This window comes from Enterococcus sp. DIV0421, from assembly GCF_051713745.1.
Lineage (GTDB): Bacteria > Bacillota > Bacilli > Lactobacillales > Enterococcaceae > Enterococcus_D > Enterococcus_D casseliflavus.
The window spans coordinates 1-115,343 of the sequence record NZ_JBIOQM010000002.1 but is presented as its reverse complement, the minus strand read 5'-3'; the positions used below and the strand labels follow the sequence as shown (position 1 = coordinate 115,343).

At 37.5% G+C, this 115,343-nt stretch carries 108 protein-coding genes and 1 pseudogene; 17 read left to right on the top strand and 92 right to left on the bottom strand.

The genetic code is table 11. From position 1 onward, the window contains the following. Positions 1 to 1,267: 1,267 nt before the first annotated feature. From IGI96_RS11655 to IGI96_RS11595, 13 genes are all read right to left on the bottom strand, one after another. Complete coding sequence (locus IGI96_RS11655; protein WP_086339267.1) at positions 1,268 to 2,632, bottom strand: peptidoglycan DD-metalloendopeptidase family protein; 1,365 nt, start codon at positions 2,630 to 2,632, stop codon at positions 1,268 to 1,270. A gap of 909 nt (positions 2,633 to 3,541) precedes the next feature. After that, positions 3,542 to 5,095: a helix-turn-helix domain-containing protein gene (locus IGI96_RS11650; protein WP_086339396.1), complete on the bottom strand. Its 1,554-nt coding sequence runs from the start codon at positions 5,093 to 5,095 to the stop codon at positions 3,542 to 3,544. 125 nt (positions 5,096 to 5,220) lie between these two features. After that, on the bottom strand, positions 5,221 to 5,880 hold the full coding sequence (locus tag IGI96_RS11645; RefSeq protein ID WP_086339266.1) for a hypothetical protein: 660 nt from the start codon (positions 5,878 to 5,880) through the stop codon (positions 5,221 to 5,223). A 41-nt stretch (positions 5,881 to 5,921) separates the two neighbouring features. Further along, complete coding sequence (locus tag IGI96_RS11640; protein ID WP_086339265.1) at positions 5,922 to 7,292, bottom strand: glutamate decarboxylase; 1,371 nt, start codon at positions 7,290 to 7,292, stop codon at positions 5,922 to 5,924. Positions 7,293 to 7,314: 22 nt separating this feature from the next. Continuing rightward, on the bottom strand, positions 7,315 to 8,301 hold the full coding sequence (locus tag IGI96_RS11635; protein ID WP_086339264.1) for a choloylglycine hydrolase family protein: 987 nt from the start codon (positions 8,299 to 8,301) through the stop codon (positions 7,315 to 7,317). 241 nt (positions 8,302 to 8,542) lie between these two features. Beyond that, positions 8,543 to 9,103 (bottom strand): DUF308 domain-containing protein, encoded by a 561-nt coding sequence (locus tag IGI96_RS11630; RefSeq protein ID WP_086339263.1) that lies wholly within the window; start codon positions 9,101 to 9,103, stop codon positions 8,543 to 8,545. After that, entirely contained in the window at positions 9,096 to 11,594 is a 2,499-nt protein-coding gene (locus tag IGI96_RS11625; RefSeq protein ID WP_086339262.1) for a YhgE/Pip domain-containing protein, read from the bottom strand. Before IGI96_RS11625 ends, IGI96_RS11630 begins: the two co-directional genes overlap by 8 nt. Beyond that, positions 11,594 to 13,006 (bottom strand): amino acid permease, encoded by a 1,413-nt coding sequence (locus IGI96_RS11620; RefSeq protein ID WP_086339261.1) that lies wholly within the window; start codon positions 13,004 to 13,006, stop codon positions 11,594 to 11,596. Before IGI96_RS11620 ends, IGI96_RS11625 begins: the two co-directional genes overlap by 1 nt. 248 nt (positions 13,007 to 13,254) lie before the next feature. Further along, a complete protein-coding gene (locus tag IGI96_RS11615) occupies positions 13,255 to 13,752 on the bottom strand; it encodes a hypothetical protein (RefSeq protein WP_086339260.1) in 498 nt (165 codons plus the stop codon). A 233-nt stretch (positions 13,753 to 13,985) separates the two neighbouring features. Next, the gene (locus IGI96_RS11610; RefSeq protein ID WP_176324028.1) at positions 13,986 to 14,147 is read right to left on the bottom strand and encodes a hypothetical protein; all 162 of its coding nucleotides are present in this window, start codon (positions 14,145 to 14,147) and stop codon (positions 13,986 to 13,988) included. 1,327 nt (positions 14,148 to 15,474) lie between these two features. After that, a complete protein-coding gene (locus tag IGI96_RS11605; RefSeq protein WP_086339259.1) occupies positions 15,475 to 15,726 on the bottom strand; it encodes a hypothetical protein in 252 nt (83 codons plus the stop codon). A 15-nt stretch (positions 15,727 to 15,741) separates the two neighbouring features. Then, a complete protein-coding gene (locus tag IGI96_RS11600) occupies positions 15,742 to 15,984 on the bottom strand; it encodes a hypothetical protein (protein WP_086339258.1) in 243 nt (80 codons plus the stop codon). A gap of 16 nt (positions 15,985 to 16,000) precedes the next feature. Then, positions 16,001 to 16,354: a DUF805 domain-containing protein gene (locus tag IGI96_RS11595; protein ID WP_369596887.1), complete on the bottom strand. Its 354-nt coding sequence runs from the start codon at positions 16,352 to 16,354 to the stop codon at positions 16,001 to 16,003. Between the two features lie 1,194 nt (positions 16,355 to 17,548). Between IGI96_RS11595 and IGI96_RS11590 the strand changes: the two genes are divergently transcribed. Together IGI96_RS11590 and IGI96_RS11585 are read left to right on the top strand one after the other, a co-directional pair. Continuing rightward, positions 17,549 to 19,321: an oleate hydratase gene (locus tag IGI96_RS11590; protein ID WP_438785169.1), complete on the top strand. Its 1,773-nt coding sequence runs from the start codon at positions 17,549 to 17,551 to the stop codon at positions 19,319 to 19,321. Between the two features lie 45 nt (positions 19,322 to 19,366). Continuing rightward, positions 19,367 to 21,139: an oleate hydratase gene (locus tag IGI96_RS11585; protein ID WP_086339255.1), complete on the top strand. Its 1,773-nt coding sequence runs from the start codon at positions 19,367 to 19,369 to the stop codon at positions 21,137 to 21,139. A gap of 1,229 nt (positions 21,140 to 22,368) precedes the next feature. Here IGI96_RS11585 and IGI96_RS11580 read toward each other — a convergent pair. Further along, positions 22,369 to 22,584, bottom strand: coding sequence for a hypothetical protein (locus IGI96_RS11580; RefSeq protein WP_005225252.1), 216 nt, complete (start codon positions 22,582 to 22,584; stop codon positions 22,369 to 22,371). Between the two features lie 66 nt (positions 22,585 to 22,650). Continuing rightward, positions 22,651 to 22,851 (bottom strand): cold-shock protein, encoded by a 201-nt coding sequence (locus IGI96_RS11575; RefSeq protein WP_005225251.1) that lies wholly within the window; start codon positions 22,849 to 22,851, stop codon positions 22,651 to 22,653. A 295-nt stretch (positions 22,852 to 23,146) separates the two neighbouring features. On the opposite strand from IGI96_RS11575, the gene IGI96_RS11570 reads away from it, so the two are divergent. After that, complete coding sequence (locus IGI96_RS11570) at positions 23,147 to 23,296, top strand: hypothetical protein (RefSeq protein ID WP_005237684.1); 150 nt, start codon at positions 23,147 to 23,149, stop codon at positions 23,294 to 23,296. Positions 23,297 to 23,371: 75 nt separating this feature from the next. On the opposite strand, the gene IGI96_RS11565 is transcribed toward IGI96_RS11570, so the two are convergent. From IGI96_RS11565 to IGI96_RS11530, 8 genes are all read right to left on the bottom strand, one after another. Beyond that, complete coding sequence (locus IGI96_RS11565; RefSeq protein WP_005225249.1) at positions 23,372 to 23,575, bottom strand: hypothetical protein; 204 nt, start codon at positions 23,573 to 23,575, stop codon at positions 23,372 to 23,374. A gap of 836 nt (positions 23,576 to 24,411) precedes the next feature. Beyond that, entirely contained in the window at positions 24,412 to 25,482 is a 1,071-nt protein-coding gene (locus IGI96_RS11560; protein ID WP_438785168.1) for a chromate transporter, read from the bottom strand. A 404-nt stretch (positions 25,483 to 25,886) separates the two neighbouring features. Then, complete coding sequence (locus tag IGI96_RS11555; RefSeq protein WP_438785167.1) at positions 25,887 to 26,522, bottom strand: GGDEF domain-containing protein; 636 nt, start codon at positions 26,520 to 26,522, stop codon at positions 25,887 to 25,889. 550 nt (positions 26,523 to 27,072) lie between these two features. Beyond that, the gene (locus IGI96_RS11550; RefSeq protein WP_260668128.1) at positions 27,073 to 27,429 is read right to left on the bottom strand and encodes a hypothetical protein; all 357 of its coding nucleotides are present in this window, start codon (positions 27,427 to 27,429) and stop codon (positions 27,073 to 27,075) included. 120 nt (positions 27,430 to 27,549) lie between these two features. After that, positions 27,550 to 29,217 (bottom strand): FAD-dependent oxidoreductase, encoded by a 1,668-nt coding sequence (locus tag IGI96_RS11545; RefSeq protein WP_142967844.1) that lies wholly within the window; start codon positions 29,215 to 29,217, stop codon positions 27,550 to 27,552. Positions 29,218 to 29,234: 17 nt separating this feature from the next. Continuing rightward, positions 29,235 to 30,314 carry an ACR3 family arsenite efflux transporter gene (gene arsB, locus IGI96_RS11540; RefSeq protein WP_142967845.1) on the bottom strand — a complete coding sequence of 360 codons (1,080 nt, stop codon included), beginning with the start codon at positions 30,312 to 30,314 and terminating at the stop codon, positions 29,235 to 29,237. A gap of 13 nt (positions 30,315 to 30,327) precedes the next feature. Then, positions 30,328 to 30,642, bottom strand: a complete 315-nt coding sequence (locus IGI96_RS11535) for an ArsR/SmtB family transcription factor (protein WP_142967846.1) — start codon at positions 30,640 to 30,642, stop codon at positions 30,328 to 30,330. Between the two features lie 335 nt (positions 30,643 to 30,977). Beyond that, positions 30,978 to 31,817: a MerR family transcriptional regulator gene (locus IGI96_RS11530; RefSeq protein WP_142967847.1), complete on the bottom strand. Its 840-nt coding sequence runs from the start codon at positions 31,815 to 31,817 to the stop codon at positions 30,978 to 30,980. Between the two features lie 78 nt (positions 31,818 to 31,895). On the opposite strand from IGI96_RS11530, the gene IGI96_RS11525 reads away from it, so the two are divergent. Further along, positions 31,896 to 32,750 (top strand): arginase family protein, encoded by an 855-nt coding sequence (locus IGI96_RS11525; RefSeq protein ID WP_086339253.1) that lies wholly within the window; start codon positions 31,896 to 31,898, stop codon positions 32,748 to 32,750. 149 nt (positions 32,751 to 32,899) lie between these two features. Here the strand turns inward: IGI96_RS11525 and IGI96_RS11520 are convergent. The 5 genes and pseudogenes from IGI96_RS11520 to IGI96_RS11500 all read right to left on the bottom strand — a co-directional run. Then, positions 32,900 to 33,082, bottom strand: a pseudogene (locus IGI96_RS11520) (DUF7006 family protein); the annotation flags it as partial. 623 nt (positions 33,083 to 33,705) lie between these two features. Next, positions 33,706 to 34,233, bottom strand: coding sequence for a hypothetical protein (locus tag IGI96_RS11515; RefSeq protein ID WP_086339252.1), 528 nt, complete (start codon positions 34,231 to 34,233; stop codon positions 33,706 to 33,708). A gap of 15 nt (positions 34,234 to 34,248) precedes the next feature. After that, positions 34,249 to 35,454 (bottom strand): ABC transporter permease, encoded by a 1,206-nt coding sequence (locus IGI96_RS11510; protein ID WP_086339251.1) that lies wholly within the window; start codon positions 35,452 to 35,454, stop codon positions 34,249 to 34,251. Beyond that, a complete protein-coding gene (locus IGI96_RS11505) occupies positions 35,451 to 36,125 on the bottom strand; it encodes an ABC transporter ATP-binding protein (RefSeq protein WP_086339250.1) in 675 nt (224 codons plus the stop codon). The genes IGI96_RS11510 and IGI96_RS11505 overlap by 4 nt, the downstream gene beginning before the upstream one ends. Then, positions 36,109 to 37,359, bottom strand: coding sequence for an efflux RND transporter periplasmic adaptor subunit (locus tag IGI96_RS11500; protein WP_254907903.1), 1,251 nt, complete (start codon positions 37,357 to 37,359; stop codon positions 36,109 to 36,111). Before IGI96_RS11500 ends, IGI96_RS11505 begins: the two co-directional genes overlap by 17 nt. A gap of 215 nt (positions 37,360 to 37,574) precedes the next feature. Between IGI96_RS11500 and IGI96_RS11495 the strand changes: the two genes are divergently transcribed. Further along, entirely contained in the window at positions 37,575 to 38,720 is a 1,146-nt protein-coding gene (locus IGI96_RS11495; RefSeq protein ID WP_086339249.1) for a sensor histidine kinase, read from the top strand. A gap of 18 nt (positions 38,721 to 38,738) precedes the next feature. Then, a complete protein-coding gene (locus IGI96_RS11490; RefSeq protein ID WP_086338318.1) occupies positions 38,739 to 39,416 on the top strand; it encodes a response regulator transcription factor in 678 nt (225 codons plus the stop codon). Between the two features lie 571 nt (positions 39,417 to 39,987). Here the strand turns inward: IGI96_RS11490 and IGI96_RS11485 are convergent. After that, positions 39,988 to 40,962, bottom strand: a complete 975-nt coding sequence (locus IGI96_RS11485) for an NAD(P)H-dependent flavin oxidoreductase (protein WP_086338319.1) — start codon at positions 40,960 to 40,962, stop codon at positions 39,988 to 39,990. A 130-nt stretch (positions 40,963 to 41,092) separates the two neighbouring features. Here IGI96_RS11485 and IGI96_RS11480 point away from each other — a divergent pair, with 130 nt between their 5' ends. Further along, the gene (locus IGI96_RS11480; protein WP_086338320.1) at positions 41,093 to 41,653 is read left to right on the top strand and encodes a TetR/AcrR family transcriptional regulator; all 561 of its coding nucleotides are present in this window, start codon (positions 41,093 to 41,095) and stop codon (positions 41,651 to 41,653) included. A gap of 587 nt (positions 41,654 to 42,240) precedes the next feature. On the opposite strand, the gene IGI96_RS11475 is transcribed toward IGI96_RS11480, so the two are convergent. From IGI96_RS11475 to IGI96_RS11425, 11 genes are all read right to left on the bottom strand, one after another. After that, entirely contained in the window at positions 42,241 to 42,567 is a 327-nt protein-coding gene (locus IGI96_RS11475) for a hypothetical protein (RefSeq protein WP_086339248.1), read from the bottom strand. A gap of 83 nt (positions 42,568 to 42,650) precedes the next feature. Further along, a complete protein-coding gene (locus tag IGI96_RS11470) occupies positions 42,651 to 43,412 on the bottom strand; it encodes an N-6 DNA methylase (protein WP_086339247.1) in 762 nt (253 codons plus the stop codon). A 60-nt stretch (positions 43,413 to 43,472) separates the two neighbouring features. Then, positions 43,473 to 43,625, bottom strand: a complete 153-nt coding sequence (locus IGI96_RS11465) for a hypothetical protein (RefSeq protein WP_254907902.1) — start codon at positions 43,623 to 43,625, stop codon at positions 43,473 to 43,475. A gap of 141 nt (positions 43,626 to 43,766) precedes the next feature. After that, a complete protein-coding gene (locus IGI96_RS11460) occupies positions 43,767 to 44,093 on the bottom strand; it encodes a hypothetical protein (RefSeq protein ID WP_086339246.1) in 327 nt (108 codons plus the stop codon). A gap of 514 nt (positions 44,094 to 44,607) precedes the next feature. Continuing rightward, entirely contained in the window at positions 44,608 to 45,096 is a 489-nt protein-coding gene (gene ssb, locus IGI96_RS11455) for a single-stranded DNA-binding protein (protein ID WP_086339245.1), read from the bottom strand. A gap of 30 nt (positions 45,097 to 45,126) precedes the next feature. Further along, positions 45,127 to 45,285, bottom strand: coding sequence for a hypothetical protein (locus tag IGI96_RS11450; RefSeq protein WP_176324027.1), 159 nt, complete (start codon positions 45,283 to 45,285; stop codon positions 45,127 to 45,129). Next, the gene (locus tag IGI96_RS11445) at positions 45,282 to 45,623 is read right to left on the bottom strand and encodes a hypothetical protein (RefSeq protein WP_086339244.1); all 342 of its coding nucleotides are present in this window, start codon (positions 45,621 to 45,623) and stop codon (positions 45,282 to 45,284) included. The genes IGI96_RS11450 and IGI96_RS11445 overlap by 4 nt, the downstream gene beginning before the upstream one ends. Positions 45,624 to 45,643: 20 nt before the next feature. Continuing rightward, positions 45,644 to 45,787 carry a hypothetical protein gene (locus IGI96_RS11440; protein WP_176324026.1) on the bottom strand — a complete coding sequence of 48 codons (144 nt, stop codon included), beginning with the start codon at positions 45,785 to 45,787 and terminating at the stop codon, positions 45,644 to 45,646. Between the two features lie 29 nt (positions 45,788 to 45,816). After that, positions 45,817 to 46,341 carry a hypothetical protein gene (locus tag IGI96_RS11435; RefSeq protein WP_086339243.1) on the bottom strand — a complete coding sequence of 175 codons (525 nt, stop codon included), beginning with the start codon at positions 46,339 to 46,341 and terminating at the stop codon, positions 45,817 to 45,819. A gap of 554 nt (positions 46,342 to 46,895) precedes the next feature. Beyond that, positions 46,896 to 48,008, bottom strand: coding sequence for a hypothetical protein (locus IGI96_RS11430; protein WP_086339242.1), 1,113 nt, complete (start codon positions 48,006 to 48,008; stop codon positions 46,896 to 46,898). Between the two features lie 21 nt (positions 48,009 to 48,029). Next, positions 48,030 to 48,590 (bottom strand): hypothetical protein, encoded by a 561-nt coding sequence (locus IGI96_RS11425; RefSeq protein WP_086339241.1) that lies wholly within the window; start codon positions 48,588 to 48,590, stop codon positions 48,030 to 48,032. Positions 48,591 to 48,816: 226 nt separating this feature from the next. On the opposite strand from IGI96_RS11425, the gene pepG1 reads away from it, so the two are divergent. After that, the gene (pepG1, locus tag IGI96_RS11420) at positions 48,817 to 48,957 is read left to right on the top strand and encodes a type I toxin-antitoxin system toxin PepG1 (RefSeq protein ID WP_086339240.1); all 141 of its coding nucleotides are present in this window, start codon (positions 48,817 to 48,819) and stop codon (positions 48,955 to 48,957) included. Positions 48,958 to 49,303: 346 nt separating this feature from the next. On the opposite strand, the gene IGI96_RS11415 is transcribed toward pepG1, so the two are convergent. From IGI96_RS11415 to IGI96_RS11255, 33 genes are all read right to left on the bottom strand, one after another. Next, positions 49,304 to 50,020, bottom strand: a complete 717-nt coding sequence (locus tag IGI96_RS11415) for a hypothetical protein (RefSeq protein ID WP_086339239.1) — start codon at positions 50,018 to 50,020, stop codon at positions 49,304 to 49,306. Continuing rightward, on the bottom strand, positions 50,002 to 50,277 hold the full coding sequence (locus tag IGI96_RS11410) for a helix-turn-helix domain-containing protein (RefSeq protein ID WP_176324025.1): 276 nt from the start codon (positions 50,275 to 50,277) through the stop codon (positions 50,002 to 50,004). The genes IGI96_RS11415 and IGI96_RS11410 overlap by 19 nt, the downstream gene beginning before the upstream one ends. 19 nt (positions 50,278 to 50,296) lie before the next feature. After that, the gene (locus IGI96_RS11405; RefSeq protein WP_438785166.1) at positions 50,297 to 50,755 is read right to left on the bottom strand and encodes a lysostaphin resistance A-like protein; all 459 of its coding nucleotides are present in this window, start codon (positions 50,753 to 50,755) and stop codon (positions 50,297 to 50,299) included. Beyond that, positions 50,700 to 52,238 (bottom strand): type IV secretory system conjugative DNA transfer family protein, encoded by a 1,539-nt coding sequence (locus IGI96_RS11400; protein WP_438785165.1) that lies wholly within the window; start codon positions 52,236 to 52,238, stop codon positions 50,700 to 50,702. Before IGI96_RS11400 ends, IGI96_RS11405 begins: the two co-directional genes overlap by 56 nt. 242 nt (positions 52,239 to 52,480) lie before the next feature. Then, positions 52,481 to 52,852, bottom strand: coding sequence for a hypothetical protein (locus IGI96_RS11395; protein WP_438785164.1), 372 nt, complete (start codon positions 52,850 to 52,852; stop codon positions 52,481 to 52,483). A gap of 104 nt (positions 52,853 to 52,956) precedes the next feature. Beyond that, a complete protein-coding gene (gene istB / locus IGI96_RS11390) occupies positions 52,957 to 53,685 on the bottom strand; it encodes an IS21-like element helper ATPase IstB (protein WP_195958049.1) in 729 nt (242 codons plus the stop codon). Next, complete coding sequence (gene istA, locus IGI96_RS11385) at positions 53,682 to 55,091, bottom strand: IS21 family transposase (RefSeq protein WP_438785456.1); 1,410 nt, start codon at positions 55,089 to 55,091, stop codon at positions 53,682 to 53,684. The genes istB and istA overlap by 4 nt, the downstream gene beginning before the upstream one ends. A gap of 70 nt (positions 55,092 to 55,161) precedes the next feature. After that, a complete protein-coding gene (locus tag IGI96_RS11380) occupies positions 55,162 to 55,623 on the bottom strand; it encodes a hypothetical protein (RefSeq protein WP_438785163.1) in 462 nt (153 codons plus the stop codon). A gap of 821 nt (positions 55,624 to 56,444) precedes the next feature. After that, entirely contained in the window at positions 56,445 to 57,272 is an 828-nt protein-coding gene (locus IGI96_RS11375) for a hypothetical protein (protein WP_086339234.1), read from the bottom strand. Continuing rightward, positions 57,259 to 57,465: a hypothetical protein gene (locus tag IGI96_RS11370; RefSeq protein WP_086339233.1), complete on the bottom strand. Its 207-nt coding sequence runs from the start codon at positions 57,463 to 57,465 to the stop codon at positions 57,259 to 57,261. Before IGI96_RS11370 ends, IGI96_RS11375 begins: the two co-directional genes overlap by 14 nt. 28 nt (positions 57,466 to 57,493) lie before the next feature. Then, positions 57,494 to 58,150 (bottom strand): hypothetical protein, encoded by a 657-nt coding sequence (locus tag IGI96_RS11365; protein ID WP_086339232.1) that lies wholly within the window; start codon positions 58,148 to 58,150, stop codon positions 57,494 to 57,496. A gap of 12 nt (positions 58,151 to 58,162) precedes the next feature. Next, a complete protein-coding gene (locus tag IGI96_RS11360) occupies positions 58,163 to 59,284 on the bottom strand; it encodes a lysozyme family protein (protein ID WP_086339231.1) in 1,122 nt (373 codons plus the stop codon). 32 nt (positions 59,285 to 59,316) lie between these two features. Then, positions 59,317 to 60,750, bottom strand: a complete 1,434-nt coding sequence (locus IGI96_RS11355) for an ATPase (protein ID WP_254907901.1) — start codon at positions 60,748 to 60,750, stop codon at positions 59,317 to 59,319. 30 nt (positions 60,751 to 60,780) lie between these two features. Continuing rightward, positions 60,781 to 61,248: a hypothetical protein gene (locus IGI96_RS11350; protein WP_254907900.1), complete on the bottom strand. Its 468-nt coding sequence runs from the start codon at positions 61,246 to 61,248 to the stop codon at positions 60,781 to 60,783. A gap of 9 nt (positions 61,249 to 61,257) precedes the next feature. Beyond that, on the bottom strand, positions 61,258 to 61,824 hold the full coding sequence (locus IGI96_RS11345; RefSeq protein ID WP_086339230.1) for a hypothetical protein: 567 nt from the start codon (positions 61,822 to 61,824) through the stop codon (positions 61,258 to 61,260). Between the two features lie 4 nt (positions 61,825 to 61,828). Beyond that, positions 61,829 to 62,140, bottom strand: coding sequence for a DUF5592 family protein (locus tag IGI96_RS11340; protein WP_086339229.1), 312 nt, complete (start codon positions 62,138 to 62,140; stop codon positions 61,829 to 61,831). Then, entirely contained in the window at positions 62,130 to 64,445 is a 2,316-nt protein-coding gene (locus tag IGI96_RS11335) for a pLS20_p028 family conjugation system transmembrane protein (RefSeq protein ID WP_086339228.1), read from the bottom strand. Before IGI96_RS11335 ends, IGI96_RS11340 begins: the two co-directional genes overlap by 11 nt. 81 nt (positions 64,446 to 64,526) lie before the next feature. Next, entirely contained in the window at positions 64,527 to 66,704 is a 2,178-nt protein-coding gene (locus IGI96_RS11330; RefSeq protein ID WP_141108429.1) for a hypothetical protein, read from the bottom strand. Positions 66,705 to 66,812: 108 nt separating this feature from the next. Next, a complete protein-coding gene (locus tag IGI96_RS11325; RefSeq protein WP_086339226.1) occupies positions 66,813 to 67,085 on the bottom strand; it encodes a hypothetical protein in 273 nt (90 codons plus the stop codon). A gap of 77 nt (positions 67,086 to 67,162) precedes the next feature. Continuing rightward, positions 67,163 to 67,435 (bottom strand): hypothetical protein, encoded by a 273-nt coding sequence (locus tag IGI96_RS11320; RefSeq protein ID WP_086339225.1) that lies wholly within the window; start codon positions 67,433 to 67,435, stop codon positions 67,163 to 67,165. After that, positions 67,432 to 67,701 carry a DUF5415 family protein gene (locus IGI96_RS11315; RefSeq protein WP_086339224.1) on the bottom strand — a complete coding sequence of 90 codons (270 nt, stop codon included), beginning with the start codon at positions 67,699 to 67,701 and terminating at the stop codon, positions 67,432 to 67,434. The genes IGI96_RS11320 and IGI96_RS11315 overlap by 4 nt, the downstream gene beginning before the upstream one ends. A 16-nt stretch (positions 67,702 to 67,717) precedes the next feature. Further along, a complete protein-coding gene (locus IGI96_RS11310; protein ID WP_086339223.1) occupies positions 67,718 to 68,311 on the bottom strand; it encodes a class A sortase in 594 nt (197 codons plus the stop codon). 164 nt (positions 68,312 to 68,475) lie between these two features. Continuing rightward, complete coding sequence (locus IGI96_RS11305; protein WP_438785162.1) at positions 68,476 to 73,101, bottom strand: SpaA isopeptide-forming pilin-related protein; 4,626 nt, start codon at positions 73,099 to 73,101, stop codon at positions 68,476 to 68,478. A 98-nt stretch (positions 73,102 to 73,199) separates the two neighbouring features. Further along, positions 73,200 to 74,282, bottom strand: a complete 1,083-nt coding sequence (locus tag IGI96_RS11300; protein WP_438785160.1) for a replication initiator protein A — start codon at positions 74,280 to 74,282, stop codon at positions 73,200 to 73,202. 989 nt (positions 74,283 to 75,271) lie between these two features. After that, positions 75,272 to 76,276 carry an SIS domain-containing protein gene (locus IGI96_RS11295; protein ID WP_086339220.1) on the bottom strand — a complete coding sequence of 335 codons (1,005 nt, stop codon included), beginning with the start codon at positions 76,274 to 76,276 and terminating at the stop codon, positions 75,272 to 75,274. Between the two features lie 11 nt (positions 76,277 to 76,287). Continuing rightward, positions 76,288 to 77,337, bottom strand: a complete 1,050-nt coding sequence (locus tag IGI96_RS11290; protein WP_086339219.1) for an SIS domain-containing protein — start codon at positions 77,335 to 77,337, stop codon at positions 76,288 to 76,290. 12 nt (positions 77,338 to 77,349) lie between these two features. Continuing rightward, on the bottom strand, positions 77,350 to 78,168 hold the full coding sequence (locus tag IGI96_RS11285) for a PTS system mannose/fructose/sorbose family transporter subunit IID (protein WP_373193366.1): 819 nt from the start codon (positions 78,166 to 78,168) through the stop codon (positions 77,350 to 77,352). Beyond that, complete coding sequence (locus IGI96_RS11280; protein ID WP_074934984.1) at positions 78,155 to 78,940, bottom strand: PTS mannose/fructose/sorbose/N-acetylgalactosamine transporter subunit IIC; 786 nt, start codon at positions 78,938 to 78,940, stop codon at positions 78,155 to 78,157. Before IGI96_RS11280 ends, IGI96_RS11285 begins: the two co-directional genes overlap by 14 nt. Positions 78,941 to 78,957: 17 nt before the next feature. Then, positions 78,958 to 79,428, bottom strand: a complete 471-nt coding sequence (locus tag IGI96_RS11275; RefSeq protein ID WP_034858201.1) for a PTS sugar transporter subunit IIB — start codon at positions 79,426 to 79,428, stop codon at positions 78,958 to 78,960. Between the two features lie 10 nt (positions 79,429 to 79,438). Continuing rightward, positions 79,439 to 79,858, bottom strand: coding sequence for a PTS sugar transporter subunit IIA (locus tag IGI96_RS11270; RefSeq protein WP_034858298.1), 420 nt, complete (start codon positions 79,856 to 79,858; stop codon positions 79,439 to 79,441). Positions 79,859 to 79,940: 82 nt separating this feature from the next. Then, positions 79,941 to 82,715: a sigma 54-interacting transcriptional regulator gene (locus IGI96_RS11265; RefSeq protein WP_086339218.1), complete on the bottom strand. Its 2,775-nt coding sequence runs from the start codon at positions 82,713 to 82,715 to the stop codon at positions 79,941 to 79,943. 305 nt (positions 82,716 to 83,020) lie between these two features. Next, positions 83,021 to 83,410, bottom strand: a complete 390-nt coding sequence (locus IGI96_RS11260) for a DUF4430 domain-containing protein (RefSeq protein WP_086339217.1) — start codon at positions 83,408 to 83,410, stop codon at positions 83,021 to 83,023. Positions 83,411 to 83,497: 87 nt separating this feature from the next. Further along, positions 83,498 to 85,975 (bottom strand): vitamin B12-dependent ribonucleotide reductase, encoded by a 2,478-nt coding sequence (locus IGI96_RS11255; protein WP_086339216.1) that lies wholly within the window; start codon positions 85,973 to 85,975, stop codon positions 83,498 to 83,500. Between the two features lie 140 nt (positions 85,976 to 86,115). Between IGI96_RS11255 and IGI96_RS11250 the strand changes: the two genes are divergently transcribed. Both IGI96_RS11250 and IGI96_RS11245 read left to right on the top strand, forming a co-directional pair. Beyond that, positions 86,116 to 86,655: a hypothetical protein gene (locus IGI96_RS11250; RefSeq protein WP_074934532.1), complete on the top strand. Its 540-nt coding sequence runs from the start codon at positions 86,116 to 86,118 to the stop codon at positions 86,653 to 86,655. 558 nt (positions 86,656 to 87,213) lie between these two features. Beyond that, positions 87,214 to 88,641, top strand: coding sequence for an APC family permease (locus IGI96_RS11245; RefSeq protein WP_074934531.1), 1,428 nt, complete (start codon positions 87,214 to 87,216; stop codon positions 88,639 to 88,641). 115 nt (positions 88,642 to 88,756) lie between these two features. On the opposite strand, the gene IGI96_RS11240 is transcribed toward IGI96_RS11245, so the two are convergent. From IGI96_RS11240 to IGI96_RS11220, 5 genes are all read right to left on the bottom strand, one after another. Continuing rightward, the gene (locus IGI96_RS11240; protein WP_086339215.1) at positions 88,757 to 89,383 is read right to left on the bottom strand and encodes a TetR family transcriptional regulator; all 627 of its coding nucleotides are present in this window, start codon (positions 89,381 to 89,383) and stop codon (positions 88,757 to 88,759) included. 47 nt (positions 89,384 to 89,430) lie between these two features. Beyond that, complete coding sequence (locus IGI96_RS11235) at positions 89,431 to 90,132, bottom strand: ABC transporter ATP-binding protein (RefSeq protein ID WP_086294630.1); 702 nt, start codon at positions 90,130 to 90,132, stop codon at positions 89,431 to 89,433. Between the two features lie 5 nt (positions 90,133 to 90,137). Continuing rightward, positions 90,138 to 91,214: an ABC transporter permease gene (locus IGI96_RS11230; RefSeq protein WP_438785156.1), complete on the bottom strand. Its 1,077-nt coding sequence runs from the start codon at positions 91,212 to 91,214 to the stop codon at positions 90,138 to 90,140. Between the two features lie 318 nt (positions 91,215 to 91,532). Further along, positions 91,533 to 92,492, bottom strand: a complete 960-nt coding sequence (locus IGI96_RS11225; RefSeq protein ID WP_086339213.1) for an L-lactate dehydrogenase — start codon at positions 92,490 to 92,492, stop codon at positions 91,533 to 91,535. 93 nt (positions 92,493 to 92,585) lie between these two features. After that, a complete protein-coding gene (locus IGI96_RS11220; protein ID WP_086339212.1) occupies positions 92,586 to 93,554 on the bottom strand; it encodes a TDT family transporter in 969 nt (322 codons plus the stop codon). Between the two features lie 150 nt (positions 93,555 to 93,704). Between IGI96_RS11220 and IGI96_RS11215 the strand changes: the two genes are divergently transcribed. After that, a complete protein-coding gene (locus tag IGI96_RS11215) occupies positions 93,705 to 94,532 on the top strand; it encodes a LysR family transcriptional regulator (RefSeq protein ID WP_086339211.1) in 828 nt (275 codons plus the stop codon). Positions 94,533 to 94,616: 84 nt separating this feature from the next. Here the strand turns inward: IGI96_RS11215 and IGI96_RS11210 are convergent, their stop codons facing one another. Both IGI96_RS11210 and IGI96_RS11205 read right to left on the bottom strand, forming a co-directional pair. Then, entirely contained in the window at positions 94,617 to 95,045 is a 429-nt protein-coding gene (locus tag IGI96_RS11210) for a GNAT family N-acetyltransferase (RefSeq protein WP_086339210.1), read from the bottom strand. A 319-nt stretch (positions 95,046 to 95,364) separates the two neighbouring features. Next, positions 95,365 to 95,955, bottom strand: coding sequence for a nucleotidyltransferase family protein (locus tag IGI96_RS11205; protein ID WP_086339209.1), 591 nt, complete (start codon positions 95,953 to 95,955; stop codon positions 95,365 to 95,367). 380 nt (positions 95,956 to 96,335) lie between these two features. Between IGI96_RS11205 and IGI96_RS11200 the strand changes: the two genes are divergently transcribed. The 3 genes from IGI96_RS11200 (at position 96,336) to IGI96_RS11190 (ending at position 97,384) form a co-directional block, all read left to right on the top strand. Next, positions 96,336 to 96,656 carry a DMT family transporter gene (locus tag IGI96_RS11200; RefSeq protein WP_086339208.1) on the top strand — a complete coding sequence of 107 codons (321 nt, stop codon included), beginning with the start codon at positions 96,336 to 96,338 and terminating at the stop codon, positions 96,654 to 96,656. 148 nt (positions 96,657 to 96,804) lie between these two features. Beyond that, positions 96,805 to 97,044: a helix-turn-helix transcriptional regulator gene (locus tag IGI96_RS11195; protein ID WP_015509117.1), complete on the top strand. Its 240-nt coding sequence runs from the start codon at positions 96,805 to 96,807 to the stop codon at positions 97,042 to 97,044. After that, positions 97,034 to 97,384, top strand: coding sequence for a hypothetical protein (locus IGI96_RS11190; RefSeq protein ID WP_016610497.1), 351 nt, complete (start codon positions 97,034 to 97,036; stop codon positions 97,382 to 97,384). Before IGI96_RS11195 ends, IGI96_RS11190 begins: the two co-directional genes overlap by 11 nt. Before the next feature lie 210 nt (positions 97,385 to 97,594). Here IGI96_RS11190 and IGI96_RS11185 read toward each other — a convergent pair whose 3' ends face one another. After that, complete coding sequence (locus IGI96_RS11185; RefSeq protein ID WP_086339206.1) at positions 97,595 to 99,388, bottom strand: mucin-binding protein; 1,794 nt, start codon at positions 99,386 to 99,388, stop codon at positions 97,595 to 97,597. Positions 99,389 to 99,973: 585 nt separating this feature from the next. Continuing rightward, entirely contained in the window at positions 99,974 to 101,476 is a 1,503-nt protein-coding gene (locus IGI96_RS11180; RefSeq protein WP_086339205.1) for a helix-turn-helix domain-containing protein, read from the bottom strand. A gap of 530 nt (positions 101,477 to 102,006) precedes the next feature. Here IGI96_RS11180 and IGI96_RS11175 point away from each other — a divergent pair. Then, the gene (locus IGI96_RS11175; RefSeq protein ID WP_086339204.1) at positions 102,007 to 102,441 is read left to right on the top strand and encodes a hypothetical protein; all 435 of its coding nucleotides are present in this window, start codon (positions 102,007 to 102,009) and stop codon (positions 102,439 to 102,441) included. Positions 102,442 to 102,545: 104 nt separating this feature from the next. Here the strand turns inward: IGI96_RS11175 and IGI96_RS11170 are convergent, their stop codons facing one another. Next, the gene (locus tag IGI96_RS11170; RefSeq protein ID WP_438785153.1) at positions 102,546 to 104,807 is read right to left on the bottom strand and encodes a MucBP domain-containing protein; all 2,262 of its coding nucleotides are present in this window, start codon (positions 104,805 to 104,807) and stop codon (positions 102,546 to 102,548) included. A gap of 390 nt (positions 104,808 to 105,197) precedes the next feature. Next, positions 105,198 to 105,671, bottom strand: coding sequence for a DUF1456 family protein (locus IGI96_RS11165; protein WP_086339203.1), 474 nt, complete (start codon positions 105,669 to 105,671; stop codon positions 105,198 to 105,200). Positions 105,672 to 106,488: 817 nt separating this feature from the next. On the opposite strand from IGI96_RS11165, the gene IGI96_RS11160 reads away from it, so the two are divergent. Continuing rightward, positions 106,489 to 106,938 carry a DUF305 domain-containing protein gene (locus IGI96_RS11160; protein ID WP_086339202.1) on the top strand — a complete coding sequence of 150 codons (450 nt, stop codon included), beginning with the start codon at positions 106,489 to 106,491 and terminating at the stop codon, positions 106,936 to 106,938. Between the two features lie 131 nt (positions 106,939 to 107,069). Here IGI96_RS11160 and hisIE read toward each other — a convergent pair whose 3' ends face one another. The 8 genes from hisIE to hisG all read right to left on the bottom strand — a co-directional run bounded on the left by hisIE (position 107,070) and on the right by hisG (position 114,382). Beyond that, entirely contained in the window at positions 107,070 to 107,702 is a 633-nt protein-coding gene (gene hisIE / locus IGI96_RS11155) for a bifunctional phosphoribosyl-AMP cyclohydrolase/phosphoribosyl-ATP diphosphatase HisIE (RefSeq protein WP_086339201.1), read from the bottom strand. A gap of 38 nt (positions 107,703 to 107,740) precedes the next feature. Continuing rightward, positions 107,741 to 108,499 (bottom strand): imidazole glycerol phosphate synthase subunit HisF, encoded by a 759-nt coding sequence (gene hisF / locus IGI96_RS11150; RefSeq protein ID WP_086293280.1) that lies wholly within the window; start codon positions 108,497 to 108,499, stop codon positions 107,741 to 107,743. After that, positions 108,496 to 109,215 (bottom strand): 1-(5-phosphoribosyl)-5-[(5-phosphoribosylamino)methylideneamino]imidazole-4-carboxamide isomerase, encoded by a 720-nt coding sequence (gene hisA, locus IGI96_RS11145; protein ID WP_015509107.1) that lies wholly within the window; start codon positions 109,213 to 109,215, stop codon positions 108,496 to 108,498. The genes hisF and hisA overlap by 4 nt, the downstream gene beginning before the upstream one ends. Beyond that, entirely contained in the window at positions 109,212 to 109,835 is a 624-nt protein-coding gene (gene hisH / locus IGI96_RS11140) for an imidazole glycerol phosphate synthase subunit HisH (RefSeq protein ID WP_074934506.1), read from the bottom strand. Before hisH ends, hisA begins: the two co-directional genes overlap by 4 nt. A gap of 65 nt (positions 109,836 to 109,900) precedes the next feature. Then, entirely contained in the window at positions 109,901 to 110,494 is a 594-nt protein-coding gene (gene hisB, locus IGI96_RS11135; protein ID WP_086339200.1) for an imidazoleglycerol-phosphate dehydratase HisB, read from the bottom strand. Beyond that, the gene (gene hisC, locus IGI96_RS11130) at positions 110,491 to 111,549 is read right to left on the bottom strand and encodes a histidinol-phosphate transaminase (RefSeq protein WP_086339199.1); all 1,059 of its coding nucleotides are present in this window, start codon (positions 111,547 to 111,549) and stop codon (positions 110,491 to 110,493) included. Before hisC ends, hisB begins: the two co-directional genes overlap by 4 nt. After that, a complete protein-coding gene (gene hisD, locus IGI96_RS11125; RefSeq protein WP_086339198.1) occupies positions 111,546 to 112,826 on the bottom strand; it encodes a histidinol dehydrogenase in 1,281 nt (426 codons plus the stop codon). The genes hisC and hisD overlap by 4 nt, the downstream gene beginning before the upstream one ends. Further along, positions 112,823 to 114,382, bottom strand: a complete 1,560-nt coding sequence (hisG, locus tag IGI96_RS11120; protein ID WP_438785149.1) for an ATP phosphoribosyltransferase — start codon at positions 114,380 to 114,382, stop codon at positions 112,823 to 112,825. Before hisG ends, hisD begins: the two co-directional genes overlap by 4 nt. Positions 114,383 to 114,895: 513 nt before the next feature. On the opposite strand from hisG, the gene IGI96_RS11115 reads away from it, so the two are divergent. Further along, on the top strand, positions 114,896 to 115,343 hold a 448-nt coding region (locus IGI96_RS11115), incomplete at its 3' end, for a CPBP family intramembrane glutamate endopeptidase (protein WP_438785148.1).

The following is a 115,343-nucleotide window of genomic DNA, read 5'->3' as shown; positions in this document are numbered from 1 at the left end:
TGGCAATTAATCTCTTCTAAGGTTAAGTTGAGTAAGGGGCTGGTTTCAAAAGCTGATTTTTCTCCTTGGATAAATTATTTTCGTCATGCTCTGTCCCATTCCAGCCTTCATCTGGCGAGGAAAGCATCAAATTATTCCTCGCTAGTCAAATATTTATATAAAATTATTTGATATTGCTTCTGATAAGATAAGTCTTTTTCAGAAATTCCAAATATTCTTTGCTAAGTAATAAATTGAAAACAGGTGCGTAATTTATTACTATATTTACTTTTACATTTTTTGTATTTTCGAAATAATTGGTTTCTTGTCAATACACACCAACGCTCTTTTAATCGCTCTTCCCTTAATAAATCCTCCCCATCCTGATTGTTCGTCCATGTTTCTTCCGGTAGCTTCCCGATAAAATGAATTTTTTCATGAAGAATCATATTGATTAACTGATTTTCTGACTCAAGAAGTAATCCCCAATGAATGCTTTATCTAATTCTAACAAAATTTGAATTTATGCATTTAACGCAATATGGTTCCTCCATTTTCAAAAAAATTATCTCGTCATTATAAACACGTTTAAACTCTCGATATAATTCTTCATAGTACAAGTTAGTTTTTTGATATTTTTAAGAATTATCGTCATGAACAACTCTTAGATCTTTATTTTTGTCGCGAATTGATTCCATGCTCTTCATTTTTAGCCACCTCTCAAATATTACTTAAGATGGATTATAGAAGATGATAAGTCACATTTAAACAAGTTATGGAAAAAAGGCGCTAAAAGAAAAGTGATTTTCTCTTAGAGCCTCTCAGGATTGAGCTGTTTTGACGAATGGTAAAGAATCCGATTGTATCTCTTTCATTTCATTTTTTTACACAAACATCTGATATTTAATACAAACACTTAAAAACATCCTTGTAGTTTTTTATAAAATATAGTAGCTTAATTTTTTGTACACAATCGTGTTGTCGTGATTTTGAAAATTAGAAGAATCTATTTTTATTTGTCAAAGTATCAAAAAATAGTTTTTTTATTTTCGTGGATAGCAAGAACCATTCTTTCCGACCATCTAACAAATTGACATCTTCGTGACCACTTTACAGATTATCTTTTCTACGTATAGAAGAGCATGGATTAAAACTTATTTATTAAATTCCTACTATTTGTGTTCAAATCTCCTGATAATAAGTACAGATTTTTGGGTAACTATTTAGAAACTCTGATCCTTTAAGCCCTTGATTTGAATATATTAGATACCGCCTCTCTTTTCTTCGTTTATCCGTTACTTGGTAAAACGCGTATCGGATCGATCAGCTGATCTTGGGGTAAGCTTGGAGACAAACTTACCTCAAAGTGCAAATGCGGACCCGTGCTATTCCCTGTACTCCCAATCGATGCCAAGATGTCTCCTTGAGACACCGTTTGACCCACAGCCACTAAGTTTTGATTGTTATGAGCATAAAGTGTGGTTAGTCCATTCTCATGCTTGATCGCCACATAGTTCCCCCATGATTCATGGTATCCTGAACTAATCACTGTACCTGCAAGGGTTGCATAAACAGGTGTACCCATCGGTGCCGCAAAATCCACGCCTCGGTGAAAATCATCTCCACGTGGGCCAAATGCTGAAGAGACAATCGGATTCATGACAGGGTAGATCATTTCTTCATTGCCTTCTAACAACGTTGCTTTTTCCGTGTCGTAGCTGGTAAGTGCGTATGCTTCAATAATCGCATTTAACTTCTCGCCATATTGTGTGTCCGCCGCATACCGTCCGTTTAAGAATTCCGTTGCATCTTCATAGGAGCCTGTTTTTGACTTCCATGTGCCTTTATAAAAATCACTATAGTGCGCTAAGCCCTCTTTCAACAGCTTTGCATAATCTCTGAAGCTTGCTTCATAGTCTTCATAGCAACGGAACGTCGCATCAATCGTATACATGTTACCTGCTCCATCGTTTTCTTGCGTCTTGAAGGTAATTCCATTTCCTTCAACCGTCCCTTTGATCCCAAAGAGATTATGGTAAGGCGCTTGGCTTAACTTACTTTGACCACTTGCAGATTCAAGAATCGCTTGAGCGATCATAACCGACCCGTAGAGGTCTTCTTCTAAACCGATTTTCCGTGCATCTTCGCCAATCTCTTTGATAAACTCCCACGTTTCTTTAAGAGGGGTGATTTCAATAGCTTTTGATTGATTGGGTTCAGCCGGAGTGCTCTCCTCAAATTCTGATAATGGCGGACGTTGATTTTCAACAGGCCCAGGGACAAGTGATTCCGACTTTGATTCATCATCCGTTGATTGATTTGGCTTAGGAGTAGGTGATGATTTCACTTCTTCTTTTGGCGAATCAACCGGTGTTGAATCTTCTGCTTGAGGCTGTGGATTAGGTTCTTCTGTTTTTTCTTCGGGAACAACAGGACCTTCTTCAATAGGTGGTTTCGCTGACTCTGTTGGTGTTTCTTCATGGGTTTCACTTGGTCGTGTCTCCTGGTCTTCAAGAGTACTCGATTTTTGTTCTTCGGTTGGTGTTTGCTCTATGGCATCCTCTGGACCAGCAAGTGTAGCTGAAACTGGAATAGTCGTTAAAAACTGGCTACAGACTAGTGCAAGTAAGATCCATGTTTTTGATTGTTTCACTAAAAAATCCTCCTTTTTCCTCTTTTAATCATACCGAAGATAAAAGGTATTATGTTATCAAATTTTTCGAACTCGAAAGGTTCAAAGTTTCAAATTAACATCTTATTCATTGTAAGGCTACACGTAAAGCATTTTACTCGATATAGTCAATTTTCAAATATTAAGTAGAAATTAATTAAATAAACGGAGCAAAATAAGAAAGAAATTCTAAACATGGTAAATTTTTGTAATTTATTGGCTATTTTAATTCTTCGAAAGTACCAAGAACTATAGTTTTTTTTAATCCCTACTAATCAGATATATTTCGACTTCTTTGGGTGGCAAATTCATAGTTAATTGATTATCGAGATAATTGGTCAAACGATTCATGTATTATAAAATGAAAATTTGTTTTGTTTTAATTCCATAGTTTCACTTTCCTAAAATCAGTACTTACGGTTTGTATGAGTTTTATGTATTTACCAAAAAGAATTGTTATACATATAAACCCCTTACATCCATATATATCCTCTTGAGCCAACTCTCAATAACATTTTTCTGTTTTTTTATTATAATCAAAACATTCATAGATAAGATCTATCTGCATACTACAAAAGTACTTTTAAAATGGCACTAATGAAAGCTTCTTTTATTTTTAATTAACTATGAAAAGCAGTCAAGGAAAATTTTCACATATTAATTCCAGCTGATAAATCACTTCATTGGCGATTCAAATCAATTTTTTAGCGAACTGTCCTTTTGTTGATTCATCAGAATTAATGTCTTTATTTCATTTGCATGAAATATAAGTTTGAAGGAGAATTTAATTAAGCAAAGGTTATCAAATCATTGAAAATAAAAAATTAATCTGGAAAAGAATTTACATTGCTTTGTCATAGAATTGTTTTTTAAACCACTTAGCATTTCCTGTTAACTAATAGCCAAAACCTCATTGTTATTTACTTTTACTGATTGATGGTTTGTTCTATTCATTGTATCTTGATAGAGTTGTTGTAATTTATACGTTAATATTTCTTCGATCATTTGATAGTCACGGTAAAACAAAGGGGGGTCAACTACACATATAGTTTCAACCGTATTTTTAAGTGATGGCATTGTGGTAATAACTAGGTAGTTATCTCTATCCTTTGGAATAGTTTCAGACATTTGCAAATTAAAATATTTATCAAACTGCCCTCTTAATCTTCTTTTCAGATTTTCCTGAACTAGAAAAGGTAAATCTGAATCAATGACTACATCGATTTGTGGTTCATAATCAGTCAAACGACCAAAATAAGAAAAGAGAGCCAAGTATTTTTTAACTAAGAAAGCTTCTTGCGCCAAAATTGTCTCGTTTTCTTCATGTTTCATCTCGCGAATAAACTTTAGAATCTTATTATTTAAATGTTGAAGTGCATCTGTATTCTCAAACGTTCCATATCCATCTGCGTCAAGAGGGACATTCGGAAAAATTTTAGATTGAAGGTGAGTACAGAAACAGTACGTGTAAACTAATTCAAGACTCTCTGGTGGTATTGAGAAAAATTCTTGTTCAAATTTATCTATCATTTGATTGGTTAATCTATAAATATCGGTATCATTTTTTTTATGATATTTTAGCACTCTTTTTTTTAATTTATCAGATTTATACATTCGGTGCTTAGTTTCCATTATCATAAGAATAAACAAAATTTCATTACTGTCAAAAATTTGATAGTGACGCATACCTTTAATGAGTATTTCTTCTTTACTGCTCAAAGATTTAATATTAACGTATTTTTCCCATTCAGGATAATGATCAATATACAATTTCTTACGATTACGAATCAAACAAATCGCCATGAAATAAGATATTTGTTTTCTTTGAATATTGGAGAAAGTTAAATCTAATTCTTGTTCGATTGTATCAATTGATTGGTACAATCGCTGTTCATCGATATAGTGAAATGGCCAACAATCATTTTTGTAGATTGACCAGAGAATGTTATAAATAAAGATCCTGATAGTTTTTTCTTCACCAACCAACGTTAATTTTTTAGAATCGACCTTAAGATCAAAAGAAGTCAGTAATGGCTCTATTTCTATTAATGCATTTTTTATTGCGTATATACTAATAAAATGCTTCTGAGAATATTTCTTGATTGGTTCGGTTTTTAATAAGCAAAGATCCAAAAGCAGTCTCATATTTTGATCATTGCAAAAAATATACAATTTAAATTGTTCTATTGAAGAGTCACTAAAGTCAAATTTAATACCTTTGAACTTTTCATAATGCATTATCAAACTTTTTTGTTTTTCCTCATTATATTCATTAACTAACTCTTCTAAATAGTGAATGTAGCGTTGGGCACTTCGGTTGCTAATATCCAATTCAGAACTTATTTTTTTTACCTCGAGCCAACTATTTTCAATTTGAAATAATTCAATTAATTGATAACTGATTTTATTTCTTTTTTCCAGTAATTGAAATAATTCTCTTCTCATACCCAACACTCCATTCAACATTCAAATTGCTTTCTTTATTGTTTAATTTTATTTATATCTTAAAATTCTTTGGGAAATTTTTTTCGGAAAATCAGTAATTATTATTATTACTGAGTGTATATTTACTAATTTTCAGATTCAATTGGGAACTTAACGGTATACGTATGCTCTATCATATCATTATCCTCATTTCTTGCATGAAAAGTAATCTCAATTGCTGTGATATCAGGAAGATTTTCTTCATCTTTCACTTTAAAGTGGATATAGCCGTCTTTATGGTCATTTGATTTAGTAAATTCATCATCCCATGTATTTGTGAAAAAATCAGCTTCAACTTTTGAGCCATCAGCAAGTACAATTTCAGCATGATCTGGTGACACAAAACGATAAGTATTATCTTTAAGATACATTTTATATTTTAATGAGAGGAGAGTTTTATATGTGTCATCCTCCGTATCTTCATAGTGATCAACTGTGACTAGCTTCATATGATCAATATTAAGATTAATCGCATCCCAATCATCATTTTCATAGTTAGTATTATAAGACAATATGTCTTTTATTTTTGGATTAATATTTGTCGACACGATTTGTTTAAAATAGCCATCATCTTTAAGATACCCTTCACCTACGACTGCTTCATCACCAGAATCGTCTGTGTATAAAACCTCTGTTCCTGATACATCAGCAATTTTACTTGTTTCTTCTACTTTCCCACATGCGCCTAATAAGGAAAACATTCCGATGGTCACGGTTGCAATTCCTAGTCCTTTACTGTATTTCATTATTTTTTCCTCCAATAATATTTTTATTTTACCTTCTTTAATCAGTGTGTAAAGCCATGAGTGTGGGGACCTTCATTAGCATGCATAGAAACATTTGCTTTGGTCAGTTCAGAAATAGAGGAATTAAAGTCATTGATAAGTTCCTCTGCCATGTTCATTCCAAAATCTCCTCGGCAAACGAAACGTTGAATAACAACTTCATCCAAGTCTTTAGGCAATGGATAAGCTGGAACTTGCCAACCTTTCATTTGCAATCGATCAGCTAAGTCATACAAAGTCCAAGCCACTTGTTGATCGTCTTTCAATTTGTAGCAAACAAGTGGGATATTCTCGCCATTGTTATAGATATCGAATAAACCTGTCTCTTCTATTGCTTTAGCTACTTTCATTGCTACTTTTTGGGTACGCTTGTGAATATCTCGGTAACCATCAAAGCCATAACGATAAAAATTATAGTATTGACCTAAAATTTGACTCGCTCCACGAGAAAAATTAATCGCCATAGTTGGCATATGCCCACCCAAATAGCTTACATTAAAGATCAATTCTTCCGGTAAATATACTCGATCTCGCCAAACAATCCATCCGACACCTGGATAAACCAGACCATATTTGTGACCAGAAGTATTGATTGACACTACATTTTTTAGTCGGAAATCCCATTCCAAATCTGGAAATACGAAGGGGGCGAACATCGCTCCACTTGCACCATCCACATGAATTCCTAGTGAGCGACCATTTTCTTGGTTATAATCTTCAACCAACTGGTCTAAAGCTTTGATATCATCAAATTTTCCTGTATAAGTGATTCCCAAAATACCAACAATTCCAATGGTATAGTCATCAACATAATTCATAACTTTGTCGATATTAATACTCATATGTTCCTTATCCATCGGTACAGTACGCATTTCAATATCCCAGTATACACAGAACTTTTCCCAGCATACTTGAAATCCTGATGAAATTACAAGGTTTGGTTTTTTCTTTTGTACATCTAATCCGCGAGCAATGGCTTCATTACGCCATTTAAATTTCATCGCCATGCCACCGAGCATACATGCTTCACTTGACCCAACAGTTGATGTACCAATCATCTTTTCTTGATCGGGAACATGCCATAAATCTGCAATAATATTTACACAGGCTTTTTCTATTTGTGCGGTACTTGGATATTCAGATTTATCAATAGCATTCTTTTCAAATGTTTCTGTCATTAGTTTCGTTGCTTCGGGTTCCATATACGTTTGACAAAACGTAGCCATATTTTGGCGAGCATTTCCTTCATCGATCAATTGATCTTTAATTAATCGATAGGCTAATTCTGGTTGTACTGGCTTTTTTCTCAATTTTTTTAAAATAACATCTTCACTTGATTGTTTGGTGCCGAACAGTGGTGTGTTGTTAGTCATTAATTTTTCCTCCAAATATTGGTTAGACAGATTTAATTATAAGGTTACGATCAACTGGGAATTTTTGTACAGTTGACTCTTCAAGTAATTTTTCGGTAATCATTGCTTTTGTAACACTATTACTATCATAGTCTTTATAATAGATTGATTTTGTCTCGTTGCACATAATACTAATAAACTGAGAATAATCTTGGTCACCAGTTTCTTTTAGTACAATTCCTTTAGGTATGCTGACAGTAGACAAGATATTCAATGCGTTCATAACGCCTTCTTCTTCATTCTCCGCTTGATCGATATATTCTTTGAAAAATGCAGCTCTGACAAAGCGTTCAGGAGGAGTATATCCACCGGGCAAGCTTGAGGTCCCTGTTCCTTGAGAAAAAGGGGTTGCTTCAAAAGAGTCAAATGTCACTGATGGAAGTTGTTTTGGCTGCGCACCTAAATAATTTCTGAGATTTTGAATATGCCATTCTAAATGCGGTGTATTTGTCATAACACGAACAGGATTTTCTTTAAAGTATAATTCTTTTTCAGTTGGTTCAATCACGATTACTCGACCATTTTTATCTGAAATAATCCAATGCAACGGTGTAACGAATCCTAATTCAGGAACAGGACGACTAACTAAATTTATTAACGGTAATTGTTCTTCTAAAGCATCCAAAGATTGAATATTTCCTAATACCCAAAGAATAAACTCGTGGGGACAAATATTAATTTTGTCAGTTTCTGCTTCTTTTTGGTAAACTGCTTCGCCAGGAAGATAAAGTTCTGCAATTGAAATTCCAGCTTCGTTGACGCCATCACTAACGAAATAGTTACCTGAAATTTGTTCTCCTGTTCCTAAAAAGCCTAGTTGATTGCTCCAGACCTTTTGATCACTCGCTGATGTCCATGAATAATCACGAGGAATATAAAGTGGTGTAACATTTAAGGGATATGAGAAATCCATTGTCCTTGCCAAAAGATGTTTCCGGTCTTTTGTTCTTGTAAAAATACTTGTACACATATTCTATTTCTCCTTTTATGATTTTTTGTTTTGTTATTACAATTAATATTTTAAGAGGAAATCATTGGTATGATTGTTTAGATGTTGTCGTTTATTGCGCCAATTTTAATACTTTTATACTCAGAATTTCTCTACTAATGGCTTAAGTATGTACATTGGTTATTTCCCCTACTTGATTTCAAAATAAGAGCCCATGACTATATCCGTCATGGGCGTTCAAGACCTTATTAACTGGAAGAAACTACTTCACACTGTGCAAATCATCTTTATTGATGATCCCACCTATGATTTTGGCCATTCCAAAAAGCAGGAAGTAATTGCCTATCAATGTCGGTACTGCAATAATCAATGTATCACCACCAATAAGAAGCAATAAACCTATTAGACAGCCAATCAAATCGACAATCAGTGAAAAGTAGTAATACGGCATTGCAATCAGTTTAGCCAAGTCCAACATGAAGAAGGACAATACTGAATCGCAGATAAACCAAAATCCAAAAAGTATTGATAATGAACTAACATCTAGCGTTGTATTCACTATCAAGATCAATCCAATGATACAATCCACAAAGCCTATCACAAGTGCTGAATATTGTTTGCGTTTAGTTCTTTGTGCAATTTTTTGATGATTCATCAGTTCAAAACATCCTTTGATTAATGAAAATACGCCGACTAATTGAATAGAAGCAATAACGCTTTCCTTTGAATACCTCATGGCTAATATCGCCATAATCAAGTAAATGATTCCAGTCAACAATTGTAGGAAGCGATAAGATTTTATAAAACTTTTTTTATTATTCATGATGTATCTCCTTCTCATGTACTTTATCTTTTTTCTTTGTTATTTTAATTTGTTCTGCTAAACGTTCTTTGTCATCTGTCTCTAAAGCTAACATTTTTTGATTATCATTTAATAAGGAAACATCTCGTAAATGTTTTTTTTGCAATATAGCCATAGACACACGTAAAAAGATAAGAAATAAAACTATCAATGAAACTAATATTGTAAAACATTTAATAATCAATTGGTGGCTTATTCCGCTGGCAATTGCATTTCTAAAAGCGTATAAAGAATAAGTCATTGGTAAAAATGGATGAATGATCTGGAAAAATTTTCCTTGCGTTTCGATTGGAAAAGTCCCTGCTGCGCCGCCAAGTTGCAAGACCAACAAAATCATTGCTACAAATCGACCAGGATTATCAAATGTAACTGCTAAAAACATCACAATCGCCATATAAGCCCAAGCAGTAATGAGGGCTGTAACGTATAAAGCTGGAATACTATATGCTGGTAGCCCTAAGAGCAGCATAATTGTTACTTGGATAATAGCCATCATGGATGAAACTACAAATCCCAAACTTGCTTTACTTAACCACCACGCTCCACTACTTTGACCATCCATAGAAGATTTTCTGACTGGATACACAAAATTGAATAGCATACATCCTACAAACAATGCCAATGACATAATGTAAGGTGCTAAAGCTTCGCCATAGTTGTCTACTTTAGTGTAAAGATCATTATCTAGGGATACTGGATCTACAAACTGGTTGATAGTTTTATGAGTAATTTTCACACTGTCCGCCTTGTCGACCCCTTCGTCTAATCCATTTGCTAATTCTGCTGCACCAGCTTGAAGTTTTTTAATACCAGAAACTAATTCTGGTGACTTGCTGTTCAATTCGTTCAATCCAGCATCTAATTGTTCGCTACCTTTATACAACTGTTCGACACCACTACTCAAGCTTGGGATTTTACTATTAAGTTCACCCAATCCATCAGTTAACTGTGAACTACCGGAAGAAAGTTGTTGTACTGCTGACTCCATTAATGGAATATCCTCAGCAGCTGTATTCAGCATCTGGCTCAGCTGATTTAATTGGGCAATAATTTGTTGTGCACCTTCAGCCTTAGGAACAATCCCCATAGCTTCATCTAACTGCTGACTTCCAATTTTTATAGCTGATAAAGTATCTTGAACATTTGCTGTATTTTTTGACATACTACTAGCCACTTGACTCATTTCACTTGCTTGTAGTGCCAATTGTGCTGTAATTGTTGACAAAGCATCCAAGTTTCCATTAATTTCATTTATATGAGCGGTGATAGATTGATTTAAGTTAGTTAAATTTTGATCCACAATACCGCTAATGTTACTAATTAAACTATTTTTCGCTTCTTCCGATAATTCCTGATTAGTTTGAATCAAATCTTTAATCTGGCTGGTGATTGTTTGGTTAGCCGTTCCTAGATCTCCAGCAATGACCTGTAATTTAGATGAAATCGCAGAATTTTGTTGTTCTATTTCATTGGCATCAATAGAAGCTTGATTTAAAGCCGTTGTATTTGTAATTAACTCTGCTAATTGATTTTGTGCGCGTTCAATCTGTTCATTCAGCTTGATTCTCGTTTCTTCACTCAAATGATTTTCAAAATTTTCTAGAGCATCAGCCATATCTTGTGCAGCTGTTGATAAATTTGAGAGTCCACTATCTAATAGATTGATACGGTTTTGATTAGCTTGAATCCCTGCTTCGACTTTGTTTAAAGCTGAACTAAGTTCTTGTGATCCGTTCGCTAATTTGTCGACACCGCTGGCCAAAGGTCCAACCGCTGATTCCAACTGTTCAGTACCCGAAGCTAATTTATTGGCACCTATATCTGCTTGTGAAACACCATTCGTGTACTGATCTATCCCTGTTTCAAGTTGCCCTGTACCTGAAGATAGCTCATTTGCTCCAGAAGCAGCTTCACTAATAGCCCCAATCATTTTGCTTGCTATCTGATCGACAGCACTAGCATATGCTTCTACTACTTGATTTCGAATTTTGATCTCCAATGCATTGGCAACAACCTCTGAGATTTCTTGTCCGATATAATTGTATGAACCATTCGTTGTGTAGATAAGTTCCATTTTCTTTGGTTCGTTATCCATAATGCTAACTGCTGATTGCGAAAAATCTTTTGGTATTGTCACAATAGTATAGTACTTCATATCTTTCATGCCTTCTGCAGCTTCTTTTGAATCTACTATATGCCAATCGACATCTTTGTTTTTTTTAATATTATCAATAACCTGCTCACCAACATTGACTTTTTGTCCCAACATTTCAACAGATTCGTCTTCGTTGACTAAAGCAATAGGAAAATCTTTAATTCCTCCATACGGATCCCACAACGATTTATCAAAAACCGAAGTATATATAATAGGAATAAACGTTATTGCAATAACTGATATTAATAAGATTTTATTATTTAATAAATTTTTGAATTCTTTTAATGCCATCTTCATTATGCGCTACCCCTTGATATTTGTTCTTCCTTGTGACGTTTGCTATAACACTGATAAAAAATAAATGGACAAGCAAGTGTCACTACAAATCCAACTATTAAACTAACAAGATATAAACTACTTTTACCCTTTGGTACCGTTGAAGGAACAATGAATGCTGTGCAAACTGCAGCAATCGAAATCAATAGGCCGCAACCCGCTACGATTCCCTTAGTCCACTGACCACCAGGAATTTGGAATTCTCGGTTAAGCGATTTATGTTTAAATAAAAGTACGAAATAAGCTACGAAGAACAAAATATAGGCGCTTAAGTAAATCAATACTGTTAAAGAAATAGCTGTCTGAAAACCAACATTTCCACCTGATCCCTTAGATCCAAAAGTAAGTAATGCAGCCCATACTGTTACTATAAGTCCTTGAATCATCAAAATTCTAACTGGTACGTTATTTGCATTTTTTTGAGCCAACTTTTTCGGAAGCAAATGCTTACTTGCTGCAAATTGTAATCCTTCAGTTGGACTCACAATCCAAGAACTAACTTGTGCTAATATGCCGAATGAAGTTAGAAAGCCTATAATTTTAACTAACAATCCGACATGCCCTGGAGACATCAATTGCGTCGCCGTATCTATAACCCCTTGATTAGCAGATATTTTTCCTGTTAAAACCGTTGAAACGACACAGCCACCAATCGTGCTCATCATGATCCCAACGATGACTAAAACCATCAAAAGTTTTGGATAATTCTTTTTGCCGTCTTTTAAGTCCGAAAAGTGAGTTGCTGAAGCTTCTACACCCATATACGCTAAGACAAATGAGGTCAACGCTCCAATATTTCCTTTGTTAGGTAAGAAGGACGAATGTGTAAAGTGAGACGAAACAGCATGTCCTTGTTTAAAGTATGCAACAGTATATCCAAACAATACGAGTACCGGGAGAATGATTCCGACTGAGAACCCTAATTTCGCCATTTTAGCAGTTGTTTCGGTCCCCCGTAATTGCAAGAATGTCAAAATCCAAAAAATACCGACAACTGAGACAAATTTAAACACTGGATCATTATTCATTGCGGGTATTTCCAAAACGTACGATAATGTACCCACAATAAAATAAATCATTGTGACAAAACCAACTGTGACTTGGAACCATTGAAAGAAAAGCGCTGCAAACCCGTATTTCTCTCCAAGTGGTTTTCCAACCCAACTATAAATGCCTCCTTCTTGATAACCCTCAATTGTGGCAAGCTCTGCTGAGCACAAGGACACTGGTAAAAACCAGAAGAATCCACAGAGTAATAAATAAAAAACCAATGCTTTACCCACAACTGCAAACGTAGGATACTCATATACAGTAACAAATAATGAAGCTGTCATTGCAAAAAACGAAAAATTTGACATACTGTTTTTTTTCATGTATTTAAATTCCTTTCATCCATTTCTATTTTTATTTTATTTTCTTTTTTAGTTTACTAATGAACAGGAAGTAATGTTATGCGATTATTGTCGAAATAAAAGACAAACCATACAAAAACTCCATTACTTGAACAATAAAAAGAATTGTAGAAGTGAGAGAACTATTCGAACAATACTTTAAAAACAAAAAGATCAGCACAAAACTGATCTCTTTTTGACAAGAATATTCTATTTAATCAGTATCAAAATTAATCTAAATGATTTTGTGCAGTTTTTATATCTTCTTGAACTTCCTCATAGTCAAAGCGTTCAATTGAACCGTTGTACTTTTCGACAATCATTGTATTTAATAATGTCTCGTCCGTTTCATCAATATATATCAATAATCCAACTTGATTTCCTTTCAATTCACCAGCGATTTTATCAAAAACTGTGATTGTTTTTTTATTTTTCAAATAATTAGTACTCATACCTGCAATATCTCCAACAATCCAACCACAGAGAACACCTAGAGGCCCCGCAAGTATACCTACCAACATGCCGATTAAACTCCCTTTGACCACACGATTACCACTTACGTAGTCAACACTATCTTTGATTGTAATATCTGTACCTACTTTATTTTTTTCAATTACTGCGGCTTGTTTGATATATAAGGTATTACTGTTATTAATATTTTTCATTTGTGAGAAGGCTTCATAAGTAGTTGCTGAATCCGAAAATGTTACTAATGCTATTTTTTTCATATTATTTTCCTCTTTCCTTGTAACTGTAGTCAACTGTCTGTATTCTTTAACTGCTTTACATGTCTGATGGTAATGGTTTAATGTTTTTGGCACTTAAAATTTTTTACAGCCATCTATAGAAATTTTATTGTAGATATTTAAGGAATAGATTTCTCCTAGATCCATTGTTCTTTAGTTAAAGAATATTTTTTCATGTTAGTACATGTAACTCTCTATAATCATTAATTTCTTAGTTAAGTAAGCAGAAAACTTTTTTGTTCTAATTTAGAAATGGCTTCTTCAATTGTTGTTGCTCTTACTTGAACCATTTCATTTGACGCTAGGTACACTATAAATTGATTTTTATCTATATTGAATGTTACACGATATTCTAGATCATTTGTTTTAAATTTCATTTAGTTTACTTCCTTTTTTACATCTGCTTGACTCCTTTCAAGCAGTGCATGATTTTTTTCCTATTAAGCAAACATTCTCTTGAATGTTTTTAAGTACATCTTGATATTATTATAACGAGGTATCTCAAATACTTGAGACATCCGTACATACGAAAAATCGAATGCTCCGGGTTCACTTGAGTGGATAACACATTGTTAGTAAAGATAGTTCGTTAAGTTTGCTCTACAAATCATCTATTAAATGCAAATCTTTTTAATGTTTTAGAACTACTTGATTGCATTCAGTTTGGTTGAATTGTTAAATATGCAGATGCATAAATCATATGAACTGATACAATATTTTAAATACTTACTATGACCTCTACTCCGTTTTTCTAATATCAATTAATCTTAGTTATATTTTTCCTATATATTCAATTAATTTTCTAGGTTACTTTTTTTCATTCACTTTAATTTAAGTTTGTTTGAAAAAATTACCCAATCCTAAGTTAGTATACGATGTACCCGCAGATAACAATTTCATTTGGTTTAATATTAGTGAAATAAAGTTAATCTTGACTAACAACCGAAACTGTCGAATCTATTTAACTGATTGATGAATTATCTTTGATGAGATAATTGAATTTAACGCATTCAATATCCTTGTTTACGGATCCGTAAACAAATATGCGATAATTAAGCATTCGTCAATCACAAGCAATATTTTCTTTGTTATTTACTATTTGATAATATTGCTTGATAATCATATGTCATTGAAAGATTAAGTGCTTCATCGTTTGATACTTGATTTTCCAATGAAAAAAATGAATATCTGGTCCTTTCCATTTTTTCTTGATTAAAGTAAATAGTTGCTTCCTTATTGACGCATAAACTCTGACTATTTTGCTTTTTTTATGGTTCTCACTCCTTTATTTTCGCCTACATTTAGTATTATGTTTGTCATAAGATTGGGACTCATTTTGCAAGATTCCTGTTTTTTTTCCTGCATAAAAAATTCCTAATGCGACAACACCTAAACCAATACTCGTTTTTACTAGATTATTCATCAAATGTTTCATCTACCTTTCAATATAAATATCTTACGCATACATCAAAGTCAGATATTGTTTCATCCTAAAATTTATGCGATTAATTTCATGTAGAATGTGCTTGAAAAATTAAAATCTCTTTTTCTCAACAACCGTTTTGCTGAAAAAATATTTATAGTATCTTGCTCGATGGTATCTATTTTCACTTTTTTTGATCGAGCTCATTGATTCAGTGAAGGATATTTTCGACCAATTTGCTAACTTGCTCTATGCCTGTTGAAATAGAGCGCTTTCTTCATCTACATTAGTTCATCAATATAATCTTCGAAATCAACCATTTCTTTTTCATCATATGTTTCATAAAGATTGGCTTCATGTAAGATATGCTTGATCTCATGTAATGCTCTTTTCTCAATGAACCATCTCTTTAAAGCATGCTTCTTTTTATCTTGTTCTAAGGTATTCAATTTTGCTAATTCGTAATCTAATTTTTTCATTGTTTTTATAATATTCTCTACTACATTCTTGTCCTTTTTTTCGTAATTTTTCATATATATATCACCCTTTTAATTGATGTAACTAATTGATTGTACTAATTCATTTACTTCGTATGTTTTATAATGATCTGCTTCATTAAGAATGTGACGAATTTCATGTAGTGCTTCTTTTTCAGCGAAAGATTTTTTCAACGTATGTTTTTGTTGACCTTTAGACAAGTAATCAATTTTGTCAAAGTTATTATCTAATTTGATGATAGTTTTTTGAATTTTTTTTATAACGTACTTTTCTTTTTCTGTGTAATTTGTCATCCATTGCTCTCCCTTTTCACTTTAATGACTGATTCATATATTTTTCAAATTCTCTTTTTTGATGTCTTTTCGTCGGTTGGCAAAGTATAACGATCAAGACGATCCACCCAATCACCGGTAGCAAACCAATTAATAACCATGCAGCGGATCGATTGATATCATGTAGACGTCTAACTGTCAACGTGAATTGTGCAATAAACAATAGAATACCTATGCTGATCACAAATATGTTAGTGCTAGCAAATGTAATATAAGAAAATCCTGTTAAAGTAATTCCTGTACTGTAGAACAATAAGTTGTATAGTACGCTATAAACGATTGTTGGGATCCAATATTGTTTTCTAGTTGCAGTATAATTCCACTTCAACATGTCCTTCCAAAATTCTAATAAAGGGGTCATTTTTCATCTTCTTTCTTTTTGCTATATTTCCTATTACTAAAACTTTTTTCTGCTTTGTTCAAAAATTATGCTTGGTTAATGATCATATCTCACCGCCTTTTTTGTTTAATATTTTTCTTTCATAACTCTAGATTAACCCTTTTTTTTATTCGTAATAACAAAGTATTGTCCAATTATTCGCCGATTTTTTATCCATAAAAACTTTCTATGATAAATTTCTTTTAAAATAAATTTTTCAAAAAGGATCTTAAGTTTGTAGAGGTATAGAATCAGAATTGATTGTTCACCCCCATTTTTATTCATGCCTTTATTTACTTCCGCTCGCAATACCTTTAAACAAAAACCCATGTTTCAACAGGACGAAAAAGTAGCTTTAGCGAAAAAATCCTTTAAATATGCTGATTAGTTATATTTGTAGCTTTAAAGTTGAAAAAATATGACTAATAAAATCAATACTTACAGATAAAAATTTAAATCCTTCTTTTTATCTTATAAGGATTTATTCCTAACCAGAGCAAAAGCTAACTTGATACAAAAAAATGCTCTATAAATATTATTCGGATAAAACTATACAGAATTTTGTGATTCATTTTGCTACTAAATCAATCTTAAACTGTCCAACAAAAAAAAATTCACTTAATTTTCTAAAAACGAAAATTATTCAGTTTACCTTATCTCATATCAAAAGTTTTTTTATTAAAGAATTTTACAACATCGATGATAAGACATCTTCAAGTGACTCGTATGGTAAGTTAGTTTATCGCTTTTCTTAAAAGAGCAGAATGATTCGTAGTATCGTAACCCTGTTTAAAAGATTATTTTTCTAATTATCTTCTTTAAGAAAATTTTTACTTCTGAGAAAGCGTCCATTCCTTATTAGTACAGAACCTTAAGAATTAAGTCATTTATTCTAAGAAGTATAGATAAACCAGTGTTTCCTGTTCATTTAGTTACTAAATTATTCAACATCAAATAAGAATATTTCTCGTATTGCACCCCCTAAAACGAATCAAATTTTTGTTTATAAGAAAGAATAATTTTTACAGTTATACTTTACTTCCTTTTAGCGTATCAACTATTGACTGTCGGATAATGCGACAGAAATCGCATCTTATACCTATTTGATTTCATTAAAATGAAGTCATAAAAAAAGGAGGTATACTTATGTATAGAAGTAATGGAAATTATGAAGCCTTTGCTAAACCAAAAAAACCTAATAACGCAGATGAAATTTCAGCATATTTGATTGGCTCCGGATTAGCTTCACTTTCTGCAGCTGCATTTTTAATCAGAGATGGTCAAGTGAAAGGTGAAAAAATTCATATCATTGAAGAACTACCAATTACAGGAGGTTCTTTAGATGGAATGTACAAGCAAGAGTATGGATTTGTTACTAGAGGCGGTAGAGAGATGGAGAGTCATTTTGAATGTTTATGGGATCTATACCGCTCAATTCCGTCTTTAGAGGTAGAAGGTGCATCTGTTTTAGATGAATTTTATTGGTTAAATAAAGAAGATCCTAATTCATCACACTGTAGACTTATTTACAAAAAGGGAGAACGCTTTCCAAGTGATGGTAATTTAACCTTAAGCGAAAAGGCAACTAAGGAAATTTTTGCTCTTTGCTTAATGAAAGAAAATCAATTACAAGATAAAAAAATCTCAGATGTATTTTCGAAAGATTTTTTTGAATTAAACTTTTGGGCTTATTGGAGTACAATGTTTGCCTTTGAAAAATGGCATTCAGCGATGGAAATGCGTAGATACTTAATGCGCTTTGTTCATCACATCGATGCACTAGCAGATTTTTCATCATTGAAATTTACTAAGTACAATCAATATGAGTCGCTTGTTTTACCACTACTTTCTTATCTGAAAAATCATGGAGTGCATTTCCTATATAATACAAAAGTAGAAAATATAATCATTGACACAAAAAATAATGAAAAAGTAGCACAAAGCATAATCTTAACAAACGAAGACGAAAAACAAACGATTGAACTAAGTAAAAATGATTTAGTCTTTGTAACTAATGGATCTATTACAGAAAGTTCAACATATGGTAATAATGATACGCCAGCGCCTCCAACACATGATTTAGGTGGAAGCTGGACACTATGGAAGAGACTAGCTGAACAGGATCCATCATTCGGACGTCCAGAGAAATTTTGTGAAAACTTACCTCCAGAAAGCTGGTTTGTTTCCGCGACAATTACAACACTAGATAAAAAAATTGCTCCTTACATTGAAAAAATAAGTAAAAGAGATCCATATGCAGGAAAAGTAGTGACCGGTGGAATCGTCCATGTAAAGGATTCAAATTGGAAGTTAAGTTACACATTGAACAGACAGCCACATTTCAAGAGTCAGCCAAAGGATCAATTAGTCGTTTGGGTTTATGCGCTACTATCTAACAAACCAGGTAATTATATTAAAAAATCAATTACAGAATGTACAGGAAATGAAATTGCACAGGAGTGGTTGTACCAAATGGGTGTACCAGTAAGTAAAATTAAGAATTTAGCACTAAATTCTTGCAACACTGTACCTTGTTATATGCCATATATAACATCTTACTTTATGCCTAGAGCAAATGGTGACCGGCCATTGGTTATACCTAAAGGATCTAAAAACTTAGCCTTTATTGGTAACTTTGCTGAGACTGGAAGAGATACTGTTTTTACAACAGAGTATTCCGTCCGAACTGCGATGGAAGCTGTTTATACACTGTTAGATATTGATCGTGGTGTTCCCGAAGTCTTTGCGTCATCTTATGACATAAGAATGTTACTTAAAGCCTTTTACTACCTGAATGATAGAAAAGGAATAAAAGAGGTGAAAGTTCCATTATTAGCCAAATTAATCGAAAAACATGAGCTGAAAAAAATAAAAGGAACTTTCTTAGAAGAATTACTGCAAGAATCAAAATTACTTTAGAAAAGTTTTAAAAAATTAATCAAATTGATTAAGGAGGAAGTTAATATGTATTATTCTAATGGGAACTATCATGCATTTGCACATCCTAAGAAACCAAAAGGTGTTGAAGATAAATCAGCATATTTAATCGGATCTGGTTTAGCATCGTTAGCAGCTGCTGTATTTTTGATTCGTGATGGACAGATGCCAGGTAAGAATATTCATATTTTAGAAGAGTTATCCTTACCCGGTGGGAGCCTCGATGCCACACTACAACCCGAAAATGGTTTTGTTATGCGTGGTGGTCGAGAAATGGAAGAACATTTCGAAACATTGTGGGATTTATTCCGTTCAATCCCTTCTTTAGATACCAAAAATGCTACAGTTTTAGATGAATTTTTCTGGCTAGCAAAAGAAGATCCAAGTTTCTCTCATGCTCGTATAATTGAAAATAATGGAACAAGAATGGCTACAGATGGACAACTTAAACTGTCCAAACAAGATATTAGAGAAATTTTATCCTTAGTTTTAATGACAGAGGAAGAATTGAATGATACAAAGATAAATGACATATTTAGTCCAGAGTTTTTTGAATCAAATTTTTGGTTATATTGGGCATCAATGTTTGCTTTTGAGCCTTGGGCTTCAGCGATGGAAATGCGGCGATATTTATTAAGGTTTGTACACCACGTAGGAGCATTGGCTGATATGTCATCATTAAGATTTACTAAGTATAATCAATATGAATCATTGGTAAAACCACTGATTCATTATTTAGAAGAACATCATGTTCATTTCCAATATAACACAGCGGTTAAAAACGTAATTGTAAAAAAAGATGAAGACAAAAAAATTGCCACTTCATTAGAGTTAGTGGTCGATGGAATTGAAAAAAACATCTCTTTGACAGAGAATGACCTGATCTTTGTAACGAACGGTTCTATTACAGAAAGTACTACGTACGGAAGCAACCACAAGCCTGCTGATACCAATCACGAACTAGGAGCTTCTTGGGCATTATGGAAAGCTTTAGCCAGACAAGATTCAGACTTTGGTAAACCAGAAAAATTTTGTGATAACATTCCAAAAGAAAACTGGGTGATTTCAGGAACAATTACATTAAAAGATGATCGTGTATTACCGTATATTGAAAATATTAGTAAAAAAGATCCTCGTAGTGGATCAATTGTAACAAGTGGACCTGTTACAATCAAAGATTCAAGCTGGTTTTATGGCTATTCTATTAGTCGACAACCTGTTTATAAAGCTCAAAATCCAAATGAAACAGTTGTTTGGGTCTACGGTCTATTTTCTGACAAAAAAGGCGATTTTGTGAAGAAAAAAATTACAGAATGTACAGGTATTGAATTATGCGAAGAATGGCTATATCATATTGGTGTTCCAATCTCTGAAATTCATGATATTGCTACAAATTCTGCGAATACGATACCAAGCCATATGCCATATATCACTTCTTACTTTATGCCAAGAGCTGTGGGAGATCGTCCGTTAGTTGTACCAAAAGGTTCACAAAATTTAGCCTTTATAGGTAATTTTGCAGAAACGGATCGGGATACTGTTTTTACAACAGAGTATTCGGTTAGAACAGCTATGGAAGCCGTTTATACATTGTTAGAGATTGATCGTGGTGTTCCAGAAGTATTTGCCTCCTCTTTTGATGTCAGGACTATTTTAGAAACCCTTTACTATCTAAATGATCAAAAAGGACTAAATGAAGTGAATATGCCTTTAATTGATCACCTTATTGAAAAAGAAGCGTTGAAGAAGATTAGAGGAAGTTATATAGAAGAGCTATTAGAGAATGCAAATCTAATTTAAATCGACTTCTTACAATTAAAAAAGAATGAGTTTACTACGCAATTGATGCATTATTGCACGTATCTTCCCCAAACAATAATAAAAGTAAGTCATTCGTATTCTCTTAGGACATAGTTGAGACAGCCCAGGATTTTTTAAACAAAGACGAAACAATTCATTTTTATCAAAATTAAGACATTAACAATATAATTAGGATGTAAAAATATTGACAACTTAACAATTAGGCTCTTTGTCATCTAATATTGTTGAAGAAAATCCTAAGAATCATATCACTTAATATTTTTCCTAAAGAAAATTTATACGATTGTAAAAAGTTTAACTTTTTCGGAGTGGAGAAATCCACTCCATTTTTGTATGCTTTTATTGATGATTTGAGGAAGCTTTTAATACATCTTATCTATATTATACCGGACTCTGACAGCTTAGTTTCCCTCCATATGATTGTAATTGTAGTAATCAAGTTAGATATCAATTTCTCACATCAATGAGAATCTCTTCCGTCATAAATTTTATACTTTAATAGGCTAAAGAAATTCTCCATAATTGAATTATCTAAGAAATTCTCTTTACGAAACATAGTTTGGAAGTCTTATGTCCTTTCAATCCATGCCTCTAAGCTTTAATTTATTATTTTCATCTTTTAATAGGACTTATGTATTTGCTATAAATTTCTCTCTAGTTAGTTTCCTCTACTCTTCGTAAAATTGTTTGATTTTGATTATCTACTTAGACAAAAAAATTCATAACTTAATGTCGATTTTTCTGCACTAAAAAAGGGGTCAGTAACTTTTAAGTTTCTGACACCAGCCAATATTTGTTCTAATACTTATAACCCTAATTTATAAATGAACAAGGACTTATTTACACGTTTATTGATACAGATTTAAATTGATACACGCCAATTGTGGTATTTAAAAAGAGTGCTTAGAAGCCAGGAATTTTCTGAATACTCTGTATAATTCACGTCATAGTATTCTAGATTTGATTTTACATAATACATTTTGTCCCCCAACAAACCAAAATACCGACAGAATATATTATACTGCCCCTTTTATATAGAACAGAAAAAAGACTCAGTAATTTTGTCATAAAAATAGGATAAACCTCTTCTATTGCATCTGTTCTTGCAGCACAGCTAAAAAAGCCCTTAAAAATAAGAGCTTCCACGTTCAGCTATCCAAAGTTTAAGATCGTTACATAGGTAGCTTCGCTAATAAATGAGACTTGATTCAAATCGCCATTAATTTTTTATAATTGATCACTGTTTTTTCAGAAGTATCTGTCACTTTGGCGATTGATAAGGTGACGACTGCTGAATTATTTAACAACTTTACAATTGTTCCAATGACTTGTTTTTTCCTAAATCTAAATGTGACTTGTTGATTTTTTTTAAAAGCCACTCCTTCGATGGATGGTTGCATTGGTTTCCATTGTCCAAAACCCATAATAATCTCCCCTTTTTGAGTATTTAAAAAACCGTCTCAAGCATTTGAGACGGTTGAAAAAATCGTTTAAGCTTTGTAGATATTAACGGCTTGCATACCACGTTGACCTTCTTCAGTATCAAAAGTGACTGCTTGCCCTTCATCGAGAGACTTGAATCCATCTGCTTGAATCGCAGAAAAATGAGCAAAGACATCTTGACCATTCTCTCCGGTTATAAAACCAAAACCTTTGTCTGCATTAAACCACTTTACTGTACCTTTATTCATACTATTTCCTCCTTGTGCATCATTACGAATGCGTTTTGTTGCAATAATTGTTTGATAAGCAAAAGGAGAGTATAAATTTCTGTATAGCACTCTTAATACGTTTCAAAGTTTATCACTACAAGTAGTATACCACACAAAATCTTTAGTTGCAACTTTACATAAAAATATTATTTTTTTATAAACTTATCACTCACTATACACTGTTTTATTTTTTATGTGCTATACTATCTATATAGAATTTCGCTATGAACGTTATCGTTACCTTTCGTCACTATTTGAGAGAGGAGAATGTATTATGACATTCACTAACAAAACAATTGATTATCGTGTTACTTTGGACACTAACTTAAACTTGTTTATTGTTTTTTCTAAAAACGATGAAACCAAAGTGGCAACCGGTACTACAATCGAAAATGCAGTACATGAATTAGAAAAACTAGCATAAGGAGTGAAACTCTCTAATGGCCAAGCTCTTTTCATATTAAAGGCAGCTACTTGTAAGAATGAGTAGCTGTCTTATTCATTTTTTGTGCGCTAATTTGCTAAAAATGATCTCCATTGTTTCAAGTGTATCGATATCCATCTGACACAACCAGAGAAATACCTTCTTTTCCTCCTCCGTCCAAGTAGTTTTTGGATAGGCGGAAAGAAGTTTCAGATATTTTACACGTTGGATACTAGATGACAATAGCCAGTGCTGTTCAAAACTCTCACTTTCTTCCATATCATCCCTCCAAAATGGTATTACCTACAGTTAGACATAGCAAATGCAAGTAACTTTTAACTAAAAAATATCACAAACTAGCAAGCCAATCATCACAGATTAAAAATTGCTTTTTTTATGTTAATAAAGCAGTACATCTATTTATTGTCTCCTATTCTTAGATCCAGCTTCAGCTCGATTTTAAAATAGGGCAAAATCCTATAAATTCTGATCCGTTAAAATCAATATTGTAGAATTCATAATCATTTTTTATCAAGCAATCAATTATTAAAAAACCATTCACATAAGTAATAATTAACTTTTCGAAACCTAAGACTTTAAGGAATATTATTTTATTCTATAGTGGTTTTCCGATAATGCTTCCACATAATATCTTAATAACTTGTAATCTTTTTCATCAATACTTTTTATTATTATTTTATTTCCAAATAACGATCTGTGTGAACTTTTTAAAAGTCTGTGATGTATTTGATTTACAATCAAATACTCTACTTCTTCGTCCTTCAAGTTAGAATCAGTAATCTTTTCTAAATCCCGATGAATATAATTATATTCTAAGTGAGACGCGTCATTAATAACTCGTTTAAATTCTTCTTTCTCAACTTTCAGGAAAATCACGTCCTTCCCTTAATAAAAAACTCAGCGAAAAGAGAGATTAACTAACCACTTCTGCTATTTAAAAATACATATTACGTAATCAAATAAATTTCAATTCAACATCAGATATCTTTACAATAGTATGTTACCCCTTACCCACAAAAAATTCTATTGTTTTTGTACATAAATACCCTAACATTCTTATGCAAAACTCTTATCAATAGATCATCTAATCTAAATCATAAAAATAGACCTAATAGAATTCCCCCTAAGATGAAGAATGCAGAGTTAATTTTGTATTTAAGAATACCTAATAGACTAATAAAAAAAATTAAAATGAAATACCATTCAACAAAGATATTTTGCCCTAATTGGATGGTAACATTAGCCATCAATGCTAATGCTGCCGCATTTATACCAATTAACATTTTGGAAAATGTATTGGATTGTTTAAGCTTGGAAAATAGTGGTGCTAATATAAGAACCAGTAGAAACGATGGTAAAAAAATCCCTACTGTAGCTACCAAAGCACCTGGGATATCGAAAAGTAAATATCCAATAAAAGTTGCTGTAGTAAATACAGGCCCAGGAGTAAATTCGCCTACAGATATGGCATCTATCATTTGAACTTGGGTCAATACTTGTAACTTATCAACAAATTCTGATTGGATAAACGCAAGTAATACATAGCCACTACCATATAAAAGTAAACCTATTTTCAGGAAAGTTAAAAATAAAATTGAGAGACTAAATGGCTCTATGACATAATTTTTAAAATTCCAATCTTTTTTTATTAATAGTAAGAGTATTGCGGCAACTATTAACACAGTGAGTTCCGAAGCACCAAAAACAACCAAAAGCAGAGACAGGCAAAAAACAATAAATGTAGACATATCTTTTATAGCTGTTTTAAAAAGCTTTATTAGAGCTGCTACAATAATTGCTACAATGACAGGCTTTATATACTCCAGAATTGTTTGAACTCTAGGAAGGTCTCCATATAATTTATAAAAGTGCCCTATAATCATTACAATGACCATTGCTGGTAAAATAAATGAAATACCTGCTAAAAATAATCCCCATTTTCCAGCACGCCGATGACCTAATATAATTGCCATCTCTGTAGAGTTTGGACCAGGAATCAAGTTAGTAAATCCTAATAAATCTAGAAACTCTTGCTTAGACATCCATTGCCTTTTATCCACGACTTCTTCTTCCATCATAGCGATATGAGCAGCTGGTCCACCAAAAGCAAAGAACCCAAGTTTTGAGAACACTTTAACAATCTCGATGTATTTATTTTCTTCCATAAGCCCTCCAATAGCATGAGAAATATTAAGTTATGTGCATGATTTGTTATATCAATGACCGGTTTCAGTTTATTAGATCTTTACTTTCCAATAAATAGTTTAGAAAAGGACGCAAAGAGAAAAATAGAACTTTCTCTTTGCGTCCTTTGATGAAACCTTCTGAAAAATGATAAATATATTATCATTACAGTAGATTTACTCACCTATAAATATAAAAGCAACATATAAAAAGAAGACTTCCCCAATCTGCTTTCCCCGCTACTCTTTTAATGAGACACACTAGAAAATTTTAGAACAATTATTTATATATAGCAAGTAAAATGCCCTTGTTAAACAATACTATTTTAAATTAACCGTCCAAGAGATCTTGATCAAGCCAAAATCATGTTTAATTGCATAATAAATCAAGAATAAACAACAACTGTGTTTCTACCTCTTTTTTTTGCAGCATACAGCGCTTGATCAGCCTGATTGATGAGTTCATATACATCTAAAGAAGAATCATACTTAGAAATGCCAGCAGAAAAATAAAGAGTAATCTTTCTTTCCCCTCCAATACTCAACTTATTTTTTAATAAGAATGCCTGAAATCTTAATATAGTCTTTTGAACAGACTTTAATGTACTATCTTTGAAAATAACTAAAAACTCTTCGCCTCCATATCTATAAACCTCTACTTGATCTTGGTGTGCTTCACTAAGAAAAGTTGTTATTTTTTTTGAAAAGAATATTAAAGCACGATTTCCTGTAATGTGTCCATAGTGATCATTAATTCTTTTAAAATGATCTAAATCCATCATAACAAAAATAAGCTTTTCCTTTTCAACATCTGTCATAATATCTACGTCTTCATTTAAGCTTCTAAGATTTTTAACTTTCGTCAATTCATCGTAGTTTCTCTCAATAAGTTTTCTATTTATATCTTTTAAGAATTGTTTTTGAGTACTTAGATAGTATTGCCAAGAAATACAAATAATTATAGACCCTATAAACAAAGATAGATATTCCCCAAAAGTAAGTTTATATTCAAAAAAGAGCATAGAATTCAATCCAGCCATCATTAGAGTAATTAAAACAAAAAATATATAAAACGGTATCTGTATTTTATATTTATAAAAGCTTTTTTAATTACGAAACTAGAAGTGAATGCCAGTATACTTAGAACTAGAATACTAAGTAATGTCTTGATATCAATAATACTTATTACTGATAGTCCGATAAACACCACCATTAACGCCAATAAAAGAAAATAATTTTTCATTTTGAATGAGTTAAAGTATAAGATAAATAAAGGTAATGTATATTCATAATAAACATACCCCACATTATTTATAGAAAAAGTTATGATAAAATACATTTGCGATACAAATAATATTAAACCAATAATTATTTTAAAAGAATATCGTAAATGGAGTTTCTTAAAATTTTTTACAAATAAATCATAGGAAATAAGTAAGCTAATTACTATAATTGAATACAATATTACATAAAGCAAATGTAAAAGTCCCATAGACATTTCTCCATTTCTTTTTTACTGTATACCAAGATTATAAGTATGAGATTTTACCTTTTCATTCCAACTATATAAATTTATTTTGCATATCTTTTTGCTTCTCTTATTTTATCTAGAATAAAACTTGTTTGACTATAATCAGTTAGTTCACGTATTACTTTTTTCACCGTACGATCAACAGCGCAAATACCAAACATATCAGAATAGAAGTCAGTTATTGATTTGATTGGACTAAACAATTTTTCTAATAATTTAGTTTTTTTTGAGTAATTCATTTCTAAGTACCCTTTGTCTACTAGCCGATCAATAACTAAATAAGCTGTATTCAGCTTAAATTCTGGGTATTTTTTTACAAAGTTCCGTTTTGTTATCCCTCCCTCGCATTCATATAATGAAATCAAAACTCGGTATTCAATTTTAGTTAAATCTACCATCTTCAATTTCACCTCTAGTGGTACATAATATATAAAAAAATGAAGCTTGAAAAAAATACAAATGTTACATCAAACCTCAAAATAAATTTCTTCCTAATTATTCCAATATTTAGAATTCTATCATGATTTTTGTATCGTTTCACTAACTTCTTGATAGTTTTTATTTCCTCCGGATAAATTATAAACTTGTTTAAATCCTTTGTTCAGTAAAATATTTTGTGCTGCATTTCCAGTAACGCCTTTATTACAATAAGTTACGGTCACACATTCTTTATCCAATTCCTCATATCGATCTCTTAACTCAGCTAAAGGTATGTGAATTGCTCCCTCAACTTTCGAAGTTTCAAACTGTTTTCTTGATCTGGTATCAATAATTTGTAATTTTTCGCCGCTATCAATTCTTCTCAATAGCTCTATAGGGGTCATTAACGGGGTATCATTATTTATATCGTTGTTCAAAGCCATCCCAGTATAATGAATGGGATCTTTTGTTGTAGAAAAAGGTGGAGCATATGCTAAATCCAAGTGAAATAAATCTTCAGCAGCTGCGCCAAATGAAATAGCAGTAGCAAGCACATCGATCCGCTTATCTACCCCATCATAACCTATGATTTGAGCCCCAAGTATCTTCCCATTTTCTTTATTTGCGATTGCTTTGATCACCATTTCTTTACCATTCATATAGTCCGGCTTATTAGGTTTAATATTATATAAAGTAGTAATAGCTATATTATTTGCTAAAGCATCTTTTTCTGTGAGACCAGTTTGAGCAATTGTTAAATCAAAGAATCGTAAAATACCAGTTCCTAAGATTCCCTTGTGTCGTAGATTGCCACCTGTAATAACATCTCCTGCGATCCTTCCCATTTTATTGGCTGTTGAAGCTAAAGGTCGATAAATTGGTCGCCTAGTTATGCGATCAAAACTTTCTGCAACATCACCTACAGCATAAACATTTGGAAAATTGGTTTCTAACTTATCGTTTACTTCTATAGCTCCGGTAATTCCTAATTTAATTCCCATGGATTTTGCTAATGCGGTGTTCGGCTTTACTCCGGTAGCTAATACAAAAATATCTGCCGAAAAGATAGTTCCTTTAGCCGTTTCAATAGACTTTAGACTACCATCACCGTTAACTTTTCTGACGGTTTCTTCAGGGAAAAAGGCAATGTTTTTCCTTTTCATTTCATTAATGATTCTTGAAGACATGTCCCAGTCTAAATGGGACATGGGATATTTACTTCGTTGAAGTAACGAGACCTCAAGACCTAGTCTCTGCAACTGCTCGGCCATTTCTAAACCAATATATCCAGCACCAATGACAACTGCTTTTTTTGGCTCGTTTTCATCTACAAACTTCTTGATACTTTTCCCACTCGAAATGTTTTTCACCTGAAAAACATTCTCAAAATGTCTATTAACAAATATTTCTGGGGTATTATAAACCGATCCTGTGGCCAACACTAAAACATCAAAATTATTGGTAAATGATTTTTTTGTAATTAGATTGATTCCGTGCACCAATTTTTTATCATAGTCAACCTGAGTTATTTCATGAGAGGTATGAATATCTACGTCGTACCTTTTTTTAAACCATTCAGCATTACGAGGCGTCAGTTCATCAAAGTTTTCCACTTCTCCCCCCACTGCATATGGAATCCCACAAACTGCGTAAGACACATCCATATCTTTATCATACAAAACAATCTCTGCATCTTCCGTATTTCTTCTTGCTTTTGCAGCGACACTTGTTCCAGCAGCGACAGATCCAACAATGATGATTTTCATTTCTCCACACCTATCCTTTATACGTTCTTGATTTCACTCAAAGATTCCGGATTTATGAACCAGTCTTTTGTTTTATTAGAAACCTTAACTAAAAGTAACATAACTGGCACTTCCACAAGTACGCCTACGACTGTTGCTAAAGTTGCTCCCGACTGTAATCCAAAAAGTGATATTGATACCGCTACTGCCAACTCAAAAAAGTTACTTGCTCCTATCATTCCAGCTGGAGAAGCAATATTATGTGGCAACTTCCAAAATCTTGACCAACTATAAGCAATTGTAAATATTAAAATCGTTTGAATCGTTAAAGGAATTGCAATCAATAAAATATGCAATGGATTGGAAATAATTCTTTCACCTTGGAAGGAGAAAATAATGATCAGAGTTAGTAATAAACCAATAATCGTCACTGAATCAAATTTCTTCAAGAAGACATTTTCAAAATAGATTAAACCTCTTTTTTTTATGATCAACACTCGAGTAATGAAGCCTAAAAACAGTGGAACAACTACAAATAGAACAGTTGACAGTAATAAAGTGGCTAAAGGGACACTTACATTATCAACGCCTAGCAAAAAAGCAACAATAGGTGCAAATAATACTAGGATAATTAAATCGTTGATTGCGACTTGAACCAAAGTATAGGCAGAGTCACCTTTTGTTAGGTAGCTCCACACAAAAACCATCGCTGTACATGGTGCTGCTCCTAGAATAACTGCACCAGCGACGTATTCTTTTGCTAGTTCTATTGGAATCAATTGTTGGAAAATCACATAAAAAAAGAGTGCTGAAATGCCATACATCGTAAACGGTTTAATAAGCCAATTAGTAACGCACGTGATAACTAATCCCTTAGGTTTTTTAGCAGCACGAACAATACTGGTAAAATCAATTTTTAACATCATAGGATAAATCATCAACCATATCAAAATAGCCGTTGGAATTGAGACCTGAAAATACTCAAATTGACTTAATGTATCAGGAATAGCTGGAGCAAACTGTCCAATCAATACTCCGATTATCATACACAAGATTACCCATAGAGTTAAATACTTTTCAAAAAAGTCTAACCCTTCAGCTTTACCTTTTGATTTCATTTTTACTTTCCTCCTACTTAGATCCTTCTTTTACTTTGCATACACAGTTGTCTTCATTATTTACAAGTAATTGTTGAATAGATTCCATAAATTCTACAACAAATTCTTCCCTCAATGAATAATGGTGCCATTGCCCTTTTTTATTTACACAAACGACACCCGCTTTTTCAAGTACTTTCATATGATGAGAAAGTGTAGGCTGCGTAAAATCAAAATATTCAAGTAAATCACATGCACACAAACTACCGCAAGAAAGCACATCTACTATTTTCATACGATTTGGATCCGCTAGAGATTTTAATACTAATGAAAGAGATTCATAATTCATTCTTTCGATCCTCCTTATATAGATGGTTGTCTATATATAATATAGACAACCATCTATATAAGGTCAAGTTGTTTACTCATAATTTCTAAGTAAAAAGGAATTAATAGCATAGTTATTGCTCTTACTATAGGTTAATTTAGCATAGAAAAAGTGTCCAATAATATCCAATCTTGAACGATTTTATAATATATAGCAATCAAAGAGAGCTCATAAACTCTTAAGTTTCTGACCCATCAAATAATTGTCCTAATACTTATAAAAATGATTTTTAGCTGAGTAATTAGTAAGACGATCAAATTTGTCTTACAAAACAGACTATCTAGAAAATACATTCTCTAAATACTCTTTAATATTTGTATTTGAAGTTCCGTAACAAAATTCTCTTCATCTGAACTATTAAAATGATTCGCCATAGAAACCTCATAGACCATTGGGTTTCCTTTGTAACCAAGACTTTCATATGCTTCTTTAAGAGTAAGATAACTCTTCAAATAGTTCTCCAAATTCCAGCTAAATTTCACACATAAGTATTCTCCCCCAACTAATTCGTCTGTCATCGCGTATAGGTTGAAATTTTTTATCGGATAAACATTGATAAAAAGAGAGCTGTATTCTATTTCATCTAGTGAAGAATAGTCTCCTAGAACATATGAGCAATTATACTGATATGATTTTGGAATCAAATTGTTCCTTCTAAGTAGAGAATAAAGCTCTGAAAAATAAAGATCTGGTTGAGTCAAAGGAGTAATTTTTTCATTGCACATATATTTTATTATTGTTCTATTTTCAATTGTTCTTCGATACACCTTTCCCTCAGGTTTACTTAGTAGTACGTTTTGGAAACTAAGTTCCTTCCTTTGATTTTCAATCAACCCTTTTATATGGCCCAACTCATTCATTTGACTTTGTATTTCTTTTTCTTGTTTTTTCAAAAACGAACAGAAATATTCAGGTGACAAAGACATTGCATTTTTAATATCATCAATAGACATGTTTAATTTTCTCAAATACTTGATTATCTCTAAATAGAATAATTGTCGAACAGAATAGTACCTATAGTTGTTTTCTTTGTTAATATATTCTGGCTTAAATAGGTTAATTTGATCATAATACCTTAAAGTTCGAATAGAGATATTACTCAGTTTTGAAATTTTTCCAATCGATAAATATTCCAAACATACACCTCTCCCTTGACTCTCTAGTTACGTTAGAGTTTATCCTAATAGTATCTTAACATAAAGGAGAAAATATTTATGACGAAAACATTGAGACTACTGGCTGCTGATTGGCAAGCTGGAAATAAACCAGAATATTATTTCGGCGCAGAACTTTTATCGTGGTTAGCCCCCCAAAATAACAATCAAAAGGAAGTTAGGCTTCCAATTGCGCATCCTGATACTACAAATTTATTGAAAGAAAATGGTGTAGTCGCGCAAAAAGTAGTGAAAGAGAATGTTCAAATCTCAAAGAGAGTTCTCGAAGAAGAGCAACCTGAAAAAATCATTACATTAGGAGGATCTTGTTTAGTATCTCAGGCTCCTTTTGATTATCTGAAAGGTAAGTATAAAGATGAATTAGGAGTCATCTGGATTGATGCGCATCCAGATATATCAAATCCTACAATATTTCACAATGAACATGCAATGGTTCTAGGCAATCTATTAGGTATGGGGGATCCCGAACTTTCACAAATAGTAGAAAACCCACTATCCTCAGATTCTATTCTGTACGTAGGCTTGCAAGAACCTAGCTTTGATGAAAAGGATATATTAGCTGATTTAAAAATCAATTATACGATCCAACAAGATAAGCATCTGAATTATCCTGAAATTCAGGAATGGATCAACCAAAATAAGTTCAAAAAAATTGCAATCCACTTTGACCTAGATGTTTTAGATCCTACTTTATTCAGATCGGTCTATTTTGCGGAACCTGGGAAAGACAACTTTCCATCTGGCGCAGGAAATATGTCTATATCGGTCGTTACATCCATTTTAACGAACTTGTTTGAGAATAATGAAATCGTTGGTTTGACTATAGCAGAATATTTACCTTGGGATGCGATAAAACTGAAGGAACTAATGAATAAACTGAAAATATTTACCTAATAAATTTCTATAAATAATAATGTGTGTAACAGTTCTTCAAAGTGATCAGAAACTTTTTAAGTTTCTGACCCTACAGTAAATTATTCGACATGCATAAACGGTATAGCTAACTTAACAACCCTTTTTTCTTTTCGCTAAGAAAAGATATATCAATTAATAGCGGAGGCATCATTGAAGATCATCAAGTGTTTGCTCTCCATGCTCAAATCATACCCGCATAACTCCTTGAAATATGTGCGATAATCTGTTTCAGCTATGCGAACGACCTCTTTACTAGAAAAGTTCTCAAAATGGACTAATTCTTTGACTAGGGACAATTTAACATCAGTTTTTAAGTTTTCAGGCCACCGCTACCAAAAGGTTTCTCGCGTTAGGTCTTCCAATAAAGTATCCAATCGCTGAACTTGTGTTACCATGTAGACTTCTAGTTTTTTGTGTCTCTTTTGGTTCCTTTAGATACTTGAGTGACTCCTTTTAATAATCCTTTCGCGTAGTGAATATAGACATGTTTTTTTCTACGTGCTCCTTTACATTGATCAGATTTATTCAACTTCTTTATCCATATCTTTCGTCAATATTTTTCTTTATTAGAAAAGAATGTACAGGGGAAAATGCAACAATCGCTATCACAAATATAGTTTAGTTTGTTTGATAACCAACATTCATATGAAATTGTGTAACACATAGTACATTTTAAACTTTTGTTTTTGGCATATAATCAATTCCGTACTTCTTGATACTTCAGCCATTAGATTTTTATAATAAAGATTTTTGAAATAAGATTTACTATTTTTGACACAGAAAAATCCCAATACAGTAGAGTAGTGTTTTCCAAACTCAAGCATCCCCTTTACGCGTGTTAATTTTTAAATATATCTATAAGTAGTTTTAGAAGTATATTTTACGTTCCCGGTTAGCGATTTCGATTATATTAGCAAATTATCTGTACTTATATCTAGTTAATCTGCATGACAATTACTTTGGTCGCGATAAAGGTATCACCAACTTGTTGGCCATATATATTTGCAGATCTTTCAAGTTGTAAATCAGCACGAGATCCTTCCACTATTCGAGAATTCTGAGATTGTGCATCATAAATAATCACTTTTATTTCAGTCTCAGTAGTAATCACAAAGGAAAATTTTTCTTCAGAGGATTCTGCCATATCATAGACTTCACCGTCTTCTCCTTTAATTTGGGACGTATTCGTCAATTCCATTTCAAAGCGCTCACCATCTATACTAACGAGTGTTCCCGTTTTGTCGGCTTGATCCAGTTCTGCATTTGTCTTTTCTTCATCTGTTTGATCCGCAGTATCTTGATCATTATTCCCACTTTGACTATCTTCCGTTTGATTCTGAGGCGTATTAATTTGAGTGTTAAGGGGTACGTTGTCGTTGCTCGTCTGTTTGTCATTCGCAATGACTCCACAGCCACTGAGTAACGCTGCAAACAAAACAATTACTATTTTTCTTTTTTTCATAGAAACACCTTCCTTTTATTCATAGCGTAATGCTTCGATCGGTTTTAATTTCGACGCCTTATAGGCTGGTAAGTAGCCAAAAATTGTACCAATCAACATCGAAAATGACACACTGATCAAAATCGATAACAATGAGATCGTCATAGGATAATTTAACAGATTCAAAGCGATCAGACTGATGAGCATGCCCACAAAGATCCCAATCAATCCACCAATCACCGATAAAACGATCGCTTCCGTTAAAAATTGCTGCAAAATCACTTTACGTTTCGCACCTAAGGCTTTCTTCAAACCGATCTCTCTGGTACGCTCTGTCACACTGACCAGCATCGTATTCATCACCCCGATCCCACCGACGAGTAAGGAAATGCTGGCAATTCCCCCCAGTAAAATCATATTCGATCGATTGATATCATCAGTCATTTTCTTGACTTCATCATAGTTGCGAATAGAAAAAACAAAATCCGAAGGCGGAATATGCTTGGTTAATTCATGGCTGGCTTGTAAGACCGCTGATTCTAAGTCTTCAGCATTTGACGCCTGAAAAAGCACTATTGGCTTTTGATTAAGTTTTCCTTCAGCTATACTTTGACTGCCTCGAGGGATGAAGACATATTTCCCTGATAATTGATCCGTGTCAGAAACGGCTACGCCAACGATGCGAAATGGTGTGCCATTGATTTCGATCAATTGATTTACAGGATTTTGATACTTGAAAAAAACTTCTGCGAGGTCAGATGTGATTACGGCAACTTGTTTTTGTGAACGCAGTTCGGTTCCGGTCATTGCTCTCCCTGCAAGGATCGTATGCGGTAATATCTCAAAGAAACTACTGTCCATGCCTAGCACTATCGTGTCTGTTTTTTGATCTCTTTGATATACAGTCATATTGGCTTCATGGAATAAGCTGACATTCTTCGCATGCGCAATGGTCAGTAGATGTTGCAGATCTCCTTCTGATAGTTGAGGGGCGTAATCAGGCAAACGATCATTTCTACCGCTTTCGCCCGCTAAAAAAGCACTTCTAGCGTCATATTCGATCCGCATCGAGTTAGTATCACCACCAATCAGCTGCTTTTTCATGTTTTCAGTATTTCCATTGATGATGCTCACAATGGAAATGATGGAGGCAATTCCGACAATGATTCCTAGCATCGTCAAGAGTGAACGCAAACGATGCTGGTAGATTGATTGGATGGCTAAGCGGATATGTTCAATCATTTTTCTCCCTCCTCGTCAATTTCCCCATCTTTTATAACGATTTGGCGTTTTGCATAGTCCGCGACCTCTTGTTCGTGAGTGATTAAAACAACTGTTTTTCCCAGATGATTCAGCTTCGAAAATAGTGCCATAATTTCATGACTATTGGCAGTATCTAAGGATCCCGTTGGCTCATCCGCTAAAATCAAATTTGCCTCTCCTGCTAATGCCCGAGCGATCGCCACTCGTTGTTTTTGTCCCCCAGACAACTGATTGATCCTAAAATCGATCCGATCACTCAACCCGACACTTTCCAATGCATAAATGGCTCGTTTTGTTCGTTCTTCCTGACTGACACCGGCATACAAAAGCGGTAAGGCAGCATTTTGTAAAACAGATAGTTTCGGCAGCAGTTCAAAATTTTGAAACACGAAGCCGATTTTTTGATTGCGGATCATAGAGAGATCATCTTCCTCCATCTGACTGGTGTTCTTGCCATCAAGCAAGTAGCTGCCCATTGTCGGTGTATCCAAACAGCCAATAATATTCATTAAAGTAGACTTGCCTGATCCTGATCGTCCCATGATGGAAACAAATTCGCCATGATCAATCGTTAGGTTGATCTTCTTCAAGACTTGAAGTTCTCCAGCTCCTTGTTTGAAATTTTTGTAAACATCAATCAACTGGATCATTTGATCTCACATCCATTCCTTCTTTGATACCGTTTCTTGGAAAAACAAGCTCCAGTTGCATATCCAGTTTACTTTCTAACAAATACATGGTTTCATCTGTTTCATCTTCGCCAATCTCTACTTTCATCTTTTTAATTCTCTGATTATCAATAACATATATGAACGAACTTCCGTCTTCATCTAACACAAATGATTTTGGTAGTTTGACTTCCTTTTTATCTTCTTCAATCAGTTCCACAAAACAATGAATACCAATGCTAGGCGGCTCTTCACTTTCATCTAAAACAACTTCAAAATGAAATTGCGACAAATTGGGATTTGCGCCTTGTTCTTCAACCACTACGGAAGGCTCTTTCATATCCCCAACTCGGGTGATCTTTCCAGTCCATCGCTGACTACCGCCATTACGGTCTCTAAGTTCAACCTTTTGACCAGGCTCAAGTTGATTGCGGCGAAATTCATCCACAGTTCCTTTTAAAAAAAGCCGACTGGTATCAACAATTGTCATGAAAGGATTTTCTGGAACTGATTCACCAGAACTCATGTTCATTTGTCGTTCATCCACATCTTTAATGATTCCGTCAATATCAGCATTCACGACATCTGAGCCATGCTGCTCTTTGACTGAACGTAGTTCTAATTCTGCCCGTTCCAGCTCTAATTCGGCATCGCCAATGCTGCTTTCCAAATTTTGCGCTTCCAGCAACAATTGACTTTGCTGCATTTCCAAGTCGGTCTTGCGTTCTTCTAGCGCTTCTTTGTCCTCTTCTTCGGCACCGGCGAGTTTTTGTTTATTCTCCTCCAACTGATTGGTTACCTTATTGTATTGCTCCCATTTTTGGTTGGTTTGTCGCCTTGCTTGTTCCAAAGCTCTCGTACGATTGGCCGTTATCTGTTCTGCTTCTTTAATGGCTAAGGCTCCCTCAGGGTTGGAATAAACAAAAAGGGCTTGTCCTGCTTTGACTTGATCCCCTGCCTCTACTTTTCTTTCGACGACTGCGCCTCTCTTGCTATCTACTTTTACTTCAACAGTTTTTGCTGGCTCAATGGACCCTACTAATTGAAAATCATTTTTTGGCTGTAAATCTTGTAAAGATATGCGAGTGATAACAGGCTCCTCGTGGCGATTAGACGCCCAAGTACCTGTCCACCCTAAACTACCAATGATCAGTAGAACACTAATGATCAGAATGCTCCTTTTTGATTTTTTTATGTGTTTTCTCAAATATTTCACCTTCCTGATTGATTAATTGTTTGACCATCTTTATTTAATCATTAAATCAGGCAGCGTTTAAAACGATTCTCTTAAGATAATCTGAAGATTCCTTAAGAATATCAACTTGGTAATCAATACCCTTCTTTCATATAAAGAATTCTTAAGAGTTAAAACCTATTTGTATCCTTACCTCTTTGCTATAATTAAGAATATTTCATTGAAAGGAGCTTTTTATGAATATCAAACGATCGGCATTTGTTTTTTCTTTGTTTGCCCTCTGTTTATTCGTAGCAGCCTTATGGCTATTGAAAGAAACCAGAATCGTCCAAACGGTTAGAGATAATCTTGTATCAAACCTTGTCATACAAGAAGTTGTTGAAACGGATAAAGGTGAGGGCACTAGGGTTTTAGGTACAATTTTTGATTTAAAACCCCTCAAGCAACTGTTTTTAGCATCCTCCCTATTTCTTGTTTTTACCGTTTCCTTAATCTGCTATTTTATCTATCGCTATTATTCAAAGAAAAAAATTGCAAAGATTGCCGAAAGAATCCCGCTCTTTTTCTCTCAATCTGCGGAATGTTCGACTGGTAGCCTGTCCATTGACCATGAATTATTAAGAATAAAAGATACAATGAACCGCAATGAAGCTCTTTTAAAGGAAGAAACACAGCGCACCAAAGACTTGATCACCTATTTGGCTCATGACTTGAAGACTCCCTTAGCCTCAGTGATTGGCTATCTCAATCTATTGTTGGATACGAAAAACTTGACCAATGAACAAATGACGCAATCCTTGACGATTGCTTTAGAAAAGTCTGAGCGTTTGGAAACGCTGATGAATGAATTTTTCGACATCACCCGTTTTAATCTGCAAGACATCCAATTGTATCAACGGGAACTTGATTTCGTCTTCTTACTGAAGCAAATCCAAGAAGAATTCTATCCGCTGCTGAAAGAAAAAGAACAAGTCATCTGCTACACTGGACCAGAGAGCTTGAAATTAGAAGCCGATAGTGAACAGTTGGCGCGAGTGTTAAACAATCTGTTAAAAAATGCCATTGCCTATGCACCTGATCAAACCACGATCACAATGCAGCTAATCGTAGACGAACAAGCAGCCACTTTCATCCTAGCGAATCAAAGTGAGCCGATCGAACAAGAACAATTGGAGGCATTATTTGAAAAATTTTATCGTCTGGATCAAGCTCGTTCAACCAAGACAGGTGGAGCAGGTCTCGGATTGGCGATCGCCAAAGAAATTATTTTGGCGCATCAGGGAACGATCCGAGCTGCTAGCAAGAACAATGAGATTCAAATGATCGTCACATTACCTTTAGCGACAAATCAACATGAAAAAACGAGAAAGTCAGTTAATTGAAAAGGAAGGTCAATACGAGTGGAAAAGATACTTTTAGTTGAAGATGAAAAAGAAATTTCAGATTTGATTGCCTTTTATTTACGAAACGAAAATTTTTCTGTCATCACTTGTGCAGATGGGCATGAAGCTCAGGTACAGATCGAGCAAAACAGCTTTTCTTTGGCGATTCTTGATGTCATGCTGCCAGATATCACAGGCTTTGACCTTTGTAAAATCATCCGCAAGAAGCATCATTACCCAATTATTATGTTGACAGCTAAATCTGAGGAGATCGATAAGATCACTGGTTTGACAATTGGTGCCGATGATTATATCACGAAGCCCTTTCGTCCGTTGGAAGTGATCGCTCGAGTGAAAGCTCAGATACGCCGCTCGACCCAATACAACGGCTCAGATCAAAACAAATTGATCGTGAGAGAGTTGGAATTAGATGTCAATAAGCGAAAATGTTTCTTGCAAGAAGAAGAACTTTCCCTGACGCCCATCGAATTTTCCATTTTAAAATTATTGATGGAGCGAAAAGGCCAAGTGGTAAGCTCTGAGGAAATGTTTCAAGAGGTTTGGGGCGAAAAATATTACACGTCTTCCAATAATACTATCATGGTCCACGTTCGAAACCTTCGGGAAAAAATGCACGATACCCACAAGAAGTCCTCTTATATCAAAACGGTTTGGGGAATCGGCTATAAAATGTGATATAAATTTATTTTTAGGTTCTATGCTTTATGGCTCCTTGATATTTCTGATTAACTAATTGACCGCAATCGCTCCTGCGATCACATTTCCTAAAATCAGAATAACTACAAACAACATCGCAGATCCCCCCCTTTCTCGTAACACTCAACTATATTGAAAAGATCACCGTTTCTAATGAGTAAAAATATCCCAAAGAAGTAAAATGTCTAAATTAAAACAGGATCAAAAACTATTAAGTTTCTGACCACATACAATATTTGTCCTAATACTCATAAATCTAAATTTTAATTGAACAATGATTTAGTTACGAGTTTATGAACACAAAAATAGAGTAATACATATAAATTACGGTAATTAAAAAGAGTGTACAGAAATAAGGGCTCTTCGACATTTGATCCTAATCACATGATTTGAAAAAAACGCCAAGCAAAACCTATTCACTAGTTTTTGCTTGGCGTTTTATTTGTTGTCAACTCAATTTCTGTGTATAAGGAAAAGCAAAGTTCATTGCAATAAAACTATTACCTGATTTTTCTTTTTTGTTATTAGTTTATCTAACAAAAAAACAACATCAGCTATTCATTATTCCCTGCATAAATTGATCTACAATTGTTTTAACAGGATTAATTTGATGGATCATTGAAATTCCTAGACCGACTGATGCAAACCCTTTTTCTAGATTTCCAAAAAGCATTCCATCTCTCATTCCATTTCCCCCTCCAGAAGCCTGAAGAATAGCTTCTCGGCTTTCTCCTGCTTCATCCATTGCAACTAATTTATAAGGAAGCAACCCAGGTAAAGAGCGATAATAAGCTGGAACAGTCCGATACAATAACATATCAGTTGCATTCGACGATATTAATTGATGTTTTATATTATCAGCTAATGGAGATTCTTTTGATGCTAGAAATGCGGTTCCAGAAAAAATACCATCCGCTCCTAATGCTAGCGCTGCTTTTGCCGTTCGAGCATCTGTAATCCCTCCGGCTGCTAATACAGGCACTCTTCCCTTCACTACATCAACTATTAAAGGTACTATTGAAAACGTGCCAATAACTTGATCTGGAACTGTCCCACCCTCGTCGAAACCTGTTGCTACGATTACATCAGCACCACCTTCTATTGCTACATTAGTGTCCTCAACAGTTGGAGCCCCACGATAAACAATTTTAATACCATTTGCTTTAAACTTTTGCGTCCATTCTTTTGAAAATTGCCCCACCATAACAGCAACTTCAACACCTTCTTCAACCATCATTTCAAGCATAGGTTGCGTATACATATCAAATCCTTCAACCATTGGAACAACATTAATTCCGATTGGGTTATTCGTAATACTTTTGGCAATTCGTACTTCCTTTCGCATATTTTCAATCGTTTTATCAATCGTGGTTGCGGCTTCTGTTTGACCAGCATTTATCCCCAATACTCCTAAAGCTCCAGTCTTACTTATTGCACCAACAAATTCACCATTTGTCAGCCAACTCATAGGACCCTGGATAATCGGTTTTTTTATTCCTAAAACTTCCGTAACGCTTTTTACCATAGTTGACACCTCTTTATCATTCATTTATATTTAAGTTACATCTGTCTCTTAAATTTCACAAGAGTCAAATTGACGAAAAATGTCATTTATGTGACATAATAGTTAGTAATGTCACCGAACAAGGAGAAAAATGAAACAAGATAAACGGTTTGCTAGAAGCGAACGCATAATTAGAGAGGCATTTTTGGAATTACTAGAAACTAAATCTTACGCGGAAATCAAGGTTACTGAGATTTGTCAGCTAGCAGATTGTTCACGCAATGCATTTTATTTACATTATGAAACAAAAGAACATTTATTAAGCAGTATTGTCCGTGAAATCACTGATAATATCCAGCAAAGTTGCCAGCCCGTTGTCAAATCTCTAAACAAAATTGGTGAAAATGAGTCCAGAAAGTATACTGATCAAATACTTCAAGCAATTGACAGAAATAAAAAAGTTGTCAGTATTCTTTTGAAACAAAACCAGATGAACTTTTTAAGATGCCTTAGTCATACCATGGTTGAATCAATGATAGAACATACCAAACCATTCAACGTTAGTCCTAATATTCCCTTAGTTGTCTATTTTTCTAGTGGAATATGTGGATTTATTGACTTTTGGTTGACAACCGATTTATCTTTGGAAGAAGCACAAGATATACTCCATCATACGGTCTTTAATCAATCCAAAAAAGAGTATTATAAATAAGAAACTTCATGGAAGCAATCTTCAAGTCTCTATCATGATCCTATAATTTCATAAGAAACCCCTCAAAAATAGAGCGGCACTAATCCTAAAAGTGAGAAGTAAGTAAAAACACTTTATAAATAGGCCATTTTATTTTTTGTATAGTAATATGTTTAAAAAATTTAAATGAACGAACTTATCTCTATACAATTAAGAATCTGAATCACAATTCTTTAAAGAAAGAGCAAGTCTTACTAATCAAGTACATGAAAAAAAGTGTCCAGAACAAAGATTTTCTAGGCATTCTATTTTTAAAATCAGTAAGAAACTTATACCCTTATTTTGACTTGATTTTTCATTGTAAATACAAATTGGTAATGACACCAAATAATTAGAATAATTTTTTCCATTTAAAAAGAAAATTAATAAATCTATTGTCATTTTTCGTTTTAAATGGTATAGATTTTATATCGATAAATGGCATAAGTGGATATTATACGAGTATAACTGCTATTTAAGTTTTCTAATTGATTTTTTAATTCGCTTACTTGCTCGAAAATCTCCTTCAGAGATTTTCTTCTTTTTGCATTCAAAATAACTCCTCCTTCCTAGTACCAGTTACTTTCAAAGTCTTCAGAATCTTTAACAAGAAAAGACATCTTATCTACAATCTGTTGCTGAGAAACGCTTCTAATGTACTCTAAGCCCTGCTCTTGTCGTTCTTTCCTTTCTTGCTCCTCCAACTCACCTATTTGCTTCCTCCGCTGTTGTTGCTGTTTATAATCTTTTCTGTTTGGAAACACGCTCCCTTCAGCGTTTTTAACAATTTTCAACAAGTTCTTTCTATCCTGGTCGGACAAAGATTCTCCATTCTCTAATTTGTCGATCGCTAGATACATTTCTTCATAATCAATGTCAAAAATCTTTAGTTTCATCTTGATTTCCTCCAGTTTGATTTAATTTAGATTTTGGCAAAGAATAAGGAAGCCTTGCGCCCTTCTTCTTTCCGTAAAATCAATTAAAACAAGGCGAGTTGTTCAGCACATTCAGGAATGACCCAAACGTCTGGTTCCTTTTTTTGTATTCTTTTTGGTGCAGTTGCTGGCTCCTGCTTCTTCCTCGTGATCCAAGCGGGATTTATAATGTGAAACGGTGTGTACCAAGTAGAGGTTTCCTCACCCGACATGGAATTTTTCACTTTGCATACGGCGTTGATCCCACATAATGAAAGCTGAACATAAGCCATCAGCAAGCAATTTTCGTCAATATCTTCACACTGCACTCTTAGCTGTGTTTGGTAATTATAGCCACCGCTTTCCATTGCGACCGCAAAAGCAAGAATCATGCTACCAGCACCTACACATGGCTCATAGTAGCCAATCCATCCCTTTTCCTCTAATAACGGCTCATTGTTGGTAAAAGTCATTCTAGCCATCAATTCTGCGATATGAGAAGGAGTAAAAAATTGACCTGCATTTTTACTGTTTATGTTTAATTCCATGTAAATTGCACCTAGCCAATCTTGCACTTTGTATTCAAACGCCATTCTAAGCAATCCTAAGCAGTCCGTAAGCAGAAAAGCTTCTTCCCTCGTATATTTGACAACAGTCGCTAAATAGGCGGCTTCTCGCTCCTCGTACTGACCTTTATCCACACTGTTTGAAAAAGCATAAGCCATCATATGCACCCAATCGAAGAAAACGGTAGAGATATTTTGTTTTCCTGCTAGACTCTGTAATTTCGTAGTGATCATTTTTCGATAGTTTCGCTTGTCTTTCATGTTTTCCTCCAATAATTTCAGTTGGTTTTACACTCTTTTTCCTGCGTATCAGAAAATAAATTAATCAAATGGCAAATCTAATCCTAAATATTCGGCTTCTTTAAACCATTCTTCATGTAATTCTAGATTCTCGCACGACATCGTTTCCCAATTTCTTAGATAGGCGGTTTTTGTTTGGTACTTTGCGACATTACCGATTGCGACTATATACAAAAATCGGTACCTCTTACCGTTTCGATACCACCCTCGGTCATACTTTTTATCATAGTAAGTTAACTCTTCAGCCATCTGTATCACGTCTCCTTTTTAGAAATATCAGTCAACCGCCGAAGCGGTTGACAATTTTTTGTCCTCTTACAAGCTGTTATCAATCGCGATTTTTCCCACTTCGTTGTACGAAACATCGATTAATTGGAAAAGATTAGAATCGTCTTCAAAACCAAAACTAACAATGAATTCAGTGAATTCTCCTCTTTTACTTTCAAATTCCTTGTATTGGTCACTTCCTTCCAACGCACCAGTCATACTGATAAAAAATGTCTGATAACCGATTGGATTTGTTACTATCGTTGTGACTGAACCCCCAAACAATGCTTGAGCAAAGCCGTGTGCCTTCTTCACCTCTTTTTTGAAGCTTGGTAGTGCCGTAACAATCATTGCGTTATTTGTGATAAATTCCATTTGAAATCTCCTCCATTTTTTGTTTTTTGTCTTTACAAATCCATTTGAGTTAAGCGATTTGTGGGTGGCGAAAAGTTTTGATTTTAAGAAATGTCATTGGGCATTTGTTTTTATTTCTCCTTTCTTCGTTGTTGATCTCGGACATTCGAGCATAGCTGATAGCGGTTTGGCGTGCTTAGAACTTACACCGGTGATAGGCAGAAAAAAAGGGAATGCTGTAGAAAAAAGTTTTGTGATCTTTGCAAAAGTTTTTTCGCCCCTTTTTTTCTGACTGGCGCTGGTGTATAAGCGAACTAGCCAACCCGATAGCAGCATGATCGATGGTCGAAACAACGAACAGGAGTGAAACAAATGCCCAACGCCCTGATATTTCTTCAAATCTAACCAAGATTCCGGTACGGAATCTTTCCACCTGCGGATCTCATTGCTTTAGCAAGGAGGTTCCGCTTCTCTTGTTCCTTCATTTTTTATGTACTAGGTCAACCGCCGAAGCGGCTGACCTCCTTGTTCTGCTTTAAAATGGCAAATCATCATCTGAAACGTCTAACGTGGCTCCTACTGGTGCGACTGCTGGCATGTCGCTATCACTTGGGAAACCGGATGTTAATGGCTCGTTGTAATTCTGACGATTGGCTTGCTGAGTGGGTTGACTTGCTTGTGTGCTTTGTCGTTGTTCGCTTGTTGCCTTAGATTCCAACAATTGAAAATTCTCTGCTACAACTTCAGTTACATAAACACGCTGTCCTTGTTGGTTGTCATAAGAACGTGTTTGGATTCGTCCGGTCACTCCTAGTAATGTTCCCTTGCGAGCATAATTAGCAAGTGTTTCCGCTGGCTTTCTCCAAATCACACACTGAACGAAGTCTGCTTCACGCTCTCCGGCTTGGTTGGTAAAGTTTCGATTGATGGCAAGGGTAAACGTCGCTACCCCTGTACCGTTAGCTGTGTAGCGCAATTCTGGGTCTTTCGTTAAGCGTCCTACTAAAGTTATATTGTTGATCATAATTATTTCCTCTTTTCATCTACTTTATTTTTAGTCATCTTCTGGGTGTTCTTCTTGCATTTTTTGTAACAATTCTAAAAATAGTTCTTCGTCTTCAGCCGAACCCTCGGCGTGGATTGGTAACCCACGCCCAAGGTTTTGACTTTCAGACCTTCCTTCTTGATTTGTTGGCGTATATTTAGCTGTCAAAGTTCATATTCACCTCTTAGTTTTTTTGCACAAGGTGCGCAAACGTACCCAACGCCCCAAGCACCGCTTGGGTATTCGTTTAACATGTAGCGACATTCTTCACACTCACCGTAATAAGTCGCTTCACTCTCAAAATCGATCGATTGTTTTAAGCGTGCCAAGTTGATTTCAATCGTTCTGAGCCGTTTCATACCATATTCATCTTCACGATACACGTCGCAATAGGCTACTGGTAACTCGATATCGTTGATTCCGATAATGTCCTCCTGTAAAATTTCTTCTTCCTGAAAGACAAATGAAGTTTTAAATTTATATTTTTTACCGTCATTGATTTTCATTTTTCTTTTGTACGAAAGGGTTATGAAACCCTTTCGTATACCTCCTTTTCCTTGTCTTGGTGCTGTTCTTTGTGTAAGTCCTTCAATGATTCGATTGCCTGCTTGATTCCCTCTAATTCGGTCAACGTATATTTTTCGCCCAACTCTATCCAATTAATTGGCATTTCAATCATTCCTTTCCTGATTCTTTGGCTTAGAGTTCCCCAAAATGTCCGATCGTTTCGAGGAAAACAAGGGCATGGGCTAAATCGTAAACACTGTTTAACGTATGTCTTCGGTAACGAATATCACTAGACCGGTCTTTCATCATCAATGAAATTGATTTGTCTTTGAAAAAGGCAACGGCTCTCATCGTTTCAGTTTCAAATATTTGTTCACCATCGTATGTGTCTAACTGCTCTAACTGTTGATAAATAGTTTCTGCTTGCGCATATCTCGCTTGAATCGCTTGCTCTATAACATCATCATCATAATCGCAAAACACGTACGTATTACAGCCTTCTAAAATCTCACCTTGTACTTTTTCGTCATAGCGAATGCTCCCCCACCGTTTTTGGATTTCGTGACGAACTTTTTCAGTTTCAAGCGTTAAATCATGTAATTTTACTTTGATAGAAGTGCTACCGTAGCCCACCATTTCAACCCGAATGCGTACCTTTTTCGTATCAATTCCTTGCTCTCTCAAACTCTTTTTGATATTTACTGCGGTAATTTCCATGTGAATCTCTCCTTATTGGTCGGTTTTTGTTCCTGACAAGTTCATTTCAGTTAAGCGATTTGTGGGTGGTGAAAAAATTTGATTGTATTGACTGTCTGCAACGATTTGTTTAGAATTCTCCTTTCTTTGTTGGTTGATATCGATCATTTCGAGCTGAAGCTGATAGCGGGTTGGCGTGCTTAGCCCTTACACCTGTAGCAGGTAGAAAAAAAGGGAGTGCTGTAGGAAAAAGTTTTGTGTTCTTTGCAAAAGTTTTTCCGCCCCTTCTTTTTCTGAATGCGGAAGGTGTATAAGCACTCTCGCCAAACCGATAGCAGCTGCTCGATAGGCGCGAAACCAAGAAACAGGAATGAAACAAATCCGTTGCGCTCTGACAGTCAATACAATCTAAAAAAGATTCCGGCATCGGAATCTTACGCCCTGCGGAAATCATTGCTTGTCAATGAGGTTCCGCTTCTCTTATTACTTGTACTTTGTTTTGATTCTTTTGACCTTATTTGGAGAAAAGTATTTTTACCGTTTTTAATGAACAAAAAAACAGCCTATTCAGCTGTTTAATTGCCATTTATTTTGTTAACGATCACTTTAATTTGATTCTTTATTTTAGAGAACTTTTTATTTTCCAATAGCTCTTGAGAATACCCTTCACATTTTTTTAGGTCTTTCTTGGTCTGTTTCAAGTCCATTGAGATATTTTGGTTGTCTTGCTTTTCTTGGGCCAATAAATCATTAAGTCGAGCATTGTCATTTTTTAACTTTTCAATGTCACCTAACACATGTTCAGCCTCTTTAATATTATTATTCAATTCTGTTAATTCATTTATTTTTTCTTGTATGGATAATTCCATTTTATTGCACTTGCTTTGCTGTTCTTCGATATCTGATTTCAATTGAGATAGCTGTTCTTCGTACTTGTTCATTTCCATGTACCTTTCTTTCCATATGGGAGTTAGATATTCTGCAGTTCCAAGAAATTTACCATAAGCGATAAAGTTAGTGGATGTATAAAGATAACTGTATTTTTTATATAATGATTCAAACTCCGTTTCTGACATAATTTTACTTTTATCATTTTTTGTCAGATATTTTTCTTTATAGTTCAAACCTTCTACCACATCTTTGGGTACAGGTACTTCAAATATTTGGATCCCTTTTCCTTCTAAGTCATCTACCTTGGTCTTTTCAATTCGATTGGTTCGTGATATTTCAACAGCAAGACATCCATTCCATTTGTAATAGTAACTATAAGGAAAAGTTTTTTCCAATGTATACAATATTTCAATAATTCGTTCATTGTTTTCAGATATCTTCACTCTGTATTCTGGATAACATTTTTTTACGCTGACTGATATAGCATCGTTGTTTCCTTGCTGAATTGTAAATTCTTTCAAATCAGCAAAAATCGATTTAAACAGTACATGCGCTATTGTAAAATTCTTCCCTTCACCAGAAGTCTGAGGAGTTGTTCCAGAATCTTTATAGTAGGAATAGAAAGGTAAGTACTTACCTGCTTTGGGGAATACAGGCTTCGCTATTTTTTTATTTGGTGAATCAAATATTTCTGCTAATTCTTTTTTTACAGAAATTTTCCTATCAAATTTTAGTTTAAGACCCTTATAGGCGTTAATCGGCTTTCCTTTGTAATAAGCATAAAATTTCTGAACCATATAATTATCCTTTTTTATTCATTATATCATGATTCTATACTTAATAACTTTGTATATCTGATCAATTAAATCAAAATTTTCATCATAGTATTCGCGATACCCTACAACATTAACTATGGATTGTGTATTCGTAAGATTTTTTTGAATTATCGGTAATATACTTTCAGTGGATTGATTGATAATCAGGATCAACTTGAATGCAAGACATTCATTTCTCAGAAAATCTAGTAATTTTCTTCGATTGGTCTCTTCAGTTATTGTTATGAATATAAGCTGATAATCCCATTTTTTTAGTGTGTGGATAATTTTAGTCGTCATATGATTGATTAGATCAAGAGGTGAAGAAGCGCTATTCTCAAATATTTTCGAATTTGTTATTTCATATACACACTCCTCTTCAGATTTGCTAAATAATAAAATATTCTTTATTGTTGTTTGAAAGTGTTCACGATCTTGCGTATTAAACTCAATAATATTTTGTTCATATAGACAAGGTACTCTACTAATCCGTTCTATTCTTCTCAATGTTCCTTGTATGATTGTCCCATCTTCCGAAAAATTTACATACTTAGTTTGAATCATTTAATCGCCCTCTTTCTAGTATTTTGACCTTTTTAGAAGTGATCACATGGCTTCTTCCGTAGCGGCGGTGGTGGTTGGAGCGAAGGAAGAAATACCTCTATGCAGCAAAGAAAAAACCAGTCCAAATGCCTTAGAATTAAGGATTTAGACTGGTTCATATGGTATAATAGTAGGTGACAGTAAAGTTTAATCGACGGTGGCGAATCCTTGAAAGAAGGTGGTGCGTATGAAAATACTCACAAAATCTTATGAAAGGAGAAGCCTTTTGTCTGCATATGAAACAATTCAGACCATCCTTGGCTTTGGTATGTTTACCATTGCTTTGATCAGTCTGATTGTGAAAATGCTTAGAAACGACAAAAAATAAGCCGTCACTTTAGCAGAGGTCGGCTTATTTTTTAAAATAACTTAATCTGTCACCGTTCTTTAAACGGTGCTGTCATTGGGGAGTTGTTGACGCAACTCCTCTTTACATACTTATTATACCATGGTAGCGCTGAAAAAACCACATAAACGCCGAAAAGGGAAAGCTTGTCTTTCCTTTTTTTGTTGCCCCGTAAGCGGTGGAGGCGGTCGGAGTGTCGGGGCAACAAAAAAAAATCCACCTGAAGAGAAGAAAAATTTGTGCTTCTCTTAGTAATAGATCAGGTGTCATTATTTAGTTACTTGGACTTTCATCAGGAATGTCATTCGCTTTCTTTAAGTCAGGTATGTCAATCACTTTTTTTTAAACGTCGATTCGAATTTTTTAATCGATAGGTTACTTCCAGCCACTGACAAGACAGACTCTCATTTCTTTGTAAAGATTCTAAAATAATCACACCATTATCTGGTAAATAGCTCCGAAAAAGACAAGCAAAAAGGGCTACGCGGTCATCGGAAATCTCCTCGGTTATATTTTCTAGTCTTCCTGGCAGATCCCAAACCGTATTTGCTCTAACAAGCGGCTTCAAGTATTTACGCCATAAGATTACTGTGTTGACTTTTACAGATATCATAATCAATAAGCAGATAACAATTCCGATCATAAACATACTTTCAGAACCCTGGTAAGAAGCTCTAACTAGTCCGGATGAAACAATTAAAATTAGGCAAATCTTCATTGGTCCATTCATTTTCATGTTTGGATTTCCCTGTATTCGAATCATCAAGAAAACTGTTAAAAATGCTGATAGATAGAAAATAGACGAAAATAGTATCAGATTAATACCATTATTCAAAGACTCAACGCTCACTAGCTCTCCATTTAACGATAGATCATTCATAGAAGCAAATGAAATGAGCTCTTCTTTTATTGTCGTACCATTAGATGCTATAAGAAGTGTACACAAAACAATAAGTATCTTGAGTGCGACCACGTTGCTGCTTTCTAATAAAAATCCCGGCCAATAGATTGATTTTAGTTTTTCTATTAATTTGTATTCGTACATGATTGTATCCGCTCCTCTTTATTCATTTTTCGACTATCTGTACGACCGTACAGGTAGTCAATGCTTACATTGTAAAAATCACACAGAACGATCAGCCGTTGGCCCTTGGGATACATATGACCATTTTCCCAATTACTGACCGTACTTTTACTTACAGGCGGATCAAAAAGCTCACTGATATCACTCAGCGTCAAATATCGTTCTTCTCTAAGAGAGGATAATCGCTGACTGAATATTGTTTTCTCCTTCCTTACCACTATTTTGGTGTCCTCCTTACTATATTTGTGTTTTTATTGCAATTAGGTTATACGCCATGTGAAGCAGAATTGGCATAACGATCGTTCCACTTTTTTTCATGGTCCATGAATAAATGAGTCCATTTATTAAAAAGGGCAAAAAGTTCGTTTGCCCATGAAGAATGGCGAACACGAAACTAGAAATTCCTGCACTTATTTTCCAAGAAAATATCTTTTGTAGCAGTGATACTAGGTATTTCCTAAAAATCATTTCCTCGATCACCGGTACCCATGTAATGCTTCCGATCAAACTGAAGAGACTTGCTGAACGCGCGATATTTTCAAATGGTAGGACACCAAAAAAATGGTTAGCTGCGGACGTTACGATCCACGAGGAGCCAACTAATAACGCCAAACTGAAGACAAATAAGCCCCAATTCAGATTATTTTTTTGATAGAACAATTCTTTCAGGTTTTTTCTTATGAATTTTGCGCTCATTTTCTTTAGTCGGCTTCTCCTTTCCAGTTTTTACAAAGGTTGTAACAAATTTCGAGGGTTCTCCTGGGCGATTGTGAGAATAATAATACCCATGAAGATTAGGAAGCCGCTTGATCTTATTTGGATTGATCACAAATTCGTCTACCACATTATTCGAACTTTCTCCTGTGTTTCCTTCCTCATTGCTACGACTGGTTTGCTTCACTTGTTTTTCTGTTCCAATGAATTTTGATAATTCATTTGCTGTATCATCATCTGTACGTAGAATGACAAAATTGGTTAGATTACCAAGAATCTGTTTCGTTAATTCTTCTGAAACTTTATTTACATCAGCGATTACCTGCATAGCTACGATAGTTTTTACGCTAAAGGACGCGGTTCTATTCAGTAAAGCTTCAAAGGATTCATCAACATAAACACCCAATTCATCCATTACCAGTAAAGCTTCTGTTTGGTCGTCTCTTTCAGCTTTTTGACTCAAAAACAATTTATACTCTGCAACAACCAGCTTTCCTAGGCTTCGTGCAAAATCACTGTATTTGAATTCATTTAAGTACACGACAACGACTGCGTCTTCCTCATATGCCTGGCGTAAAGTGAAACCATCTTGTCCAAAAAGATAGCGGCCGTCTCCATCGTTAAAAATCGCCAAACGACCGATCGCTTGGACCACAGTATCTTTACAAGAAGCTAATACTTGTTTCGCTCTACTGTACAATTCCTTAGAAATAATGTCTTGACTATACAGTCCTTCAATTAAGTTTTTGAAATTTGAGGGATCAGAATACTTGATAATACTTTGGAAGCTATACTGAATGTCGGCAGCTCTCATGACACGTCCCATCACTTGCCAGTAAGTAAGTGCTTGAATTCGATAATGCTCTTCGGACCACTCGGTTAAACTAGACAGTAAATCTTTTAATTCTGTCTCCGTTATGCCTTTAAACGGATTACACGGATTCGTTTTTGAAATCTCTGATTGGTTAATCACATATAGCTTTCGGTTATATTTTTTAGCCAATTTTTCGGTGACTATATTCAAATCGTAGTTTGAAGTCCCCCCTTTACCGTCGATCACAACGGTAAATTGTCCTTCACGAATCGACTGTTCGATATAATGCAAAATAGTAGCTGTCTTCCCTGTACGAGTAGATCCGAAAGCACCAACGTGCCCCTTGTCTTTAAAGTTGATCCCACCTCGACTATTCAACATAACTTCTCTTCTTGTTTCCTGCTTGACTGTTTCGTGCATGAGAATTTCTGAAGAACTTTTCTGTAATAGTAGCCCGAAACTGACGATCATCACTCCGATACCCCAACCAAATAGATTGATCCCGCAAATCCATTGAATCACTGACGGCAGGAAATGTTCTCGGAAATATCCGTCAGCTGTAACGTATGCCACCATACTTGCAAAACCATCTTGGTTTGCAATGAGTTGGGTATAGATCAGGCTTAATAAGCCGATTGAACTTCGACTCATTTGTTTCTGATTCAAATAAAAAATACTTACCACAATTAGGAAAAAACCAAAGGTAAGTATCATCAACTTTGACGATTTTTTTTCATAGTATTCCTGAAGGATCAAATACGAAAGTAAAGCAAGTGATCCTGGTAAAGGAAAGAGAAATATTCCTAAACAACATAAGACGATACCTGCTTTTGATAATCGGCTTCGCCAAACAAAAACGACATCTTGATACATACATTCACCTTTCTTTTCATTTAATAAGGGGTATGGAATAAGTCCATTTCCCTGTGTTCGGAATAAGAATAGAATTCTTCAATGAGAACATCGATAGGATTAGTTGAAAGAGTCGCAAGACGCTTCGACGGTCTTTTTAGTACCTTCTCAACCTCTTCAAACGTAAGCAATTTAAATTGAGCATCATCAATTCCAATGTACTCTTTCGCTTCTAACAATCCATGATAAATCGAACTTTTTACTTTGGGATAAACCCAAATTTGACCGTAAGCACGGTTTTTATTAGCACTAACATTCGTCTGTAAACGAAAAGCGTCTTTCTTCTCTTTCTCATATTCAACAATCCACCAATCGTTTCCTACCTTGAATGTTAAATCACCCGTTCGATTCATTTTTCCATAACCGTGATAGTTTCCTTTTTTGTGTGTTGTGCAATAGCTTTTTACAAAAAAATGCAGCCGAAAGTGCAGAGTTTTGCTGCAACTAGTTTTTTCCTTCAATATGATTTAGATAATGAATTTTTCAACCTGAAACTTTCGCCTTTAAAGCTGATAATGTGAGCGTGATGGATTAGCCGATCAACGAGAGCAGCTGTTAAGCGAGAATCCATAAACACTCGATTCCATTGACTGAATTCTAAATTAGAGGTAATAATAATGCTCTTTTGCTCATACCAATCTGAAATCAGTTGAAAGAGTAGTTCAGCTCCTTCTTTCGTCAATGGTAAGTACCCCATTTCATCAAGAATAATTAATTCTGTTGTTTCGAATCGCTTCTTGAAACTGGCTAGCTGTTGTTTTTTTAAGGCACTCTCTAATTGTTCAACGAGATTGTTTACTCGGAAAAATTTGGTTGAAACACCTTCACTACAGGCTTTTCTCCCTAATGCGATCGCTAGATGCGTTTTCCCTGTACCAGGAGAGCCAACACAAACAATGTTTTCTTGCCTTTTTAGAAAATCAAGAGAGACAAGGGTCGCCTTATCTAGATGGGCTGGTAGAAAAATATCTTCGTGCCATTCATAGTTCTTTAGCGATTTTGGTACAGGAAATTTGGCTAATTTTTCCATCCGTTCTAATTTGATCTGCTGTCTGGTCTCAAGCTCTAAACGGAATAAATCGGTAATAAATTGTTCTGGAGCTTCGAAAGAAGCTCTTGGTAAGTTCGTGATGATATGGCTTAATCGAAGCTTTTTGCAATAATCTTCTAGCGTCTGTCCAGTCATTTTTGCACGCCTCCTGATTTTGTTAATGCATCATAGTTTGACCAATTCACATCAAAGTCAGAGGGGGCATCTTCTTGAACAACTAATTCGTAAAATTGTTCATTAATTTGTTGGATATCATAGGTCGCTAATAAACTTAGTAATTGTTTTATCCGTCTGTATTTAAGGTGATTATTATCAATTGCTAGATAATTTTGAAGGCGTGCAGGCAAGTACTTCCAATACCTCGAATAACTAACGACATTCAATTTATTACTCCATTGTTTCAAGATATCACTCCATGGGATCAATCGTTTTTTGTTCATATAGGGGCGATATTCGTTCATTAAGAGGTCTCCATGAGGCGTAAGAACTTTAAATTTATTCCAAGTCAAAACAACGGTCAATTGAGAATATCCATATGCTTTAGGAATATGAATAACCGTTTGATCCAATTTCATTTCGTGATAACGATTTAGTTTAGCTTCTACTTCTTTAAAAATTGGGTAATCCTCTTGGGGAAGAGAATGTAACGCCTTGTTTTCTTTCTTCCACAAATCTTCGATTAATTGATGTTTCGAATAATGCGTCCTTTTTCGATCTGTTTTCAATTGTTCTTCAAGCTGCTTATTTAGGGACTCAAAAGAGTCCATGATTGGCGAAGTCGAGAAGAAATTGTATCGGACATAACCCACTTTATTTTCGACATGTCCTTTTTCATGCCCACTACGTGGGTTACAGACTTGAACATCACAACCATAATGAATGGTGAAACGTAAGAATTCATCGGTTAGTTGTGCTTCTTCAAATTTTGATTTTGTTTTTTTCACCGCTGGAGTTAAGTTATCTATTCTGATCTTTTTTGGAACACCGCCGCATTGATCAAATAGTTGCTTTAATGCTTCCAGGAAACACTCTTGGTTTTGAGCTGGCATGGCACTTGCGAACGTCGCATTACTATAGGGAAATGACATGATAAGAAGTTGTATGTCTTTCATGTGATCTTCGTGCATGACTTCCATTGTTCCAAAATCGACCTGTGCTTCTCCGATCGGATGATCAAGGCGATCGACAGCTTTGTAATTCGTTTCGTCGTACCGCTGTTTTTTCCATTGAGAAATATAGACGCAAACTGTTCGATAGGAGCCAGGGAAACCCAAAGGTTTCAATTGTTCATAGATAGCTTTGGCAGTTCTACGGAGTTTTCTACGTAAGCGTAGGTCTTCTTCTAGCCAACTACCGATAATTTCTCCCCAGCCATCATCCATCATGGATTTATTTTTTCGAGTAGGATCCGTAATGAATAGCTGATCACTGTCGGCGTATTTTTTCGCTGTTCGCCAATTGATATTCATTGCTTTTCTTATCTGATCAATTGACTGATCACGATTATTTCTCAAATGTTTTATCGTTTTAATATCATCCAAAGTTAACAACCTTTCTGTACCTCCATCACTAAGTCACTAAAACTTATGATGGAAGGAAACTAGTTCGCAGTCAAACTGCTGCATAGTTGTGTACTTTCGGCTGCATTAGTGTGTAGTTAAATTCTGCCACAAACACTTTTTTGTATTCATGAACTCGAAAATCTCTATCCGTAATAATAGAATGGTAGTCTAATTTTGCTTCAGGAAAATACTCGCGAAAAAAGCAAGTACACGTTAATACACCCAACTCATGACGAACTGTTGCGTCACTCACTTTTCCTACACTCTGTAATTCGAGAACCTCTTTTCCTTTCTTACCTAGCGAAAAAATTTGCGCCTCCCTTCCTTGTCTTAAATCTCTTTTTAAGTATCCATTTATTTCTAATTTGCGAATTCTTTTACGTACATATTCGATTGATGGAAAACCAAGTAACGAACAAAAATGTTTCGGTTGTGCAATTCGCCAGCGATTAACAACTTCAAGCATCATCAAATCTCTATCAGTTAGTTCAAGTCGATTGTTTAACAACATATACTTTCCTCACCTTTCAAATTAAGAAAAGAAAATAGTGGAACTATTTTCTCCCTTCTGCGGAAATCATTGCCTAAGCAATGAGGTTCCGCTTCTTTCTATTCGAACAACATTTGTGCTCATTGTAAAACTTAGTTAGCTGCATTCTTTAAGGTTTTAGGTTCGAATCAAAACTCATACCCAAACTCTATCATCAGTCATATGATCTCATTCAGGTTTATGAATCGAACAAGACAACATGCCAATCTAACTATCAGTCAAACATTCTCTTTTGGTTTTATGGTATTAAGACAGCCCCTTCAAGATTTGGTGAAGGGGCGTTGGCGCTAGGGGTAGTTGTAAGTTCCCTCTTACAACGATTGAAAGAGGGCGGAGGGAGTTAGTTCGAGACCCCCAAGACTGGGGGTAGGGGGTTGATCTTTTGACCTTGACCTTATCCCTTTATTTTCTCTCTTCCACACCCTTTTCTTATTCTTTTATATCCTATCTATTTAATTTTTTTGTACTTTATATGATCTCTTATCTTAGCCGCCCGCCCCCGCAAATGTGCTTTGTTATACCATGTTGCCGGTAATCAAATTTGCAAAAATTTTATTATTGTTGGGTGTGGGGGGTTAGCGGTCGAAGAGCGCTAACCCCCCACACCCAACAAAGGCGGTATAACAACGTTTAGCACAATTTGCGGGGGCGGGCGGCGGGTCCACGCCAAAGACCCAACACCGGACCCATAAATTGGCAGAATTCGAATATCGGACCCAACACCATACCCAATACCGGACCCTATTAAAATAATGGCGGATTAGGTCAAGGGCTTCGTACATTTACTTTTTGATTTCTTCAATCCTTTTTTCTAGTAACTCAATACGTTCGACTGCCTCATTTCTCAAATCTTTTTCTGTTTCTAATTGGTCGTTTAAATTTGAAATGGTACTTTTTATCGCGGATATTTTACCTTCTGTTTCTTGTAAAACACTTCCGACTTGGAATCTTTTTTCTTCCGTTAATTGTTCATATTGATCTAAACGAAGGGCAATATCTTGGTTAATTTCTTGACTATTTTTTTCACTTTCTTCAATTAGTTTGGTTTGAATTCGAATATCATTTTGAATCGAATCAATTTGTAATTCGATTTCTTGAGTATTTAAAATTGATTCTGTTTCGACTGTTGAATGCTCTTTTGAGGTATAAAATCTCAAGGATTGATTCATTTCTTGTGTCGTATAATAAGAAATATCCAACCTTACAGTCGCTGCATCTGGTTCAATTCCTTCCGCTACTAATACAAAATAGCGACTGGTAACAGGAATAACTTTTACCTTTATTTGTTCCTCTGGGTTCTTATCTGTGACCAAATCAGCTTCTATTTTTCTTTGTAAATCATCGACGGATTGGGACGTTGGTTCAAAAAACAAGTCCATTCGAAAGCTCTTTTCTTCTTCATTGAAGACCTTTTTGACAACCGATAAGGCTCCTTGTTGGACCAAATGTTCTTCAAATAATTCGACTTCTTGGTAATCCAAATCCGATTTTTGGGACATGCCATGCACAAAAACAATGATTATGGAAAGGAGAAAAACGAACAGCGTTTTGAAATATACTTGGCTCTTTGTACCAAAATATTTTTGCTTAAATTTTTTAATTTCCCCCATTACTCTCCCCCATTTTCAGTATCGTTAGTTCCGATTCGTGAAAGATTTTAATGTCATCTGTATGAAAAAAGGTGACCGTAATCGGATTATCTTTTTCTTTTTTTATGCTGGTAACACGCCCAATGTGTCCAATTAAATAGCCATTTGTTGTTTTAAATTCATCTGAAACAATGACGATATCGTTTACTTCCATTGCACTTTTTCCTCTCTATTCTGTGATCTTACTCTTGATTAGAAAGAATAACTTCGAACCCTATTTGATCAATTATCCATCCATCTGATTGAACCATTGAAACTGTCACAAGCATTTTTTGTGGTACATGATCGACCTTCATTGAAAGAATATTGATTACAGTTCCTTGGATATGATCAACAGTTTTTACGATCGATTCAGTTTCTAAATCTTCAATGTATGGTTGGGATACTTGGCCACTTTCAGGCATTTCTTCTTCCTCAAAAACAGATTCTGTGACTAACTCTTTCAGCTTGGCATTTCGTTCTTTTGGTTCTAAGTTTCCATAATAAGCAGCAATGAATGACTCGTTTACTTTCTTCATTTCTCTTTCATACTGTGTCATTTGTTGCCACTCGATATACGCATTGTCTACATCTGATTCTGGGATCACTTCTAAACTTTCACCTGTCGATTCTTCTGTTTTTTCTTCCCCAAGTATTTCTTCTAATAAAGATTCTTGGGTACTATCTTCTGTAATTTGAGTGGACGCTTCAGAAGAAATGGTTTCTTCTGTGCGACTCTCAACGGTACTTGGTTCTTCTTCATTATCCGAGCGAAAGAAGCCTGTCATAGCTAATATTGCTAAAATAACTACACCTACACCTACGCCAATTCCTATGATCTTTTTCTCGTTTTCTTTCATCTTATTTTCCTTTCATCGACTGATTCCCAAAACCTCTGCTGGGTCTAATAAGCTTGCGGCTGTCAAATCTCGTGACGTTGAAATTTCCAAATGAAGGTGAGCGCCGAAACTATTTCCGGTGTTTCCAACATGACCAATAATATCCCCTTGTTTCACCTGATCGCCGACTTTTACGTTGTTTAAAACATTGTGTGCATACAGGCTACAATATCCGTTGGCATGTTCGATACGGACGTAATTTCCCCAGGAATTATGGTATTCAGATGCAATGACGACACCATCAGCGATTGCTTTTATCGGTGTGCCTTGCGGATGGCCAAAGTCGATTCCTCGATGGAATTGTTCTACTCCACCCAAGATACGCATACCAAACCATGAAGTTATGTTTGGTGGACTTAACGGTAAAATGAACCCTTCGTTTCCGCCAACTTCACCTTGACTAAGATACTGCCTGACTAAATCAACATAATGGAAATTCCCACCATTCCAATACAAATAGGGGCGTCCATTCGCTTCTGAAACAGCATTGACATAGCGATAGGTACTTCCTAGAACATTGCCTAAAGAAGGGGCTACCACATCCCTTGAATAAGCTTCTGCTAAATCGATCGTATGAGTTTTCCCGCGTTGTGATACGTATCCTATATAGCTTGTCCCGAAGTTATAAGCTTGAACAACTGTCCATTTGTCGGTACCTGCAGCTTCTGATAACTGTAATGCGCTCGCATAGTGTTTCACCCCTTGAGCGATCGAATCCGGTTCATTATCGATCGTGTTCATAGGTAGTCCCGCACTCTCTGAGGACTGCATGATGTCTGGCAAACGTCCGCCAGTTTCTACTGTTGTGATAGCCATAAGTATCGGCACGTGATCCACAATATCGTATTTTTGTGCTTCTCTGACAAAGTAGGATTCCCACTTTAATACATCTGCCGGTATATTTTCAGCGCTCCCTACCCCTTCATCTTTTGACGAGTTCGTCATGGAGACAATCATAGTGACCGACACAAAAATAAACACTAAAAAAAGACCACCGGTAGTAAAAAACAAACTTCCGAAAGCCTTTAATGCAAGCATGATTTTTTCCCTTTTCGTTGCTTCGCCAGTTATGACTCGTAAAATTTTTCTAAACACAATGCCCTCCTTCCCTCAACTAAATCTGAGTACTAATGTCCCCCAGCAAATCGTATCAATTGTTTTTCATCAGGATCTGTTGTGATTTTGTAGTTGTTCGTTCCACCTAAGTTGATAAATACTTCACCTTGTTCCATCAATGCTAAATCATTGTATTGCCCTTCAGTTAAGAGACTCCCCATTGCTTTTCTCATCGTGCCTGCAACGGAAGCATCTAACCCTAAAAAGAACTTACTTGAACACAATTCAAATACCTGTTTGATTTTTGAGATATAATCATCAGAGGAATTTTCAGGAAGCAATTCTTGTGGAGATTGTGTCGCAAAGAAAGCACCAGCTGAGAATTTTCGCATTTCTTTTAAGAACTTAACAACTTGAGTAACGACGAATACCGTGTCCGGACTGAGGATCTCCTGACACTCATCTAAGAAGAAAGCAAAGAATACCACATCGTCGATCTCGATTTCATTATTCGCAAGTGCGATTTTTTGTCGCCGACCGTTGTTCAGTGCTTGATTCCAAACAATGTTCATAGCCGTAAACAAAAGGCACTTGTATATTTCTGTGTCAAAGTGACCGATCGTTTCAATATCGAAAAACAATACCTGTTCATCATTCAAATTCTTAAATGACGTAGTACCATTGAATATCGAACCATACTGGTTGGTCATTGAATCTATGACAGAGAGGAAGTTCTCCATTTCGACCATTTTCACACTTGTTACTCGATCTTTATAGCCATTATTTACATATTGATTTAAGAAGGTATTAAATTCACTCATGATTGGATACTGTTTGGGATCTAAACCAATGATATTAATATTCATTTGATTTTCTTTTGCCATATAATTATCCGGTAGAAGTCCTTTTTCAATGTAAAAAGCGTCAAGTATTTTTCCAAAATCGAGAACATCAACTGAACGCATTGACGGATTCAAGAAGCGAATTTGATTAAAGAATTTTGCTCGATGTTGCAAATAACTATTGAGCTGATCGATCTTCGTTCCAGTTTCATCCGTAATTGTGGCCAATGGTTCCAGGGGATTTAACATGCCGCCTCTTCCAGACAAATCAACGATTCTGCCCTTTTGGTGTCCGATCGTCTTTTTCCAGTCACCATTTTTTTCGAATCCTCGTATACACGTATTCCTCCCAAACAGCCCCTCCTCAATCAACTTGAGGAGAGTGGACTTCCCCATTCCTGGTTTTCCTAGAAGGATTGAGCTGAAGGATTTACGTACGCTGGTTACGTAAAAAGGATCATAAATGAACGGTCCACCTGTGTCTGTTTGACCCAAATATTGCCCTCTTGGATCAACTAAATATTTATGATTGAACGGGTAACTACCGCCGATTGCTGTTGTACCGACGGTGAGTCCTGCTCTTGCCCCTGGCATCTTCTGTTGCTCGGTGTAGCTTTGGGCAAAAGCGAGCCATTCAGTTAGCGGTTTTCCAATAAATGCCACAACTTTGTAGTCTGAAGCTTTGAGTGATTTTCAAAGTGTAGTAAATTCCTTGTCTAGTTCCTCTTGGGTATCGGCGACCAAATAGATCCGGATATCAATTAATTTCGTTACCTCCCCCCCTTGCTTGATTTGTGAAGCATAGCGTTCTAGAGCCACATACTCAGCTGCGGCGTCGTTTCGATCAGTTTGTGTCCGTCCTTCTGTTGCCTGTTCCCGATATTCGTTCAAAGAATTGTTGATATCCTTCAAGGCACGTTCTTTTTCTAAAGGGGCAATATCAACCTTCGTTATTGTGTTGCTATTCCCCATTAGGGCGGTAAGCCAAAAAGGCACTGGATTTTTCGGAAGCTCATAAACGTGCAACGTCGCATACACGCCGTCACCAGCGATAATTTTGTCTTCCGTCGGCTTAAACCCACCCTGGGGCTGAATTCTAGAAATAAAGTCTAAGTCATAACCCTTTTTTTCTAGATCCAATACTTCTTTTCTCGATAGCATAATTTCCTCCTAAATCGCTGTATTCATATTAAATAGTTTTGTCAGTATTTGTTCCGTCTGACCTGCACTCACGTCTTTGATTTTTAGCAGTGATCCACCAGAACGTTTTAGTAACGTCTTGGCCAGAACGATGTCTTTTTTTGTTTTTCCATAGACCATGAAGTAAAACTCCAGATTGGATAATTCCATTTCTACCCACAAGAGGCGCTGAATTTGTTCTCGACAAATCACCATTTGCGCCATGTTTTGTCTTTTTCTTGCTTGCATCAGCTTTTTATTCCAAAAGGTTAGGTTAGAATCAATGTTTGTAGGAAACATCATGGATAAAATACTCATATCATCGTCATAGATCCGTGAGAGGTTTTCAAATTGAGACTGTGCTTGCTGTTGCTCTTGTGCGCTGAGTCCGTTGATATCTTGGGTAGAAACCTTCAAGAAAGCCAAATAGCTATCGTCGTCCTTCACAACGTCGTTTTGATCCATTCTTTTGATAGGGATTACTTCTTGTACAGAAGGAAGCTCCCCTTTTTTCAGGGGACGCTTTTTCTGACTTGTTCCTTGTTTTATCTTTGCCATTGCGCTAATTTCCTCCTTTCTTATAGCTCTGAACGCCGTAGGTAGTCCGATCCATTTTAAGCAGACAATAAAGAGTGTAGAGGTTTCTATGCCCACCATTGCTACTTGGTTTCGCGCATAAGAATATGCCTAAAGCAAATAACAAACATTCAACTAAGATAAAATGACCAATAGGCAGCTGAATCAACTCTTGCAGATAAAACATGCCGCCACAAAGTCCTAGAATCAATGCGAGATCCAAAAAGTAGAACGCCTTCAGTCGGACTTCTTGTTTAATATTTTTTTGGATTTTCATCTGTTGGTATTTATTCGCCATTTCTATCACCTCGATCATTATTTCTTGGTGGCAAATAATCTTCTGCATTCATGTTCTTCAGGCTGTCATTTGCACTTGCAAATCGCGTGTCACTTTGTTTCTTTTCTTCCCAAATTGGTTTCGCTTCAGATTCCTTATAAATTGTTCTATCTGTTGATTTTAAGGTTTCTGACGGCTTCATAGCTCCTTGTTCCTGTCTTGTCGACCCTTGATTATCCTTTGTCGATTCAGTGACCTTAGAAACAGTTTCAGGGCGATTCCCTTCAACCTGTTCTTCTTTTCTTGCTGGGGTTGACTGTTCAGTTTGTACGACCTGTTTCTGCGTAGAATCATCCGCATTTTGCGCTACTTGAGGTGCATCAACTTCTGTAGGGTTTTTCTTAGGTGCTTCTTCTGAACCCTCGCTAACTTTTTTCTTGTCAGGATTTTCAACTGCTGGATTCATTTTATTCTGAGTATCAGATTCGGTACTTCCGTCTGAATCAACCGACGGTTTACCATTCGTTTGTTCTTCATTTTCCATTTTTTCAGGACGTTGATCCGATCCATTTATGTCGATACCTGAAGCGTCATTTATCGTTTTATCCTCTTTCGTTGAAGAATCTTGAACGATCACTTTTCCGTTCTCGTCGGTTTCTTCTCCATGAGCTTCAGAGGTTTCAGACAAATCATGCCCTTCAGTATTCAGCTCACTATCAGAAACAGATTTCTCGTCAGCTGAATCTTGTACTGTGTTGTGTTCTTGGTGCGTACTGTTATCCCCTTCAGCTGTAATGGCTTTTCCGTCTTGATCAAGCTCACCAGTAGGTTTATCGGTATCTTTACTTTCTTCATTTTTGGAAGTTTCTTGTCCATCGATCGATTGGTTGAGATTCTCTTTTTCGTACTGCTCTTCTGGAATCGGACTACTGTTTTCTAAATTCGTTGGTGGGTTATCAAAGATTTCATCGACTTTATCATCAAGTTTATTGTCGATATGATCCTTAGCTTTATTGAATCCATCTTGAGCGCCCTCACCAATATTCTTCAGCATTTTCTTATCGCTATCTAGTTTATTGGCGACACCATTCTTGATTTTGCCACCTGTCGCGCGTATTGTTTCCGGTGCATGCAACGCTGCTTCGCCTAAACCAACTGCAGATTTTCCAATGCCCATGGCCGCTTTCGCCCCATAGTATCCACCCACGATTGATTTGAACCCACTTCGAACGCTGGTATCCACACCTAAATATTTCCCAAAGGTTCTTGGACCAGTCATTGCCATAGACACACCCACAAGACATAAAATGGCATAAGCGACTATATTTAGGTTCAATGTGGCAAGATAGGTGAAGTAAATCGAAAATAAGCTGATTGAAAAACCAGTCAGCATGATCGTCACGAACGTATTGCCCATATCTTCAAAAATCCGTTTCACTTTTTGACCAGTTTCAATATCCATGGCCGCCAAAACTGGGAACAAAATTCGAGCAAAAACCAATTCTAAGATGGCTGCACCTATGGTGAATCCTGAACAAAGATACACAAATGTCATTGTCCATAAGGAAATCAAAATCGTTGAAGTATCTGCACTAAATCGGAATTTCCCATTATCAAACGTTGAAAACCAACCATTTTTAATTTTGTCCGCATAAAGTGATCCATCATCTGCTACCTTGATTTGATAACCTAAAGCTTCTGTATTTTCTTCATTGCTTGCTGTTTTCTTTAAATCTCCGATATCACTAGGTAAAATCATTTCTGTTAAATCGGCGTTTTTAAACGCATTTTCCGATAGATTCATTGTCCGGTCTTTTGTGTCGCTGCTATCAAGTAATTCAAAGCCATTTCTCGATAAGTAAGTAAGATCCGCCATATTACTTTGCACGATATTGTAGGATAAGCTTGATCCAGTGCCATGTAGGTCTTTCGTGGCATCAAAGGTTGCTTTCGTCACATCCATAGCCGAGTTCATCAACCCAGGAAGATAAATAATCAAATTTAAGAAAATAACCCATCGAAGAAGGCTTCCTTTTAAATCAACACGATCACTGAACATATACTTGTAAACGATATAAAGGAGTGTCACCGTTAATATAGAAGCCGCCAAGATTCGCATGCTGGTATAAACGGTCCCAATCATCCCCTCGTCAAGAAAGCCTGTGACTTTAAAAATCTGATCAATGACCTTTTCTGTGTAAACGGCAATGTGATAAGATATTTTAATTAACCACATGATAAACATGTGCCAAATAGAACTAAAAAATCCTGCGTCTTTGATCCAATCGGAATATCGAAGTAGAAATTCTAAAGCTTGTTCTTCCATTCCTTCTCTCCTTTTTCAAATAAAAAGACAACAAAAAAAGCAGTCTAGAATTAGATTGCTTTTTTTAAACGCTTTATTTGTCTAATCTTCTAATAGTAAATTCGCTTCTACCGCATAGCTTTCTTGGTATAAAACCAATGCTAATTTTTCTTTTTGACCAGCTGACAATTTTTTGAGTGTATCCCAATCATTTTCCCGATAAAGATCAAAGATTTCCTCACTGTCGCCGTTCAAGATTGCCACCTGTAACAACTGTAATTTGTCAGTCGTTGGATATGCCTCTAAAAACTCATTCAGATGGTTTTTATCTCCTTGTGCAAGTAAATAATTGACAATGTCTTTTTTCTTCTCTGGGAACGTCTCTGCGGCTTCTAGGTACTGGTCTTCAATCAAATAATCTTCAAACGTTGGTGGTGTTTCTTCCGTACTTTCTGTGGTCTGCGTCGATTGATTTTCTATCACTCCCATTAAGCGTTGCTCCATTTCACTGGTTTGTTTCTGGATCACTTGTGTCGTTTGTTCTTGAGCAGCATAAACATTATGAATCGTATAAAGTAATGTGCCAATGCCACCGATCGTTACAAAAGTGATCGTCGCGACAAAGAATCCTTTCCACCAGGTATTTTTCGGTTGCTGAGTCGGACTAGGCTCTGTCGGTTGAGGAAGTGTAGCCGGAGGGTTTATCTGAAAAACTTTGATTGTTTCAAGTAATTGGGCCTGTTGTGCGACAAGGAGTTCATGGTTTTGTTTTTCCATACGTTTTGTGGAATCAACGGTTTCTTGAATCGTTTTTTCTTCCAGGGCAACTTTTTTCTCTTGGACTTCGATTTCACGCTCTTTAAGTCTCAATTCTTCTTGTTCCTTTCTTTTGATTTCCTCCGCTCGCTGCATTTCTAACCATCGATTATACTTCTGTTCAAATCTTGGTTGCTCGTCTTCTAACCGTTTTTTGAGCGCATTTAGATAATTCCCTTCATTCTTTTTGGCATTCGTTAAAGTCTCTGTCACGACCTTACGCATACTTTCAATTTGAGCAATTTTAAATGTTTCTAACGCTTGAAGATTATCCAACTCCATTTTCCGAGTTGCTTCTTTTTTGAAATTCTGGATATTGGTCTGTGCTTCTTGTTCAATCATTTCTTGAATCTCTTTTTCAAGCTGTTCTTTTTCGATTGCATAGCTATTGTTATGGTGGGCAATTTCTTGACTATGCTTTAATTTCAGTTGTGCGAGTTCTTCCTCTTGTTTCACTCTTAGTTGATCGATCGTTTGTTTGTGTCTTCCTGAAATTGTTTGGATTCGTTTGGTTAGTTCTTGTTGCCAGCGACTCTCAACATTCGCTTTAATGGCGGCAATCTCTTTTTGAAGCACTGAGGGATCACTTTGCTTTGCCTGTCGTTCATACTGTTCGGTCAATGTTAATATAGCCGTATTTAATAAATTACTTTTCGTCTCTACCAAGCTAGAAATGAGGGACGAATAAAAATCTTTTGTAAAAGATTTTTCAATAAATTCTTTTTGTTTCTTCTCGATAAATGTCGTTGGGTTGGACAAATTGAATTCAGACAAGACGTGGTTTAATCCATTTTTTACCCTTTCATCCAACTGATCGATCACCTGGTCTATTTCTTTGATCACCGGTGCTTGTTCAACTGATACATATTCCTGTAGAGAAGGAATTTTTGGTCTGCTTTCTTCTGGAGTATTTGGTTCCATTTTTTTATCATGTTGTGCTTTTTGATCAACTTTTGGTTCTTCAGTTTCCTCAAGTGGTTGCAGCAAAAGCTCCTTTTCAGTCTCCTCTCCCTCTTCATAATCTGGGACGTAACTTTCTTCTTCTGGTTCCACCACTTCTTCAACTGGTTCAGGTTGTTCTTCTTCAACGGTTTCTTCCGATACGCTCTCTTTTTTCTTAAATGGAAGTTTTGATCCAATTGTCGAGAAAAGGTTCGCTTTAGTTCCTTCTGTTTCCGTTGACTCTATGGTAATAGGTTCAGAAAACGACAAGCTGATCTCATTTTCCATAATTTCTAAAGAGGTACGTAGATTTTCGTCAGCTGTACTTCGAATCTCCTTGATTAAATCCTGGCTTATCAAATCCGATAAGGTGTAACCTTCTTCATAGGAAATATCAAACTGAATCTCTTGCAAGTTTTCTTGATTCCGAACTAATACGGTCATTTCACCTTCATACGCTTCATTTTCAATGACTTGAAAATACAAATCTTGCGCCTGTGGGAGATATAGCCACTTTTTCAACGGAATTACTTTCCGTTTTTTTACTGTCTTAGGTACCTTAACAAACTTAAGTAAATACATTTTTTCTCCTTTCTTTCCTTTAGTCCTAAAAATGGAACAATTTTATGTCTACTGCAATGAATGAAGATCAAAAGCTTCACCCATACTAAGTAATCTGTTCCTGACGTCTTCCTTTTTCTTCCCTTTGATCCATTGAGAATCTAGCATAAATAAATTGGTATCTAAACAATTGATTACTCTTTGCGCAACAAGTAAGTCTTCGGAAGTCGATTCTTTCAAATGTATATCGACTATCTGTAAAAACGCTCTATGGTAGAAGTCTAATATCAACTTTTCGCATTCACGCTGGTATTGTCGCTTATTTTTCTTTTTTAAGAACAAGCCATTTCCTCCACTCTATTTCTTTAAATGCTAAAAATAAGGAAACCAGCTAAGTCAAATACTTAGCCGGTACATTTTTAGAACCTTGCAGTACTTGTCATCCATTTAATAACCGTGGTGATCCCTGCAATAACACCCATCCCGACAAAGATTTTGAACATCTTTGTTTTAGCTACATCGGCAAACTTATCTGAGTACATGTACATCAACATGGCTCCTACTCCGATCACTGCTGCTACTGCTGGTGCTAATGTCTGCGCTGCTGATACTAATGAATTTAAAGAGTTAACTAAATTTGAAATTAAATCATTTTGAGGTAACACGACTAGGCTTAAGATTGTTGCTTTCATGGGTATTCGACTCCTTCTTTTTCTACATTTTTGCTTATTTCACTAGTGTTTTTTTCTTTTTTCCTACGTTCCTTTAAATCTGTGGTGATCACTTCTAATGCGGCCTCTTCAACAACGGAATGCTCCCATTGTTGATTTTTCCCTTCCATAATCTCCAGTTTTTTCGTTCTTAGGATCTCTTTCTTCCACTGATTAAAGTTCCTACCACTTTCTTCTAGTAGTTCCTTAGCGGAATCAATAATCAGGCTGGTCTTTTTTGCGGGCATTTCCTTCACTCCTCATTTACTCAATCAGTTCGGCACGAACCATTAATCGATAGTCTGTTCCCACTCGACTACCGTCACACGTTAGCAGGGTCAAATAGTGTGGTTCTTCAGGATCATCTAGCATGTATTTCCCTTCAGATTGGTGTATCACTTTGCTTTCGACGACTCGATACGTCGCTTGCTTGTCAAAATACGTTAGGTGGATCTCGTCTCCTTTAGAGACTTGTTTCAACCCGCCTAGCAGAAGTCCGCTATTCGTCATATAGTGTCCTAATAAGGCAAAGTTGCCTTTTCCGATTGATTGATTCGGTTTCACTGTACCAACACCAATGCTAATGTTTGCTTGAGTGATTCCTTCCAGTATCGGTAATTTCAACCCAATTGAAGGAATTTCGATCGTTCCCACACCAAATTGAGAAATTTGATCCTGAACATTTACATTCAATGTTCCTGGCTCTAACGTTTCTACATCCATGCCCGAATAATCTGCTGGTCTAGGCTTTATCTCGTCTTTGTTTTCCATCACAGTCAACGCTTCAGCCTGTATTTCTGCGATACTTGTTTCAAACGATCGTTGTTGCAAATACCCAATCAAGAAAAAAATAGACACAAAAAGAAAAACACCTGCAGCCCCTGCCGTTATAAGGATTCGTTTCTTTCTTTTTGCTCCCGAACGCCCTACTTTGATTACTTTTTTCTTATTAACGTCTCTCACCTCCTGACTAATAGAAAAAGGCAAAACTGGTAATCAGCTTTGCCTTTAAAACAAGAATTTTATTTGAACAGCTTTGAAAATGTTTCTTGAATCCATGTCCAAGTTGTCACGCTGCCTGCTTGTGGGATTGCCGGCGCTTCTTCAGCTGGTTTTTCAAATGTGACTGTTTGTTCCTTATTTTGTAAATCAAAGTGATCATTTACAAGTTCTGTAAGATCCTCGTCACTATACACCATGTGGGTAGCGACCAACTCGTCTCCGTCTTTCATGGTGTTTGCTGGGATCGTTACATCAAAGAGAAGTTCCTGTTCTTCTTCTCCTGTTGAAACAAAGGAAGAAATCACAGTATCAACCACTTCTTCTGTTTCTACATTGATAAATTGTGTCACAACAAAGTACTCATGGCCTTCTTTGCCGCCTAAAGCCCAAGCATAATCCGTTAATTTGTTATCAACGGTCGGATCGACCACTTTTGCTCCTGTTTCTGTTTCCGCAAAAAGTGTTTCGACTTCCAGATCCAAGCGATTGTTTTCAACTTCAATAATAATCGTTTCACCATTATTTTCAGCTGAAATCTCAAAAGCGTACTCTTCGTCATTTTCGTGATACCACTCAAGTGGTTTCGTTTCAACAAGTACATATTGACCGGTTGGTAAATCTTCAATAGCGATTTCACCATTTTCATCGGTGACGTAGGTTCCAATTACCGTCCGCGTTTCGTCCTCTAGCGTCGATTCTTCCTCTTCTGCGTCTTTATCGCCAGGTGTTTCGTCTGGTTCTTCTGCGCTTTCTGAGAGCGTTTCCGGTGCTTCTGGTGCTTCTACTTCAGATTCTTCAGTACCGTCTTCTTCTGGTGCTTGTTCCTCTTCACCTTCAGTTGTTTCGTCTTCTGGTTCTGAATCGATTTGTTTGAACTCCCCAATGCGAATCAAATCAAATTCAACACCTTGTAGTGCTTTTTGATCCATACCGTCCGTCTTGATCACTTTTACATTGGCACGTGCCAGTTTGTTTAAAATCGCGTCGGACTCTTCTTCAGCGTCTTCTTGTTCTGCTTCCCCAGTTTCGTTCGAATCGTTGTCTTGCTCTTCAGAAGCATCAGCGTCTGCTTCTGGTTCTTCTGAATCATTTTCGTTTTCTTGATCAGCTTCAACATCTGTTTCTTCAATGTTTTCGTCTTCTTCAGCTGGTTCTTCTTCATTTGGCTGTTCAGGATCTTCTTCCGACCCTTCCATTTCTGTTTGCTTAGCGGATACATGAATATCATGTGTTTGCTCGTTAGTTTCTGGCTCATAAGTGAAGAAGTATTTCGCTTCATTCAATACGTGATCAGAACCAGCGTCTACTTCTTGAAGGTATAGTTGAATCGTCTGATTTGGCAATTTCAAGCCTTCAAACGCAATAACACCTTCTTCTACGATGGTATAAGCCAACGTCGTGTCGGCTTCTAAAACAGTATCTCCGATCGTCAGTTCTTCTGCCAATCGTAAGGCAAATACTTGGCCATTGTTCGCTGCTTCGACATCGATCACTGCTTGACCTTCTGCCCAATCAACCACTACTTCTTGGTCCTTTTGGCCGTAAATATTGATATCCTGCAAGAAGTTCTCTACTTCTAGATTGCTTGAAGTGATTTCTAGTGCTTGTCCGGCATATTCGATTTCAAAAGGAATTGGATCTTCCAATAAGACGACCCCTTTTGGCGCACCCACTTCAATTAACTCATATTTTCCGATATAGAGAATTGGATCAGTAACGAAACGTCCTTCTTCATCAGTCGTCCAAACAAGATCCTCGCCATCTTCTTGTAAGAACTCGTTAGCTGGATAACGAACCGTGTTGTCTCCTGTAACGATATCTTCCGTTGGGCGAATCTTAAACTCAAAGCCGACGCCTGCATGTTGCTCAAAATCAAATTGGCTGTACTCGCCATGTTCGCTTTCTTGTGTTGAAATGGACACATTCGTTTCGACCGTTTTGTTTACTTCGACTTGACCCATTTGGTTTTTGTTCGTGATCACTACAACTACAACACCGTCTTCTTCTTCGCCGGTCACTTCGAAATAAGCGGGTTCATCAGCTAATACATAGCCCGTAGGTGCTTCGACCTCAACGGCTTTATATTTGCCAAACGCAAACCATGTAGGAAGTTGTAAGACACCTTGTTCATTGGTATAAAACACTGAATGTTCGACACCTTCAAAGTCCTTCATTTTCAATTGTTCTCCGGTCGTTTCTGAATATATTTCAAATCCAGCACGGTCACGAACGATTTCTTTGCCCGTTTCCTCATCTACTTTCACAAACCGAATCTGCGCTTCTTTCACTTTGTTTTCAATCACATAGTGGAAGTTTTGACCATGTTCTGTGATCGTAACATAGAAATCTTTGATTCCATGGTACCCTGTCGGTACTTTAGTTTCTGAAACGCGATACGTGCCGTACGGTAGTGCATCAAATTTTACATGGCCAGTTGCATCCGTCACCTTTCGTGCGACTTCTTCTTTGTTTCCAAAGTCTTGATACACCGTAAACTCAACGCCTTCTAATACCAGGGGTTGATCTGATTCGTCTTTTCCTGTGATCCAGTTCCAAGCGTTATTCCACCAGCTGTAGTTACCGATTTTGATTAAGTCAAAACCGCCAGTGATCACTTGATTTTCTTTTGTAGCATTTGCTTCAACTGCGATTTCAGCAGTTTGTCCGGCATAAGCGATCGTGAAAGGTACTGGTGTATCATCAAGCACGTATCCTTCAGGGGCTTCGACCTCAACAAAGTAATAGTTATCTAAAAGAAGATCACGAACGGTAAGCTCACCGTTTGCGTCTGTCGTATAGGTGCCTAGTTTTTCATCATCTGACGTACGGAACAAATCAAACTTTGCGCCTTCAAACGTTGCTTCCCCTTGTGGGACGTCATTTGTTTCTTTGTCACGTTTCTTCAAGACAACATTGCCTTTTTGTTCTTTATTTTCAATTGCTTGATCAACGTTTGTGATTTCCACTGTTTGTCCGGCATACTCAATTTCCACCGTCCATGTTTCTGTGTTCAGCACAAAGCCTTCAGACGCTTCGATTTCCTTCACTGTGTAGGTGCCTAAAGGCAAGTTTCTGCTTTTAGCAGTTCCTTTGGCATCTGTCGTGATCGTATCTACTAAGTTACCATTGATATCTGTACCTTCGTAAATCTCAAAGACATTTCCTGCTAAAGTATAGTTACCATTTGGCATATCTTTATCAAACTCGACACCGGATTTATCAATCGTGATCGTTCCTAGCTGCGCGCGATTATCAAACGTCGCTGTGGTCGTTTCATTCGCGCGAATCATGATTTTTTGCGGTGTTTTATTTAAGACATACCCTGTTGGGGCTTTGATTTCCTCCATCGTTACTTCTGTGTCATGCATCAAATCACGCCATTCAGCGATTCCTTGTGCATTGGTCGTAAATTCTCTGGATTGGTTGTCACTTGTAGTAAAGCGGAAAACAGCACCAGCTAATGCTTCTCCTGTTGTTTCATCTACTTTTTGAACTCGTGCATGCCCTTCTTTTAAGACTTCAATGTTTAAATGGGCCGAAAGTGGGTCATATAAATATAGTCTTGCCAGGTCTTGTGCAGATCCATGCGTATAAGCATACGCGGTACCGACTCCGGACTCACCGCTTCCATGCTTATTTAGCTGAACAGCTCCCTCAGTGTTTGAGCTAGCTGTGGCGGTGATTAATAGATCATTACCACTTTTTTCTACTCTAACCCCCGCTGTATTCGCACGTACTTCACCATTCCAAGAAGCGAAGCGATTTGTTGTATCAGGAATTCTTACTGTTTCGCCAACTTTTACTTGGATTTTTGTGTTATGCCATGACGGACGTAAGCTGTAATTCGAAATAGCTGTATTAACAGTATTTTTGAACGTGTTGTATTTCGACATACCGAAGACACCGTAATTAATGAAGCTACCACCCAATTCATCCCAAATCATCATTTGAGTGAGGGCGTAATTCTCCATACTGCGTTGGCTGTAATAACCAAAATAACCAATCAGACTCATTCGGAAACTATTACTTCCCTGTATCGCCGTTAGATCGGCTCTTGCTTCATAATTGATGCCTGCTTCAGTAAACACACCTTCTTGAATACAAAATACATCTTCGCCATCAATCTGCCAACGAATGATAATATCATGCGTATACCATGTGCCATCAGGTGTGTATCTCGCTACATTTGCAGTCATTCGACCGTTTTCTGACAAGCGATAAGTAGTACTTCTCGCAAAACTTTCCCTTTTCAGGGCTTGCCATTCTTTTGACTGTTCAGCCAGCTCTTCTTGTTCTGAGTACGAACCAAGTGAATGTAAATCTTTTTCACCTATAAAGAATTCTTTCATGTCTTCAGGAGCTTCTCTTACTTCAACATTTGGTCCATCATTTGCCTTTTGGCTCTCCCCAGTTTTTATTGGTTCGACAAAGTCTTTATTGTCTGCATCTGTGACACTTTGTTTTTCGTTATTCTGATCACTACTTTTGTTTTGATTTTCAAATTCTTTGGTTTCTTTATTATCAGTTGAACTCTCTGAAATACAGTCAACAACCGATTCTGCGAAAATCTCCACTGGTAAACTCGTAGTAAGCACAAATGCTATGAAAAACAAACTGATTATCTTTCGCCATTTCTTTATTTTCATAATATCCCCCTAAAAAAAAGACTAATGATTTCTCATTCGTCTTAATTAAAATTATTCTATCTGACTAGACTACCTAATTTAGTATGGACTAATCTCCTTCAAAAAATTAAATTTTCAATTCTATTCTTCATACCTTCAGCAAAATACCCCAAAAAATATTCGGAGTTTCTACAGTTATGCTGAGTATAGTCGAGCTGCTTCTCAAAAACTTCTCTAAACAAGATTTCTAATGACGTTTTACCATATAAATGCATATGAGCTGTTAATTTTTCATTACCATGGTCACGTTCAAAAAGTAATAATTGCCAACAGTTGTCTAAAGAGTTGATAATTTGATACTCTACCTCTGTACTACACTTTTTTTCCGACAACAATCGTTGAGCATATTTCCGAATAACAGAATTATTACCTAATAATCTTTCACTTTCTCTTTTTAAGTTCTCTTCGTCTTTTTTTATATTATTATTTTTGTTTATATTAATATCATTAGGATCGTTTTTGCCGACTTTAAGAAGTCTGTTAACCCTATTTCTAGAAATCGGTTTTTCCGTCTTCCCAGTTTCATCAAAGATTTCTTGGAAGTCTGCTTTTCCGACTTCCTTAGTTAACAAACAGCTTTTACCATCATCGTACTTCTGAATTAAAGAAATTCGATACTTTTTCAGAAAATATTTGATATTACCAATATCACAATGAAAGTTTTGTGCTAAGCCCAGAATGCAGTTATTCTCAAATTCCTCAAAACATTCACTTTGACAAACTTTCTCGTTCTCAATAATTCTTCTATCGATTTCCTTTATCATTAATGATTTAGAAATAAATTTTCGTATATCTGTGTTTAAATCAATTAGATGCAAATAAGTTTTATTTACTAGATTTCTCCCTTGCCTTTTTTCAGATAGAAGATCAAATGCTATTAGCTCTTTTTTTATTTTTATAGTCTTATCTCTTCCCCATCCCATAAAAAAACACACTTCATCTATGGAAAAAAGAAAGTAAATATCACCATTTACATCTGTCCATTTATTTTGGATTGAGATCTCTGCTCTGTCCTGATAGACTGCGTAAAGTAATTTTGCATCGGAAGTTAATTTTTCATACTTTTTTCCTTGAATCAATAGTTTGGGAACTCTATAAAAATTTCCCTGCTGATAAACTGATATATTGAGTTTTCTTTCCAATTTCTTTTATCACCTATCTTTATTCCTACATACTGGTTAATAGCTAAATATAATGATGTTTTTTAAAAAAAACTTTTTTTGTTAGAATCGTTTTCCATCATGCCAACAATTTTCTTGTTTATTTCTGTATTTCTTCTTTTACTCTTTATATTTATGTTTATTAACTAGTATTAAAACAAACCTAAAAGCCTTGGTATACCTAATAAAATTCAACACATCCAAAGCATTTTCAAACTAAATAAAACTATTAATTATTTAACTCTTAATCAGCGGGTCGCGGGTTCGAACCCCTCACGGCCCATTGGGTGCCAAACCCACGGAACAGGTAAATGTTGGTGCGAAAGCATTTCGAAAACATTTATGCTGTTCCATTTTTTTGTTTATTTTTATTATCTTGAAAAGATGCACAAGGGTTTTCTTCTTCACTGTTGATCGTTCGGAAGATTACATGACTATCTTTAACACTCATCTCTATCCCCCAAAAACACTTCGCTTCTAAGTAGTTCAGCTATGTTCTTTTCAAGAATCAAAATAATTCGGTCTAACTTCTTAGGAAGAACGCCCACTTTTCAGACGTCTTTCAACGATAGATTGCTGCCATTTTTTACAAATATTAGAAACCTTTTGATTCAGCCTCCCTCTTTTTCCCGTTAACTTTAAACTAACTTAATTGCACTTCGTTAGTTTATTATCATCCAGAAGGTATTAGATTTTAGTAACTGTTTAAGTCCTTTCAAATTCTTTCCCTTTTTCTTTTCTTTTCTTTTTGCTCCTCCAATAAATACCAAAAAAGCGTTCCATCAACATTTGGTTAACGAAACGCTCTATACATTGTTAAATTAAGAATTCAGGTGTTCTTCATTTATGGTGTTTAAGAATAGATCACTTTTTCTTATTCAGATAGCTTCCCTATCCACTCCATAGAAACATTATATTTCAGTGTTCTTTTGGGTTATCTTTCTATCAATCCTCTTCCTCTTGGTTTTCTGTCAGTATTCAAATTGGCGATAGTAGCGCCGAATTTCCATTGGGTGACAATTCATTTGTTCGACATAGGCATCAATGCGCTGCGTCACACAATGCATCAATAAGTGCGATAACACTCGGCCGCGATATTTTTCACTGATTCCTGAAATAGGATAGTCCTTGGTATCGATCAATGTATAGTTTCCACAAATCCTTGGCAATAATTTAGCAACTCTTTCTGATAATGGGCGCTGCTCGTCTTCTCCCAAAAACACTGTGACAGGTGTGGTTTCGTCAACGATTTCTAAGGTTCCGTGAAGAAACTCAGCAGCATGGATCGATTTTGAACGCAACCAGCTTTGTTCTTCCCAGTAGCACATGGCGTAAGAATAGACTGCACCCCATTGATTTCCTGCACCGATGAAATAATGCATCGCATCATGACGATGCTGCTCCGCAAACGCTCGCCCAAATTCATCCGCCTGTTTCTCGGCCTCCACTAATCCTTTCGCTAAATATTGATCCAATTCTTGATAGTAGGCGTCGTAATCAGGAAAATCTCCGTGATTTTTCATTAACCGATCTGCCACCATAAAAAATTTAATTTGTTCTGTTCCTGGTGCAGGATACGTAATGACATGGTCACATTGTTCTGCTAAGATACTGCCTTTTGTATCAATAAATCCTAATAATGTCGCTCCTACTTTTTTGATTTCTGCGACAGCTTTTACCACTTCTTGTGTGGTTCCGGTAACAGAGGACAAGATGACTAATGAGTCTTTCGTCAATCGACGGTTGCCGGTTGTATAGTATTCTGCCGCATGTTGGACATAAACTGGTAAATCGCTTTTTCCATTGATGTAAGTAACTGCTTGCATGGCCGAAGCATAGGTACCGCCAATTCCTAGATAATAGATCGCATCAAAGCCTTTTTCGTCAAGGGCATCGACTAATTTTTCAATTTCTGGACGTAGATCTAACATTCCTTGAATATCGTCAATTTGTTGTTGTTCATTAAATTTCAGCATCTTTTCCACCTCTAAATTTTACTTTTTAGCACTTGATCAAAGTCATCAAAAATACGTTTACTCAAATTGATCCCTTTAGCAGCAGCCCCGAGATAGGAGAAAATTTGGAACGGAATAACTAAGAGCAAAGAAGAAAACGTTTCTTCACATGCAACATCCAGCCCAAGTGTATCGGAATTTTTTGCCGTTGCTGTGGTAATCGTATAAGCTTTTCCCACATAAGAAGCGATATAATCATGCAATAGTTGGGATCTTGATTGATTTAGACTAGGAGCTTCAATAAAGAAAAGCACATGTTCATGGTTTGCTTCAAGATATGGTCCGTGCATATATGCTTCCAATTCAAATCCTTGAGAAGGGACTCGTAGGGTTTCGGTAAACTTCGTTTCAAATTCTTTAGCGGTTCCCCAGTTTGGTCCATAACCGACTGCTACAAAACGGTTCGCTAATTTAAAAATACTTGCGTTTTTCTCAAAAAAATCAATTGTTTTATCGATAACTTGAGGAATGGCCTCGATCATCTCCCCTAACTGACTTTTGATAGTCGACACTTGGTCGTCGGATAATATACCTTTGCTGTAACCAATAGATACCCCTATTAAATAGAGTTGCAATACCGTTGCTACATATCCTTTTGTCACGAATCCAACGGTCTCGATCCCAGTTCCTAGATCAATGCTTTCGTTAACTTTTTGAGCAAGGGGACTTTCGGGATCACTGCTTAAACCGATCGTATAAATATCTTGCTTGGACAACTGCGCCACTGCATCTATCGTAGAAGCACTTTTTCCGCTTTGCGAAACCGCCAAAACTGTCTCGATTTCTTTAGAAAGATGGCCGTAATGATTAAAGTGGTATGGTTCTTCAATCGTGACAGTGATCTGCGCTAATTTCTCCATTGCATACTTTGCTGCTAAACAGGCATTGGCAGAAGAGCCCGTTGCCAAAATCAATAAATTCTCGATTGCAGCTCTTTTTTCTTCTTTTTTAGGAACAAACCCCTGCAAGATCTCAACTAACGTTGCTTGCTCTTCTTGTATATAATCCATCATCGTTGCCACAACAATTCCTCCTTAAAAAAGTCCAATCAAGGATCCTAAAATACCTACGACTGCTAGTCCCAGCAGAATAATCAGCGGTTTGACTTCTTTTTTCAAAAGATAAAAGACAGCACCAAATGCACCCAATGACAAAATTTTCGGAACGATATCATCAAAGATGCTTTGAACTGTAACTGCATTCTCCCCTGAACCAATCTGCAACGGAATGTTGATATCGATCATCGTAGCGGTCATTCCACCTACGACCATCAACCCAATGATGGCAGCCCCATAGGTTAAGCTTTCCATCAAACCGTTTTCCTGAATTTTCTTTAAAAATCCTGTCCCAAGTTTATAACCCCAACCAGTCGCAAAATAGCGAAATAGTAGATGAGGCACATTAAAAATCAGCAGAAACAGAATAGGACCTAGGATATTTCCTTGTAATGCCAATGAAGTTCCTACCCCAGTAGCAATTAGCCGCAACGTTCCCCAAAAGAAGGAATCACCGATTCCCGCTAAAGGTCCCATCAAAGAGGTCTTGATGTTTTCGATTGCTGAAGAATCAAAATTGGGATCACTGACATTTTCTTCTTCCATCGCCGCATTGATTCCTAAAATAAGCGTGACGATATGCGGGGTCGTGTTGAAAAATTCCAGGTGCCGTTTCAACGCATCGGCCATCGATTCTTTTGTTTTGTAGAGTTTCTTTAAAATCGGAATCATTGCATAGACATAAGCTAGGTTCATCTGCCGCTCATAGTTCCATGAGAACTCCATTTGAAACGAACGCCAGAAGACACGATTCAACTCTTTTTTAGTAATTTCTGGTTTCTCATTAGAAGTCTTCATCATCATCTAATACCTCCCCTGAAGTCATTTGAACAGATTGCCCTTGTCCGCGAAAGTTTCTCAAGTTAACAACTACAACAGCTGTTATCGCACCAAAAATTGCAATCCCTGTAACAGGAATCTCTAAATAAGCTGCTAATGCAAACCCTAAAAAGAAATAAGGAGCAACTTGTTTGTTAATCAGTAATCTAGCCAACATGGCAAACCCTAGGGCTGGGATCAAGCCAGTTGCGACTGATAATCCATTCTGTACAAAGGACGGAATCATCTCTAACAACTTACTCATCGTATTGCTGCCCACCATGAAGGAAATCGTCACTACAAGGGCTAACATCAAAGACAAGCCAAAACCGGCTAATAAGTGCATTCGTTCCACACCTTTGTAGTTCCCCTCTGTCGCGTATAAATCAGCTTTTTGATTCATCATAGGGATAAGCAGTCCTAAGTATACATTTTTCAGAATCAGCGTTAATGTTGCGATTGGAAGTCCTAATAGTAAAGCCGTCTCCGTTCCTGCTCCTGCTGTAATTGCGAATGCTGTGCCAAGAATTCCTCCTGTTACAACATCTGGCGGAATAGAAGCACCTACAGAAAACGAACCAATAAAAGCTAATTCCAGTGTAGCCCCCATAATAATTCCTGTGCTTATGTCCCCTAATACGATTCCTGTAAACAACCCTGTGACAATCGGACGCGACAGTAATGACGTCCCTAATGCGTATTCAGACTGCGCAATAAATGCAACAATTCCAAGTAATATTGCTTGCAGCATCTCTTTTGCTCCTTTCTCTATAAAACATCTTCAACAGCGACTTTTTTATCCGAAGGTACTTGACGGATATCGACAGCGATTCCTTTAGCGACCATTTTCTTGAGAAGTTCTTCTTCTTCTGGTAATACATTGACTGCTTTGCCAATATTTTTAGAGCCTTCTTTGGCTTTGATTCCACCTAGATTGATTTCGTCGATCTCTGGATAGTTTTCTGCTAACTTATACGCATCTTTGATGGAATCAACTACGATGAATAATTTGTATTTATCCGTCACACCACTTTGTAGGGCATGAATTGAATCCTCAATTGATTTGATCACCAGTTTTACGCCTTGCGGTTTTGCTAATTTGATTGTTGTTTTACGTATGTCGTTTGTTGGCACATCGTCATTGGCAATCAAAATGCAGTCCGCGCCTAAATTTTGTGTCCAAGAAAATGCGACCTGCCCGTGTAATAGTCGATGGTCGACTCGTGTCAAAATAATCATATCGTCCCTCCTAAAATTCTTCTTCTTCGATTTCTTTTGCTGCACTATCATTGCAAAATTGGATCATATTTTTGGAATTTGCCAACGTTTGGCGGATCGTTTCTGAGATTACACCTCCTCCATTAAGTTGTGTCGTCAATTCAATCAACAATGGCAAATTCAAACCTGCGATTAAATAAAAATTGGGTTGTTTGATGTAACGTAAAAATTCATTGTTTACGCTGCCGCCAAAAATATCTGTGATAACGATCATTTCATGCTCTTTATATGTTTCCATCAATGTATCCACAGTTACCGTTAGATCAAATGCTTCATGAACGTAACAGTCAATGGCAATAACTGATTGTTTATTTCCGCAAATAAGCTCTAACGAATGTAAGATTCCTGATGCAAATCGCCCGTGTGATGCTAAAATAACGATTTGTTTCACTGCTTTCACCTCACTTTGCTCCAAGTTACACCTTACTAAATGCAAAAAGCGTGCCAAAATAGCGGCACGCTTTTCTTATCGCTTAAAAATCTGCTTCATCCATTGAGGAATCCGTATTTCCGAATAAAACATCGTAGATATAACAAACTTCAGATTCAGGTATTCCGACACTGTAAACCTTTTCAATGACACTAAACGCTTTTTTGATCTCATTCAGCTGCTTTTCATGACACTGGAGTAATGTGTCGCTGGCATGATAATGCTCAATGGCTTCGTTTCGAATAAGACGTTCAATTAAGCAACTCGTATGGACAAACAACGCAAGTTTGCGATCATTGGCGATCCGCTGCTGCAGCATGCGCTCCAGTTCCCCCACAAACAATTCCATTTGGGAAATCACTTTTTCAGTGTCTAGAATCGTCACTGATTGAATGACTCGATCCAAAGAAAAGTTTCTTACTAATTGATTGTTCACGTATGCGATCATCTCTTCATCCAATTCTTCCTTCAACCAACTTAACAGTTTCTCTGTTCCAGCACCCGAAATCAGTTCTTCTAAAGAAATAAAGGGAGCCAGCTCTTGGCGAGGTCTATTGGTTCCCACAACACCAACAATGTCATAGGAAGTCAATGTCTGCTTCACCTGTTCACTATTTTCCAAATGGTTGAATTCATAAGGAAGAATCCGAATCTTCAACTGATCAGGAATACTCTTCTCTAATAAATTTGAGATTTGTACGGCGGTTCCAAGACCTGTTGAACAAGTTGTAATAACAACTTTCTCTTTTTTCAATTTCGGAAGAATGATTTCCCATTCGTTTTGGTGGTAATCACTTACCCGTTCTGGAATCTCCCTAAACGAAATCTTCTGCTGAATACATTCTCCAACAGCGATGGCTACACTTGTCGTTACATTGTTCATCATGACGATCGGTACCGTCAATTCTGGAATATATTGATAGACTTCTTTCAAAGAACCCATGTCGAATAAGACAACGAGTCCATTAGATACATCGTTTTTCTGAATATATGCGGTGACCCTTTCCGCAATTTGCTTAGGAGTGACCTCTAAGGGCATATCGAAAGACTGAAAAACCGATTCATTCAGTAAGCGGTTGGCGACGTTTGCGATACTGCTGGCGGTTGCATAGCCATGGGCCACTATGATGCTTCGTGGAAGCAGCGATTCTTTGGAATACCCCATATCATTGATATAAAGCGTAAAAATGATTCGGTCCATACTCGTTAGCTCAATATCCAATGCGTTTTGCACTAAGCCTATCAGATTTTCGGTGTAGCGATCACTTGTAGAATAATGCTTCTTAACACTTTTCAACAGGTTTTCTGTCAATAAAAGTTTATCTTGATCATCTGGCAGCCACTCCACATTCCTGCGCAACCACAAATAATAACTAATCGTATAAACCATACTGCCGTTAAAGCTGATTTGGAAAGAATGCTCGATTTGCTCCATCATTCGCTGGACATGCTCTGTCACAAAAATCATTGTCCGCTGCTTTTGTTCCTGCTTATGGTCAAACAATAAATTTTCAAACAGTCTTTCAATCACTTTAGAAATAGGCGAGGCAGCTGCTGAAAAGTCCTGTCCCGCTTGGACATAATTGAGCAAGATCTGTTCATACGTTTGAATGATCTTTTGCTGTTCTGGCTCACTTTCCGCAGTCAGCTGCTGAATTTGAGTTTGTCCATCAATAAGGATCGGCTGCATCATCGCTAATTCATTGGGTTCCTCTGTCAATTGCAATAACTGTTCTGGTAAATGATACACAGTGACCGCTATTTTTTTTACTTCCCGTTTTAGACTGGCTGTATAGCTTTTGGCTGTAATAATTTTGATCGTACTTTTCAATTCGCCGACATTCCCAGAAAAATGACTAGTCGTTAATATTTCGATCACTTGGGGCGAGAGCTCCAATGGTAAGCCGATGCGTTTTTGCTCGTCAAAGAATGCTTGCAAGATCAGCTGTTTCCGTTCGGAAATTGTCCGTTCTTCCAAAGCGGGCAGTGTTGCTTGAATCGGGATTCGTCGCAAAAAGGTTGTTAGAAATGTTTGTTTCAGATCTTCGGTTGTTGCAAACACTAGCCGACAATCCAATGGGATCGACCGCCCCGTATCCCCCATTCGATAAATGACGCCTTGGTCTAGAAAAGTGAATAATTTTTCCTGACCTTCTGCATTCAGTCGATGAACTTCATCGAGGAAGAGGACCCCGCCGTTTGCTGCTTCAAATGCACCGCCACGATCTTCTTCTGCCCCAGTGAAGGCACCTTTCACATGTCCAAATAAATTGCTCGTCAATAACTCTTGATTGTTGGCATACTGCGCGCAATTGATCGTGATCAACGGAGCATCGCTGTCTAATAATTCATTTGCCACACAATAATGATGGAACATTTTTACAAGAAAACTCTTCCCAGTTCCACTTTCTCCCGTCAGCAAGAAGGGAAGTCCGCCATTTGGATAGAAAGCTGCCATCTTGATCTGTTCAATGACTTCTGCTAGACTGCCTTTGCTGCCGATCACACTGGAAAAAAAATCTTCTTTTTGATCAAAAAAGGGCTTTTCTGCCGCCACAGCAGCCAGACTATCATATACGTTTTTTGTTAAAGGATAATTTTGGATTTCAAATGCCTGCTTATGGAAAAAATACACTGGCCGGGTCGCAATTTTGACTAGTCGACCTTCTTCCGTTAACTGATTTAAATAGTGACTGATCGTGTTTCTCTTGACTGAAAACTTCTCAGCAATATCCTTCGCAGTAAAGACATCGCTTACATTTTCGGTAGAGAAAAAAGCTGTTTGATTTTGTAAGTAAGCAAGTAATTGTTCCTTCATCGCCGTTCTCCTTGTCCTCTTTATCTGATTATCATATCTTAAAAAGATCAGAGAAGCTAGACAACTTGTAGTAGATTGATCGTTTTTTCAAAACACGCAAAAAGCAGCATCCTAAGTAATGGCTGCCGCTTTTTATTTTTTATAAATAATACTTCTACGACCAATAGATAATATTTCTATCATTCGTTCTGATTCATTTCTATTTGCTAAAAATTATTAATTTCAATATGATTGCGCTATTCACCTCTTTTCTTTCCCCCTAACTCTTTACCATTGTACTAGCAGAGGCTCGTAGTCCCGCCAAATCAGAATGCTTTCAAATCAAATGTGATGTTGTCATTGTTCTTTAAAAACAAAGCTTGTGCCCCTTTATCGGTCATTTCGTCATTGACGGTATAGACCCAAAATAGATTGGCTTTTTGATCTTGACTGATGCCGTCAATAGAGGTGATAAAGCCATCTTTTTCTTTGATCGCAAAGTTTTCTTTCATTACTTCCAGCAGCGACTCATTTTCTCGGAACGTTACTTCTTTTGAGGTCACAGCTTCTTGATTTTGGATGACGATCGTAGCTGTTCCTTGTTCTTGCTTCAAGGAACTTTGCTGCGTGCTTTCTGGCGTTACACTTGCCTGTTGGCATCCTGTAGCGACAAGTAGTGTGCTCACTAGCATGAATACGACAAATACTTTTTTCATCTATTTCTTCCTCTCCAATAGTCAAAATACTAATCGTTTTTCTATCCAGTATGCGGATAAGAGTTATTTTATCAATCTCGTTTTTTCTTAGAGCCCGCATTTTAATTGGATTTTACAGTTTGTGCAGGTACTGCAGCCGCCGATTTCCTCAATGGTTCCCTCATGGCAGATGGGACAGATTTCACCAGAGGCGACGGGTTCATCTACTTGAACGACAGACAGCGGTTCAACTTGTGCGGTCAGCTCATTTTCAACCGCTTCTAAGGTAAGTACTTGTGAATCTCGGCTGCCGTCTACATAGACGGTCCCTCCTTTGGCTCCTCCTTCATAAAGATCTCGATAAACCTTGGCTACTTGGCTTACTGTATATCCTTTTGGTGCATTGACCGTTTTTGAAATGGAGCTATCCACCCAGCGTTGTATGGTACATTGCACACCGACATGCTCTTCGGGCGTCAACTCCATAGCGGAAATGAACCATGCCGGCAACTCCGCTTTGGTTCGTTCAGGATGATCCATCAGGTATTCGTCAACGATTTCCGCATTGATTTCAATAAACTTACCTAGTCGACCGCTTCTAAAATAAGAAAAGGAGTAGTAAGGTTCTAAACCAGTTGAAACTCCCGTCATCGTGCCTGTCGATCCTGTTGGCGCAACAGTCAAAAGATGAGAGTTGCGAATACCGAATCGCAGCACGCCTTCGCGGATGTGCGCTGGCATTTTTTTCATGTATCCTGTATCGATAAATTTCTTCCGCAACGCTTGCGTCTCTTGGTCATTTTTTCCAATCAGGAAGGGAAAGCTGCCTTTTTCTTTCGCCAATTCAATGGATGCCTCATAGGCAGTGACTGCCATTGCCTCGAAAATTTGATCAACGAATTGATTTCCTTCTGCCGATCCGTATTTTTTCCCGCAGTAGATCAATAAATCTGCCAAGCCCATGATCCCTAATCCAACACGTCTTTCCCCTTTCGCCTGCTGCTCATTTTTGTCAAAAAAGTAAGGCGTTACGTCAATAACATTGTCTTGGAAACGAACCGCTGTTTTCACGGTTTCTTTTAGTTTGGCAAAATCAACGGTGCCCTTTTGGTGATCCGCCATGTTTGCGAGATTGATGGCTGCCAAGTTACAGACCGCATAAGGGGTTAGGGGCTGTTCACCGCACGGATTGGTTGCCACGACTTTTTGTCCGTATGCTGTAGCATTCGTCATCTTGTTGGCATTATCGATAAAGAAAATACCTGGCTCAGCAGAATACGTTGCACAAAAAGTAATCAACTCCCATAACTCACGAGCTTTGATCCTTTGATAGGTTTTGACTTTATGACCAGCAGCTGCCCATTCTCGCACATCCCCGACTTCAGCCCACTTTGCATCATATTGCGCCATCTCTGCTTCTGAATAATTGTCGATATCTGGAAAGCGTAGCTCATACCACCCATCTGTCTTCACTGCTTCCATGAATTCTTCTGTCAAGCAGACTGAGATATTCGCGCCAGTTAAGAAATCACTTTCTTTCACCGTATAGCTGCCACCTATGCGCAATTTTTCTTTTGCCTTTTGGATCATGTCATTATGTTCCTTATCTGACGATTCAGGCAGTTGTGCTAGATAAGTGAACATTCTTTCTTCCATTTTTGTCAGAGGGTCAAATTGCAGTTTTTCATTGATCAGTTGTTTGATCGTCGCATTTGTGATTGTTTTTTTTAGGTGAAGCAATACAGCAGGATTTTGAATTTTAGAAAGAATAAACGCAAAAATATCTGGATGCCAATCTGCCATCATAATCATCTGCGCTCCACGGCGGCTACCTCCTTGTTCGACAAGGTTCGTCAAGTTTGCCAAATCATTCAACCAAGAAACTGCCCCAGAAGACCGACCACTGACACCGTGGACCACACTTGATTTTGGTCGCAAGGTCGACCCATTGGTTCCGACCCCGCCACCTCGACTCATGATTTCCATAACTTCTTGTCGATGAACAGCAATCCCTTTTCGGGAATCATGGATGAAAGGCATCACAAAGCAATTGAAGTAGGTAACTTGAGAATTTGTTCCTGCTCCATAAAGTACTCTGCCTGCGGGAATTAGGTTTTGCGCTACGATTTGTTGGTAAAACGCCTCGAAGAAGCGCTCCTGGTCATGGGACTCGTTGGCAGAAATCCCTTTGGCTACACGATGCGCCACTTGCTCAAAAAAGAGTTCTAATGGTTTTTCAATGTCACTTTTTCTTCTTTTAACAAGTCCATTTGCTTGTTCATCAATATCTTCTAACGCTGAGCGATAGGCCTCTTCCACTTCGATAGAGACTAGTTCCCCATCGATTGCTTTCACAACACCGATTCCTCTTGCAGGATATTTAGGATCAGCTTTCGTTGTCAAAATCACCAAATCATCCTTACGCAATGTATGATGGGTTTGATCCTTGTATGAATAACGATCCAGCATAATCAAACGAGCGATTCCCTCAAATGTTTGGGTCATTTCTGGTGTAATCGCCGAAACTTCTTGGAACAACTTGATATCCTCGTTCAAATTCTCAATCGTTTGTTTTTTGTATTCCATTTCTTTCCCTCGCCTTCTAAAACACAACATATTGTGCTCGTTTTTAATTATCGTACTATATAATGTGTATTTCAATCTTGAATTTTATTATTTTCCATGTATAATGAGAATGATTATCAATTAGAAAGACGGCGATTCTCATGCTTCCTCCCCAAACCAAGATATTTTCCATCCAAAGAATTTCTCATTTAGCACTGATCACTGCGGCTTGTATCGTTGGACGGTTAGTTTTTGTCTTTATCCCTAACATTCAGCCTATGAGTGCCCTTTTATTTTTAATGGCTTTTTCTTACCGTTTATCTGATGCGTTGATGATTGCCTTATTAAGTTTGCTCGGAACAAATATCTATCTAGGCATGGGTCCCTGGACGATCAGTCAATTGGCTGCACTTACTGTCACCATCGTTCTTTTTCATCAGATTGGAAAAATACCGATCATCAAGAAAAACCGCTTCTTGCAAGCTTTCTTTGCCTTTCTTTGCGGACTTCTTTATGGCTTGATCGTTTCGTTGATGGAGGTTTGGCTTTATCAGTTTCCTTCGTTTCTTGCCTATTACCTTCAAGGACTACTGTTCGATTTCTTCCATGCCAGTGGAAACTTCGTCTTTTATCTGCTTTTATCGCCAGTATTTGAGCGAATAACACCCACTTCCTATAAATTGGCGAAAAAAAACGAGTGATTTCGATGGAACGAAGCATTCGGCTAACTTTGATTTCGTGTTTCTTTGAAAGAATGTTCGCGTAAAATTTTTCTTAGAAAACCAAAAAAACTACGACTACTCTCCTACTTACTTTGCTTAAAAACTATCCAAAAAGCACCAGCGAAAAGCCTTTCGAAAGGGTTTCTTCCATCTTTATGCGTCCATCCATTTAAATGAAACGATTCCTCTTTCATCCATGCCCTTGACCGAATGTAGTTGGATTCCTTTCAGATTATTAATGAATGATGATGTTTGCTTTTGCTATCATCAGAAATTTATTATTTTTTTTAAATAACAATTTAATTTTTCTTGACCAAAAGAATTCAGAGGTTTATCCTAACTATGGAAAATCAACGACTGGATAAAAAAGAAGCAAGTGAAATTTTTTATTCAATTTGACCTTTGACATTTGTGAAAAAGTGCATAAGAAACTTGATCGTGATCAAGCGCTTATGGAAAGAAATTTTTTTCTCACTAAATTTCAAAAAACGCTCTATTTTAACCAGTCAGAAAAATCATTTTAAGAAGGAGAAAGCGATGAATGAGAAACAATTACGCTGGTATAATATTGCGCTGATGGCGTTCGTCTCTGTTTGGGGACTGGGAAATGTTGTAAACAACTACGCTCAACAAGGGTTGACTGTTGTTGTTTCGTGGCTATTAATTATGGCTCTTTATTTTGTACCCTATGCATTAAGTGTTGGTCAGTTAGGATCAACCTTCAAAGAGTCAAGTGGTGGGGTTTCCTCATGGATCAAAGAAACCTCAACAAAGCGGTTGGCTTTTTTTGCTGCTTGGACTTATTGGGTCGTTCACGTGCCTTATTTGGCACAAAAACCCCAAGGAATCTTAGTGTCATTGAGTTGGTTATTTAAAGGAAATGGTACATTTGTATCAACGATGGGCTCCATGGAAGTCTCATTGATTTGTTTAGCTATTTTTCTATTCTTTTTATGGATTGCCTCTAAAGGATTGACGACCTTAAAAATGATTGGGAACATCGCCGGAACAGCCATGTTCGTGATGTCGATTCTTTTTATTCTTTTAGCAGTCACTGCTCCAGCAATGACTGGTGCTGAAATTGCTACACCAAACATGTCATCTGTTTCAACCTATATCCCTAAATTTGACTTTACCTATTTAACCACGATCTCGATGCTGGTATTTGCGGTAGGTGGCTGTGAAAAAATCTCGCCTTACGTAAATAACACAAAAAATCCTGCCAAAGAATTTCCAAAAGGCATGATCTTTTTAGCCGGTATGGTGGCGTTATGTGCCTTGCTCGGCTCGATTGCTATGGGGATGCTTTTTGATGCCAATCATATTCCAGAAGATTTGATGGTCAACGGCGCTTATGAAGCCTTTCAACGACTAGGAAACTTCTACGGAATCGGCAATTTCTTTGTCATTCTTTATTCCATCGCCAATGCGTTAGCGCAAATTTCTGCGTTGGCATTTTCAATTGATGCCCCATTGAAAATATTATTGTCTGATGCTGATTCAGAATTTGTACCAAATGGCTTAGCAAAACTAAACAAAAAAGGAACACCAATGAATGGGTATATTATGACTGGTATCCTAGTCAGCATTTTGATCATTATTCCAGCACTAGGAATCGGCAATATGACCGAACTGTATCGTTGGTTGCTGAACTTGAATTCAGTTGTCATGCCATTGCGTTACTTATGGGTCTTCTTAGCCTTTATGCTAGTCAACAAACACGCCAATCGCTTTACTTCCGATTATAAATTCGTGAAAAACACCAAGGTTGGCTTTGGGATCGGCTTATGGTGCTTCTTGTTCACGGCCTTTGCCTGCATTTTAGGGATGGTTCCTAAACTTGATTATGCGGCAGATCCGCAAGCTTGGTTCTTCCAATTGGCCTTAAATATCATTACGCCAATCGCCTTTCTTTTGATTGGCTTGATCTTGCCGATCATTGCGAAACGTGTAAATAAAAAATAATCATTCCCTCAAAAAAGAGGTGTCCGACAACTATTTCGGTTGTCGGGCACCTCTTTCCTTATATATGAACTTTTCCGCCGTGCGAGGCATTTGCTCCATCCTCTTGCCGAAGCGTTCATTCTTCGTCATTTTCCTCTTTGATTCCATACTTGATCCATTGCACCTTATAGCGAAAATCTTTGATCAGCTCTTTTGCGGTCCATTCATTCGAAATAAAATCTGTCAGACTATCCATCACGACCGCCATAATAAAGTAAAGGAAACTGACGGCTTCTTGCGTATCATGGATCGTGAAGCGATTTTCTTCCAACAGCTCCAACCACTGGCGAATCATGGGCGAATCGTCAGGGATCGCATCGCGCTTCGTCCAGGCATTGCTTTGGGTACATAAGTGGATCATTTTCCAATGATCATCTTCAGGTGACCATTGACTGCACCAAGCCAAGTATTCTTCGATCCCTTTGAAAAAATCATTTTTGTTGCGATTGATAAACGTAAAAATCGCAGAATGGATTTGGTTTGAATAGTCGGCGATCGCATAGTCATAGGCATCTTCTAAGTTTTGAAAGTACTTGTAAAACGCCCCTCTAGAAATGTGCGACTTTTCGACGATGGCAGAGACCTTGACTTGACTGATGTGCTTGCTGAAGAATTCTTCTAAAAGCACGGCATCGATTTTTTCTTTTTTCGCTTGTTTTAAATGAAAAAATGTTGTACTTGGCAAGGGATTCTCCTCCATCATTCGCAATCTACTCCCTCTATTATAAACAAATCCCTCTACTTTTCCACTCAGACTTGTGCAGTTTCTCTTGACGGGGCGTTTTGTTCGATCAGATTGCCATCTTCCATTCGGAAAATGCGATCACTCCATTGGATCATTCGCTCGTCGTGGGTGACCATGACTGTCGCTTTCTTTTTCTCATGCGCTTCTTTCACCAATAACTTCACGACTTCATACGCATGATCGGTGTCTAAGCTGGCAGTTGGTTCATCCGCCAAAATCAAGCTTGGGTCATTAAACAACGCCCGGCCGATCGCTACTCGTTGACGTTCCCCACCAGATAAATCGCGGGGAAACTTGTCTTGAAGATCGAGAATATCTAATGAAGCAAGCAATTCATCAATCCTTTCCTTTTCCTTGGCTTTTCTTGAAACTTTGTCGACCAAATAAAATTGTTCCTTTACCGTTAAAAAAGGGATCAAATTCGAGCTTTGCAAGATAAACCCAATCTCTTTAAAACGCAACTTTCCTCGTTGCTTTTCATTTAATTGGGAAAAGTTCACCTGGTTGATAATGATCTCTCCCGATGTTGGACTTTGTAAGCCGCCAGCGATGGTCAAAAAGGTACTTTTTCCTGAACCAGAAGGACCGATGATACTGACAAACTCCCCTTCTTGAACATGAAAATTCAGTCCTTTTAATGCCGTTACTTCGGTATGCTGCTTGCCAAATTTTTTTATAATATCCTTCATTACTAAAATGTCTTTCATCTTTGTTACCCTCCTATTGCCGTAATTGGATCGACTTTTGTGACCGTCCGAATGGAGAATAAGCCGCCTAGAACTGCCACGAGAATCAAGATGCCGCTATAAAGCAGCCATTGCTTTAATTCAAAGAAAAATGGCATGGCATCTGGTAAAAACAAGCTGGTGCCGTATGCCGCCGCAAAGGCTAGGGCTACCCCGATCACACCGACCATAAATGCTTGCGCAATAATTGATTTGGCAATAAAGCTGGTCCGAATCCCTTGGGCTTTCATCACACCAAAAATCGCCGTTTTTTGTAGGGTGATCACATACATGAAAATCCCCACGATTGCCGTTGCAACAACAAACAAGAAGTAGATCATGGCATTTAAGGTCAAGTTTTGGGCAGAAAATCCAGGAAGCTTTTCAATAAAGTCTTCCGTTGCCAACACTTTGAGCTGGGTTCCTTCTTGGTTATCGACTTTCGGATCACTTGATTTGGTCACAATGATATTGATGGGCTGCTCCTTGTCAGATGGAAATGGTTGATTAGCAAACTTCATTTTCGTCCAAGTATCCAGGGAAGTATAAATCACTGGTGACACCGTATAAGACGTTTCTGGGGTGATCCCAACGACTTTGAAGGTTTCATCTGAACGCCCGATTTTCACTTGATCCCCGACCTTGATACCTTCTTCTGCTAAGTTTTCTGAAATCGTGATCTCATTTTCTTTTGAAAACAGCTTGCCCTCTAAGACTTCTGGTAACAAGAACGCATCGTCTTGTGTACCAAAAACAGTCACATTGACTTGTTCATCATTGACCGTGATGACACTGCTATATAAACCAATCGGGGCTTTTTGAGTCCCTGCTACACGGTCTAGATCCCCTCTCGTCAATTGCGAAGCCGCAAATGTGTCATTCGCATCTTCTGATAAAACGATCGCGGATGAATCCCAGCCGACGATGGCCTTTTTAAAATCCCAGTTAAGTCCCGTTGCTAACCCAGACAATATAAAAACAACATAGGCGATCAAAAACATGATTCCTACGATCAGCCCATATCTTAATTTTGAATAACGCATTTCTTTTATAGCCAGAAACATTGTTCTTTCCTCCTACTTTCCAAATATTGACAAAGTGTCACTTTTTGAAGAATACCACATAAAGTGACACTTTGTCACTTTATACATCTCGGAAAGTTTGTAAGGTTGATCGATCATTCTTTTTCTGTCATTCACTGAGGATGTTTTTTCCTAAAGGAGTGTGAATAAAGAGAGTTGAATACTGGGCGTTTCGCGTAAAATACGCCATTTCCTTTTAACATTCTTTGCTAGATGAAAAAAAGCATGGCAGACCGTAAATAGTCGAACCATGCTTTGGCAAAAACGAACACGAGGATTTCATTATTGGTGTTCTAGAGATCAGCTGACTTTGCTTTGTCCAATTGTGGAAATTACTGCTCGTAACTGATGACACGAAGTATCAAACTGCCGTTTTTCCTCAGGTGTAAGCGTCAATTCAATAATTTCGCGGACGCCGTTTTGATCCACGACTGCAGGAACCCCTGTGAATAAATCGTTGATGCCATATTCCCCATTAAGGTAGGAAGATACCGGCAGAATCGCTTGCTCATCATTTAAGATCGCTCGAACGATTCTTGCGACACTCATCCCTATCCCGTAAAAAGTTGCTTGTTTTCGATCGATGATTTCATAGGCAGCATTTTTTACTCGTTCAGAAAGAACCGCTAGATCGGCAACGGTCAAACGATCCTTTTGCTTGATCAATTCTACGATCGGTTTCCCACCGATCGTTGTATGGGACCAGACAGCGACTTCCGAGTCACCGTGTTCCCCAATGATGTACCCATGAATATTCCGTGGATCGATGGCTAATTTTGCCGCCACTTCTTTTCGAAGTCTTGTGGTATCGAGGGTCGTTCCCGTACCAACGACACGATTGGCTGGCAACCCTGACACACGCCATGCTTGATAAGTTAAGACATCGACTGGGTTTGAAGCGATGACAAGCACGCCATCAAAGCCTGAAGCCATCACTTGTTTTGTGACGCTTGCCATAATTTCGGCGTTCACATCGATCAATTCAAGCCGTGTTTGTCCTGGCTTTTGGTTGATCCCTGCAGTAATAACGACGATATCAGCATCTTTACATTCCGAGTACTCTCCCGCCCAAACTTTGATGTTTTCTTGCCCCCATGACATACCGTCTAACAAATCGAGGGCTTCTCCTTCTGCTTTGTCCCGATTGACATCGATCAAGACTAATTCATTGATCAGTCCTTGATTGATCATGGAATACGCAATGCTCGTTCCAACGAAACCTGTTCCGACAACGACAACTTTTCTGCTTGTACTTTTCATGTGCGATCCCTTCCCTTTCTTTTCAAATACTTGTACTATTGTTTTGCGTAGAGTACGCATTTTCTTAAAAAATAGATAATCTCTTGTGCTTCCTTAGTAACTATGACCGGCAATCAGCGCTTTGGTTTGCTGATACAAATGAACAGCATATTTTCCTAACACATAGCTGACGACGATTACGGCAAAGCTGGTTTCAATAATCGTTAAGGCTTGTAGAAACCCAAATATCAGTGGGTGATTTGCAAAAAACAGTGCTGATTTGAACATTGCAGTCGCCGAGATCACAAGAGGAAACGTAAATGCCGCATAGCTTGGGTAAAACCCGACTGCCAGCATGTTTTTCATATAAGCGACGACACAGAAATAAATCGTTTGTGACAATAACAGCATAAAGGCGACAAACCAAGCAGAGCCTTGTTCAAATACGGAAAGGTAACCTGCTAAGCAAAGAGAACCTGGTGCTGTTAAAATCGTGATCAAAGGAACTGCCGCACGTTCCGTCAGCTTTTGATGGACGACTCGCTTTAAAATAATCGGCAAAAGCGCAAAATACAATACCAATGCGATCCAGACGATCACTTCCCCTAGCTCTTTAAAAAAGACAGCAGAAGTATTGGGAATTACGCCAATCCCGACGAAGGTAATAAACCAGCTTGGATAAATGTATTCCAGCGAAAGGTCAACAGGCAAAATATGCACGACAACAAAATAGATCATTAAAGCAAAATGTAAGCCGATAGCCCCCCACCAGAGCAGATCATTCACCACTGCATTGGGAATGACCCGTTCAAAAACAGTGGAGATCACCATCAGCGCCATCGTAAAAGTCGGCGCCACCGAAGCAACGATTGGGTTTTGCAACTCTGACATCGTGTGCTTAAATGTAAAGCATACTTTCAGAAGGAAGAGCCCCATGATGAAAATACCAAGGGTGCAAAACGCATTTCCAACCGTCTCCATTCCTTCTGAATACAATAAATTCCCCAAAGACACAGTGCCTAAAATCAAGCCGCAAATCGGGATTGGCAATGAATGTAAAAAATGCTGGATCGATGTTTTCATCAACTCATCCTTTCTAAACGTATGAAAATTTCAATTAAATTTGCTTTCTTTTTTCTCTACACTTATACTATAATCACCTGATAACTATTTGTAAAATTGCACTTTTAAATACTAATTATAAATTTTATTAATAATAAAGGAGTCCGCAAAATGATTGAATTGCTCAAAACCTTCATTGTTGTTTATGAAACGAGAAATTTTAGTCTTGCCGCCAAACGGCTCTATAAAACTCAGCCAACGATCTCCTTACAAATCCAACGATTAGAGGCGGAACTTGGCTTCAAACTTTTTGAACGTAAAGGAAAACAATTGATTTTACCCACTAGCCAAGCGGAGTTTTTGTATCCTCGTGTGGTCGAGTCCCTCCGCTCTTTGTCCACTATTTTTTCGCAAGCCAAAGACACCAAAAATTTTAAAACAGCGTGTGTGCTCGCTTGTTCGAATACCACCGCCGTTTACTTACTGCCCAGCATCATGGCACAGCTGATTGCAGAATTTCCAACGTTTGCCTTTGAAATCAAAATCATGAATTCGCAAGAAGTGATCGATGCCGTCGAATCAAACAAAGCCCATATCGGCCTGATCGAAAAATCAATCGTTTCGCCATTGATCCAAAAAGAATTCGTTTATCGCGATGAATTGGTGTTAGCAGGCAACATCGCTTCTGATTTTTGGGTCTTGCGAGAAAACGACTCGGGGATGTATTACATTAACGAAACCTATCTGTACGCACAGCACCTGCATCCGCAAATCATCAAAGCCAATAACAGTGAAGTGATTTTGTCCCTATTAAAACAAAACATCGGCAAATCGATCATTTCGAAACTTTCATTACCAGAAGGGTTGCCTTGGCAGGAACTTGATCCAGAGTACCGCTATCGTGATCTTTTTATCATTCAGAATCGTCAACGTGTGACGCCGGAAACCGGAGAGGTGTATGAGGAGATTAAACGGCTGTTGTTGGCATTGATTCCATAAATATTAGTCTTTTGAACCAATTAAAGTTAATACAAAAAAAGACGCTGGAGTGTCGTTTGTCACTCCTCCAGCGTCTTTGTATTTTTATAATTCCTTGATAAACCGTTTCTGTTCATGACTGCTATGATAGCCATGGTTTTCATAAAACCTGTGAGCAGCATGGCGTTTAACATTCGAATTTAATCGAATGCCTTGCATTCCTCGCTGTCGGGCTTCTTCTTCAATTGCCGACAGTAGTTTCCCGCCAACGCCTTGCTTTTGCACTTGATCATCCACTACCAAACCTAAGACATTAAAAAATTGCCCAGCAGAATAAACTGTTGAATACGGCTGTGCTTCAATCATCCCAACTGCTTTACCCTTTATTTCGGCAACAAGCAAGAGATGGTCCTCCTCAGCTATGATCCTCTTTAAACCCTCGATCAATACTTCTTCTTCGATTGGATAGCCTAGCACCTTCGATAAGTGAGCTAGTTCTTTACGATCAGACAATGCTGCGGCTCTAATTTTCATAGTATTCTCCTGTCTTGCAGCTTTTGACTTAACTATATTTTTTGAATGCTTATTTGTCAAGAAACGCTCGTTCTGCATTGCTAGTGTGAAACACGATAAAAGTACACGAACTGAGATTCAAACAAGAAATGAATGAAAAACGGCAAACAGTCTGTTTCACCCTTTCTTACTGAAACAAATGAGAGACTATTACACATCTTTTAAGGGAGGTGTCAGGTGTAAATTAGCTAATAGTATTCAATATGTTATTGCTTAGTGAGCATAGGGACGGATAATGCTATAGTATAAAAAAACGAAAAAATTTTTTTCTAAGCATTCATTACTGCCAGCCAATCACATTAAGTTCTGCCCACTTCGAACACCATTTTTCAATCTTTTTTTCATAAACTTCACGGGAAATCATCGCTTTGTTTGGTCTTACTATCCCAGAAAAGAGATCATACATGCCATAAGGGGCAAAAACCTGGAGCTTGCTTTCCTGATCGAAAAAAACACCGATCGAAGTTGCAGTACTGGGCCAAGTACTGATCGCTTCTTCAGTAGAGGTATATGCGGGAATAGAAAACCCGAATTCTTCTTCATACCATAGGTGCACCCTTGCCTCATTCTTTACATCCAGCGCATATTGATTTTGTTTAGTAGTTTTCACTATTTGTTCTAGTACCATTCGTTCTTTCTCTTGACTCAAATCTGTGTCAAAATAAACGATATCCACATCACTTATTCCGTAACCGATGGGCTTAGAAAAAAGATGATTCCATACAGACTGCGTGATACTTCCACCGCCGACATAAAGGTTTGGAATACCTAAAGCCGAGACATCTTTAATGATCTTGTAAAGAGTAGTATCTTTTTTCAAAATATCAATCAATACCGTTTCTTGAATAGCTAGACTCTTATTCTGATACATTGTTCTTCTCCTTCCCTAAAGATTATTTTTAACTAATTTTCAAAATAATTGTGAGATTCTATACCATCTAAATAAGATGAGAATGTATATTTAACTAGACTCTGACAAAGCTTTTTTTACTTATAGACATTGTATCATTTTATTCAAAGTAATTGCTTTCAATAGAAAAAAATGACAACTATCAACTAAAAATCAAAAGAGCGATAGTTACCAACAATTTCCACTTATTTGACAATCCCTCCCTTTTCAGCTAAGATTTTCTTATTGTCACATTAATTGAATATCCAAACCACCACCGGGTGATAGAAGTGTTTGGTAAACTCATTAGGTCCTTGAAGAGTTTACTGGATGCTTATTTTTTTTTGAGGAGGAAAAAGTATATGACATGGATGTATTTATTTTTAGGCGGTTTTTTTGAAGTAGTATGGGCTTCGACTATGAAGCTAAGTAATGGGTTTACCCACTTTTGGTATAGTCTCTCTACACTACTCGGAATGATTTTCAGCTTTGGCTTCCTGGCTTTAGCGGTAAAAAACTTACCATTAAGTATTGCTTACCCCGTTTGGACAGGGATAGGCGCAGTTGGTTCGATCATTATCGGCGTCGTGTTCTTCAAAGACCAGCTATCCCTTCTGACTTGGGTGTTCGTTGCTTTATTAATAGTCGGGATTTTGGGCATCAAGTTTACCAGCGGACATTGATGATATCTAAAAAAACAGCCGTCAGTTCATTTCTGGCGGCTATTTTATGGCAATTCATTCAGTTTCAGTATAGATATAGTTAGCTTTAGTATAATTAAACTTTACTTTTATAAAACTATGGTTTACAATGATTGTGGGAGGTGATCGTTTGAAGGAAGATTTTGGCGACTCTATTGCTAATAAAGTATATGAATATCGGGTGTTAGCTAGGCTTACTCAGCAAGAACTTGCGGACAAAGTAGGTGTTTCAAAACAAACGATTTTTGTCATGGAAAAAGGCAACTATACGCCAACGCTTTTATTAGCCTATCGTCTAGCGAACGTTTTTCAAGTGGACATCACAGATTTATTTACTTATACAGAAGGAGAGAGGAAATATGGTCATTAAATCACTTTCAGATATTCCCAGCGCATTATTTTACCGTCTGAAAACTTGGGCAGAATATTCTAATGCCAACTGGAACCTATTGCTAGGTATCGGTATGCTTTTACTGATTTTTGGCATTGCTTTGGTTTATGTTTACACTAAAAAAATTGGCAAAGAAGATGAACATTCGCAAAAAATTTATTACATCTCCGTGAATGCGATGCTGCTAACGATCGTCTTTTTAGACATTCTCTTTCCAAAAGATTACATGTGGAATCAGTTTTTCCTTTACAAGTATGCTCTGGCTTTTATAGTGAGCGGGCTGAGTTTGGTTTATCAGTATAGAAAACAATTTTTATAAAAAACAAACTCGGTCCCTTTAAGATGGGAGCCGAGTTTGTTTTCTGTGATCAGTACCTGTTCATAGATCACTCACTTTTTATTCAGAGAAAAACTGCAATAACAGTCAAAATACGATTAACGTCTGCAGTCTTGCAGACTATCATTCCTGTGAGAAGCTTTTTATAAAGGAACCATTTCAGTCTTTTTATTTATTCATCTTTTTCTAGAGTTACTTCACATTATGTCTTGAACGCTTCACAAAAATACCAAGCAATGTTGCAGTGATTAGCGTGACCCCACTATATAAAACGTATGAATTTATTTGTTCACCAGTTTTTGGTAAGCTTTGTTTATTTGCTGCTGATTGCTTTACTGACACTTTTGTTGTCGGTGCTTTGGTAACGCCCGATTTTGTCGGAGAATCACTAGAATCTGTTGATGGGTATGTTGTATTTTTTGTATAAGTAACCGTTATTTCTGAATCTTTATTTTCTGCTGTCATTCCTGTTTGTTCTTTAACTATTTCGAGATCAGCTTTATAACCATCAATTTCCACACTCTTCACCGCATCAAAGGTTGTATCGTCATCTTTAGCTTGCCATTTTCCATATGTTGTAACACCTGTTGCTTCATTCGTTGTCACTGTACGTGTAAAAGAGACTGTATCTACTTTGTCTGGTAAAGCTTCTTTACCATCTTCGTAAACATAATGGATCGTTTGTTTGACTTCTTTGGTTTCTGTTATGGTTTTCATTCTAGCTTTGTAAGTGACAGTTATTTCGGTAGAACTGTCCTCTGGCGTTACTCCATTCACTTCATCAACTATTGATTTATCAGCTATATAATTCTTAATTTCTGGACTAGCTACTTCATCAAATGTTGTATCATTATCTTTAGCTTCCCACTCTGAATAGGTGAACAATCCAGTAACCAAATCTGTGATTATATCGCGAGTAAAGATGATCTTATCGTTTTGATCGCCTGCTGCTTCCGTGCCATCTTCATAAACATAATAGATTGTCTGTTTGACTTCTTTCGTTTCTTCTTTGACATCTGTTCTATGTTTCAAGTGAATATTGACAACTTGATCTTTCATGTCATCTTTGTCAAAAAAACTAGGAATGGAGTCGACAGAGACGATTTCATATCCTTTTGGTAAATATCCTTCTGCAATTGCTTGTAAATCTGCTTGTTTTTTATTTAGATTCGCTTCAGCTGCTCCATCCTCAAAAGTAATATTTTCTTCTAAAATATTTCCATCAGTATCATCAATCACGTTATAAACCACTTTTTGCTGATTTGGTACATAGAAGTAATAGACATCTGTTTGTCCGTAGCCTCTTCCATACGGCGCAGATCCATCTGTCACGATATTACCAGCAAAATCATAGAATCTATCTGCGAATCCTGGATAAGGTACATTGAGTTGCTTCGTAGCAAAAATAATCTTATCTTCTATAAAATTAGGATTCAGCACATATTCTCCCATTAATGAAAGAGTGGCTTCCAATTGATGGAGTTGGTTAATTGGTAATGTCTTATGATCATTTACTAAACTGTACCCTTGAATATTTTTAGGATCAACCACAGCTTTCTCATAAGAGAAGTCACCAAAAGCATTGGCTTTACCTGTTGGTGCGCCATCTATTGTGACAGTACTGGCTAAGCTATTGCCGTTGAGATCAACATAATGAACCTTAACTGGTGTGTTTTCTGAGGCTATAGAACTAATGGGATAGTTTATCATTTTTTCCGCATCAGCAACTGTTGTTTCTTTGCTTACTTCAGGTTCTGTTGTGTTGGTTTCCTCAGCAGGTACTTTTTCTTCCTCTATAATTTCTTGTTGTTCTAGTAATGCTTCGCTTGTAGCTATCGTTGATTCCTCAGTTTCTGGAGTACTGAATGTTTCAGCCACTGCTGGAATATTGACAGTTGCTTGCATTATAATTGGGCTTCCTAAGATAAAAATAGAGGAACTGACAATAAGACGTGATAAAAGTTCTTGCTTCTTTGATTTTTTCATTACTCTTACCTCTTTCTATTTAAGTGAATGAAAACAGTCTAACTCTACAGATACAAACAAGTCCTCAACTGCCAGCGGCTGGTTGGTTATTCGTTGTCCTCATTCCTTATGCCTGTATTATCACTCGGTTTTTCATTGAAAAGGCGTCAATAAATGTCTTGGCAAAAACAAAATAAGTCCTGTTATACAAAATCCGTTATGCAAATAGAAATAAAAAGAAAGTAATTCTTTCTATGAAAAATGAGTAGAGAAATAATATAAATATACTTTCTAAGTATATTGAATTTTAGAAATTTGTGAACGCCTTATCAGATCCCTTATTTCCAAAATCGCTATTCTTGAATCACATTGCTTCACCACTACATTATCAAAAAAAGACTGCAACAGAAGAAGTTAAACTAACTTTCTCTTAACGATAAATGACTATTGTTTCCTTCGCATCTTGCGATTGAAAAACATCGTATGGAGAGAGTAGTTCTAGTTCTGTTGCAGTCATAAAAAAATGAATAGATTTCTAAAAAAATACATGGTTGACAAAAGTAATGCGGTCTTAATCTTCTGGCATTTTTTAGTAAACGAAAACGGTTATTCCTTCGACTCTTTTTCTTTGAGCAACTCATTCTGGAATTTTTCAACTGCTTCAATCAGTTCAAGCCAGCGATCCCCCGTTGGAAAACTATTCCATTTAAAAAATTGGACGTTGGGGTTTTGGTCAATAAAGGCTTGCCGATTGACGGGGTAATCTGTCACGACAAAATCGGGATTTTCGGAAACAAATGAAAGTGTGTAACCGAACCAGCGTTTCAATCGTTCCTTTTGTCTGATTTCTTGGATTTTTCCGAATTTTGATTCGTGAAAAATTCGAACCGTAGAACGATCAATTTTCGCTACCAGGGAAAGAAGCATACTATATTGAAAAAGCAAGCGATTGTTCGCTTCATACATGGTTGCAAAAATTGGTGATTGTTGCGCTAACGATGGATACATCTCCTGAACAAGCGGAAAAATCTTAGGAAAGACACGACGATAATCTTTGTCTGTTGTTGTTTTTCCAAAGGCATCGATCTTATTTTTCGATGCAAAAAGAAGCGAAACCGAATGAATATTCAAGGCATTCACCAACAGATAATCAATCTTGCTTTCAGAAACGAGAAAAACTTTCTGGGCGGTTTCCGTAAATAGCCTTGCTGCAGCGATGGCTTGAGGAGAAAAATGTTCCCCAATTGTTAACTGACTAGGAATCTCTTCAGGTAAGTACGTCGTCATGACAGAAAACATATAATACAAGAAGAGAAATTCTGTTTCTGGAAGCTCATTTAGAATCAAATTGTCTCTTAGCAATGGCTTGATGAGCTCTTCTTTAAATTCTTCAAAGGAAATCGTCAGATGCCTCATCTCCCTCATCTCTTGAGGAATCTCTTTTACAGGAAAGCCTCTTTTAAAACGATAAATACTCAATGCCAGCAATTGAACAAATTTCTCCTGATCAATCCCCCGATAAAAACTGGGATAACTTGTCAACTTTTTCTTCAATGTACTGACACTTTGTTTCGTCAATCCACTATAACGCGCGTTCGTTGCATCATAGATTTGCCAATACATGATGTGGAAAAAATGCCGAATGCGGTATTCTTCGCCCACAAAAAGCGGTTTTCTTTTTAGGTTCAATCGAATGTGATAATTTTCAAGAATCGTTTCTACTTCCTTTAGTTTTCTTTGAACCGTGCGATTGCTGACATAATGTTGTTGGGCGGTTTCTTCCAGCGACACATATTTATCACTGAAGAGTCTGTCTAAAATTTGAAATGGCATACTTTCTGCTAGCATGACCGAATAAAGCTTAGACAAAAGAAAATTGGGCGCAAAATAAAGCGTCATCTCTCTACCTTCATGCAACGCAATCTCAAAATAAGGATATGCCGTTTGCAAATCGAGTGCTCGCTCAAAAACTAAGACGATTCTTCGTTTTGATAAGTTAGTCTTTTCAGCAAGAATATTTAGTTTTTCACGCTCCACAGCCTGCTCAAAAAAATGCGCAAACAATTCATAAACATCTTGGTCTAATTTAGTTAAAAGAAATTTATACATACTAATACCTCTTAACTTTATTTTTAAGGTAATTATACTCCTTTCACGATCTATTTTCATTCAGTGTGTATTCATTGATTACTTATTTCATTTTATAAGAAGTTATCTCTGAAACTATCACCTTCTGAATCATTTAGGATAAGCAAAAGCATGGCTACAACTACTTAGAACTACGAGTTACTACGTCTGGAGAGCATTGCTCTTTCTAACAGCTAGTTTAAGACGACAAAACAGTCCAAACCGATATTTATCAAAAAATTATTTTATAATAATAAAAGTAAAAAATCGTATATTTTGCTACGATAAAAAGAGGTTCGGTTTTTAGGAGTATTTACAATCGAATAGTTAGGTAGCCTTTGAGCATTTCAACAATTCCAAAAGCTTCTACTTTCTATCAATTACGCTTATATAAAATTGAAAATTAGTACAGTCATTTTTAAAGTATCTTCGCCATAATCAATCTAACTTCTTACGATATTTAAAAAGAATGGGGGAAAGTTATTCATGCTTCGCTGAATGAACTGAAATCAATGAAAATATCAAAAAAAATAGTATGGTCAAGTGTTGCTAGTATTCTCGTTCTAATTTTAATAGGTCTCTCTGTCTTTTTCTCCCCTAGTAATAAAGCTAGGATCGTTATCTCAAATGACTTTGGAAAAATCACCGTTCCGTTGCGAATAAATAGAACCTATTTAACTCAAACAAACACTGTCTTCTATCAGCCTGAAATTCGCTCAGCAAAATCAGCTCTGGAGGAGGCGAATTTATTAGGAGAAAGTACACTTTCGATAAAAATCGGCGAGGAAGAAAAAGAAATTGTTTCTTATATTGATGCCAATGTTAAGAACTTCTCTCTAGAACTAAACGTGATAGACTATGACAAAACAACAGGAAAATTAGTCTTGACTATTGCCTATCGGGATGGCTTGAATGATGAATTCAAGAACGTAACATTCGAAAGATAACTGATAAAAATCTAATATTCTCGCTCATATTTAAATAGGGTTAAACAAAGAGTATCCAGAAAATAATCAATTCTGGATACTCTTTCCTCTCTATTAAATAGCTTTTAATTTTCAGTTTTTCTTTTTCGTCTCAAAATTACTACGAAAGAAATCAGAACAGTGATGACTCCCAAAAAGCCCATGATTCGTTGACCTGTAAGTTGTTCTCCTGTTGCAGGCAACTTATTTTTTGATTTGGTTTGTGTGTTTGTTTGCTTGCTGTTATTTCCTGAGCTATTCCCGTTCTCTTCTTTCGGCGTCTTGTTTTCTGATTCTGGTGTATCTTCTCCTGAATCTTCTCCCGGTTCATTCTCTTTATCAGCACTGTAAACATAAATAACTTCTTGGACGGCATCACTGAAGGTACCTTTTGCATTTTTAGGCGTCTTTGAAACCCGCCAGCCAGATATTTCTTTGGCGTTGCTTTCATAAGACAAGCCGACTTTTCCACTAAGGATCGTTGGTTCAGCTAATTGATTTCCTTCTTTATCTTCATACTTGACCGTCACTGGCGCTGCATCACTTCGCTCATAGACATAAACGACTTCTTGAGCTGTTTCGCTGTAAGTCCCGTTGGCGTTAATTGGTGTTTGAGAAACGTACCACCCATTAATTGCTTTAGCTTCACTTGTATAGGGCAAACCTACTTTGCCATTCATTACGGTTGGTGCTGCCAATTCATTGCCTTCTTTATCTTCGTATCTTACCGTCACTGGCGCTGCATCACTACGCTCATAGACATAAACGACTTCTTGCGCTGTTTCGCTGTAAGTCCCGTTGGCGTTAATTGGTGTTTGAGAAACGTACCACCCATTAATTGCTTTAGCTTCACTTGTATAGGGTAACCCCACTTTGCCATTCATTACGGTTGGTGCTGCCAATTCATTGCCTTCTTTATCTTCGTATCTTACCGTCACTGGCGCTGCATCGCTACGTTCATAGACATAAACGACTTCTTGCGCGACATCACTGAAGGTCCCTATCCTATCCCCTTGGATCTCTTTCAGTGTATAGCCTGAGATATCCTTTTCTTCCGTAGTAAAGGGGTCGCCTACATACCCTGATAAAGTGACATTTGGTGCAAGCGTCTGTCCGTTTTCGTCAAGATACTTGACCGTAACATCTTCTGCAGTATTCACATACTTCACAGGTACTTGATAATTCACTAAATATTGAATGGTACCTGTACTAGCAGCTCTCTCGGTGGATAAACGATTAGGAACAAGAGAAGTGATTGACAAATAGTCAACATTGGCGGGAATATTTTTAAATTGAATTCCTTCTTCAGTCAGTTCAAACCCATCATTTTCATATAAGGGAAAGATATAGCCATTTTTATCTATCCCCCGAATCGAATAAGAATACTTTTTGTTGGACAAAGAAGAGAGCAACGCATTTCCTTGGGTATCAACCATCATACGGTCTTTATAAAGAACATCAGATTGGCCATCTTTTACTAGCATTGGCTCTAATAGTATTTTCTCCTGAGTCATAATAGATAGTTGGGAATTTTGATGGTGTTCTGGAGATAGCTCTAACTTAGAAAAATCCGTCATGCTACTTGCATAGACCGTCAGATAATCTGTTACCCATCCACTAAGATGTTGACCAACCCCAATTAATTCTTGGGCTGTCAAATAGGCATCATAATTTCCTATGTGGATATTTGAAAAAGATCCTTTTGGAAGAATGTGTGCTAGTACATTAGGACGGGTAAACAATGTTGCATTTTCCGCCATAGTGATTTTGGGAACATTCGTAGCAATAATAGATGTCGTGTATAACGCTTGCAAGTTGCTAGCGTATTCTAAACCAGTAAAATCGACTACTGTGTCTTTGGCTAAAGAAGAAAAATCTAACTGTTTTAGATTCACCATATCTTCTTGAGTGATTGTATCAACTGTTTTGTTTAGCCCTTTAGCTACCTCATTTTGCAAATTCTTATCTGGCATCCAAGCGTCTAATGAAACGCTGCGATTAGATGCCTCTTTCATTTCCGCTGATGATTCAGTTGCCGAGCTAGCTGTGTCTTCACTTGGATCAGGGAGGTTTTTTTCTGTACTTTCCGTCGAGCCACTTTTCTCATCATCATTAACCACTTCTTGCGATTCTGAGTTACTTGTGGTGTCTCCATTGATTTCTTCTATACGAGAAGAATCGACTGTTTCAGTAGTCTCCTCCACTTTTTCTAATGTTCCTAATGTCGTTATTTCTTTGTTTGATGGAATGGTTTCCTGTTCCTCAGCCATAACTTGTGCCAAAGGTGCCAACACAGGTTGACTTAACAAGATCGCCAATGACAAATAACCCCAAAATTTCCTTTTCATAACATTCTCCTTTTATATTCGTTTAAATACGATACGCTTTCCTATCTTTCACCTATCGACAAACTTCCCCTTCTGATGATGGTGACGACTTGTTAATTACAACTTTTAGACACAGGATACCCCTGTTCATTTTGATAGTATTACATGGTTCATCATTCTGAACACGTCAACATTTGTATCAGAAATGACCAAACTTGTCAGGTTTTAACGAACAGGTTATTCAAGCAAACAGATCGTTCACTTCACCTGCTCCTTCATGCTCCAAGCTTGGCCTCAGTTAGCGTTATAATTACTGATTTACATTGTTTTTGAATTTACATAAAAAAAGAGACACATACATGCATCTCTTTGGGCAGCCCATTGTAAGTTCAGCCTATTATTGATTTTTTACTAGTTATCCCGATACTCGATCGTCAATCCTTTTAAAAAGTTGCGAGCATATTTGTCTAAACATGGCTTGTAATTGCGATGGCCTTCTTTGCGTAAAATGGCGCCTAATTCACCTTTTGAAACTTTGACTCCCGCTTGCTGGAAAATGTCCAGCATTTCATCTGTTGTTAGGGAAAGGGCGATTTTTATTTTCTTCAGCATCAAATTATTTACATTGCCATTGTTCAACTCTAAGACAGGTTCTGCAGCATCTGGCTTTGTTCCTCGTTGCGAGCGAATCAAACCATTTAAGAAACGCTCAAAGGCTTCATTGGTACATTCAATCTCATAGGTCTCAGGGTCTTTTTTCTTCAATAATTGTCTTACTTCTTCTTTTGTGAAAGAAGCGCCGCCAAGTTCAAAAATTTTCACCATATCGGTATCTTTGATATCCAAAGCATAGCGTAAACGCGTCAAGCGATCATTGTGATTCATTCTATACACCATCCATTTCTTAGGTTGATTATAACAAATAAAAATGCTTAAGAACCATCATTTTTGAATTCCTTTGCTTGGGATTGCTAGAAAATCAATTGCCCAACGCTTAGATATCACCAGTTTGCGTTCATGTGAATGTCACTTGTACTGATTCACGACACAATCAGTAACGACCAAAACAGTTTCTGTCGCCATCATCTGTCTTCTTCACTGTAACATGGTACATAGATTAGGAAAATCATTCGGGTATTTTCTACTGCCGATCATTACCGATGATAAAAGTAGGTCTGCTTTATCCTTCTTTCCTCATAAAGCAATCAAACACTGACGGAAGAAAAATGTATGATTTTCGCTTTTCAGGACAAAGGACTAGGAGGGGAAAAAATGACATTTGTGTTGATTCTATGTATAGGACTTGCCCTTGTGCTTAGTATCTATTCAACGAACAAAAGAAAAAAGAAATAAGCGAGTTTGATTTCTTTTAGGAAGGGCGTATTTTCGTCCTTTTTCATTTACTGCATAAAATACCCTGATTTTCAATCTTCTTTTAAAATGGGGCTTCTGTTAGGAAAAGCCGAGCATTGCCTCAATATGGATGACAGGATGCACGCTTGGTCATCGTTTCCTCATCTCTAAAAGGAACCTGCTTAAGTGTATTATTTTTCTAAACTCTTCTTATCCGCTATACTTAATTTAACGAGAAAATTTTTTGCTTAACAATAAAATAATCAAAAGCAAGGCAAGTGTTCTTGACCCTTTTGGTTGATTTTATTGTTTTATTTCGTGTAGCAAAAACAAAAAGGAGAGGAAAGAAATGAAGAAATACGGGAAATTTTTGGTGATGATTGGGATATCGACGGTGATTATGTTTTGTATGATGTATTTCAATGTCTACGCCCTCGATCATATCTTTTTCAGCCAAACCCGCCTGTTTATGGCACTTATGATGGGCGCGATGATGGCGATCATCATGCTGCTGTTTATGTGGAAGATGTATGACAACAAGAAAATGAATATCGGAATTTTAGTTGTCAGTGTTGTACTCTTTTTTGGTTCACTGTTTATGGTCAGAAGCCAAACCGCCGTGGGAGATACGGCCTGGATGAAAGCCATGATTCCCCATCATTCGATTGCGATTTTAACCAGTAAAAATGCCGATTTGTCTGATCCAAGAGTAAAAGAACTTGCAGAAAAAATCATTGACGCACAGGAAAAAGAAATCAAAGAAATGAAAGAATTGATCGAAGAGTTGGAAAACAAATAGCCAGTTTGTGTGCTCACTCAAAGTACCAGCAGATCAACTTTATCGCCACGGTTACGAAGCCCTTCAAGCAATGGCTGAAGGGCTTCTTTTTTATCGTCAGTTGCTTTCTTTCTACTGAAAAACCCTGACCATTATTGCATCCGTTCTTGTTTGACTTTCTTATCCACAACATGACGCTTGGCAAGCTCTTGGCGGATAGCCGCTAAATCAATCCCCATTTCTGCCATTAAAACCAATGTGTGGTACGCCAAATCAGCAATCTCATAAACGGTTTCTTGGCGGTCTTCCTTCATCGCCCCAATCACGACCTCGGTTGCTTCCTCGCCAATTTTTTTTAAGATTTTCTCACAGCCTTTTTCAAACAAGTAGCTGGTATAGCTGCCTTCTTGCGGCGTATCTTTACGACCTTTTATCAGCTCATACAACGCATCGATGGTCGGAGAGGATTCTGTACCATAAAGCACCTCTGTAAAGCAGCTTTCTGTGCCTGTATGGCAAGCAGGTCCGTCTTTTTTTACTTTGGCGACTAAGGCATCTTGATCGCAATCTGCGGTCAATGATACTAAATGCTGGTAATTGCCGCTGGTTTCTCCTTTGCGCCACAATTCTTGGCGACTGCGGGAATAAAAGGTCATCAATCGGTCCTTCAAGGTCAAGGTCAAACTTTCTTGGTTCATATAAGCCAAGGTCAAAACTTCATTCGTTTCCACATCCTGCACGATCACTGGAACCAATCCTTGTTCATCAAATCGTACTTGCACCATGTTATCCACTCCTTCTATTGCCTATCAAAACGCCAACGCTATACGATTCGTACGGGAATATCGACGGCCTGTAATTGTTTTTTCAGCTCTGGGATTTTCACCTCGCCATAGTGAAAAATCGAGGCCGCCAGCCCTGCTTCAATATTTGGCAATTGAAACAGCTCGATAAAATCGGCACTTTTGCCAGCACCACCCGATGCGACGATCGGTAATTTGGTGATTTCGCTGACAGCTTTCAGCAAGTCTAAATCAAACCCCTGCTTCACGCCATCGGTATCCATGCTGTTGATAACAAGTTCGCCAGCACCTAACTGCTCAGCCTGGTGAATCCACGCCAATGCTTCTAAGCCTGTATCTTCCCGGCCGCCTTTGGCAAACACATGCCAGTTCTCACCGACTCGGCGAACATCAACGGATAAAACAACGCACTGGCTGCCATAGCGTTTCGCGCCTTCTGCAATCAACTCTGGTCGGCGAAGCGCTCCCGAATTGACGCTGACTTTGTCGGCGCCACAGTTTAAGACTCGCTCAAAATCTGCTACTTGATTGATGCCACCGCCCACCGTCAAGGGGATAAACACTTCTGACGCCACGCGCTGCAAAATGTCCGTGAATAAGCCGCGTTCTTCTGCAGAAGCAGTAATGTCATAAAAAACCAGCTCATCGGCGCCTTGTTCATTGTAAAAGCGCGCCAAAGTCACTGGATCATTAACATCTTTTAAGCCAGCAAAATTGACCCCTTTCACGACTCGCCCATCTCGCACATCAAGGCAAGGAATGATTCGTTTGGCGATCATGCTTCTGCCTCCCCTGCTGCTAAGACATCCGCCAATTGGAGACTGCCGTTATATAAGGATTTCCCGACGATCACGCCAGAGATGCCCAACTGTTTTAATCCTTTGATATCTGCCAATGAAGCCACGCCGCCAGAAGCCACGATGTCGCAATCCAATTGATTGAGTTTTTCGTATAAGGGCAGATTGATGCCTTCTCCTGTACCGTCACGCGAGATTTCGGTAAAGATGATCGTTTGCGCTCCCCATTCCACCAATTGTTGGCAAAAAGTAAACGCGTCTGTTGCCGTTTTCTCGAGCCAGCCTTCCACGGCCACTTTTTCTTCCTTGGCATCGACCCCAATGGCGATCTTGTTGCCGTATTTCTTGAGCATCGCTTTTGTGAATGCTGGGTCTTTCTGGGCAATCGTGCCGAGGATCACCCGATGAACGCCTGCTGCCAAACAATGCTGGATCGTTTCTTCCTCACGAATCCCGCCGCCAACTTCGACAAACAGATTGGTTTGCTGGACGATTTTTTTTGCGACATCAAAGTAATGGAGTTTGCCAGCTTTGGCACCATCTAAGTCGACGAGGTGCAGATAGTTGGCACCTTCTTCTTCAAATGAACGAGCAAATGCCACTGGATCATCCCCAAACACTTCTTTTTGCTCATAGTCTCCTTGGTACAAACGGACCACTTTTTGATCTAACAGATCAATTGCTGGAAAAATTTTCATAGCGGCACCTCCGTAAATGCTTTTAAAATCTTCAACCCGACAGCCCCACTTTTTTCTGGGTGAAACTGAGTGCCGAAGACATTGTCTTTTTGCACGATACCGGGAATTGCTAGACCATAGTCACTGTCTGCTATGACATACTCTTGGCAATCAGTAGCAAAATAACTGTGGACATAGTAGACAAAATCTTGTTCCCCTAGCCCGCTGACTAGAGGACTTTCCTTTCTGACAGTCAGCCGATTCCAACCAATCTGCGGCACTTTTAGATTCAGTTTGGCTTCTTCAAAGGCGCTTTGCATGGAAACGATCCGTCCTGGAATCAAACCGAGCCCCACATGTGTGCCAAACTCCTCACTACTATCAAACAACAGCTGCATCCCTAAACAAATGCCTAAAAAGGGTTTGCCAGCTGCTGCCAATTCTTGGATCGGTTCGATCAGCGACAACTCTGCCAACTTTTGGCGGGCATCGCCAAAAGCGCCTACGCCGGGTAAAAGAATGCGGTCGGCAGCTTTTAATTCTGCTAGTGAACGCGTGATTCGGCAGTCAACCCCCAAATAATCCAGCGAACGAGACAAGCTGAACAAATTGCCGACCCCATAGTCGATGATTGCTAACATAATACGCCCCTTTCCTTATCTCATCCATCTGTGTGGAAGATACGTAATCATTTTTCCCTCATGAATCACTGGATCGTCCCTTTGGTTGAAGGGATCTCATCTGGGGCTGCTTGATTGATCGCTACTGCTTCACCTAAGGCACGCCCAAAGCCTTTAAAACAAGCTTCCACAATGTGGTGGCTGTTTTTCCCAGCGATTTGATGGAAATGGATCGTAGCACCTAATTCACGGGCAAAAGCAATGAAAAATTCTTCAACCAATTCCGTATCAAACTGCTGCCCGATTTTTTCGCTCGGTATCGCCAACTCTACGACTGCCATGCCACGACCGCTGATATCGATCGCTGTCATGACTAAGGCTTCGTCCATCGGCAGCAGCATACTGCCATAGCGTTTGATGCCTCGTCGCTCCCCAAGACTTTCTGAAAACGCTCGGCCAATGGCGATGGCAACGTCTTCTGTTGTGTGATGGGCATCTACTTCTGTATCACCATCACAGACCAACGTCAAATCAAAGCGACCGTGGCGGACAAATAATTCCAGCATGTGGTCTAAAAACCTCACACCAGTCTTGATTGATTGCTGACCAGTACCATCGATCGTCAACTGCAGGTGGATCTTGGTTTCAGTCGTATTGCGGGTAACTTCTGCTTTTCTCATTCCTTCACCTCTTCTATGATCGTTGTTAACACCGTCATCAATCGTTCCATCTGATCCTTCGTTCCTACCGTGATCCGTAAATACTCTTTGATGCGGGGCTGATTAAACCAGCGGACGAAGATTTTCTGCTCTTTCAGTGCCTGATACAACTCTTCACCAGCAATCGCAGGGTGCCTTGCAAACAAAAAATTTCCTTGGCTGTCGGTCTGCTCAAAGCCGAGCTTCGCTAGGGCTTGCTTGCTCCACTCACGCACGTGGATCGTTGCTTGGATCTTCTCATCGACATACGCTTGTTCCTGCAAAACGGCTGCACCTGCGGCTTGGGTCAAACTATTGACATTGTAAGGATTCAAGCTAAATTTCAACCGATTCAAGTCTTGGATCAGTCTTTCATTGGCAACCGCAAAGCCCAGACGTGCCCCTGCCAGCTGCCGAGATTTCGAAAACGTTCCGACAACCAAGAGATTTGGGTATTGATCGATCAAAGAAACCATTGAAGTGCCGCCAAAATCGATATAGGCCTCGTCGACAATCACTAAGCGATCGGGATGCCGTTTTAGAAAGGCACAAATTTCGCTTTGTTCTTGATAAATCCCAGTCGGCGCATTGGGATTGGCAAAAATAACGGTCCCTTTGAGCGAATCGTAGTCCGTTAACGCAATCGAGAAATCTTCTTGCAGCGGAACAACGGTGGCAGCGACTTGGTACAAGGCACTATACACTTGATAAAACCCATAGGTCACATCGGGAAAGGCGATGCCGTTTTCCGTGAAGCCTTGAAAGAGATAGGACAAGACTTCGTCACTGCCATTACCGAGAAACAGCTGGGCTGGTGTAACGCCAAGATAAGCAGCCAGAGGGGTTGTCACCACTTCAGCAGCAATATCCGAGTAACGATTCAGCTTGTGGGCGGCATCGGCAACCGCTGCTTGAACACTTGGTGCTGGCGGATAAGGACTTTCATTGGTGTTCAGTTTAATAACGGCTTGCTCGTCTACTTGTTCCCCTGGTGTATAAGGAGTCAGCTTGTGATACTTTTGATGTAAAAAGGTCATTTTTCTCCCTCTCTTCGTACATTGATCGAACGGGCATGGCCGATCAAGTCTTCGGTTTCTGCGAACAATGCTACGGCTGGACCAGCCGCCTTCATGGCTGCTTCTGGGTAATACAAGTAGCTGCTTTTCTTAATAAAATCATCCACTGATAACGGTGAGTAAAAACGGGCGGTCCCTTCTGTTGGTAGGGTATGATTTGGTCCAGCAAAATAATCTCCCAGCACTTCTGGTGTATGATGTCCTAAAAAGACACTGCCCGCATTTTCTACTTGTCCCAACAAAGCAAAAGGATCTGCCACTGCTAATTCAAGATGTTCTGGGGCGATTTGATTGGCAATGGTAAGTGCTTCGGTCAAATCTTTGACTAGGATCAGCTTTCCGCTAGATTCAAGCGCCGCAGCAGCAATGTCTTTGCGGGGCAGTTGCTTCAGCTGCAAGTCAAGCTCTACTTGGACTTGTTCAATCAAGGTTGCTTCTGTTGTGACTAAGATGGCTTGCGCTAAGATATCATGCTCGGCTTGTGCCAAAAGATCTGCTGCCAGCCAACGAGGATTTGCGCTGGCATCGGCGATGATCAGCACATCGCTGGGCCCTGCGATCATATCGATATCAACTTCGCCGTACACCATTTTTTTCGCTGTGGCGACATAAATATTTCCTGGTCCCACGATTTTGTCGACTTTGGGAATCGTTTCTGTCCCATAAGCCAATGCCGCTACGCCATGGGCACCACCGACTTTGTAGATTTCATCCACTCCAGCAACGGAAGCTGCCGCTAAGATAGCAGCTGGAACTTTTCCTTGGCTGTCCGTCGGTGTGATCATAACGATTTTTTTGACCCCGGCGATTTTTGCGGGCAGGACATCCATCAAAACCGTACTAGGATAAGCTGCTGTGCCGCCAGGAACGTAGACCCCGACTTTTGCTAGTGGCAAGACCCGCTGTCCCATCACAACGCCATTTTCCTTCGTCAAGACAAAGCCTTGCTGGACTTGCTTTTGATGAAATGTCAAAATGTTTTCTTTCGCCTGTTCCATCACCTCAAGCAGCTCAGGGGAGACGGCTTGGACAGCCGTTTCAACCTCCTCAAGACTGACGGTTAAGGAAGACAAGGTCACTTGATCGATTTCTTCAATTAATTGAAACAACGCCTGATCTCCTTGCTGCTGAACACGGGCAATGATTTGGGCGACAACGGTTGAAACATCCTTCGTTTCCGACTGTTTCCTTGCCACAATCGTTTCGATCGTATCTTTTTGGGTCGAAAAAATTCTCATAATTGCTCCCTCACCTTCTCAATCACTGTTTGAATGCGTTCTTGCTTGAAACGCCACGTGGCGTGGTTGATCACTAAACGCGCTGAAGACGGCGCGATGTCTTGGATCGCTTCTAGATCATTTTCTTTTAGTGTCGTCCCCGTTTCGACGATGTCAACGATCACATCGGAGAGACCTAACAAAGGAGCCAATTCAATCGATCCATGCAGTTGGATCAATTCCACCGAGCGACCTAACCCTTGATAAAACTGGCGGGTGATCTGCGGATATTTTGTGGAGACCCGCAGCGGGCGGGAGAAATCGTCCTCGAAATCCGTACGCGCTGCTACTGCCAAACGGCAGACCCCCATATGCAAATCAAGAAATTCGATGACTTCTGCCTTGCTTTCCATTAAAATATCTTTGCCTACGACACCGATATCCGCCACTCCGTGCTCCACATAGATCGCCACATCGCTCGGCTTGACTAAGAAAAAGCGCAGCTTGTTTTCTTCATCACAAAAAATTAGTTGGCGATTGTCTTTGAAGACACCTTGCGCAGCGACTCCAGCTTTCGTGAATAAATCGTATACGGCATCCCCCATGCGGCCTTTAGGTAGCGCAATGTTCAAATAGCCTGAACTTTCGTTGTCAGTCGGCACCTTTTGCCCTACATGGTTGAGCTTCATACCAAACCCGATCGCCCCTTGCTCTTTGCCTTGCCGACTCATCAAGCGATCATAACGGCCGCCATATAAAATCGTCTCTCTTGCTTCTTCGATGAATCCTTGAAACAGCAAGCCACTGTAATAATCGGCATCATTTAAAATTGAAAAATCCAGCCTTATCCGAATGGAGGCTGACAGTTGTTCTTTTTGCAATGCTTGGTACAGTTGTTTTAGTTCTGCTAAACCAGCTTGTGCTTGGGGATACTCTGCCAGCAGCTCTTTGGCCTTTTGATACTTGGTTTCAAAATCACCTGACAAACGTACCAGTTTCGCCAATTTTTCAGCTTCTGTTGCTGACAAGCCAGCTTTTTCAGTCAGTGCATCCATGCCATGAGAACTCTTGTCCCGCAGGCAGTGCAGTACCTTTTGTCGATCCGCTTCGGGGAAGCGTTGGCAGATGCCATCCAAAATCCCCATATGAGACAGATCCAAGGTCCCTTTTCCCACCTGAGCCAAACTTTCCCAAGCCAGTTTTACAACCTCCAGTTGATCTTCCCATGTGATTTGGTCAATGAGCTCCAAACCGATTTGATCGATCTTTTGGTATTCCCCTGCTTGACGATCCTGTCGATAGACATCCTCCACATAATACACTCTGCGCGCTTCTCCAGAAGGTGTATTTTTGGCAATCGACAAGGTGACATCAGGTTTTAGCGCCATCGTCCTGCCATCCGTGCCTGTAAACGTGATGATGGAAGAACCACGCAAGAACTGATCATTTTGCTGATAGTTGCGATACTCTTCAAAATTGTTCGAGTGATAAGGTGAAAAATGATGCTGCGTATACAATTTTCTTAATTTCAGTTCGACTTGTTCGGCTGGTTTCAATACATTCCATAACTCTTCCACACTTATCACTCCTATTTCATGCCACTGATTCGGCTTTCTCACTGTTAAAGGCTCGCTTTATCATCGATTCACCATCAGTTTTTCTAATAATACTAATGGTTTTGCCATAAATAAGCAATGGTATTTTTCGAAATATTCTGGAATTTTTAGTCGATTTCAAGAGTACATAGCGATGTCGTTTCTTTGTTGACGATTATTCCATCGAATCTGGAAGTCAGTTTTCCTTTCTTAATGAAGTAACTTAGTACTTGTGCATCCGCCATCACTTAGTTGCTCAACCATAAAAAAGTCCGAAATATACGACCATCTTGTTTCAGAAACTCGTTATCGATTACTCTATCTTTTGTACCGTACAAAGAATTGGCGCAAATGAAGCGATGATATGAAAATCACCCAAAACGTTCATTGTTGTACTTATCGCTTATATTACGGCACAAAAAGCACACAGCAGAAGAATCAGAGAAAACAGCTAAATAGTACATCCTCTATAGCTTAATAAGGAGAGAAAAGTAAATGAACAAACTTATAGGAAAACAAATCTCATGGAGCAACGCTTTACTAGGAACAGTCCTCGCAGGTATCGGTTTGGTCGGTCTTTTGTATGCCCCTGCCATCGTCAGCATCTTCTCATTATCGATTGCCAGCTATTGGGCATTACGGCTAGTTTACGGTAAAGAAGCAGTCAAGCAGCTCTTCGGAAAACCCATCGCACCAGTGAAGACGATCAGCAAGTATTTTCTTTTAAACATCCTGATCAGCTTTCTCGTTTCTCTTGTTTTGCAATACGGACTAAAGTGGGATCTTCACGGAAATCCAGTGAACGAAGGCTTTCAATGGTTGACTCTGCTAGTTATTCCAATCATGTTACTTGGAGAAGAACTCTTTTCCATCTTCTTTTTAGCGATCTTTTCTAGTAAATGTACCTTGCCAGTTGCCAGCATCCTTTCCGCGATCATCTTTG

Coding starts and splice junctions, on each gene's coding strand:
- IGI96_RS11575 (WP_005225251.1), bottom strand. CDS start 22,851: ATGAATAAAGGTACAGTAAAGTGGTTTAATGCAGACAAAGGTTTTGGT.
- IGI96_RS11185 (WP_086339206.1), bottom strand. CDS start 99,388: ATGAAAAAATCAAAGAAGCAAGAACTTTTATCACGTCTTATTGTCAGT.
- IGI96_RS11555 (WP_438785167.1), bottom strand. CDS start 26,522: ATGCTCTTTTTTGAATATAAACTTACTTTTGGGGAATATCTATCTTTG.
- IGI96_RS11340 (WP_086339229.1), bottom strand. CDS start 62,140: ATGGCGAATAAATACCAACAGATGAAAATCCAAAAAAATATTAAACAA.
- hisD (WP_086339198.1), bottom strand. CDS start 112,826: ATGAGAATTTTTTCGACCCAAAAAGATACGATCGAAACGATTGTGGCA.
- hisH (WP_074934506.1), bottom strand. CDS start 109,835: ATGTTAGCAATCATCGACTATGGGGTCGGCAATTTGTTCAGCTTGTCT.
- hisIE (WP_086339201.1), bottom strand. CDS start 107,702: ATGGTGCAAGTACGATTTGATGAACAAGGATTGGTTCCAGTGATCGTG.
- IGI96_RS11525 (WP_086339253.1), top strand. CDS start 31,896: ATGACGAAAACATTGAGACTACTGGCTGCTGATTGGCAAGCTGGAAAT.
- IGI96_RS11585 (WP_086339255.1), top strand. CDS start 19,367: ATGTATTATTCTAATGGGAACTATCATGCATTTGCACATCCTAAGAAA.
- IGI96_RS11205 (WP_086339209.1), bottom strand. CDS start 95,955: ATGTATCAGAATAAGAGTCTAGCTATTCAAGAAACGGTATTGATTGAT.
- IGI96_RS11315 (WP_086339224.1), bottom strand. CDS start 67,701: ATGCCCGCAAAAAAGACCAGCCTGATTATTGATTCCGCTAAGGAACTA.
- IGI96_RS11430 (WP_086339242.1), bottom strand. CDS start 48,008: ATGGTTCAGAAATTTTATGCTTATTACAAAGGAAAGCCGATTAACGCC.
- IGI96_RS11485 (WP_086338319.1), bottom strand. CDS start 40,962: ATGGTAAAAAGCGTTACGGAAGTTTTAGGAATAAAAAAACCGATTATC.
- IGI96_RS11240 (WP_086339215.1), bottom strand. CDS start 89,383: ATGATGGAGGAGAATCCCTTGCCAAGTACAACATTTTTTCATTTAAAA.
- IGI96_RS11515 (WP_086339252.1), bottom strand. CDS start 34,233: ATGAAAAAAAGAAAAATAGTAATTGTTTTGTTTGCAGCGTTACTCAGT.
- arsB (WP_142967845.1), bottom strand. CDS start 30,314: ATGAAATCAAAAGGTAAAGCTGAAGGGTTAGACTTTTTTGAAAAGTAT.
- IGI96_RS11480 (WP_086338320.1), top strand. CDS start 41,093: ATGAAACAAGATAAACGGTTTGCTAGAAGCGAACGCATAATTAGAGAG.
- IGI96_RS11245 (WP_074934531.1), top strand. CDS start 87,214: ATGAATGAGAAACAATTACGCTGGTATAATATTGCGCTGATGGCGTTC.
- IGI96_RS11495 (WP_086339249.1), top strand. CDS start 37,575: ATGAATATCAAACGATCGGCATTTGTTTTTTCTTTGTTTGCCCTCTGT.
- IGI96_RS11535 (WP_142967846.1), bottom strand. CDS start 30,642: ATGAATTATGAATCTCTTTCATTAGTATTAAAATCTCTAGCGGATCCA.
- IGI96_RS11620 (WP_086339261.1), bottom strand. CDS start 13,006: ATGAAAAAAAACAGTATGTCAAATTTTTCGTTTTTTGCAATGACAGCT.
- IGI96_RS11615 (WP_086339260.1), bottom strand. CDS start 13,752: ATGAAAAAAATAGCATTAGTAACATTTTCGGATTCAGCAACTACTTAT.
- IGI96_RS11460 (WP_086339246.1), bottom strand. CDS start 44,093: ATGGAATTTATCACAAATAACGCAATGATTGTTACGGCACTACCAAGC.
- IGI96_RS11560 (WP_438785168.1), bottom strand. CDS start 25,482: ATGGAAGAAAATAAATACATCGAGATTGTTAAAGTGTTCTCAAAACTT.
- IGI96_RS11350 (WP_254907900.1), bottom strand. CDS start 61,248: ATGCTATCGAGAAAAGAAGTATTGGATCTAGAAAAAAAGGGTTATGAC.
- IGI96_RS11280 (WP_074934984.1), bottom strand. CDS start 78,940: ATGCTGCAAGCAATATTACTTGGAATTGTTGCATTTATTGCGCAGTCT.
- IGI96_RS11590 (WP_438785169.1), top strand. CDS start 17,549: ATGTATAGAAGTAATGGAAATTATGAAGCCTTTGCTAAACCAAAAAAA.
- IGI96_RS11475 (WP_086339248.1), bottom strand. CDS start 42,567: ATGAAACTAAAGATTTTTGACATTGATTATGAAGAAATGTATCTAGCG.
- IGI96_RS11565 (WP_005225249.1), bottom strand. CDS start 23,575: ATGGAAGAAAGTGAGAGTTTTGAACAGCACTGGCTATTGTCATCTAGT.
- IGI96_RS11215 (WP_086339211.1), top strand. CDS start 93,705: ATGATTGAATTGCTCAAAACCTTCATTGTTGTTTATGAAACGAGAAAT.
- IGI96_RS11440 (WP_176324026.1), bottom strand. CDS start 45,787: ATGCCAATTAATTGGATAGAGTTGGGCGAAAAATATACGTTGACCGAA.
- IGI96_RS11160 (WP_086339202.1), top strand. CDS start 106,489: ATGAAGAAATACGGGAAATTTTTGGTGATGATTGGGATATCGACGGTG.
- IGI96_RS11225 (WP_086339213.1), bottom strand. CDS start 92,492: ATGAAAAGTACAAGCAGAAAAGTTGTCGTTGTCGGAACAGGTTTCGTT.
- IGI96_RS11210 (WP_086339210.1), bottom strand. CDS start 95,045: ATGAAAATTAGAGCCGCAGCATTGTCTGATCGTAAAGAACTAGCTCAC.
- hisA (WP_015509107.1), bottom strand. CDS start 109,215: ATGAAAATTTTTCCAGCAATTGATCTGTTAGATCAAAAAGTGGTCCGT.
- IGI96_RS11545 (WP_142967844.1), bottom strand. CDS start 29,217: ATGAAAATCATCATTGTTGGATCTGTCGCTGCTGGAACAAGTGTCGCT.
- IGI96_RS11255 (WP_086339216.1), bottom strand. CDS start 85,975: ATGGAATACAAAAAACAAACGATTGAGAATTTGAACGAGGATATCAAG.
- IGI96_RS11510 (WP_086339251.1), bottom strand. CDS start 35,454: ATGATTGAACATATCCGCTTAGCCATCCAATCAATCTACCAGCATCGT.
- IGI96_RS11550 (WP_260668128.1), bottom strand. CDS start 27,429: ATGGTAGATTTAACTAAAATTGAATACCGAGTTTTGATTTCATTATAT.
- IGI96_RS11610 (WP_176324028.1), bottom strand. CDS start 14,147: ATGAAATTTAAAACAAATGATCTAGAATATCGTGTAACATTCAATATA.
- IGI96_RS11445 (WP_086339244.1), bottom strand. CDS start 45,623: ATGAAAATCAATGACGGTAAAAAATATAAATTTAAAACTTCATTTGTC.
- ssb (WP_086339245.1), bottom strand. CDS start 45,096: ATGATCAACAATATAACTTTAGTAGGACGCTTAACGAAAGACCCAGAA.
- IGI96_RS11190 (WP_016610497.1), top strand. CDS start 97,034: ATGGTCATTAAATCACTTTCAGATATTCCCAGCGCATTATTTTACCGT.
- IGI96_RS11345 (WP_086339230.1), bottom strand. CDS start 61,824: ATGGCAAAGATAAAACAAGGAACAAGTCAGAAAAAGCGTCCCCTGAAA.
- IGI96_RS11635 (WP_086339264.1), bottom strand. CDS start 8,301: ATGTGTACAAGTATTTTTACAAGAACAAAAGACCGGAAACATCTTTTG.
- IGI96_RS11415 (WP_086339239.1), bottom strand. CDS start 50,020: ATGTACGAATACAAATTAATAGAAAAACTAAAATCAATCTATTGGCCG.
- IGI96_RS11335 (WP_086339228.1), bottom strand. CDS start 64,445: ATGGAAGAACAAGCTTTAGAATTTCTACTTCGATATTCCGATTGGATC.
- pepG1 (WP_086339240.1), top strand. CDS start 48,817: ATGAAAATACTCACAAAATCTTATGAAAGGAGAAGCCTTTTGTCTGCA.
- IGI96_RS11200 (WP_086339208.1), top strand. CDS start 96,336: ATGACATGGATGTATTTATTTTTAGGCGGTTTTTTTGAAGTAGTATGG.
- IGI96_RS11600 (WP_086339258.1), bottom strand. CDS start 15,984: ATGACAAATTACACAGAAAAAGAAAAGTACGTTATAAAAAAAATTCAA.
- IGI96_RS11180 (WP_086339205.1), bottom strand. CDS start 101,476: ATGTATAAATTTCTTTTAACTAAATTAGACCAAGATGTTTATGAATTG.
- IGI96_RS11650 (WP_086339396.1), bottom strand. CDS start 5,095: ATGAGAAGAGAATTATTTCAATTACTGGAAAAAAGAAATAAAATCAGT.
- IGI96_RS11265 (WP_086339218.1), bottom strand. CDS start 82,715: ATGAAGGAACAATTACTTGCTTACTTACAAAATCAAACAGCTTTTTTC.
- IGI96_RS11435 (WP_086339243.1), bottom strand. CDS start 46,341: ATGGAAATTACCGCAGTAAATATCAAAAAGAGTTTGAGAGAGCAAGGA.
- IGI96_RS11630 (WP_086339263.1), bottom strand. CDS start 9,103: ATGAATAATAAAAAAAGTTTTATAAAATCTTATCGCTTCCTACAATTG.
- IGI96_RS11275 (WP_034858201.1), bottom strand. CDS start 79,428: ATGATTATTTTGACACGAGTCGACCATCGACTATTACACGGGCAGGTC.
- IGI96_RS11375 (WP_086339234.1), bottom strand. CDS start 57,272: ATGGGGGAAATTAAAAAATTTAAGCAAAAATATTTTGGTACAAAGAGC.
- IGI96_RS11220 (WP_086339212.1), bottom strand. CDS start 93,554: ATGAAAACATCGATCCAGCATTTTTTACATTCATTGCCAATCCCGATT.
- IGI96_RS11250 (WP_074934532.1), top strand. CDS start 86,116: ATGCTTCCTCCCCAAACCAAGATATTTTCCATCCAAAGAATTTCTCAT.
- IGI96_RS11405 (WP_438785166.1), bottom strand. CDS start 50,755: ATGAGCGCAAAATTCATAAGAAAAAACCTGAAAGAATTGTTCTATCAA.
- IGI96_RS11170 (WP_438785153.1), bottom strand. CDS start 104,807: ATGAAAAGGAAATTTTGGGGTTATTTGTCATTGGCGATCTTGTTAAGT.
- IGI96_RS11370 (WP_086339233.1), bottom strand. CDS start 57,465: ATGGAAGTAAACGATATCGTCATTGTTTCAGATGAATTTAAAACAACA.
- IGI96_RS11260 (WP_086339217.1), bottom strand. CDS start 83,410: ATGAAAAAAGTATTTGTCGTATTCATGCTAGTGAGCACACTACTTGTC.
- IGI96_RS11505 (WP_086339250.1), bottom strand. CDS start 36,125: ATGATCCAGTTGATTGATGTTTACAAAAATTTCAAACAAGGAGCTGGA.
- IGI96_RS11395 (WP_438785164.1), bottom strand. CDS start 52,852: ATGAATCGAACGGGTGATTTAACATTCAAGGTAGGAAACGATTGGTGG.
- hisF (WP_086293280.1), bottom strand. CDS start 108,499: ATGATCGCCAAACGAATCATTCCTTGCCTTGATGTGCGAGATGGGCGA.
- IGI96_RS11470 (WP_086339247.1), bottom strand. CDS start 43,412: ATGAAAGACAAGCGAAACTATCGAAAAATGATCACTACGAAATTACAG.
- IGI96_RS11580 (WP_005225252.1), bottom strand. CDS start 22,584: ATGGGTTTTGGACAATGGAAACCAATGCAACCATCCATCGAAGGAGTG.
- IGI96_RS11365 (WP_086339232.1), bottom strand. CDS start 58,150: ATGAAAGAAAACGAGAAAAAGATCATAGGAATTGGCGTAGGTGTAGGT.
- IGI96_RS11175 (WP_086339204.1), top strand. CDS start 102,007: ATGAAAATATCAAAAAAAATAGTATGGTCAAGTGTTGCTAGTATTCTC.
- IGI96_RS11640 (WP_086339265.1), bottom strand. CDS start 7,292: ATGACTAACAACACACCACTGTTCGGCACCAAACAATCAAGTGAAGAT.
- IGI96_RS11400 (WP_438785165.1), bottom strand. CDS start 52,238: ATGAGTCGAAGTTCAATCGGCTTATTAAGCCTGATCTATACCCAACTC.
- IGI96_RS11165 (WP_086339203.1), bottom strand. CDS start 105,671: ATGAATCACAATGATCGCTTGACGCGTTTACGCTATGCTTTGGATATC.
- IGI96_RS11570 (WP_005237684.1), top strand. CDS start 23,147: ATGACATTCACTAACAAAACAATTGATTATCGTGTTACTTTGGACACT.
- hisC (WP_086339199.1), bottom strand. CDS start 111,549: ATGACCTTTTTACATCAAAAGTATCACAAGCTGACTCCTTATACACCA.
- IGI96_RS11230 (WP_438785156.1), bottom strand. CDS start 91,214: ATGTTTCTGGCTATAAAAGAAATGCGTTATTCAAAATTAAGATATGGG.
- IGI96_RS11595 (WP_369596887.1), bottom strand. CDS start 16,354: ATGTTGAAGTGGAATTATACTGCAACTAGAAAACAATATTGGATCCCA.
- istB (WP_195958049.1), bottom strand. CDS start 53,685: ATGACTGGACAGACGCTAGAAGATTATTGCAAAAAGCTTCGATTAAGC.
- hisB (WP_086339200.1), bottom strand. CDS start 110,494: ATGAGAAAAGCAGAAGTTACCCGCAATACGACTGAAACCAAGATCCAC.
- IGI96_RS11625 (WP_086339262.1), bottom strand. CDS start 11,594: ATGAAGATGGCATTAAAAGAATTCAAAAATTTATTAAATAATAAAATC.
- IGI96_RS11285 (WP_373193366.1), bottom strand. CDS start 78,168: ATGAAGACTTCTAATGAGAAACCAGAAATTACTAAAAAAGAGTTGAAT.
- IGI96_RS11305 (WP_438785162.1), bottom strand. CDS start 73,101: ATGAAAATAAAGAAATGGCGAAAGATAATCAGTTTGTTTTTCATAGCA.
- IGI96_RS11380 (WP_438785163.1), bottom strand. CDS start 55,623: ATGTTGTTAAACAATCGACTTGAACTAACTGATAGAGATTTGATGATG.
- IGI96_RS11235 (WP_086294630.1), bottom strand. CDS start 90,132: ATGAAAGACATTTTAGTAATGAAGGATATTATAAAAAAATTTGGCAAG.
- IGI96_RS11605 (WP_086339259.1), bottom strand. CDS start 15,726: ATGAAAAATTACGAAAAAAAGGACAAGAATGTAGTAGAGAATATTATA.
- IGI96_RS11320 (WP_086339225.1), bottom strand. CDS start 67,435: ATGAAAGCAACAATCTTAAGCCTAGTCGTGTTACCTCAAAATGATTTA.
- IGI96_RS11645 (WP_086339266.1), bottom strand. CDS start 5,880: ATGAAATACAGTAAAGGACTAGGAATTGCAACCGTGACCATCGGAATG.
- IGI96_RS11425 (WP_086339241.1), bottom strand. CDS start 48,590: ATGATTCAAACTAAGTATGTAAATTTTTCGGAAGATGGGACAATCATA.
- IGI96_RS11295 (WP_086339220.1), bottom strand. CDS start 76,276: ATGCTGAAATTTAATGAACAACAACAAATTGACGATATTCAAGGAATG.